General features: G+C 36.2%; 99 protein-coding genes, 1 tRNA gene, 1 pseudogene and 1 riboswitch (2 of these 102 only partly in view). Of the genes and pseudogenes, 19 read left to right on the forward strand and 82 right to left on the reverse strand.

Features of this window, described 5'->3' with window-relative positions; all coding sequences use genetic code 11:
• From cysT to CLO1100_RS09430, 5 genes are all read right to left on the reverse strand, one after another.
• On the reverse strand, positions 1 to 661 hold the 5' portion of the coding sequence (gene cysT, locus CLO1100_RS09410) for a sulfate ABC transporter permease subunit CysT (RefSeq protein WP_014313522.1). It extends 197 nt beyond the left edge of the window; the window shows 661 of its 858 coding nt (coding positions 1-661); it begins with the start codon at positions 659 to 661; its stop codon lies beyond the left edge, outside the window.
• A gap of 21 nt (positions 662 to 682) precedes the next feature.
• Positions 683 to 1,741 (reverse strand): sulfate ABC transporter substrate-binding protein, encoded by a 1,059-nt coding sequence (locus CLO1100_RS09415; RefSeq protein WP_014313523.1) that lies wholly within the window; start codon positions 1,739 to 1,741, stop codon positions 683 to 685.
• 269 nt (positions 1,742 to 2,010) lie between these two features.
• Positions 2,011 to 3,789 (reverse strand): CotH kinase family protein, encoded by a 1,779-nt coding sequence (locus CLO1100_RS09420; protein WP_014313524.1) that lies wholly within the window; start codon positions 3,787 to 3,789, stop codon positions 2,011 to 2,013.
• 32 nt (positions 3,790 to 3,821) lie between these two features.
• Entirely contained in the window at positions 3,822 to 6,671 is a 2,850-nt protein-coding gene (locus CLO1100_RS09425) for a glycoside hydrolase family 9 protein (protein WP_014313525.1), read from the reverse strand.
• 158 nt (positions 6,672 to 6,829) lie between these two features.
• On the reverse strand, positions 6,830 to 7,777 hold the full coding sequence (locus CLO1100_RS09430) for a hypothetical protein (RefSeq protein WP_014313526.1): 948 nt from the start codon (positions 7,775 to 7,777) through the stop codon (positions 6,830 to 6,832).
• Positions 7,778 to 7,961: 184 nt separating this feature from the next.
• Between CLO1100_RS09430 and CLO1100_RS09435 the strand changes: the two genes are divergently transcribed.
• Both CLO1100_RS09435 and CLO1100_RS09440 read left to right on the forward strand, forming a co-directional pair.
• Positions 7,962 to 8,795, forward strand: a complete 834-nt coding sequence (locus tag CLO1100_RS09435; RefSeq protein ID WP_014313527.1) for a sulfite exporter TauE/SafE family protein — start codon at positions 7,962 to 7,964, stop codon at positions 8,793 to 8,795.
• Positions 8,792 to 9,148, forward strand: coding sequence for a DUF1634 domain-containing protein (locus CLO1100_RS09440; RefSeq protein ID WP_014313528.1), 357 nt, complete (start codon positions 8,792 to 8,794; stop codon positions 9,146 to 9,148). The genes CLO1100_RS09435 and CLO1100_RS09440 overlap by 4 nt, the downstream gene beginning before the upstream one ends.
• Before the next feature lie 150 nt (positions 9,149 to 9,298).
• Here the strand turns inward: CLO1100_RS09440 and CLO1100_RS09445 are convergent, their stop codons facing one another.
• The gene (locus CLO1100_RS09445) at positions 9,299 to 10,423 is read right to left on the reverse strand and encodes a YncE family protein (RefSeq protein ID WP_014313529.1); all 1,125 of its coding nucleotides are present in this window, start codon (positions 10,421 to 10,423) and stop codon (positions 9,299 to 9,301) included.
• A gap of 83 nt (positions 10,424 to 10,506) precedes the next feature.
• On the reverse strand, positions 10,507 to 11,043 hold the full coding sequence (locus CLO1100_RS09450) for a C40 family peptidase (protein ID WP_014313530.1): 537 nt from the start codon (positions 11,041 to 11,043) through the stop codon (positions 10,507 to 10,509).
• Positions 11,044 to 11,229: 186 nt separating this feature from the next.
• On the opposite strand from CLO1100_RS09450, the gene CLO1100_RS09455 reads away from it, so the two are divergent.
• The 3 genes and pseudogenes from CLO1100_RS09455 to CLO1100_RS20260 all read left to right on the forward strand — a co-directional run.
• On the forward strand, positions 11,230 to 12,183 hold the full coding sequence (locus CLO1100_RS09455; protein ID WP_014313531.1) for a serine/threonine protein phosphatase: 954 nt from the start codon (positions 11,230 to 11,232) through the stop codon (positions 12,181 to 12,183).
• An 81-nt stretch (positions 12,184 to 12,264) separates the two neighbouring features.
• The gene (locus CLO1100_RS09460) at positions 12,265 to 13,245 is read left to right on the forward strand and encodes a tyrosine recombinase XerC (protein ID WP_014313532.1); all 981 of its coding nucleotides are present in this window, start codon (positions 12,265 to 12,267) and stop codon (positions 13,243 to 13,245) included.
• A 66-nt stretch (positions 13,246 to 13,311) separates the two neighbouring features.
• Positions 13,312 to 13,754, forward strand: a pseudogene (locus tag CLO1100_RS20260) (IS481 family transposase); the annotation flags it as partial.
• A gap of 192 nt (positions 13,755 to 13,946) precedes the next feature.
• Here the strand turns inward: CLO1100_RS20260 and CLO1100_RS09470 are convergent.
• From CLO1100_RS09470 to CLO1100_RS09495, 6 genes are all read right to left on the reverse strand, one after another.
• The gene (locus CLO1100_RS09470) at positions 13,947 to 14,957 is read right to left on the reverse strand and encodes a phosphodiester glycosidase family protein (protein ID WP_014313533.1); all 1,011 of its coding nucleotides are present in this window, start codon (positions 14,955 to 14,957) and stop codon (positions 13,947 to 13,949) included.
• 45 nt (positions 14,958 to 15,002) lie between these two features.
• Positions 15,003 to 16,154, reverse strand: a complete 1,152-nt coding sequence (locus tag CLO1100_RS09475) for a hypothetical protein (protein WP_014313534.1) — start codon at positions 16,152 to 16,154, stop codon at positions 15,003 to 15,005.
• 232 nt (positions 16,155 to 16,386) lie between these two features.
• A complete protein-coding gene (locus CLO1100_RS09480) occupies positions 16,387 to 16,719 on the reverse strand; it encodes an SH3 domain-containing protein (RefSeq protein ID WP_014313535.1) in 333 nt (110 codons plus the stop codon).
• 148 nt (positions 16,720 to 16,867) lie between these two features.
• Positions 16,868 to 17,884 carry an Ig-like domain-containing protein gene (locus tag CLO1100_RS09485; RefSeq protein WP_014313536.1) on the reverse strand — a complete coding sequence of 339 codons (1,017 nt, stop codon included), beginning with the start codon at positions 17,882 to 17,884 and terminating at the stop codon, positions 16,868 to 16,870.
• Positions 17,885 to 18,341: 457 nt separating this feature from the next.
• Entirely contained in the window at positions 18,342 to 19,655 is a 1,314-nt protein-coding gene (locus CLO1100_RS09490; protein WP_014313537.1) for a GHKL domain-containing protein, read from the reverse strand.
• The gene (locus tag CLO1100_RS09495; RefSeq protein WP_014313538.1) at positions 19,652 to 20,371 is read right to left on the reverse strand and encodes a LytTR family DNA-binding domain-containing protein; all 720 of its coding nucleotides are present in this window, start codon (positions 20,369 to 20,371) and stop codon (positions 19,652 to 19,654) included. Before CLO1100_RS09495 ends, CLO1100_RS09490 begins: the two co-directional genes overlap by 4 nt.
• Before the next feature lie 874 nt (positions 20,372 to 21,245).
• On the opposite strand from CLO1100_RS09495, the gene CLO1100_RS09500 reads away from it, so the two are divergent.
• On the forward strand, positions 21,246 to 21,743 hold the full coding sequence (locus tag CLO1100_RS09500; RefSeq protein ID WP_014313539.1) for a hypothetical protein: 498 nt from the start codon (positions 21,246 to 21,248) through the stop codon (positions 21,741 to 21,743).
• Between the two features lie 911 nt (positions 21,744 to 22,654).
• Here CLO1100_RS09500 and CLO1100_RS09510 read toward each other — a convergent pair.
• The 5 genes from CLO1100_RS09510 to CLO1100_RS09530 form a co-directional block, all read right to left on the reverse strand.
• A complete protein-coding gene (locus tag CLO1100_RS09510) occupies positions 22,655 to 24,010 on the reverse strand; it encodes a nitrogenase component 1 (protein ID WP_014313541.1) in 1,356 nt (451 codons plus the stop codon).
• Positions 24,011 to 24,025: 15 nt separating this feature from the next.
• On the reverse strand, positions 24,026 to 25,549 hold the full coding sequence (locus CLO1100_RS09515; RefSeq protein ID WP_014313542.1) for a nitrogenase component 1: 1,524 nt from the start codon (positions 25,547 to 25,549) through the stop codon (positions 24,026 to 24,028).
• A 371-nt stretch (positions 25,550 to 25,920) separates the two neighbouring features.
• Positions 25,921 to 26,916: a hypothetical protein gene (locus tag CLO1100_RS09520; RefSeq protein ID WP_014313543.1), complete on the reverse strand. Its 996-nt coding sequence runs from the start codon at positions 26,914 to 26,916 to the stop codon at positions 25,921 to 25,923.
• Positions 26,906 to 27,427 carry a sigma-70 family RNA polymerase sigma factor gene (locus CLO1100_RS09525; protein ID WP_202946038.1) on the reverse strand — a complete coding sequence of 174 codons (522 nt, stop codon included), beginning with the start codon at positions 27,425 to 27,427 and terminating at the stop codon, positions 26,906 to 26,908. The genes CLO1100_RS09520 and CLO1100_RS09525 overlap by 11 nt, the downstream gene beginning before the upstream one ends.
• 992 nt (positions 27,428 to 28,419) lie before the next feature.
• Positions 28,420 to 29,346, reverse strand: a complete 927-nt coding sequence (locus tag CLO1100_RS09530) for a DUF2935 domain-containing protein (RefSeq protein ID WP_014313545.1) — start codon at positions 29,344 to 29,346, stop codon at positions 28,420 to 28,422.
• A 193-nt stretch (positions 29,347 to 29,539) separates the two neighbouring features.
• Between CLO1100_RS09530 and CLO1100_RS09535 the strand changes: the two genes are divergently transcribed.
• Positions 29,540 to 29,998, forward strand: coding sequence for a GyrI-like domain-containing protein (locus CLO1100_RS09535; RefSeq protein WP_014313546.1), 459 nt, complete (start codon positions 29,540 to 29,542; stop codon positions 29,996 to 29,998).
• A gap of 262 nt (positions 29,999 to 30,260) precedes the next feature.
• Entirely contained in the window at positions 30,261 to 31,559 is a 1,299-nt protein-coding gene (locus tag CLO1100_RS09540) for an MFS transporter (protein WP_014313547.1), read from the forward strand.
• Positions 31,560 to 31,652: 93 nt separating this feature from the next.
• Here CLO1100_RS09540 and CLO1100_RS09545 read toward each other — a convergent pair whose 3' ends face one another.
• The 8 genes from CLO1100_RS09545 to CLO1100_RS09580 form a co-directional block, all read right to left on the reverse strand.
• Positions 31,653 to 32,240, reverse strand: a complete 588-nt coding sequence (locus tag CLO1100_RS09545; protein ID WP_014313548.1) for a helix-turn-helix domain-containing protein — start codon at positions 32,238 to 32,240, stop codon at positions 31,653 to 31,655.
• 39 nt (positions 32,241 to 32,279) lie between these two features.
• On the reverse strand, positions 32,280 to 32,621 hold the full coding sequence (locus CLO1100_RS09550; RefSeq protein ID WP_014313549.1) for a GIY-YIG nuclease family protein: 342 nt from the start codon (positions 32,619 to 32,621) through the stop codon (positions 32,280 to 32,282).
• Between the two features lie 86 nt (positions 32,622 to 32,707).
• Entirely contained in the window at positions 32,708 to 33,223 is a 516-nt protein-coding gene (locus tag CLO1100_RS09555) for an AAA family ATPase (protein ID WP_014313550.1), read from the reverse strand.
• Positions 33,224 to 33,328: 105 nt separating this feature from the next.
• The gene (locus CLO1100_RS09560; protein WP_014313551.1) at positions 33,329 to 34,792 is read right to left on the reverse strand and encodes an Msr family ABC-F type ribosomal protection protein; all 1,464 of its coding nucleotides are present in this window, start codon (positions 34,790 to 34,792) and stop codon (positions 33,329 to 33,331) included.
• Between the two features lie 131 nt (positions 34,793 to 34,923).
• A complete protein-coding gene (gene mef(A) / locus CLO1100_RS09565; RefSeq protein ID WP_014313552.1) occupies positions 34,924 to 36,138 on the reverse strand; it encodes a macrolide efflux MFS transporter Mef(A) in 1,215 nt (404 codons plus the stop codon).
• 375 nt (positions 36,139 to 36,513) lie between these two features.
• Positions 36,514 to 39,129, reverse strand: a complete 2,616-nt coding sequence (gene ppsA / locus CLO1100_RS09570; RefSeq protein ID WP_014313553.1) for a phosphoenolpyruvate synthase — start codon at positions 39,127 to 39,129, stop codon at positions 36,514 to 36,516.
• Positions 39,130 to 39,403: 274 nt separating this feature from the next.
• Entirely contained in the window at positions 39,404 to 40,735 is a 1,332-nt protein-coding gene (locus tag CLO1100_RS09575) for a cellulase family glycosylhydrolase (RefSeq protein WP_014313554.1), read from the reverse strand.
• A gap of 293 nt (positions 40,736 to 41,028) precedes the next feature.
• Positions 41,029 to 43,494 (reverse strand): glycoside hydrolase family 9 protein, encoded by a 2,466-nt coding sequence (locus CLO1100_RS09580; protein WP_014313555.1) that lies wholly within the window; start codon positions 43,492 to 43,494, stop codon positions 41,029 to 41,031.
• Positions 43,495 to 43,750: 256 nt separating this feature from the next.
• Here CLO1100_RS09580 and CLO1100_RS09585 point away from each other — a divergent pair, with 256 nt between their 5' ends.
• On the forward strand, positions 43,751 to 44,635 hold the full coding sequence (locus CLO1100_RS09585) for an AraC family transcriptional regulator (RefSeq protein ID WP_014313556.1): 885 nt from the start codon (positions 43,751 to 43,753) through the stop codon (positions 44,633 to 44,635).
• Here the strand turns inward: CLO1100_RS09585 and CLO1100_RS09590 are convergent.
• From CLO1100_RS09590 to CLO1100_RS09655, 14 genes are all read right to left on the reverse strand, one after another.
• The gene (locus tag CLO1100_RS09590; protein WP_014313557.1) at positions 44,632 to 47,136 is read right to left on the reverse strand and encodes a cation-translocating P-type ATPase; all 2,505 of its coding nucleotides are present in this window, start codon (positions 47,134 to 47,136) and stop codon (positions 44,632 to 44,634) included. The two genes, CLO1100_RS09585 and CLO1100_RS09590, sit on opposite strands and share 4 nt — an antisense overlap.
• A 67-nt stretch (positions 47,137 to 47,203) precedes the next feature.
• Positions 47,204 to 47,303: riboswitch (NiCo riboswitch) on the reverse strand.
• Positions 47,304 to 47,545: 242 nt separating this feature from the next.
• A complete protein-coding gene (glyA, locus tag CLO1100_RS09595; RefSeq protein ID WP_014313558.1) occupies positions 47,546 to 48,784 on the reverse strand; it encodes a serine hydroxymethyltransferase in 1,239 nt (412 codons plus the stop codon).
• Between the two features lie 137 nt (positions 48,785 to 48,921).
• Complete coding sequence (locus CLO1100_RS09600; RefSeq protein WP_014313559.1) at positions 48,922 to 49,914, reverse strand: AIR synthase family protein; 993 nt, start codon at positions 49,912 to 49,914, stop codon at positions 48,922 to 48,924.
• Positions 49,915 to 50,048: 134 nt separating this feature from the next.
• A complete protein-coding gene (locus tag CLO1100_RS09605) occupies positions 50,049 to 50,747 on the reverse strand; it encodes a DUF2225 domain-containing protein (RefSeq protein WP_014313560.1) in 699 nt (232 codons plus the stop codon).
• 348 nt (positions 50,748 to 51,095) lie between these two features.
• The gene (thiI, locus tag CLO1100_RS09610; RefSeq protein WP_014313561.1) at positions 51,096 to 52,271 is read right to left on the reverse strand and encodes a tRNA uracil 4-sulfurtransferase ThiI; all 1,176 of its coding nucleotides are present in this window, start codon (positions 52,269 to 52,271) and stop codon (positions 51,096 to 51,098) included.
• Positions 52,268 to 53,431: a cysteine desulfurase family protein gene (locus CLO1100_RS09615; RefSeq protein ID WP_014313562.1), complete on the reverse strand. Its 1,164-nt coding sequence runs from the start codon at positions 53,429 to 53,431 to the stop codon at positions 52,268 to 52,270. The genes thiI and CLO1100_RS09615 overlap by 4 nt, the downstream gene beginning before the upstream one ends.
• Before the next feature lie 84 nt (positions 53,432 to 53,515).
• Entirely contained in the window at positions 53,516 to 53,758 is a 243-nt protein-coding gene (locus tag CLO1100_RS09620) for a hypothetical protein (RefSeq protein WP_014313563.1), read from the reverse strand.
• A 51-nt stretch (positions 53,759 to 53,809) separates the two neighbouring features.
• Positions 53,810 to 54,610: an NADH-quinone oxidoreductase subunit NuoB gene (nuoB, locus tag CLO1100_RS09625; protein WP_014313564.1), complete on the reverse strand. Its 801-nt coding sequence runs from the start codon at positions 54,608 to 54,610 to the stop codon at positions 53,810 to 53,812.
• A gap of 23 nt (positions 54,611 to 54,633) precedes the next feature.
• Complete coding sequence (locus tag CLO1100_RS09630) at positions 54,634 to 56,226, reverse strand: NADH-quinone oxidoreductase subunit C (RefSeq protein ID WP_014313565.1); 1,593 nt, start codon at positions 56,224 to 56,226, stop codon at positions 54,634 to 54,636.
• Between the two features lie 3 nt (positions 56,227 to 56,229).
• Entirely contained in the window at positions 56,230 to 57,717 is a 1,488-nt protein-coding gene (locus tag CLO1100_RS09635; protein WP_014313566.1) for a hydrogenase 4 subunit F, read from the reverse strand.
• 25 nt (positions 57,718 to 57,742) lie between these two features.
• Positions 57,743 to 58,405: a hydrogenase gene (locus tag CLO1100_RS09640; RefSeq protein ID WP_014313567.1), complete on the reverse strand. Its 663-nt coding sequence runs from the start codon at positions 58,403 to 58,405 to the stop codon at positions 57,743 to 57,745.
• Positions 58,406 to 58,431: 26 nt separating this feature from the next.
• On the reverse strand, positions 58,432 to 59,370 hold the full coding sequence (locus tag CLO1100_RS09645) for an NADH-quinone oxidoreductase subunit H (RefSeq protein WP_014313568.1): 939 nt from the start codon (positions 59,368 to 59,370) through the stop codon (positions 58,432 to 58,434).
• Between the two features lie 37 nt (positions 59,371 to 59,407).
• Positions 59,408 to 61,474, reverse strand: a complete 2,067-nt coding sequence (locus tag CLO1100_RS09650) for a hydrogenase 4 subunit B (RefSeq protein ID WP_014313569.1) — start codon at positions 61,472 to 61,474, stop codon at positions 59,408 to 59,410.
• A gap of 155 nt (positions 61,475 to 61,629) precedes the next feature.
• A complete protein-coding gene (locus CLO1100_RS09655) occupies positions 61,630 to 61,920 on the reverse strand; it encodes a LysM peptidoglycan-binding domain-containing protein (RefSeq protein WP_014313570.1) in 291 nt (96 codons plus the stop codon).
• A 218-nt stretch (positions 61,921 to 62,138) separates the two neighbouring features.
• Between CLO1100_RS09655 and lexA the strand changes: the two genes are divergently transcribed.
• Positions 62,139 to 62,786: a transcriptional repressor LexA gene (lexA, locus tag CLO1100_RS09660; RefSeq protein ID WP_014313571.1), complete on the forward strand. Its 648-nt coding sequence runs from the start codon at positions 62,139 to 62,141 to the stop codon at positions 62,784 to 62,786.
• Between the two features lie 94 nt (positions 62,787 to 62,880).
• Here the strand turns inward: lexA and hfq are convergent, their stop codons facing one another.
• The 7 genes from hfq to CLO1100_RS09695 form a co-directional block, all read right to left on the reverse strand.
• Complete coding sequence (gene hfq / locus CLO1100_RS09665; RefSeq protein ID WP_004618053.1) at positions 62,881 to 63,123, reverse strand: RNA chaperone Hfq; 243 nt, start codon at positions 63,121 to 63,123, stop codon at positions 62,881 to 62,883.
• A gap of 152 nt (positions 63,124 to 63,275) precedes the next feature.
• A complete protein-coding gene (gene miaA, locus CLO1100_RS09670) occupies positions 63,276 to 64,202 on the reverse strand; it encodes a tRNA (adenosine(37)-N6)-dimethylallyltransferase MiaA (RefSeq protein WP_014313572.1) in 927 nt (308 codons plus the stop codon).
• Between the two features lie 11 nt (positions 64,203 to 64,213).
• The gene (mutL, locus tag CLO1100_RS09675) at positions 64,214 to 66,211 is read right to left on the reverse strand and encodes a DNA mismatch repair endonuclease MutL (protein ID WP_014313573.1); all 1,998 of its coding nucleotides are present in this window, start codon (positions 66,209 to 66,211) and stop codon (positions 64,214 to 64,216) included.
• 25 nt (positions 66,212 to 66,236) lie between these two features.
• The gene (gene mutS / locus CLO1100_RS09680; protein ID WP_014313574.1) at positions 66,237 to 68,858 is read right to left on the reverse strand and encodes a DNA mismatch repair protein MutS; all 2,622 of its coding nucleotides are present in this window, start codon (positions 68,856 to 68,858) and stop codon (positions 66,237 to 66,239) included.
• Between the two features lie 85 nt (positions 68,859 to 68,943).
• Positions 68,944 to 69,330 (reverse strand): YlbF family regulator, encoded by a 387-nt coding sequence (locus CLO1100_RS09685; protein WP_014313575.1) that lies wholly within the window; start codon positions 69,328 to 69,330, stop codon positions 68,944 to 68,946.
• A 45-nt stretch (positions 69,331 to 69,375) separates the two neighbouring features.
• Positions 69,376 to 70,746, reverse strand: coding sequence for a tRNA (N6-isopentenyl adenosine(37)-C2)-methylthiotransferase MiaB (gene miaB, locus CLO1100_RS09690; RefSeq protein ID WP_347456372.1), 1,371 nt, complete (start codon positions 70,744 to 70,746; stop codon positions 69,376 to 69,378).
• 140 nt (positions 70,747 to 70,886) lie between these two features.
• Complete coding sequence (locus CLO1100_RS09695) at positions 70,887 to 71,450, reverse strand: GNAT family N-acetyltransferase (RefSeq protein ID WP_014313577.1); 564 nt, start codon at positions 71,448 to 71,450, stop codon at positions 70,887 to 70,889.
• A 149-nt stretch (positions 71,451 to 71,599) separates the two neighbouring features.
• On the opposite strand from CLO1100_RS09695, the gene CLO1100_RS09700 reads away from it, so the two are divergent.
• Positions 71,600 to 72,028 (forward strand): PaaI family thioesterase, encoded by a 429-nt coding sequence (locus CLO1100_RS09700; RefSeq protein ID WP_014313578.1) that lies wholly within the window; start codon positions 71,600 to 71,602, stop codon positions 72,026 to 72,028.
• Here the strand turns inward: CLO1100_RS09700 and CLO1100_RS09705 are convergent, their stop codons facing one another.
• The 7 genes from CLO1100_RS09705 to rpsO all read right to left on the reverse strand — a co-directional run bounded on the left by CLO1100_RS09705 (position 72,029) and on the right by rpsO (position 78,737).
• Positions 72,029 to 72,250, reverse strand: a complete 222-nt coding sequence (locus CLO1100_RS09705) for a YlzJ-like family protein (RefSeq protein WP_014313579.1) — start codon at positions 72,248 to 72,250, stop codon at positions 72,029 to 72,031.
• Positions 72,247 to 73,002, reverse strand: a complete 756-nt coding sequence (locus tag CLO1100_RS09710; protein WP_014313580.1) for an ATP-dependent Clp protease proteolytic subunit — start codon at positions 73,000 to 73,002, stop codon at positions 72,247 to 72,249. Before CLO1100_RS09710 ends, CLO1100_RS09705 begins: the two co-directional genes overlap by 4 nt.
• A gap of 141 nt (positions 73,003 to 73,143) precedes the next feature.
• Positions 73,144 to 73,731, reverse strand: a complete 588-nt coding sequence (locus tag CLO1100_RS09715) for a dipicolinate synthase subunit B (protein ID WP_014313581.1) — start codon at positions 73,729 to 73,731, stop codon at positions 73,144 to 73,146.
• A 2-nt stretch (positions 73,732 to 73,733) separates the two neighbouring features.
• The gene (dpsA, locus tag CLO1100_RS09720; RefSeq protein ID WP_014313582.1) at positions 73,734 to 74,609 is read right to left on the reverse strand and encodes a dipicolinate synthase subunit DpsA; all 876 of its coding nucleotides are present in this window, start codon (positions 74,607 to 74,609) and stop codon (positions 73,734 to 73,736) included.
• A gap of 163 nt (positions 74,610 to 74,772) precedes the next feature.
• Positions 74,773 to 76,008 (reverse strand): pitrilysin family protein, encoded by a 1,236-nt coding sequence (locus CLO1100_RS09725; protein WP_014313583.1) that lies wholly within the window; start codon positions 76,006 to 76,008, stop codon positions 74,773 to 74,775.
• A 97-nt stretch (positions 76,009 to 76,105) separates the two neighbouring features.
• Positions 76,106 to 78,214, reverse strand: a complete 2,109-nt coding sequence (locus CLO1100_RS09730; protein ID WP_014313584.1) for a polyribonucleotide nucleotidyltransferase — start codon at positions 78,212 to 78,214, stop codon at positions 76,106 to 76,108.
• A 259-nt stretch (positions 78,215 to 78,473) separates the two neighbouring features.
• On the reverse strand, positions 78,474 to 78,737 hold the full coding sequence (rpsO, locus tag CLO1100_RS09735) for a 30S ribosomal protein S15 (RefSeq protein WP_014313585.1): 264 nt from the start codon (positions 78,735 to 78,737) through the stop codon (positions 78,474 to 78,476).
• A gap of 502 nt (positions 78,738 to 79,239) precedes the next feature.
• On the opposite strand from rpsO, the gene CLO1100_RS09740 reads away from it, so the two are divergent.
• The 3 genes from CLO1100_RS09740 to CLO1100_RS09750 are packed head-to-tail and all read left to right on the forward strand — an operon-like array spanning position 79,240 to position 83,817.
• A complete protein-coding gene (locus CLO1100_RS09740) occupies positions 79,240 to 80,205 on the forward strand; it encodes a MoxR family ATPase (RefSeq protein ID WP_014313586.1) in 966 nt (321 codons plus the stop codon).
• Entirely contained in the window at positions 80,192 to 81,397 is a 1,206-nt protein-coding gene (locus tag CLO1100_RS09745) for a DUF58 domain-containing protein (protein WP_014313587.1), read from the forward strand. The genes CLO1100_RS09740 and CLO1100_RS09745 overlap by 14 nt, the downstream gene beginning before the upstream one ends.
• The gene (locus CLO1100_RS09750) at positions 81,397 to 83,817 is read left to right on the forward strand and encodes a transglutaminase-like domain-containing protein (protein WP_014313588.1); all 2,421 of its coding nucleotides are present in this window, start codon (positions 81,397 to 81,399) and stop codon (positions 83,815 to 83,817) included. Before CLO1100_RS09745 ends, CLO1100_RS09750 begins: the two co-directional genes overlap by 1 nt.
• Before the next feature lie 21 nt (positions 83,818 to 83,838).
• Here the strand turns inward: CLO1100_RS09750 and CLO1100_RS09755 are convergent, their stop codons facing one another.
• The 12 genes from CLO1100_RS09755 to CLO1100_RS09810 form a co-directional block, all read right to left on the reverse strand.
• Positions 83,839 to 84,720: a DMT family transporter gene (locus CLO1100_RS09755; protein WP_014313589.1), complete on the reverse strand. Its 882-nt coding sequence runs from the start codon at positions 84,718 to 84,720 to the stop codon at positions 83,839 to 83,841.
• 144 nt (positions 84,721 to 84,864) lie between these two features.
• Positions 84,865 to 85,083, reverse strand: coding sequence for a hypothetical protein (locus tag CLO1100_RS09760; protein ID WP_014313590.1), 219 nt, complete (start codon positions 85,081 to 85,083; stop codon positions 84,865 to 84,867).
• A gap of 146 nt (positions 85,084 to 85,229) precedes the next feature.
• The gene (locus CLO1100_RS09765) at positions 85,230 to 85,709 is read right to left on the reverse strand and encodes a DUF6803 family protein (protein ID WP_014313591.1); all 480 of its coding nucleotides are present in this window, start codon (positions 85,707 to 85,709) and stop codon (positions 85,230 to 85,232) included.
• A 90-nt stretch (positions 85,710 to 85,799) separates the two neighbouring features.
• Complete coding sequence (gene vanT / locus CLO1100_RS09770; protein ID WP_014313592.1) at positions 85,800 to 87,959, reverse strand: serine racemase VanT catalytic subunit; 2,160 nt, start codon at positions 87,957 to 87,959, stop codon at positions 85,800 to 85,802.
• Complete coding sequence (locus tag CLO1100_RS09775) at positions 87,952 to 88,746, reverse strand: M15 family metallopeptidase (protein WP_014313593.1); 795 nt, start codon at positions 88,744 to 88,746, stop codon at positions 87,952 to 87,954. The genes vanT and CLO1100_RS09775 overlap by 8 nt, the downstream gene beginning before the upstream one ends.
• Positions 88,743 to 89,792: a D-alanine--D-serine ligase VanG gene (gene vanG, locus CLO1100_RS09780; protein ID WP_014313594.1), complete on the reverse strand. Its 1,050-nt coding sequence runs from the start codon at positions 89,790 to 89,792 to the stop codon at positions 88,743 to 88,745. The genes CLO1100_RS09775 and vanG overlap by 4 nt, the downstream gene beginning before the upstream one ends.
• 146 nt (positions 89,793 to 89,938) lie before the next feature.
• Positions 89,939 to 91,063 carry an ATP-binding protein gene (locus tag CLO1100_RS09785; RefSeq protein WP_014313595.1) on the reverse strand — a complete coding sequence of 375 codons (1,125 nt, stop codon included), beginning with the start codon at positions 91,061 to 91,063 and terminating at the stop codon, positions 89,939 to 89,941.
• Complete coding sequence (gene vanR, locus CLO1100_RS09790) at positions 91,053 to 91,748, reverse strand: VanR-ABDEGLN family response regulator transcription factor (protein WP_014313596.1); 696 nt, start codon at positions 91,746 to 91,748, stop codon at positions 91,053 to 91,055. The genes CLO1100_RS09785 and vanR overlap by 11 nt, the downstream gene beginning before the upstream one ends.
• Positions 91,749 to 91,836: 88 nt before the next feature.
• Complete coding sequence (locus tag CLO1100_RS09795; RefSeq protein WP_014313597.1) at positions 91,837 to 93,225, reverse strand: ATP-binding protein; 1,389 nt, start codon at positions 93,223 to 93,225, stop codon at positions 91,837 to 91,839.
• A 31-nt stretch (positions 93,226 to 93,256) separates the two neighbouring features.
• A complete protein-coding gene (locus CLO1100_RS09800) occupies positions 93,257 to 93,958 on the reverse strand; it encodes a response regulator transcription factor (RefSeq protein WP_014313598.1) in 702 nt (233 codons plus the stop codon).
• Between the two features lie 105 nt (positions 93,959 to 94,063).
• Entirely contained in the window at positions 94,064 to 94,297 is a 234-nt protein-coding gene (gene copZ, locus CLO1100_RS09805) for a copper chaperone CopZ (protein WP_014313599.1), read from the reverse strand.
• Between the two features lie 133 nt (positions 94,298 to 94,430).
• Positions 94,431 to 94,913: a DUF2318 domain-containing protein gene (locus tag CLO1100_RS09810; RefSeq protein ID WP_014313600.1), complete on the reverse strand. Its 483-nt coding sequence runs from the start codon at positions 94,911 to 94,913 to the stop codon at positions 94,431 to 94,433.
• 154 nt (positions 94,914 to 95,067) lie between these two features.
• On the opposite strand from CLO1100_RS09810, the gene CLO1100_RS09815 reads away from it, so the two are divergent.
• Positions 95,068 to 96,207, forward strand: coding sequence for an LCP family protein (locus CLO1100_RS09815; protein ID WP_014313601.1), 1,140 nt, complete (start codon positions 95,068 to 95,070; stop codon positions 96,205 to 96,207).
• A gap of 65 nt (positions 96,208 to 96,272) precedes the next feature.
• On the opposite strand, the gene CLO1100_RS09820 is transcribed toward CLO1100_RS09815, so the two are convergent.
• The 6 genes from CLO1100_RS09820 to CLO1100_RS09845 all read right to left on the reverse strand — a co-directional run bounded on the left by CLO1100_RS09820 (position 96,273) and on the right by CLO1100_RS09845 (position 102,406).
• Positions 96,273 to 98,177 carry a stalk domain-containing protein gene (locus CLO1100_RS09820; RefSeq protein ID WP_014313602.1) on the reverse strand — a complete coding sequence of 635 codons (1,905 nt, stop codon included), beginning with the start codon at positions 98,175 to 98,177 and terminating at the stop codon, positions 96,273 to 96,275.
• 43 nt (positions 98,178 to 98,220) lie between these two features.
• Positions 98,221 to 99,345 (reverse strand): trypsin-like peptidase domain-containing protein, encoded by a 1,125-nt coding sequence (locus CLO1100_RS09825; protein ID WP_014313603.1) that lies wholly within the window; start codon positions 99,343 to 99,345, stop codon positions 98,221 to 98,223.
• Positions 99,346 to 99,433: 88 nt separating this feature from the next.
• Positions 99,434 to 99,826, reverse strand: coding sequence for a DUF2752 domain-containing protein (locus CLO1100_RS09830; RefSeq protein ID WP_014313604.1), 393 nt, complete (start codon positions 99,824 to 99,826; stop codon positions 99,434 to 99,436).
• A 23-nt stretch (positions 99,827 to 99,849) separates the two neighbouring features.
• Positions 99,850 to 100,653 carry a carbon-nitrogen hydrolase family protein gene (locus CLO1100_RS09835; protein ID WP_014313605.1) on the reverse strand — a complete coding sequence of 268 codons (804 nt, stop codon included), beginning with the start codon at positions 100,651 to 100,653 and terminating at the stop codon, positions 99,850 to 99,852.
• Positions 100,654 to 100,766: 113 nt separating this feature from the next.
• Positions 100,767 to 102,125 (reverse strand): PFL family protein, encoded by a 1,359-nt coding sequence (locus CLO1100_RS09840; RefSeq protein ID WP_014313606.1) that lies wholly within the window; start codon positions 102,123 to 102,125, stop codon positions 100,767 to 100,769.
• 11 nt (positions 102,126 to 102,136) lie between these two features.
• Positions 102,137 to 102,406: an ACT domain-containing protein gene (locus CLO1100_RS09845; RefSeq protein ID WP_014313607.1), complete on the reverse strand. Its 270-nt coding sequence runs from the start codon at positions 102,404 to 102,406 to the stop codon at positions 102,137 to 102,139.
• 210 nt (positions 102,407 to 102,616) lie between these two features.
• Between CLO1100_RS09845 and CLO1100_RS09850 the strand changes: the two genes are divergently transcribed.
• On the forward strand, positions 102,617 to 104,002 hold the full coding sequence (locus tag CLO1100_RS09850; RefSeq protein ID WP_014313608.1) for a putative DNA modification/repair radical SAM protein: 1,386 nt from the start codon (positions 102,617 to 102,619) through the stop codon (positions 104,000 to 104,002).
• Positions 103,986 to 104,726, forward strand: coding sequence for a TIGR03915 family putative DNA repair protein (locus CLO1100_RS09855; protein ID WP_014313609.1), 741 nt, complete (start codon positions 103,986 to 103,988; stop codon positions 104,724 to 104,726). Before CLO1100_RS09850 ends, CLO1100_RS09855 begins: the two co-directional genes overlap by 17 nt.
• 54 nt (positions 104,727 to 104,780) lie before the next feature.
• Here CLO1100_RS09855 and murD read toward each other — a convergent pair whose 3' ends face one another.
• A complete protein-coding gene (gene murD, locus CLO1100_RS09860) occupies positions 104,781 to 106,178 on the reverse strand; it encodes a UDP-N-acetylmuramoyl-L-alanine--D-glutamate ligase (RefSeq protein ID WP_014313610.1) in 1,398 nt (465 codons plus the stop codon).
• A 96-nt stretch (positions 106,179 to 106,274) separates the two neighbouring features.
• Between murD and CLO1100_RS09865 the strand changes: the two genes are divergently transcribed.
• Positions 106,275 to 106,361 (forward strand) — tRNA-Leu (locus CLO1100_RS09865).
• A gap of 51 nt (positions 106,362 to 106,412) precedes the next feature.
• Here the strand turns inward: CLO1100_RS09865 and CLO1100_RS09870 are convergent.
• The 8 genes from CLO1100_RS09870 to CLO1100_RS09905 form a co-directional block, all read right to left on the reverse strand.
• Entirely contained in the window at positions 106,413 to 107,204 is a 792-nt protein-coding gene (locus tag CLO1100_RS09870) for a protein-glutamate O-methyltransferase CheR (RefSeq protein WP_014313611.1), read from the reverse strand.
• A 147-nt stretch (positions 107,205 to 107,351) separates the two neighbouring features.
• On the reverse strand, positions 107,352 to 109,370 hold the full coding sequence (locus tag CLO1100_RS09875; RefSeq protein ID WP_014313612.1) for a bifunctional 4-hydroxy-3-methylbut-2-enyl diphosphate reductase/30S ribosomal protein S1: 2,019 nt from the start codon (positions 109,368 to 109,370) through the stop codon (positions 107,352 to 107,354).
• A 17-nt stretch (positions 109,371 to 109,387) separates the two neighbouring features.
• A complete protein-coding gene (gene cmk / locus CLO1100_RS09880; RefSeq protein ID WP_014313613.1) occupies positions 109,388 to 110,059 on the reverse strand; it encodes a (d)CMP kinase in 672 nt (223 codons plus the stop codon).
• A gap of 45 nt (positions 110,060 to 110,104) precedes the next feature.
• Positions 110,105 to 110,467 (reverse strand): chorismate mutase, encoded by a 363-nt coding sequence (gene aroH / locus CLO1100_RS09885; RefSeq protein ID WP_014313614.1) that lies wholly within the window; start codon positions 110,465 to 110,467, stop codon positions 110,105 to 110,107.
• Between the two features lie 30 nt (positions 110,468 to 110,497).
• Positions 110,498 to 110,917, reverse strand: a complete 420-nt coding sequence (locus CLO1100_RS09890; protein WP_014313615.1) for a HutP family protein — start codon at positions 110,915 to 110,917, stop codon at positions 110,498 to 110,500.
• Between the two features lie 199 nt (positions 110,918 to 111,116).
• Entirely contained in the window at positions 111,117 to 111,602 is a 486-nt protein-coding gene (locus CLO1100_RS09895) for a hypothetical protein (RefSeq protein ID WP_014313616.1), read from the reverse strand.
• An 87-nt stretch (positions 111,603 to 111,689) separates the two neighbouring features.
• Complete coding sequence (locus CLO1100_RS09900) at positions 111,690 to 112,916, reverse strand: NAD(P)/FAD-dependent oxidoreductase (protein ID WP_014313617.1); 1,227 nt, start codon at positions 112,914 to 112,916, stop codon at positions 111,690 to 111,692.
• Positions 112,917 to 112,936: 20 nt separating this feature from the next.
• Positions 112,937 to 113,830 (reverse strand): MurR/RpiR family transcriptional regulator, encoded by an 894-nt coding sequence (locus CLO1100_RS09905; protein ID WP_014313618.1) that lies wholly within the window; start codon positions 113,828 to 113,830, stop codon positions 112,937 to 112,939.
• Positions 113,831 to 114,009: 179 nt separating this feature from the next.
• On the opposite strand from CLO1100_RS09905, the gene CLO1100_RS09910 reads away from it, so the two are divergent.
• Positions 114,010 to 114,654 (forward strand): hypothetical protein, encoded by a 645-nt coding sequence (locus CLO1100_RS09910; RefSeq protein ID WP_041700210.1) that lies wholly within the window; start codon positions 114,010 to 114,012, stop codon positions 114,652 to 114,654.
• Between the two features lie 75 nt (positions 114,655 to 114,729).
• Here the strand turns inward: CLO1100_RS09910 and CLO1100_RS09915 are convergent, their stop codons facing one another.
• Positions 114,730 to 115,343 carry the 3' end of an oxaloacetate decarboxylase subunit alpha gene (locus CLO1100_RS09915; protein WP_014313620.1) on the reverse strand. 919 nt of this gene lie beyond the right edge of the window, so only the last 614 of its 1,533 coding nucleotides appear in the window; its start codon lies off the right edge, out of view; its stop codon occupies positions 114,730 to 114,732.

Here is a 115,343-nt window from a genome sequence, read left to right on the forward strand (position 1 = left end):
CGGAACCATATTCTCCTAAGGCTCTTGCAAAGGATAGTGCAAAACCGGTAATGATAGAAGGAAAAAGCTCGGGAATTATTATTTTACAAAAGGCCTGAAATCTGTTTGCTCCAAGACAGGCTGCGGCTTCTTCCACTTCTCTGTCTATACTTTGCAGAACAGGCTGAACGGTTCTGACTACAAAAGGAAAACTGATAAAAATCAATGCTACAGTTATTCCAAGAGGAGTATACGATACTTTGATGCCTAATGGCTCCAGAAACTTTCCTATCCAACCATTTGGGGCATAAAGCGTCGTAAGTGAGATACCGGCAACTGCTGTGGGAAGAGCAAAAGGTAAATCAATCAAGCCGTCTATTATTTTCTTGCACGGGAAGGAATACCTTTCCAGCACCCAGGCCAAAAGAAGTCCAAATATTGTATTTACTGCAGCTGCAAGGAACGATGTCCCGAAAGATATTTTCAATGATGCCGTCACTCTGGTGCTTAGTGCTATATCCATAAAGCTTTTGAAGCCCAGACTGGAACTATTGATAAATACCATTGATATTGGAATCAGAACCAAAAGGGCTATATACAGAAGTGAAATTCCCATGGTAATTCCAAAGCCGGGTATAACACTTGGCTGCCTGATTTTTAACGGCTTTATTGTAAGATTCATAATTTCACCTCCAGTTCTTAATTATTTTTTTATGTAAATTTGGTCAAAGACTCCTCCATCGCTGAAATGTTCCTGCTGAGCTTTGTTCCAGCCTCCGAATACTTCATCGATAGTAAAAAGATTGATTTTGGGGAACTGTGCTGCATATTTCTTTTCAATATTCTGATTCCTTGGTCTGTAGTAGTTTTTTGCTGCTATTTCCTGCCCTTCGTCACTGTATAGATATTGGAGATATGCTTCGGCAGCCTTTCTAGTACCTTTTTTATCAACAACGGAATCAACCACAGAAACCGGAGGCTCAGCCAAAATACTTATTGACGGTACTACTATCTCAAATTTATCCTTACCAAGCTCATTTATCGAAAGAAAGGCTTCATTCTCCCATGCTATAAGAACATCACCTAAACCACGTTCAACAAAAGTAGTTGTTGCTCCTCTAGCTCCTGAGTCCAGAACCGGTACATTCTCATAAAGCTGCCTGACAAAGTCTCTGGCCTTCTCACTATCATTATTATTTTTTTTCAGAGCATAACCCCATGCTGCAAGATAGTTCCAGCGAGCACCTCCGGAGGTTTTAGGATTTGGAGTTATTACCTGTATCCCGGGTTTTACAAGGTCATCCCAATCTTTTATGTGCTTTGGATTGTCCTTTCTCACAAGAAATACTATAGTTGATGTATAGGGGGTTGAATTATCAGGTAAACGTTTTTGCCATTCTTTGTTAATCAACTCTTTATTTTTATTGATTGAATCGATATCGTAAGCTAATGCCAAAGTAACTACATCCGCCTCGTTTCCGTCAATTACGGTTCTTGCTTGACTTCCTGAACCACCGTGGGATTGCTGAACTGTCACAGTTTGCCCTGTTTTTTCCTTCCAGTATTTTATAAATGCCTCATTGTATTCCTGATAAAGCTCCCTTGTAGGATCATATGAAACATTCATAAGGGTTATAGAGTTATTGTTTGATGAGCCGGAAGCTTTATTTGAATTTTCGGCACTACCACACCCCGTTAATGCTGAAAATAAAAGCAGTATAAACATGGTAATCACATTGATTTTAAGAATTTTATACTTCATTACAAATCACTCCTTTGATAAAAGATAGTATACATATATTTTTAATATGCATTAACTAAAAAAATTATTTGATTAATTAAGAAAATTATTGTAGCTTATATAAAACAATAATTATACCCAAGTAATCCAATATGTTTTGTAAGTTATCCAAATGTTAACATGTGGTTAAAAGTATGTCAATCATTTTTTAACAATTTTTGTAATTTTATTTTGAGAAAAAAATAAACAGAGGAACAATATCCTCTGTTTAACTCAATACCAATCAATATTTACTTACTTTTTTTCACAAGACTCATATTGTCTATGGTGACATCCGTCCCGTTAAATGTATCCCCCCCAAGGCTGATTATAAGAGCACAGTTGGAATCGCTTGCAGGTGCTTTTATAACTGTTTCGTAATGCTGGGGTTCTTTTGTGGCCTTTAACTCACTTGAATAGTATGGGGCCCATGGTGCATAATTCTGTTGAATACATAATGGCAGCTGACGGGTTTCAGTGCAACTGTAATCAAAGGAAAGTACATATTCAGCACCTTTTTCTATCATAAAGCCGGATGCATCCACCTGGGTATGCCAAATTTCGGAACCCCCATTCTTAATAGAGAGAGTCAATCCTATGTTTGGTAACATTTTATAGGTCAAATCTACCTCAGGTGTATTTATTAGTGCCAGTATCGGGCTTATCTCCAGTAAATTTGAGTTTGAGGTTAATTGCTTTCCGTTATAGTTTACAAACACCCCGTTTTTAAAATCCTTGCTGTTTATATATTTGGTCAACCATTTTATACGGTTGTTTAACCAGCTGCTAAGATAGTTATAATGCTTTCTGAAGGTTGTAAGTGCTGATATTTCAGCAGGTTCAATATATACCTGTTTACCGAGTACATCCCATCTTTCAAAGTTTCTACAATAAGATTTGTAATTTGTTTGGGCTTCTTTTATAACCGTTCTTGGCAAGCCATTTATTTGACCTTGTAGTTTATTCCAGCGTTTTTTTACTAAATCACGGAACCAACTTTTTGAAAGTGCATGGCAGAACCAAGGATTGGAATTTGCATTAACATTCAGGACATTATATGGATTAAAGCCTGCCCATGATTCAAAACCCTTTACACAGTTTGCATTTCCCATGGCAAGGTCAAAATCCCACATAGGGCCAAAGCAGAGCTTTCCGCCTGTATCCTTGTACATATAGAAGCTGTCCCAGCCGGCATCAACATTTTTGACAATTTCATTGCCTATATATATGTCGACTAAAGAATCAATATCCATGTATTTACTTACTTCCTTTTCGTTGCCGCTTTTCAATGCGTTGTAAGCCTTTTCAATGCACTTTGAAATATAATTAATCTGCTGATTTTTTATTGATTGTGTTTCAGATAAATCACTTTTTACTTCGTAGGTAGCCGTATCAATGTCAAACTTGTTATCTTCGGCGTATCTGCTCATTTCAACAAGATAACCGTTATTTTCAACTTCATTTTGTTCTTCTGAAATTGCTACACGGTTCTTATTTATGTTAACATCCTCGCACAGCAGATATACGCCCTGATATTCATGGTTCACATACAGCTCTATAGAACGGCAGTTGGGTGAATAGGAGATACCGTCCAATAATTCAGCAAAATGATAGACGGTAAGATTCCTTAAAAGTGAACCGTCATAGCAGTTTGAAATTAAGCACCATGTCTTCCCTTTTCCATCTCCGATATTTAGAAGATTTTGCTTTTCTCCAAATTTTATTTTGTAGCTCTTCTTTTCCGCATACATGGAACTGTTCCCACGAAGCTTTACTGATGTAGAAATATCGGACATTTCATATTTACCATCATCATTAATTACGCTGATTTTTGCATCGGTGTATACCTCATCAGAATTAATTTTACTGTCAGAGTCAGTATTTATTGCAACAATAGGCATTTCATACTGTATATATTTTGGTGCGTTGGTTGTTTCTGCAGCAAATGTCTGCGCGCTGAACCCCACCATATTTGTTGACAGTAAAGTAAAAATAAGTATAACTGCTATAGCTGACAATTTTCTTCTCATAGTTATAACCTCCTGTAAAATTTAAGTTTTAGTTAAAAGGACGTTAATGTACCAAGAAGATACTTTTTGAGTAATGCAAGATCGATTGCATTAACAGAATCATCTTTATTTACATCTGCTCTGACACAGCTTTCCGAATCCAATTGTAAAGAACCTAGTAGATATTTTTTCATTAATGCAAAGTCAATGGCATCTACAGTTCCGCTGCCGTCTACATCTCCGAGATTGATATTAATAACGACAGGTTCAATACCGTACTTGAGGTCACCCTTTATGTAACCTGTGATTTTGTTATTATCCCCAAGTTCAGTCATTTTTGAATCATATGAATAATCGTTTGTCTTGTCATAATCCGATGTACCCTCTATTCTGAACGGTATCGCCCCTGTACTTCCTCCCGGTGCGAGCTTTCCTGCTTCGCTTGTAAAACCGATTTCACAGTAGGTGTCAGCACTCGGAACAGGCTTGCTTATATTGGAAAAACTACCAGTGACATTGCCGGTTCCTAACGCTGCATATTCGCATGTAAAGGAATTTTGCTGGTTCCCGTCATTTGTGAACCAATAACGTAGCTTTATGTCAGACAGATTTATGGGAACCGTCCCGGTATTTTTTATATTTATGGAAGATCTAATGGTATTTTTAATGGTATCAGAAGTACCGCACTTGTAGGAAACACTTATTGATGGCGGAGTAGTATCAGGGTTTTCAGGGTTTGTTGACGGATCAAGCTTTGGAGCTTCTTCACCGTAAACCAAAGTCCCATTCAAATATACAGGCACATTCTTAGTTACTGCATATGTATCTGTAAGGTTCTTCTTGCTGTAGTCATTGGAAGAATCCCAATGGGTCATATAATTGGAATCCTGTTTTGCACGGAAAGATATTTGAAGTTCTCTGTCTCCATATATTTTACTTCCGCTCCAATCAAATTCATAATAGTATGTTCCTGCATCATCCCATTTGAAAGGCCCTGTGTACTTGATAGGATCCTGCTGCATGGAAATCTGTTCGTCATACTCTACTGCAAATATAACATCGTCTATAGTTTGTCCGCTTTTTAACAATTCATTAATGTTAAAGAAGTATTTTACCTTCATTCCTGTTTCGTAATGAGGTGGCTGACATGATTCATTATGAACTCTTAAAACTACCTGTGTGCTGTCAGCAGTTTCCCTTGCAACACGAGCTTCGCAGTAGTAATCATCGGCTCTTGGTTCCTTTGGTGGGAAATTTACTATTGGCTGTTGTCCCTGTCCGTAGTATTTATACAATCCGGCTAAGGCACCTACAAAGGCAGCATTATAGTCAACGGCAACTTCATTATAAGCATACTCGGTGGTTGAATCTATATGATAATCACTTGAATCAGGCCCCCCTGCCAAAGCACCCCATAATATATGTCTGTGTTCCACAGGGTCATTCATACTGTTCGTTTTTGAGCCGTGAGCCGCCCTATGGTGCGGATGATGTGCAAAAGGAAGCCCCTGTTCATAGCCGTAGCCTACTATATAAGAATATCCCATAGGATTTCTTCCCATAAGGTATTCCATCTCCATCTTTGCCCATTCACCGAAATCCGTTCTTTCCGGATGATGTTTCATATATACAAGAGCACATAACTGTGCGGCTGTATTGTAACGGGCAGATCCCCAGCCATTTATCATAGTATATCCTGCGGGTGATGGTTTATAATAGTTATGGTCATTTGGGTCTGTATGCTTTGCTACACCGCCGGACAAATATTCTACATTCCAGCTTGCAATAAAGTTGAATAGTTCATTATCTGGTAACAGTTCATTGAGCTTTAAAAATGTTCCGGCCCATACCGCATCCCAGCAATGAGTCCATGAATTATACCAGGTATTGGTATTATAGGTTTCAGGTATTATTCTTTTCATATATCCGGTATAGTTTCCCTGTGCATCAACAGAATCAATATCTTTTACGTAGTCCATATTTCCGGTACACTGATAAAGCCATACCGCAGCCCATGCCAGCTCATCTTCATCATAATCAGAAGTATAATAGCCGTCACCAGCCGCCTTACCTCTATATTTTTTTGCGAATTCATACATGGCTTTAGCGACCTTCAAGCACTTTTCTGCATATTGCGGGTCTGAATCCTTAAAATTCAGGTATGATGTACAAAGTGCTGCAGCAGTACTGGCACATACATCACTTCCCGGAGTTTCAGCAGTTGCAAAATCAGCAGGTCTGGTCTTTGCATATTCTTCAGGATATAGTTCCGGTGGCCCCCAGTAACAGTGGTCAACGTCACCTTCCCCTACCATATAGCAAAATGCAATGAGATTTCCATCTTTGTCAAGATAGGAGCAGCGCAAAAATGTATCGGTAAAGTATTTTAAAATATCAATTATATGCTGTTCTTCTCCTATTGCCTTGTAGGAATCCCTGAATTCGTAGAAACCCCAGCCTAGAGTACCGGCAGCGTAGCTCTGGGGAAGACCAAAACGGACGTGATCGCCTGCATCGTGGAATCCTCCGTGTACATCTACTGTATTGTCTCCGTCGGGATCAATTATACTCTTGTACTTTTCTAAAAAAGCAGCGGACAGGTTGGTATACTTTAAGGGTATTTTTGCATCTCCTTCATGACATGAACCCCTCCATTCAAGCCTGCCTCCTTTGTCGTAACCGGCTTCTTCGCCGCATTTCTCTGCATCGTAAAAATAAAGTGATTTCTGCAGTGCTTCTGCGAAGTTGAAATAGTTATAATTCTCCCAGCCTTCAGCCGGAGTAAAAGAAGATGGCGGTGCTTCTGCTGATACCGTAACTGCAGAAAAAATCTGTCCCGCTATAAGAGCAATTATCAACAAGACCGACAGCCTTCTTTTCCTTTCTTTTTGTACTTTTGACATTTTTTAACTCCCCCTAAAAAATTATTTTAATTTGGATTAAATATATTCCGAACTCGTCTAACCTTATTATGGAAAAATGAGTTCTCTACAACAATTATACCAAAATAATACATTAATAAAATAATCTTGTAAAAGGTTGTACAAAAAAATGCGGCATATTATATTCTCGATAATGCTTCTGCCATTTTAACTTCTGATTCTAAAATAAATGAAAAGTTATTTGATAATCTATTTAGGATATCTTTATTTTCAGGGTTGTTCATATATCTCAAAACGAGTGCTTGATTTATTTTCCATTTATCACTTATAGTTTTAAATTCTTTAGATAAATTGAGTAACTCTATATTACTGTATCTTTCACCTAAATGTTCTAAAAATAAACTGAAAAGCGTCCGGCCACCGGAAATTCTCAAAAGCCTCCAGATAATATACGAAGCACGAGGCTCACTTCCATGAGCGGTTTTTATTTCGGCTTCCACATCAAAGGAACTATTAAAACTGTTTACGAATTTGGATAGTGAGGAAAAAGTGTCATTTTTATTTGCACGGCTTACCGCATTATGTAAAATTACTCTCCAGTCTATATCAGTATTCTTATATCTATCTAAATTTATAGTTATACACCCCTTACAGCTTGCATGAAAGTCGTCAATTTTCATAATTGCTCCATTACATGGCGGTGCCGAATCAATACAAAACAGGTTTCCGTTTGGATCCAAATCTACTATGGTGCATGAATGATTAATGTGTACTTTTTTGAACACATTAGTCCATACACAGTTATACATATCTGTAAAAATAATTACTGGCATACCTTTGGAAGTTTCTTCTTTGATTAGCTGATATACTTCCTCTGTCGTAATATCATAATGTCTGATAATTTCCACATTGTAAAAATCAGACAGGCACTCAAATACATTATTGAAACCTTCTTCGATTCTTGGACCTAATGCACCCGGAAAGTTTGGATCTTCATCAGAGAAAGTAAAGCCCCAGATGTATGCAAAAGCTAATCTATACTCCAAATTTTTCGATGCCATAAGTGAGATTATAGGACTTGAAATACAATTAAGTTCACTGTTAAAAATCAGTGGGAAACTTTTCATGTTTACATCCTCCCCATAAATTAATTTGTCACCCTTAAATTCATATAATATCCATATATTACATAATTACACTTATATTATATATTATTAGCTCAACTGAAATCCAGCAGAGATAACATAATTCCGTATATTATTTGGTATAATGTTATTTGAATATTACCATTAAATACTAAGGCGGTTTTAAATGATTACAACTACAATCGTAATATTATTTATATCAGTATTGGCTGGTTTTCTAGGCTCTCTCCTTGGGCTTGGAGGCGGAATAATTATAACCCCCGCACTTACTCTTTTGCTTGGTATTGATATTAAATATGCAATAGGTGCAAGTATTATTTCTGTCATAGCTACTTCTAGCGGTTCTGCCATAGCATACCTTAAAGACAGAATAACTAACGTGAGAGTCGGAATGTTTCTTGAAATTGCTACAACAACAGGTGCTCTCACAGGTGCTTTTTTAGCAGGGCTGTTCAGCACCAAATACCTGTATCTTATATTTGGCTTCCTGCTTTTATACTCTGCTCTTAACATGTTTAAAAAAAGAAAGCAGGAACTGCCGAAGTATATTTCCCCCTCACCGTTGGCTGAAAAATTGAACCTTAGCGGTGCTTATTATGACAAGGTACTTTCCGAAACGGTGGAATACAATGTGACCGGGGTTTACGGAGGTTTTGGAATGATGTATGTGGCAGGAGTCATTTCGGGACTTCTAGGTATAGGAAGCGGTATTCTCAAAGTAATGGCAATGGATTCTTTTATGAAGCTGCCTATGAAGGTTTCAACGGCAACAAGTAATTTTATGATAGGTGTTACCGCTGCCGCCAGCGCAGGGATTTATCTTTCTAGAGGAAACATAGATCCCGGTATTGCAGCACCTGTGGCACTGGGTGTTCTTTTTGGTGCTTCTATCGGTACAAAAGTAATGCAAAGGTTGAAAAGTTCAACTCTGAGACTGGTATTTATCCCCGTTTTGCTTTATGTGTCAATACAGATGATAGTTAAAGGAGTAAAATTATGAAATCCAAAATTGAAGGCGCAGAGATATTTATAAGCAAAATTTTGAGAATCGGAGTAATTGCCAGTGCCATTGTAATAGGCTTTGGACTTATACTCCTTATTGCAACGGGTAAGAGCGGTTATCCAGGAAGCTCCTTTCCAATGTCCCCGGTTGATATTTTCAGCGGATTGGCAGTATTAAAGCCCTATGCGGTGATTCTTACGGGATTGTTGATTTTGATAATAACTCCGGTTTTCAGGGTTGGCATATCCATATTTACTTTCCTAAAAGAAAAAGACTATATGTATGTAATTATAACAACAATAGTTTTTGTTATTTTGATTATAAGTTTTTTACTTGGAAAAGTAGAATAAAGATATTGGCAAGAGTTTCTAGCGGCTCATCTTAGGATATTTTACCGTCGCTCACATTCATCGTCCATGATTCATTGTTTCGCTAAAACCTACATCGCGTAAGTTTCCGGTAAAATATCCGTATTCGCCGATAAACCACCCCCTCTTTTATTAATCGCAAGCGGTTATACCCGTAGGCCCTTTGCCCACTGCCACGGTAGCAGTTACAACATTGGATTTTGCATCTACTACAGTTACATTACCTGTTCCGCTGTTGGTAACAAATACAAATCTTCCATCCTTTGATATTGCAACCCCGTGGGCTTTTGAGTCTGCTGCAATGGTTGCTGCAACATCGAGGGTTTCTGTTTTAATTACGCTGATATTATTACTTGCTGAATTTGCAACATAAACGAATTTGCCATCAGGTGTTATATAATTCTGAACAGGGGTTTTCCCTACCGAAATTGATTCTTTGACACTCATAGTTGATGTATCAATGACATCGACCCTGTTTTCATCACTAATTGTTACAAAGACCTGCTTATTATCGGGAGTTATTGCTACCTGAGAAGGTTTTTTGCCTACCTTTATGGTCTTAATGACTTTGTTGGAACTCAAATCAATAACTGATACGTCATTGGAATTTGAATTAGCTACATAAAGATTTTTCCCATCCGGGGACATTCTTAACCCGTGAGGCATTTTACCAACCGGAATTTTATTCTTTACAGTCCCCGAAGCAATATCAAGAACATATACATTCCCTTTTTTACCTGAACTGCTCATTTCCCCTGTTTCTACCATTTCGGCTACTGTTACATAAGCGGTTTTTGAATCTTTTGAGAATGCGATATGGTTTGGCCCTTCTCCCACTTTAATCGTTTTTGTGATAATATTTGTTTTAGAATCAATTGCTGATACAGTGTTGCTTTTATTTTCTACTACAAAAACAAAATTTCTGTCGGGTGTTGCCTGTACATTATGAGGGGCTTTCCCAACCGGAATAGTTGCTGTAGTCTGCATAGTAGCCACATTTACAGCAGAAACGGTAGATTCATCCTCGTTTGCGGTATATATATAATACTGTGACATATTATTTATTTCAGACTGTGTAGTATTTTTAGCAGGCGTCTGTAGTGCATTTTCAATATTGCTTCGAACCGACTGGTTTCCTGTATTATTTAACGGTTCTTGTAATACTTTTTGTGAACAAGCTGTCAACATTAATAACAGCAACGGTGCTATAAACGAAATAACTCTTTTTTTCAGTCTACTCATTTTCATGGTTGACATGGTTTATCACCTCTTTGAAATTATTAAGAATCCATTATATTATTTGTTTTACTAATTTGTTTAATTCATAAGGATCTTTAAAGCTATATAACTCTTTTTGCACCTATATATAAACCTTTATACTGGGATAATTTTTGTATATGGACAGAACCTTTTGAAGAGGATGCGTGGATGAAATTATCACCGCCTAAATAAATACCTACGTGGTCGATTGCCCCCGCTCTGTTTCTGGAGGAGGCGTCAAAGAATAATATATCGCCGGCTTTTAGTGAATCTCTCGACACTTTCTTGCCGTTTGAGTACATGCTTTGCGCAGATCTGGCCAGTTTAACACCGAAATTATTATAAACGTACCCGATAAAACCTGAGCAGTCAAAGCCTTTCGGACTTGTTCCACCATAAACATATTTAACACCGACAAATTCCTTTGCGTAATCAACTACCATTCTTACAATATATCCGTTATAATCAATAGGGTTTAAAACCGGTGTGCTTCTTATATCAATACTTTTTATTACAGCTTCTGCCCGACTGTTTGATGCCATTACGTTAGTTGAAATAAAAAAAAGTAATAAGACCAACGTACAGCCTGTCAGAAGCTTTCTATACCTGCTTGACATTAAATCCTCCTTTTAGTGCTTTACTAAATCACATTTTTTATAAATATACCTTGGTAATTCCAACACGAAGAATTTATGGAGTTTTAGCAAAAATTATTCAAAACATTTCTGGAATACTTTTCATGGATAACCTTCTAATGTAACTGCACATATTAATGAATAACACAAAATATAAGGAATGATGGAATGTTTACAGATAAAAGATTGCTAAAAGCTTATAGAAATGCAAAGCTTCAACTGTTTGACAATAATTCCAAATATATATTTTTCAGTGATTCCCATAGAGGAGACGACAGCATTTCCGACGAGTTTGCCAGAAATCAGAATATTTTCCGCCATGCACTTAATTATTACTTTGATAACGGATATGTATATGTTGAGGCAGGTGACGGCGATGAGTTATGGGAATATACAAAGTTCAGACATATCAGATTAGCCCACAGCGATGTTTTTATAGTTCTTAAAAAATTCTTTGAAGACAATAGATTTATTATGCTTTATGGTAACCATAATATTTATCTTAAAAACAAGGACTTCGTAAGTAGGAATTTTTACAGCTATTACGATGATTACAGTCAGGATATTCATGATTTACTCAAGGGAATGACACCAATGGAATCTCTGGTTTTAAAAAACAAAGCCACCGGTCAGGAAATACTTGTTGTTCACGGGCATCAAGGTGATTTAATGAACGATCAGCTCTGGTTTGTTTCCATGTTCCTTTTACGTTACTTTTGGCGGTATATTCATGTAATCGGCTTCCACAGCCCGTCCAGTCCTGCCAGAAACCATTTTAAAAGACATAAGATTGAGAGAAATTATAAAAAGTGGATTCAAAAACATAAAATCATGCTTATTTGCGGCCACACTCACAGACAGAAATTTCCAAAGAGCAAAGAGCTGCCTTACTTTAATACAGGCTGTTGCATACATTCAAAAGGTATAACAGGTATAGAAATTTTAGAAGGCAAAATATTGATGGTTGATTGGAGAGTCCGTGCGGACGAAAACGGTGTACTGCAAGTTGAAAGATATGTTATGAGAGGCCCTGTGCCTATTGAAGAATTTGATATGAACAGCAATCATGACTATGAAGATTGTATGAATAAAGACCTCAAATACGACGAGGATGATTGCTGAAAAGCCATTTCTTATGTGATATACTAGATATATGAATAATTTGGTATCTGTATCTATTAATATTACATAGGGGTCTTACATATGAAAAATATTTATGATTTTGAAATGCCTGTGGTTTTAAGAGATTTTTTGAACTATATGCAAACTATAAAGGGTAAATCTATAAACACCATACAGGTGTATTTTTATGATCTTCGAATATTCTTCCGTTTTTTAAAGATACATAGAAATATAGTTGATAAAAACATTGAATTTGATAGCATTGAAATCACAGATATTGATATAGCTCTTTTAAAGACGGTTACACTCAGTGATTTATATACATATATGTCCTTTGTCAGCAACAAAAGAGATAATACCTCCCATGCGCGTGCACGAAAAGTTGCAAGTCTAAAATCCTTTTTTAACTATCTCTCGACAAAGGCAAAGCGGCTGGATATAAACCCTACTATAGAATTGGAATCTCCAAAGATTTTAAAGAGACTCCCCAGATATCTTAATTTTGATGAGAGTAAAAAGCTCTTAACCTCTGTTAACGAAGCGGATCATGAATATTCAGTGAGAGACTACGCAATAATTACGATTTTCCTAAATTGTGGAATTCGTCTTTCAGAACTGGTTGGAATAAATCTTCACAATATTAAGGATAATACTCTGACAGTATTCGGAAAAGGCGGTAAAGAACGCAGTATACCTTTGAATAAAGCATGTCTTCAGGCTATTGAAGACTATATGAAGGTCCGTCCCGTAAACGGTCTTAAAGACAAAAGTGCCTTGTTTATAAGCAGAAGAAACCAGCGAATCAGCAAGGAATCCGTACAGAAAATAGTTAAAAGATACATAAAAGAAGCTGGCCTTGACCCTCAGCGTTACTCTACTCATAAGCTGAGACATACTGCGGCAACCCTGATGTACAAATACGGGAACGTTGATATCAGGGCTTTACAGGAGATACTTGGCCACGAAAGTATTTCTACTACCGAAATATATACTCATTTGGATCAACAGCAGCTAAAAGAAGCTGTAAATAAGCATCCCCTTTCGGATTTTAGTGTGAAATAGTATGTAGAAAAAATTTTTAAAGAAAAATCTTAGTTTTTTATACTTTATTTATTTTAAATGTTGAACGATCGGCTTGCTGCTCTTGAGAAAGAAAATCCGGAAAAGAATATATCCATTTACGAGATATGTACCCAGTACCCTGGATATTTGTTGGCACAGGACACTTTCTATGTCGGCTATATCAAAGGTGTTGGGCGTATGTATAAGGAAACTGCCATAGATACTTACTCGGCAGTGGGTTTACAAAATTATATACAGCTAAGGTACCAGTGACAGCAGCAGACATATTAAATGACAGAGTATTACCATTCTTTGAGAACCACATGATACCAGTAATGAGAGTCCTCATAGATAGAGGGACGGAATACTGCGGAGCATCCGAGAAACACCTGTATGAGTTATTTCTACAGATGAACGACATTGAGTATACAATGACAAAGGCTAAAAGCCCTCAAACAAACGGTATCTGCGAGCGTTTTAACCAAACGATTCTGAATGAATTTTATAAACCGCACCCTTCTGGGGTATAAAATAATAAAAATGGGACTGTGCATATCAATTTACTATGCAACAGCCCCTTTATTATACAATAAATTAAAACCAAACAATTATATTAAGAAAAAGTTATTAAGTATCATTTAATTCTTCTATCGACATACACCACAAACACCCAAATATCAGCGTTTTGTGACTCTAAGTGCTTAATTATTATAAATACAGAAGCAAGATTGGTAAGTGTAACTATCATTTCCAAAAGATCCTATCCTGCCTGCAGGTGCATTATTTGTGTATCCAGAAGCAACTCTCATCTGAGAAGCACCATCGCCATCAAGGTTTACTGCATAGTCACAACCTAATTTCACCATTAACTTTGCACCGCTTACAAAATCCATATTACCAGCAACCACCATAACAAATGAACCATCCTGCTTATGACCTAAGAATGTTCTATTATTTCCGCTTTTACCAGAGTCTACTGTTGTACCAGGATTATTGTGTAACGTACTATTTTTCAATGTTAAGTCAGATCCATCTGCAATTCGTAAACCTCCATCCGAAGTATCATAAACTGCTTGGTCGAATACAGATTTTCCATTATATACCAAACAGTTGGTTGATGGCATTATTGTATCAATAGATGGTAAAGCATCAGCCAAAGTCTTTTTTGTGAACCATCTTATAGTTGCAGTTTTTATAGTTGAACCTTGGACAGGCTTTTTAATAACAAAACAAGGGAAAAATTGAAAGTCCATTTCTAGTAAATCTGAAATATTAGATGTAATTTTTTGAGCTGTTTGACCCCATATACCATTTTGGTAGAATACCCCATTAAAATATCCTAAACCTAAAACTTGTGCTACTGTTCCATAGCCATTTTGAACATTTCCATTAACTTTTGCAATTACAGTTTTATTTGGAATATTCAGAGTAACTAATGTTGCTGCAGGTGAAACAAAAAATGGTGAACCGCTCTGAGTGGAAGGATTTGACTTGAATATTTCAACAGGATAGCTATTTGTTACTCCGTTCAAAGTAAGAGTATAAGTTCTAATATTCAAATAGTTATAAATAGTATTATCTGATAATGTTCCAACATTAGAAGGATTTCCATCTGTAGTTACCGCCGCATACGCCTGTGTTAAACAAAGAGATATTACTAAAACAAAACTAGTTAATAAAGCTATTGCTTTTTTGAAAATAATTTTTTTCATAATTTGATTCCCCTCCTTTTTACTTTGTTCACTGACTAATATTTTCTAATTAACGTTCACATAATTTTTTATATGGCCACCAGAATCACCGATCAGTATCTTTTTTAAGTTTACTGTTTTTGTACTATTTGCACCAACTGTATATGTCAGGGTTGCTATTCCATTGTAAGAAGGTGTGCGTAGAAGACTTAAAAGTGATGGTGTGGAGTTATCATATACAAGGTATCGATCGTCAAAGTTTATTGTAATTGTTCTTGATGAACTTCCAGAATTCTTAATTACATAAGTGTCATTATATTCGACAGCCCAATTAGCGATATTATAATTAATATCATATGTTCTGTATGAGCCATCACTCTGTTTTTCCTTTATATTTAACATATCATTCCAAACATTTCTTTCTGATACCGAATCACCCGCATACCCTGCGTTTGTGAACCAAGTATTACTTGTTTGATTCCGATAAGTTACTGGCAAATAACCTGTAGTGGAGTTATTAATCTCCCATGAATACGTGTTACTTACACTGGGAAAAACCGCTGTTCCACTTGATTGATTAACACCTATTCCCTTATATGTAAAGTATCCTCCTTGCTCAGACTTATGTCCTTCATATATTGATGTTGAACTAATAGAATTCCTATACAAATATTCGGACACTTGAACAGGACCACTTACTGTAAACTTGGCAAGTGCATTAAGAACAGTATGATAAGGAACAGTTACCGAATACATAATATCCTGAGTGCCTCCTGCTGGTATTGTGTAGCTATAATTTAGTGTACTATTTGAATAAAAGTCCTTAAATGCCTGAATTCCATGTGATTCGGTATTAGCTTGACTTGCCCTTTTAATTATAGTTAAAGTTATTGGTGAGCTACCAGTATTTTTTGCTCTTAGACAAGCAACGAAGCTTCCTCCACTTGTATCACAATGATTTGCATGTTCAGCATAGAACTGAGCGGTACCTGAAGCAATATTCTCCTGAAAAACAATATGATTCCCTAGATTAGCATCGGCTAAATCACTATCTTCAACCCATTCTGGGTTATTACAATAAAGAAAAGTCCCTGGTTGTGATGTACTATAGCTGATATTACTTGCTGTACCCACTGTTGCATAACTTGTACTGTATAAAGAGAAAATTACGATATACATTATTGCTAAAATAAAAAGCTTTTTATTACCTTTTAACATACGGTATTTCTCCTTTCAAATCAACTAACTTTATGCCTAAAATTCGTATACGGAATTAAAAAATTAAATTTCCCAGAAAATCACATTGATCCATCGTATCATGCATATAAAATTGTGAATTATTGTATGATGTTAAAAACTTATCCCGAATGGTACTTTGGTGGACACTCCTCTGGGAAATATTAAGTTTATTTGGTACTGCCGTGGATTAACCCTGTCATCTTGTGATTTACTAATAGTTAATTGTTAAATACTCTCCATAAACATATCCAACAATACCAGAATCCTTTAATCTTACGAGAACCCATCCTCCAATTAAACCTTCTACATATACCTCGGTACCATAGCTAATTGCATATATTATACTTGAATTCAAACTCGGTTCCTTTCTGACATTTAATCCTAAAGGTGTATTTACCACTCCAGTGCGATTAGTGTATTCCATTACTTTACTTGGTAAACCAGACATCTCTTTTGTATTTGCTGCAAATGCAGGGTTCATTGCACCCAAAACTGCAATCAAGGTAAATACAGATAATCCTATCTTTATTTTTTTTGATAACATAGAGACTCCTCCTTCCTATTAAAAATTCCAACGAATTAAATTTTATTTGTATCCGTAAAATAAAGAATTGAGTGCTCTTTCAGTTTTATTAACTAACAAATTCAATGCTGAGTCATCTATACATGTTTTACAAATTACCAGTTTTCTACTAATATTTCGAAATTGGTCTATATAGACCACTCGCCATCTGACTATATGTATGATATGAGTAAACAGGTAGCGTTGGTGTCTGTTCAAAAGCCCAAACATATGAGCCACTAGAATTATTTGTATCTATTACAAACATATGCTCTCCTGTTACAACAACATCACCTTCTTGTAATGATGCATACGAACTAATAAGATCGCTTGTACTTGGGCTGTTAACATTATAACTTCCAACCTTTCTATATGTATTATTTGCTACACCATTTATAAAATCATAAGTTGTTTGAGGGTATATTCCCCATGCAAAGCTTGAAAAACCGGAACAGTCATTGCCGTACCTAGGCATTGTTTTAGTACCATTGCTCCACGGTGTGTAAAAGTCACTATATGACATTGCATAGTAAAAACCAGTTTCATCAACTTGCATATTTCTGTCCGTCGTAGTATAAGGTACACCATAATACATTGTCCCTGCTGTAAAGTATCCATTTACACTTGAATTATATTTAGGTAAGTTGCGTGTTGGAGTCCATGCATAGTTTAGCATACGGCTAGCTTTACCTGTAATATCATCTCTCCAAGTACTTGCTGCCATTACTGATTCATTAGATGATTTTTTTATCGAATGATTTAATTTTTCGTAATTTATATCATTTAGCACTTTTACATCAATTGTTTGTTTAAACCCTTCATAAGAAACGCTAACTTTTACAGTTCCCTTTCCCATTGCAAGCAGCCTACCGTTTTCGGCATAAACAATGTCGGTATTATCACTTTTCCATATCGCATCCTCATTTATATTTACTGAAGACCCATTTGGAAATGTTGCTATGGCATTCACATATTCAGAAAAACCCTTGTTTTGGATTTGAACAAAATATTTATCAAGATTAAAATTAACCATATTGCTTTGTTTATCAGAGTAGTTCTCTTTGGCAAAAGCGTTTGAAAATAAAAAAGTACACGTTAAGATAATACCCATGAATAAACTAATTTGCTTCTTTTTACTAATTGTCATATTTTACCCTCCTTATAATAACTTTCATTTACTTGTATTTTCGTACTTAATCTTAGAATTTCATATCAATCCGAAAGCTTAGTTTGGACAAATATTGAACATTAGTATAATATTGGATTATATTGGGTAACCTTCGACTAGCATAATTATATATGTAGGTCGAACTTGTAATTATTGATTCTTATATAAACAAATCCATGTCTTAAAATGTGGCAATTGTGTTTCTTAGCTAAATGTGATACTCGCGTTTTGCTAGCGATATCTCAGTCTGGAGATCTTATACATACTATCATTAAATCATCACCTCTTTTATTAACTTTTTGGCCTTTTAATGATTGAATTTTACTAAGATTCGCCCTGTTGAAGACAATCTTATTCTAATAAATTAAAAAGGTTATTTGGAAATGTTGTTACAAAATGTTAGATTTTCATTGTGAAATGTAAAAATATATAGGCTTTATAATATTGATTTGCTTATTATTAGTTCCTGGCTTATAACATCATTCTTCAATGTAGTATTAAATAGAACATTAGGATATGTTCTAATAATATTCATAACATGCCAAAGGCCAAACCCTCTGCCCTCGCCTTTCGTAGACCACCCCTGCTCAAATATTCTATCAACTTCAATCAGGCCTGTAGAGTTTTGGATTAAAAATATCAGGGTATTTTCAATTGTTTCAACTTTTATTTTTACAAATCCGTTTTCTATCTCGGATGCAGACTCCAAGGCATTGTCAACCAGAACACCAAGGCAGTCGCATAGATCCCCGATTTTCATCCCGCTGACACAAATCTCATTATCAACGATAATATTACAATACACTCCATTTTCGCGCATCGCATCAAGCTTGCTTAAAAATAGGCCTATAATCCCAGGCTCATTGATTTTCTTTAACATGGATATATTGTGAAGTCCAATGGTTGTCTGTTTCTTTCTTATCTCATTCACAAAGTCGGTCAGTCCCTCCCATTTACCGAATTCAATATAACCAGACATTGTCGCCAGCATATTATCAAAATTGTGTTTAAACGCAGATAATTGGTTGACTATGTCTCCTAATGATTTGTTATAGTGTTTTTGATATTCTAATTCCTGTTCTCTTTTAGTGAATTTTGTTATGAAATATAGAAAGACTATATTCATTAATAAAAAGAATATTGAAGTTCCAATGCTTACAACCATTTCACCAACATTTAGTCTATTTGCCTGAGCAATCATGGTGTTAACTGTCGTTATACTAATAGTACTAATTCCATATACTGTAATAAGCAATTCATGCTTTTTATTCTTTATTGTACCAATGAGTTTAACTGAAAGTAGCTTTTTTGATATTATCAGAACAAGTAGCATAATAGGATATACGCCTAATGAGATCAAAATTTGTGCCAGTATACTGTTTTTGAAAGCTGTTATAAAATCACCCTTAATATAGGTAAGTATAGTCATTACAATCATTTCACCACTGTATGTTGCGGCAAAATACACGATCATCCCTATTAATGTCTGGAGAAATGAAGCATGAAACAGTAGCCAAACGAAAAATGTACATGTTACTACTTGAGCTAAACTAATGCTATACTGTAGTAAAATGTTATTATAATAATTTTCCATAAACGCATAAAATGTTAATACGAAACTTAATCCTATAGTAATCGTACCTAATATTATTCTTCTATAGTCAATTTTTATTTTAGCAAATACAACAGCATACATAATTAAGATGAATGCATCTATTAAATTAATTACAATTCTTACAATGGGGTTCATAAGCAAAGCCCTTTTCTGTATTTTCTACTCATGTAACACACCTTACCAGTTACAAGTTCTATTTCAAGTTTATTAAATCTTATTTCTCTGATATATGCAGTATTTACTATAAAGCTTTTATGACACCTTAAAAAATTTTTGTCATTTGCAAATATCTCTTCAAAGTATTCAAGCGCCAGATAACAACAATATTGTCCGTTGAAAGTATATATTAAAGCCTTATTCCCCTGTTTTTCAATTAGTAGGATTTCATACTTTTTTATAAACAGTTCTTTATACCCGGATTTGATAGTTAATAAACTGCTATCCTCTGTCTTACTATTAATTAATTCATCCCTCAAATCATTGAATATATCTAATAAGCATCTGTTAACCTGTTCTTTCGTTACAGGCTTTGGGAGAAAATCATATGCATGAGATTTAAATGCGAGTAATACATATTTTGTGTGTTGAGTGACAAAAACAATATAAGGTTTTTTCAGCCTTTGCTTTATTTCATGAGCAAGTTCTATCCCGTTTATTTTCGAATTTAGGTCTATATCAATAAAGAAAATATTGGGCTTGTCCTTCTTAATATACTTTTCAACCTCGCTTGGAAATCGAGTTCTTAATATGATTTGCCCTTCAAGATTGTTCATCCATAAGCAATCTTGGATATATGCAGAAATAACCTCTAGGTATTCAGAATTATCCTCTAATACTACAATATTCAACATTTGCTTCATCGCCCTCCACAGTAGATTATTTTAATTATTCTAGCATTATTTTGCGTATTGGCTGAACCTTAATATGTCAATACATTGAAATGCAAACGTGAAGAAATTTAATCAGTAAATTTTTGGTAAACATCTTGGCAGACCCAAGGCAGAAATATCTAAAGAGTTGAAAATGTTTTTATTGAATAAAAATGGCTAAATACAATTATCCTTTATTTCCGCTGGTAACGAAGATGTTCCCATCGCCCATATGTATATTATAATGAACTAAAAAAGCATTTTGTGTCTTATCTTGTTATTGAAATGCAGAATTTTTTAAATATTATTTTACTTTTAATGAGGCAATAACTGCATATATATTAACAATTAGCAAAAAAACTGATAACAAAAGTCAATAGCTTATTATGCCCCTATACGTAACGGTAAATATAGTGCCAAAAAAGGTGCTAATAACTAGCACCCGGAAAAGTTTTTAAGAGGATTTCTTTTTTAGACTACAAAATGGGTTATAAATCCTAGTAAATTGATTATATTCATATTTTATTCTGAATTTTAACGGCAATAAAAATCTTTAGCCTTAAAATTTAAACTTTTGAAGGAAATTCAAATTTTACATTAAATTTACCTTCTACATTCTCAAGAATAGCAAAAATATTAAAAGTTGGAGACACTTTGATTTGAACTTTCCCTTTCTTCAACAAGCCTTAAGTCAAAAGAAAACATAAGTATAACTTTAAACAATATGGCAAATAACATTTCAACTATTTACGGTACATATTTTTATGCATCTAACTACCTATGAGCAAGGATAACATAATTCTCTAAAACTGCATATGTTATATAATATAAAACAAATGTTATTGGGGTATTGAATATGGCTACCTTTGGATTTTTTTCAGGTGTTGTTACAGCAATAAGTAATTTCTGGGCAGGGGCAGAAGCGCCTTCCGAGTGTTATAAACTAATGTCTGTACAAAATATGGATGGAAACATGGTAAACTTTGTAATAATGCCGACTACCTACTTTGTAGATCATGTAATGGTGAATATAGGAGATCCCATAACCGGATTTTACGATGCAAATGCTCCTGCTCCACTGATCTACCTTCCGCAATATCGAGCTTTAGTAATGGCAAAGGCGTCGGGAAATCAAAATGTTAAGGTTGATTTTTTTAACAGTCAGTTGGTCAGTAGTGATGGTACATTAAAACTTAATATCAGTCCCCTTACTGAAATTATTCAAGAAAATGGGCAGGCTTTTACCGGAAACCCGGCAAACAAGAATTTGGTGGTTGTTTATGGAACAGCCAAAATGGGTATCCCTTTCCAAACTGTACCCTATAAAATTATTGTTTTATGCACACTTATGTAGAGTAAGATGACTTCGACTTTAATAAATACCATAATTGGTTTGTTTTTCTATTTGTTAAATTAATTCAAGCTCCAGTTTGAGTTTTTTTTGAGACAAAGGCAATACTTAAGGCAACTGCTGAAAAAACGGAGGTGCTGAAATGTATCAGCACCCGCTTAAGTACAGGAAGAAAAAACTAATAGCATACAAATGACGCTATCCTCCTGGTGTCTATCCCGAAGTAAACCCAACGGAATCCCGTCCATCTCCATCCCGCCACAGACCTTGGCCCGACGAAAACCAACCAGGCCCAGAAGCGCTGGCCGTTATTCAGCCACAAATACACAAATCTGAACCTACAAGGCCTAATGGCCCCCGGATTTATCGAAAGGACTCCGGCTGACTGTTGCTGTACGGCGTTAGATGGAACAAAAGCCGGTGGAGGACCGGGCGGTGGTCCGCTTCCCTGAGCAGCGCCTCCAAAAGGTGGCATTCCAGGTGGAGGACCGAAAGGAGGATCCCGTTGAGTTTCATAGCTCTCCCATAAGAATCTGTCAGGCATTCCGTCAGGCATCATGTCGAGTGACATCTCTTCCGTCATCGCTCCTCTGAATTCGTCGGACATTTCGCTTTGCATACTATCTGATGTCCCGGTGTAACGCTGGGGCTGTTGCTTATCATAATAATCCTGCATTGATTGCACGCTCCTTTCAGTTTATAGTATGCATTTAAAGTAACAAAGGTTACATAATTACTTTACCTCTCATTATCGATAACTCCCCCAAATGATGCCATCCTGCATTGAATTTTTCTAAAAAACCTTTAATCTTATTTTTCAACTGTATAAATACCTGTGGCTTGTGAATAATTTCGCCAGTTTCTAGGTGAGCTCATAACTATGTTAAAATTATTTGAATCCTTATGGAAAAACCTTAAGTACTTGCACTGATGGCAACAGTAAATATTTTTTCAATCAAGGACAATGCTCCTCTATATCCGACATTTGCCCTTGATAAAACCACTTCATAGGATGCCGGGAAGCCAATTTCAACAATGTTTCCGCCAAGCTCCTTTGCAGCATCTCTGTCCCACGTTGTTCCTAATATAATTGAAGGTTTTTCTTCAGAATTGATAAGGGCTTGCTCAACCAAATAACCATCTTCTAAAAAAAGAGGTGTTACGCTAACATCATCTGCAATGTTTACAAATTCTTTTATAATATTGTCCCTATATTCTTCAGGAGGATTTTCCGTTACAATTTGTTTAACCGGAATCAATCCAAGCTGATTTACAAGAAATTTAGTAATGGCCAGATTATAGCTGCTTTCGCCCACAACAGCAAATTTAGATGGGACACCCCACCAATATTCTGCATAGAAATCTGAAAAATCCTCCAAATATTTATAATATAGTTTCTCTTCCTGTTGTATGAACTGTTCTGTCTTTTCCAGATTTAATCCTGCAAAATCCGATACTTTGCGTAAGAACTCAGATGTAGCTTTCGCCCCAATAGGGATTACAGGTATATGTAAAAAAGGTTGACCATATTTTCCCTCAAGATACTTTGCTGTACTAATTCCAAGCCAGGTTGATATAACAAGATTAAACTGTGCCTTAGGAATTTCTTTCCACTCCTCAACACCTTTTGAACTGTGTCCAAATAAAATATTAACTTTAAGGCCTATCCCTTCAAGACTACGTTTGATCTCAGAGAGATCCCCCCTCCAAAATGGGTTTTGATATGGAATTTCTGTCCAAACATTAACTACATTCTTTTTCTTTTGCCCTTTGTAGTCACCGACATATTGGTCAATAATTGCTTTTGTAACCAATTCATGACCTGTATAGTTATTCCCCTTAAATCCACCTGTCTCAGCGTAAACAATGGGAACACCTTTTTCTTGAAATTTTGATACCACTGACGGTACATCATCACCAACAAGGTCAGGTATACAACCTGTGAGTACCACAAACAAATCTGCATCAATTACCTTTGTTGAAGCTTGTATCAGTTCTTTAAGCCTCTCATTTCCTCCAAATACCACTTCATTTTCTGAGGCATTAAGACTGGGGGGAACAGCTCCACCGCCATAGCCTCCTCCCTGAAACCCGTTGTAAAAAGCAAGACTAACATATTGCTTATCTGCACAACCCGGTCCGCAATGAGTAATAGGAACTACTCTCGGAATTGCACTTGCAGTGTACATAGCGCCAATAGCACAGCCATAACGTGGTCGGCTTATGGAATTTGTTTTCTGATTTTCATATGAATTTCCAATCTGTGACATTTTTTACCTCCCAAATTAATCTTGATATATAATATCGGGGTTTTTAGCAAGGATATATGGATCGTCCTGACTTAGCCACCACTTTGTATAAGGTAGCTTAATATGCTGTGCCAAATCTTCGTGAAATTTCTTTCTTTTTAAAATAGCTAATATTGCTTCGCCCAAGTTTACAATGCCCTCATAACCTACTGCAATATGTTCGTCTCCAAGAGGAGCAGCCGGAATACCAAGACGTGATGCTAGAGGTGCAAGCCCGTTATGTCTTATTAATAAAAAGTCGGGCTGGGCTTTTATCAGTAATGCATAGAGCTGATGTTGCTGTCTATTGCTGACACTGAAATTTTCCACATTTCCATAGTTATTAACAAGAAAGGCTAAAGAGTCTTGTATAGGATCTTCACTGTCATAGATAGGATCGTGGTGGAATACCAATGAGCCGTTCACTTCAACACCAAGCTCTCTTAATACTGAAATCAGTCCATGAGAATAGGCAGAACCTGTTGCAACATATCCTTTTACACCCTTCAGTTTTTTCTTTAACTCTTCAATTTTAGGCGTTACACGCTCACGCTCTTTTTTTATGTAAGCTTCACAAAGCTCCTCACGATGTGTGATTTTTGCTATCCCCCTAAGCCATGCATCGGTTCCGGCAAAGCCGTAAGGTTGAGGAGCTTTCAATTCCGGAACACCAAAATTTTGTTCCAGTCCCTGAGCCAAATACGAGGAAAGCGTATTACAAAAGCCAACTGTAATAGCAGCCTCTGACATCTGTGCCAAATCTTCAACAGTCGCCAGATCAACAACATAATTTACACGTAAATTAAGTTCCTTAAGCATTGGTTTAAATACATCAGAACCCCAAAGATTGATTACATTTACCAAATCTTCCTGCTTTTTTGGGTTTTTCCTTACTATATCTCTTAAAATACCGTGTTGAGTGGCATCAAATCCTGTGCTCCAATGTTTTGAGCGGAAGCCTTCACAATGAAGCGGAATAATAGGAATTCCAAACTTCTCCGAATACTCCGATGCAACGCTGTCAACATCATCACCGATAATGCCGGTAGCACATGCTGTTCCAATAAAAATTGCATTGGGCTTATATCTCTCCCATACATCGCGCGTAGTCTGTTCAAGCTTTCCAATTCCCCCGAAAACCATATCACCTTCTATCAAATTTGTAGAAACGATTTTAAGATTTTCTACAGGAAGGCCTCTCATAGCAAGACCATTACGATATATTGAATTATAAATTGTTTGGCTTACCGCACAGCCAATAGGGGAATGCTGAATCAAAACGGCACCTCTCACATTTCCAGCCTGACATTCCACCATTTGTTCACTGCAAACAGAGCCTTGTGTAAAAGGTCCTTTCATTTCGCAAAGCTTACAACCATTGCCTTTTTTACCGCTGCAACCAAGAATAGAATATCCTGATTCCTCTACCAATTTTGAAGCTTCACCGTCCCAGCCTATGATCGTGCCAAGACGCTGTTCACGGCTTACAACAGTAGTGGCTGCTAAATTAATTTTACCCATCCTATCTCCTCCATTAATGCGTTTTATACTAATTACATCTAAAGCAGTACTTTAAAAATAAAAAAAGACTATTTTCAATATCTGCATAAGCAGAATTAAAGTTAGTCTCTAATTTATTTAGTCAACCTTTTCTTATTTTATTTTTATTTCAACGACGTAAAAGCTTCTTCCTTAATAAAAAAGACTATTTCCTTTTCACTGAAATTCAGCAAAGGTAGAAACAGTCTCTAATTCGTTTAGTAAACCAAGTTTAGTTTTATTTATTATAATTGTTATTTCCTTCCATGTCAATAGGAATACTATGATTACGTAATTGCTGACAATGTACTATCACGGAATTTATTTTTTACCAGAACCATTCATCATTTGCATTAATTGAGTTCAGACGGTTGCGGTCGTTCCACCTCTCGAATAATTAAATCTTTTTTCTTTATGTTATATTGAACCACTACTTCCTCTACAATATCTGGATCATAATAAGATAAACTTGCACCAAAGCTCAGTACATTTTCATTCTCCCATTTTATATTATATATACCGCTGTAGTTCTCTCTATCTGCACGCACATAAATTTCATAGCCTTTTTTACAGGCTAATCTAAACCTTGCAGTATCTACTAGCGCTGGACTTACCGTTCCTTCTGCCATATCATATATAGTCAAATAGGAGCTTTTATTAGAGCATGTTGCTACAGCTAGCTTTTTGCCATCTGGTGAAACAAACATATCAGTAATATACATAGAGGGCTTCGAATATTCATCGTAGCATTCTAGTACTCCATCCTTTATACGCCATAATCTGTTATCACTTCCGTAATCTGAATAATTATTAAATAGTGTAAAAAATATACTGCCATCATACATTTTATAAACCTTTTCACTATCATACTTTCCTGTCAGTATAGCTATCGCAAACTGTGCTGCTTGAGCAAGCTTTTTTTCTTTACTTTTTGAAAAAGGCGTTATAGCTGTTATAGCCTTCTCTCTAATTTTATGATTATTAAAATATTCTACAAGCTTATTAATAGCAATATACTGTTCATATGTATTGTCTGAATTTAGCGCATTAAAATATTTTTGTGCTTGTTCACTTTCATCTCCATGAGTAGTTAAACACATGTCTTCCGCCGACAAAAAACGCATGTATAGCTCTTCTGTATTTTTTTTAATAATATTTGCTGCCACTGTAGCAACAGAAAAAGAAAAAACAATACAAAACAATGCTGCTACAGTCATATAACGCCACTTTCCTTTTTCTTGCTTATGTACAAGTCTTCCTTCTCTTAATATACCCTTTAGCATCTTTTCCTTTTGCTCTTCATTTGGAGAGCAGGCTTCAAAAATTCTTTTCATATCTTTATCCTTCATTTCTTCTTCCCTCCTCCAAATCCATTTTTAACTTTTTACGTGCTGTAACCAGTTGTGTCTGGACCGTACTTTCATTTCTTTTTAACAGTTTTGCTATTTCTTTTACAGCATACTCCTCATAATAATAAAGATATAAAACCGTTTTATACTTCTCTGGTAATGCAAGGATTTTTTCTAACACCTCACTACCTTCATTCTCATTCATATAGCTAACTTCAGGTAGCTTTTCAAAATCTATGCGCCTTACTTTCCAAAAACATTTTAAAACATCCTTGCAATAATTACGTGCTGTCACTATAAGCCAGGCTTTTTCATGTGCCTCATTCTCAAAATATTTTTTTGACTGCATCAATTTAATAAATGCAGATTGCACTGCATCTTCTGCATCTGCTTGATTTTTTAAATAAATGTAGCAAAGTCTAAAAATCGTATCCGCATATCGTTTATATACCTGTATAAATTCTTCCTCTGTATATCCACACGAACTTACTCCCATTTCCTCACCTCCCATATATAACACGATTGAAATCTTATAAATATCTTAATATACATAAATTTTATTTCTACAAAATTCTCAACAATAATACAAATGCTTATCACAACTCCCAATGGACTCGCTCATTGTAAAACTGAATCTTACTTTTTCACCGTATAGATATTGACTCGATTTTATAGAAGAACCAAGTTCATTAGGCTCTTTAAGAGCTTGACCTTCTTTAATACGATTGTATCATCATTAGTGACAGTACCGATGGATTTCTTAACATTTGCCACGCACTTGCCACGTAAACGGCTTAGAGTATTTTCATCAACATCTGTTCCAGATACTGAAGCTCTCTCCCGTACATAAAGTATTTTTACATTGTCTTTTGACCTCTTTTTCTTTTTTTAGATAAAAATTAGAAGCTAGGTTTACAGGCCTTTGGTTGACCAAAACTTAGCCTCTTGTTCCCCCAATTTTAAAACGGTAGCTCTTTATCAGTTTCACTGTAATTATCTGACCAATATGCAATATATACTTCCTTATCAATAGCCACTCTTAAATTTATAGCCCTCGGTGAAGTCTTTATAAATCTATCGTCTGGTAAATATTCCGAACAGGGAAACCCGAGCCGTTTCGTAAGCTTAGAAATAGAAATTTCAAAATAGTTACATTAAACTATTTATAATATTTTTTGTGTTAATAGATGTGATTCATTTCCCTGAAAATTATAAAAAGCGACAAAAAAATTAGTGTTTATTTTGTCGCTTTACACTCGTATTATTTGATTAGTAATTCTGTCGTTTTAGATGGTTGCGGATATTTATTTACATGTAACCAGTTAAAAAATTAGATAATGAGATTCCTCGGTTTGTGTCGTTAAAAACTAATGCCGACAAAATGTAAATAATCCTTTATCTATCTGCATTATAACATCCTCATATATAAAGTCGTAAGTTTTTTACTTATTATTATCAAACCACTATTCATGTGTTAACCTGAACGGTGCTGTATTAAATATTTTATCTGCTTCCTTCAAACATTTTAAGTAGCCGCAGATAATGATTTGCTTCACGTAGTACGTGGTCACCAAGCAGCGGAATTATGATTGATCTTATTTTACATGAGAGAATTCCCTGTGTACCTTGTGCCTTGAAATTCCTTAAATCCTCAGTCGCCTTCAAGCTTTCGTCAGTAACGTTAGTCAATGGAGCAGTAGCATCCATTGCTGCTTTAGCTTCTGCTGTCAATTGATCAAACTCATTACCAAAATTATTAGCTTGATTGATCAAATTATTTTCTGTCGGGTCAAGAAGTCCCCTTATAAACTTAGCATGTTCTGCCATTTGCCTATTCCAGAAAAATTCCTGTTGGTAAGCTTCTCTTTCGAGATTTATCTCTTCCCTGTTTTGAAGTCTTCTAAGTTGTAGAAGGTATAATTCTGCCTCACGAGTTATGTGTATTATCAACAAAGGGTAATTAAATGTGAACATTTTACAGCTTAAAACATTAGATATAATATTTGTTTTAAACTTTATTAACGCAGCAGTTGCTTTTATTGCCCGTTGGTTAAGGGCAAATACACGTCGCTCAAGCATAGGGCTAGCCGTTATAATTCCACCGCCCATTAATCTTGCCTCTGCCTGTGTCAGTTGAGTTGGTATCCGTACTCCTGTAAAAAATGTGGTCGCCTGTTCTGCTTTAATAGTAAAGGGTGTTATTACTTCACCGGATTGTAAAACGCCTGGATTAACAACACCGTTGGAAAGTGAAATAACATCTCCTAGAATTCTATCAAATTCTTTGCGAAAATTATCAGCCTGTTGGGTAAAACTAGCGTCCTTTGGTGTAAACGCTGCTTCAAGGAAAAATGAGTGTTCTTTCATAATCCTTGCAAAAAACAAATGTAAACCCAGTGACTGTTTTATAAATTCAATGGTTGACAACATGGTAACACCTCGTGTAAAGGTTATTTTATATTAATATTTTATGTCAACTTGCATAAAAATGTTACAGGATATCACAACTTTATTTTATTAGGGGGTGCAGTACAACTTTTAAAAATTAGATTGCATTTCATTTTAAAGCAATGTATTGTGAAAAAGGACCGGTCACAAAGTAATGAAAGAGGGCTAAAATAAAATGAATATGAATATTGAAACTATCCCACTATGCTCTATTGCTTATATACGGCAAATAGGAGCTTATGGTGCGGAAAATATCCGAACTATGGAGCAATTAAAGCAGTGGGCAGTGGCTAACAACCTTATGAATAATAAAACTGTTATATTTGGTATTGCACATGATAATCCGCAAATAACACCGCCTGAAAATTGCCGCTATGATGCTTGTATTCTCCTTGCTGATAAACACTTTCCGGCAGAGGGCAATCTTAAGCATGGTGAACTTAGCGGAGGAAAGTATGCAGTTTTTATAGTAAAGCACACAGCTAAAGCTGTAGAGCAGGCTTGGGGAGATATATTCCCTTCGCTGTTTGAAAATGGCTTTCTTTATGACGCTACACGACCGATATTGGAGCGCTATGCGGCTGAAAAGGTTGAGCAGCATCTTTGCGAAATATGTGTTCCGATTTTTGATTAAACTTGAGAGAATTTTGTTGTAAAAAAGTAACCTTTTTATTATTCTTTTATGTTAAAATATGAAAATAGAAAATAACTCTTAGCAGAATTTAACGTTAAACCAATATCAAAATTAAAAGGAGAATAAAAAATGCAACTCTGTATTGTCACTGCTCCGTGCAAGGACTGAACCGGACGTAACTGCACGGAGCGGATTGAGTTCGTCCGTTCGGCTTTGCACTTTCATTAAATTGTAAGATTCTATTTGAAAGAGGAGCAAAGTCATGATTAAAAATTTAAAAATGAACATCAGAGAACTTCATACTTTTCTATTGTTATGGATTACACAGTCGTTTTCGGCACTTGGTAGTGCGATGACCAACTTTGCACTGGTGATTTGGTCTTATCAGCAACAAGGGTCTGCTCTTACCACCTCGCTATTGGCCATCTGTTCTTATGCACCATATGTCTTACTGAGTATCTTCGCAGGTGCACTTAGCGACCGATGGAACAAGAAGATAACAATGCTGATTAGTGACAGCTTTGCAGCACTTTGTACCATATCGGTACTAGTTCTGCTGACAACCGGTAAACTCCAGACTTGGCATCTGTACTTGATCAACACCTTGAATGGATTGATGAATACGGTACAGCAACCGGCATCAGAGGTGACCATCAGCCTGTTGACTCCGAAAAAGCATTATCAGAAGGTAAGTGGGATGCGATCCTTCTCTAATTCGCTGGTTACAATACTGACGCCTGTACTTGCCACGGCAATGCTTTCTTTTACAAGCATTAAGTTCGTCATCCTATTTGATTTGATTACATATGTCACAGCGTTTGTGTCACTACTATGCTTTATAAAAATACCTCAAGTTACAGAACAGAGAATTACTGCCAGCGAAACTGTATTGCAGTCTGCAAAAAGTGGCTTTCGGTATCTTAAGGATAATCGGGGAATTCTGGATTTGATCCTATTTTTGGCCGTAATCAATTTTACCGCCTCAATCTTCAATGCCGCACTGCCTGCAATGATGCTCTCACGTATTGGCGGCGGAGAGGTGGCCCTTGGCATGGTCAATACCGTAACAGGAATAGCAACAATGTTTGGAAGCATTTTGGTTTCTATCCTGCCTCCGCCAAAAAGCCGAGTACGAGTTATTTGTAATTCCTTACTTTTTGCAATGAGTACCGAAAATTTTATTCTTGCTTTCGGCAGGTGTACGTGGGTGTGGTGTTTGGGTGCAATCTTAGGCTGGATTTTTATTCCTGTAATGGGGACCAATATGGATGTGCTTTTTCGGTCAAAAATACCTATTGAGATGCAGGGACGTGTCTATTCGGTTAGGAATACGCTACAGTTTTTCACCATTCCTTTAGGTTATCTGTGCGGCGGTTTTTTTGTTGACAGAGTGTTTGAACCATTTATGGCAGAACAGTCGATGGGTAGCCTGTGGGTTACATTGTTCGGGTCAGGAAAAGGCTCCGGAGCAGCTCTGCTATTTTTTGTAATCGGAATTTTTGGCGCATTATCTTGTCTGCCATTTCGGGCGGACAGAAATATTTGGAAATTAGAAGAATAGTGAGCTAAAAACTACAAATAAAACCCATCAACCATTCAGTTACCTGAATGGTTGATGGGTTTTTCCTATTTCATCGTAAATTTCTCTAGTCAATTATATAGATTGTACCCAGAGTCCATGCTGACTACAATAACCATAAATTTTTCCGTTTCGTTGCCCAGCAGGAATATGGATATCGGCACTTTGCTCCGGATAAAGTCGTTTTAATAAAACAATATCGGTTCCCACATAAGCGATAAATCTAATAAAATGTGATTTGTTCATTTCATGGTCTATGGATATATAATTGTAAATATCTATTTCCTCAAAGGTCATCTGATGTTGCTCCAAATTTTCCATGGGCGTCAGCGGTACCACTTTTCTGCCGCAGCAGGAAATCGAAGCTTTATTTGAACTGGTGAGAACATTTCCGCAAGTCGGACAGACATAGAAGCGTATCTTTTTGATATTTCCGCTATCCGGTTTGTTGGGATCAAGTTCACCCTCCAGCATCTTTTGAATATCCGCCCCTAAAACTCCGGATAGATCTGCCAAAAGGGAAACATCCGGACATCCAAATCCACGTTCCCATTTTGAAACGGTTTTATTGCTTATGTTTAACGCATCAGAAACTTTTTTTTGTGTCAGTCCTTGCTCTTTTCGCAGCTGTAATATCAACTTTCCTACTTTTGAAGAGTCCATCCTTCACTCCCTCCCATCAACTGAACATCAACTACATTATTAAATCCTCCTTGCCCCTTCAATATTCCTAATGTAGCGATTACACATCTCTTCCAACTCATTGGTGTAATCTTCTTTTTCATTATCCTTTTCATCATAAGATAAAACTTCCAAAACTCCAATTTCAAATGCAGAATTTCCATGTATATTCCATAATTTTTGCAATTCTGAGTTGCGATGCATATTTGAATCAAGCTTAAAACGATTACTATTGATATATGCTTTTGTATCCTGAGAATATCCTATAAAGCATTCCTTTGTAGGCACACAAAGAAATGAGATAATTCCCATTTCAGTTTTTCTATGCTTATATTCCATTAAGAGCTGTTTTCTTCGATCCATTTTTGCCACCTCTCAATTATCATATTCCAATTGTCCCGGATAGACAATCCACGTTCCGTAGACTATTCAATAAGACGTTGGAAAATTTACTCAAAGTGTAACATAATGTCCTCTACCGATTGTTCGGGGGACTGTTCCGAGGTATCCAGCCAAAAGCCAATTCTGGGAGTCTCCCTCATGAAATTCTCATACAAAGTCTCCACCGTAAAACCAATATAACCCACCTTTCCCCGTTGCTTTTCACGATTTTTTACAGTTTTCACATTGGGACAAAGAACAATTATTTGAACAGGATAACCCTTTAACATATCTAATATGTGGAATAATTGTTCTCCGTAGTAATTATCCTGCAAAATAACGGAAAATCCGTTGTCATAATAGGTTTTTGCCGCATCTGCTGCCAAGCGATAACGCAGCTGTAATTGCCGTATAGCCTCATCAGAAGGCTGTGCGGACATCTCCGCACGTCCGGATACAATCATTCGACGAAACACATCGCCCCGCAAATGCACACCATTTCTCATTTTCGAAGCGAGCAGTTCCGAAACTGTTGATTTTCCGGACGCCATAACTCCAGTGATTAAATATATTGCTTTTTCCATAGAACAACTCCTCTAATTGATAAAATTTCAAGTTAAGTCCGCTTTCCATTAGAACGCTGGATTAACCCACATATTTCGAAATTTTATAGACTGAGATAAATTATTTTAACGTATTAAGTTTAATTTCTTATCTTTGATTTCATAAATAATATCAGCCACATTATCAAGCAGCCTTTTATCATGGGTGATAAACACAATAGTTCCAGCATACCCTTTCATCAGCACCTCCAAAGCTTCTAAACTTGGAAGGTCAAGGAAATTGCTCGGTTCGTCCATTAACAAAATATTATACCTTCCCATTAGCATTTTAGCCAGCAGCAATTTACTAATTTCGCCGCCGCTTAAAACAGATAACCTCTTGCCGATATCATTTTGTACAAAGCTCATGGAGGCTAAAACTGAACGAATTTCTGACACATTGTAATCACAATCCTCCTGCATAAATTCCATGACAAACTGATTAGGGTTGTACTTGTAGCCATTCTGAGCAAAGTAACCTATTTCAGCCTTGGATGAAATAGAAATACCCTTTTCATGGTTTAAGATCATTTCAATTAAAGTTGTTTTTCCTGTACCATTACCACCTGTCAGAGCTACTTTCGCTCCAAGCGGAATGCTGAAAGATGCATTTTCAAATAATCCCTTATCTCCAAACCTTTTATTGATTTCAGTGCCGATAATGGGATACGGATTATGAAGTTCAAGTACTTTACCCTGCCGAAAACGAATGGTGCGTATGCTTTCCGGAGCTTTGATGTCACCCAATGCTGCCTTCCTATGTTCCAAAGACTTGGCAGCTTTATATAATGTTTTTTGCTTACTTCCCATTGTTTTCTGATGGGCCAAACGTCCGCCTCTTTCAGAAGTTTTTTTCTTAGCAACATCTTTTGCTTTTTGTTCTATTTTACGTGCTTGTTTACGCTTATCCTTGGCAGCTTGTTCCAATCGATCCCGTTCTGCAATAAATTGATCATATTTTGCGACCTGATTTTTACGTTCATTCTCTTTCTGACAAAGATAATAAGAATAGTTACCCCAATACTCAGTGATTTTGCCATCTTCGAGTTCCCATATTTTATCCGCAACCTCGTCAAGAAAATAGCGGTCATGGCTGATAACCAGCAATGCACCTGAAAAATATTTTAACTGTCCAATTAAAAAATCGGTTCCTTCACGGTCTAAATGACTGGTAGGTTCATCTGCCAAAAGACAATGTACCTGCGCTGAAAGAGCCTGTGCTATTTTAAGTCTTGTTTCTTCACCTCCACTCATGGTCTTTACCTCTAATTGCCCAACACTAAGTTTACCTATAAGGGTAAAATCTTTTTCCTCCTGTAAAGTTACTTCATCCAACTGAGGGATATATGCAAATCCTCCACGGCGACTGATTTTGCATCCTAGCGGAGTTAATTCTCCCAAGAGCACCTTGAGTAAGGTGCTTTTTCCTGCACCATTTGCTCCCACCAAACCAATGCGGTCATAATCATATAATTCTAATTCATCAATGTCCAGAACATCACGTCCTGTATATTCCAAACGAATGTCCTTAGCTTTTATTATCAATTCCATATTTTTCCCTCCCGTCAAAATCGCATGTTCTCATTTACCTGTTCGCAGGGAAAATCCTGCGATTTGAGCTGGAAGGTTTATATAAAAATATAAAACATAAATGTTCCTCCTTAAAAATTTCCCTTTTCTTTTTAGTCCAATTTCCTGACTTCGCCTACTAGCGGACAAATTATAGCTATGCCGATAATTAAAATACCTGATAGCAGAAACCAGTTATTTACACCGATTCGATCAGCAAAGAATCCGGAAAGGATTAAACCAACCGGCATAGCTAAAGACATGATGCTCCCTGTCAGAGAAAACACACGTCCTAAATATTCAGGTTTAATTTTCTCTTGAAAAAGAGCCGTTTGCACGCCGCTGTAAAACGGAACCGATAGACCCATAATTACACAGCAGACTACAAATATTACGAATCCGCTTGTGGGAAGTAACCCTGAAATGGTCAAACTGGCGCCCATCATAAAAATAGAAGTTGTTATTAATACAATTCGCTTTTTAAAGCCTCCAAATAGTCCTAATATCAAACCGCCTGCCAGCATACCACAAGCATAAGCGATTTCGGTAACAGAAACATGTACCGGTGTTCCAGCAAAATATTCCATGCTAACTAAAGGGTAAAGTGCATTGATTGGCATATAAACAAACATATATAGTGTACCTATAAGCAGCAATGCAAATAGTCCTTTGTTTTCTTTTAGAACACCAAGTCCTTCCTTCATCTCTTTCATAAAATTTCGATCCAGGCTTTTCTGCTCTGCACTAAGCTTAGGAATACGTACAAGCGCTACCGTGATACATGCAATCACTGCACCCATTACGTCGATGGCTATTATCGTATTTAACTCCCAAACAGAATATAAAAACGCTGCAGCAGCAGGACTGAGAATATAGCTTATGGACTGCAAAGCCTGACTGTACCCCGCACATTTTGTCAGCTGTTTTTCAGGTACTAAAAGAGGCGTTGCGGCACTTAGTGCAGGTGAATGGAAAGCTGTTCCAATGCTTCGGACAAACAATACAACCATAACCATCCAGACCTGCAGTTCCATATACAAAGCATTAATAGCCAACAGTGCCCCGGCTGCAGCAACAACCGCATCAGCACCAATCATTATCTTTTTTCTATCATATCGGTCGACTAATACACCTATCACAGGCCCAAAGACTGCATATGGCAGAAATCCGACCAATGAAGCAATTGACAACACCATAGCTGATCCTGTTTTTTGTGTAAGATAAAAGATTATCGCCATTTGCAGAATGGCACTTGTAATAAGTGAAATCGCCTGACCTACCAATATGGTAAAAAAATCCTTTTTCCATTTTGAAATTTGTTTTTTCATACATGATTCTCCAGTCTTTTTATTGTAGTTCTTTTCAGGCAATAAAAAATGCAGGCCAAAATCCGCAAAGCGAGCTTTAGTCTGCATATTAACGTTAAAAAGACATTGGAAAAACATATAACCTAAGATAGTTACACTTCGCCCATATCTATGTCTCAATTCGTATAATAAGCACAATAAAAAAGCCCACCATTGCAGATGATGTTACCGCTTCTTTATTACCAGCTTATCTTAAACGAATAAAAACATAGATAGAATGTCCTCCTTTAATTAACTAAGTTTGAATTATTTTATCATAGATAATATATTGCTGTCAAAGGTTTGATTTCGTATTATGTTAACTCAATTAAAAATGTCCAAATGTACAGAAATCCTCTAAAGAATTTCTACATACCCTTCTAATCCGTTCACCCGAATTCTATCTCCGTCTTTTATCAATCTGGTAGCATTTTCTACTCCAATAACTGCCGGCAAACCATATTCACGTGCGATAACTGCACCATGGGTCATCATACCGCCAACTTCGGTTACCAGACCTTTTATGGATACAAACAGAGGTGTCCAGCTTGGGTCTGTAAAGGATGTGACTAATATATCTCCTTCTTCTAGATCAGCATTTTTCATATCTAATATAACACGTGCACGTCCTTCTACTACCCCTGAAGAAACAGGTAACCCCACAATAGCACCAGTTGGGAGATTTTCATGTTTATATTTCCCTATAACTATTTCACCATCAGACGTGATAACACGAGGAGGAGTTAATTTTTCATATAATCTATATTCTTCCTTACGTTTGTTGATGATCCGGTAATGCACTTTATCGGAGCGTACGGCTTCATGAAGTTCTTCAAAAGTTAAATAGTATATATCTTCTTTTTCATTAATAATCTTGGCTTGAACCAACTTTTCGGCTTCTTTCAGTAATGCCTTCTTATAAATAAAGTATCGACTGACAATGCTGTATTTTGGATATTCTCGATATCCGGCCAAATTTCGGAGTAGGTCTATCATTTTTTTTGTCTCTTCGGCTTTTTGCTTACCATCCGGCAATAGCTGTAACTTTTCCAATAACTCTTGCTCTTTTTGTAAAGCTTCCAGTCGTCCTTGCTCAAATTTCTTATTAGCGGCATTAGGTTCAAAATTTTTGATATTATTGAGAATCATTAGGACAAGTGTGTTTGGTTTTTCGCTCCAGCGAGGTTTTGTAATATCGATTTCTCCACTACATCTTATTCCATATTTGTTTAGATAAGACAAAATTGCATCCTTGGTCTCCTGACCACCTTCAAACTTAACCAGTTCATCCAAAAAGTTATCATCCTTTGTAGCTTTTAAATATTCAATTACTTCCGGATAAGGACGAATAACATCTGCTACATCCAATAATGCAAGACCCATTTCAGAAGTTATATTATTAGGTACTGATTGAGAGAGGGTATCTGCTACGTTTTTTTGGCCTAACCACTCTTTCATATTTTCATTGAGCCATGTTGTAGCTGCTGCAACCGCCATGATTACACCCATGCTCTGGGGATTAAATAAGCTCATCTTAAATTGGAGTGTATCTTCTTGAATAAAATCAAATAAATCTGCTCCTGATTTTGTTTGGATGTTTTGTTTTAAAATTTCGATAGATGTATGACTTCGCTCAATTAAACCGGAAACGATTAGCGGATCATTCCCTGCCTGAGCCTGTATATCTGCAGAGGACATGACTTTATTACCTTTATCTGAACCTTGTTCTTTCTGACTATCCGGTAACGGTTTTATAAAATCTCCCCGTTCTATGATGGTTATCAATGCATCTTTTATGAGAGGATCGTGTTGTCCCATGTTGTTTAATAAAATTCCCCTCATGTCAGGTGAAGCCAGCATTTGTGCTACCTCAACAAAGGCCCTTCCACCGGCTTTATACATATTTCCTGCAGCTGTTAACTGCCAAAAGGACAATCCTAATGGTTTCATGGCATCGGTCATCATTTGTTGATGTCCCACTGAAATATAAACGTGGTATTCCTTATCGTTGGCCTCTGGGATGGGATATAGTGTGGTAATGGGACGGCTCTGGACAATATAAAATGAATCATTCTCAAAACACCATTCAATGTCCTGAGGACAGCCGAAATGTTCTTCTATTTTTCTTCCTATGGACTCAAGCTGCAAAATCTGCTCATCCGTCAGCACTTGCCTGTTCTGCATGTCAGGCTCAATTTCCTGCTTTCTGGTACCACCCTCTTTTAGGGCATAAATGGCCAGGTTCTTTGTGGGTATCTCTTTGTCAATAATCTTGCCACTACTTACTTTATAGTTGTCAGCATTTACCAGTCCTGAAACTAAGGCTTCTCCAAGCCCAAAACCGGCATCTATTGATAATACTTTTCTGTTAGAACTTACGGGATCGGCAGTAAACATAATTCCTGCCGCCTGTGGGAAAACCATCCTCTGAATAACAACAGCAAGACATACTTTATGATGATCGAAGCCGTTTTGAATACGGTAAATTACTGCTCTCTCGGTAAATAGCGAAGCCCAGCACTTGCTGATATGGTTTAAGATTGACTTTATTCCAATGATATTCAAATACGTATCCTGCTGGCCCGCAAAGGAGGCGCTGGGTAAATCCTCAGAAGTTGCACTGGAACGGACAGCATATGGGTTTTTTGCACCATATTGAGAGAGAAACTGAGTAATATCTTCAATAATTTGGTCAGGAATTGCTGTCTCTTCGATTACTCTACGGATTTCACTGCTGAGTTTACCGATTTTATCACGGTCTTCCGCGTTGAGAATAGATAACTCATCAAGTAAATTGTTAATCTCCGGTATTCCCCAAATAACTCTTTTAAAAGCATCCGTAGAAATACAAAAGCCTTCCGGAACCTGTATTCCTTCGATCTTTGTAAGTTCCCCCAGATTGGTACCCTTCCCCCCTGCAACCATGAGTTTTGTTTTATCAATTTCCTTAAAACCAATTACATATGAACTCATACGCTTTACCTCCATTTGTTATTCCTTTTTAAACATCACAAAAACAAAACGGAATATTATATTTTTTACCTCTTAGAATATTCTATATACCCTACGACAGGGTGTTTTTAGCGTGTTATAGCATTATAGCACTCCGAAATTGGAACAAACAGTCTGCATTTTATTTTTTTTGTGTGTTATAATTAGAGTGGAGAGAAAGCAATTAAAAAAGAGCAAAGCCACAAAATCATTCGCTTTGCTCTTATAATTCTTAAATTTTAATTTTCATTAACCTTTATTTGAGTAATAGTATCTTTAACTTTGCAAAATCCAGTGCATCAATTACTCCATCTCCATTTATGTCAGCATTCTTTACATTTATAGTGTTATCGGCTCCTAACAGGTACTTTTTCAATTGTGCATAATCAAGAGCATCAACTGTATTATCCGCATTTACATCTCCAAGTACTATTGTGGTAGATTCTTTGTATTGTAAAAACATTGCTGCGAGCTGTGGGTCCTTGATTTTTCCTTCTGTTCTGGAGTAATGAGTACTGCTATCCCAAAGAAGAGGACAAAATCCCATATCATATGCAGTTTTACAAACTGTTGTAATATAAAGTCTTACACTGGTAGGGTCCTTATTTACTGTTGTAGTCCCATATTCTCCTATAATCACAGGAACCCCGTTATTTGTAAACTTGTTTTTCATCTTAGTAAAATCAGTTTTAACCTGATTAATTTCTGTATCTGTTCCCCATGTAGTTGCACATTTGCCCCAGTCAGCGTCCTGTTCAAGAATTGTAAAAGTAGACGGAGTATAATAATGTACCGAAATAATCAGTTTATTATTTATAGTATCAGTAGGCATTTTAAAGCAATCATCACATGTCAGGTCAATATCGGTTGCATATCCTGCAATCAGAAGACAACGAGATGAGTTGTTTCCTCCTGATGCCCTTACAATATTCACAAATTTCTGATTAATATTATTAAGTATATTATATGCTCTTGTTTTATCTTCCCCGGATGAGCCGCCGTATCTGTTCCAAATACTGTTCCAGCAACCCTCCTCGTTAAGAGATTCAAATATAAGGTTTTTAGGATAATCCTTGAAATAGTTGCTTATTTGAGTCCAGACTGAAGTGTATTTCTTCATACATTCATCATATTCAGTTGCAAATTTTTCAAACCAACCGCCATCCCAGTGAATATTTACAATGGCATAAAGATCGTTAGCTGAACAATAATCCGCTACTTCTTTAACACGCTTCAAGAGCTCACTATTGATGGTATAATCAGCTGACATAAGATTTGACCAAGCTACCGGGATACGAACAGTTTTAAAGCCTGCTGCACGAATACCGTCAATCATTTCCTTAGTTGTAACCGGATTGCCCCATGCAGTTTCGTAGTCTTTTACCGAGCTTCCGTTTATCCAATCGCCACAAGCTTCAAGAGTATTTCCTAAATTCCACCCAATACCCATGTTCTTAACTGTTTCAGTAGCTGTTTTATAATCTGTTAACGAAGATGCTGCAAATACATTTGATGTAAATAGTAAAGTAGCTATAAGCGATAAAATTAGTAGTAAAGACACTGTTTTTCTAAAATTCCGTTTTTTCATGCTAATCCTCCATTTTGCCTGCTGTTTGAGGCAGAAAATATTAATTATAATTAGATAAGCGACTTGCACCTTATCGGTTATAGTTATTCTTAAGAAAGATATAAGTACTTACGATAAATTTTTAATTATCTCCAAAGGTGTTTCTATTTGTATTGGTAGTAAGGTTTCTGTGATTTCAAATATAATAAAATGCAATCCACGGAATAAGCTTCATAAAACGAAGGGCTTAAAACCTTGTTATTCAGGATTTTCCGATAACGAGAATTGTATTTTATTGATATCTTCTTATATTTTTATTTTAGTAACAACATCTTCAGTTGGGCAAAGTCTATGGCATTGACCTCGTTATCTCCGTTCAGGTCTGCCACTTTCAGAGCATTGCCCGTAAGAACCTCCCCGTTAAGTATACTTTTTTTCAGCAAAGCCAGATCGATGGCATTAATATCGCCGTCACCATTTACATCACCAATTTTTATTGGGTTCTCACCTTGAAAGTTACTGTTGGCAAATGCGGTGATAAATTCGAGGGTGGAAGTGGAACCAATAGCGTGCTCATTTGTGGTCCATTCATCAGCACTGTCCAAATAGCATTTTGCGGGAAAGTTTGAAAGACCAATACCTTGATACCTGTTCGGTCCTAGCGGCATAAATCCCTTGGCTATCCCGGTTCTTCCATCACTATTAAAAGTAGAGAATATGTTTTTAATGCAATCGTCGCCATAGCCAGATACGAAGCTCTTTCTTAAAGGATTTGCTCCAAGAATCCAGTTTAATGAAGAAAGTGCCATATTGTTAATTGTATCGGTATTTGTTCCGAGAAGTTTGGAACCAATCAGTGCTTCCATACACATACCTATTATTTGGTTATTACTGCCCCAGTAATAGTTACTGTTTGTAATTGCATTACCCCACGCACTGTTTTTATACCGATCGATTTTGTTGTTTACCCAAAACGTAAACTCGGTGTTGAACCACTTTTCAGCATCACTGTTGCGGTTCCCGGCTTTCATATAAGAGAAAAAGGCAAAATTCCAATTACCTACCCAATCTCCGGACATATTCTCATACGTATCTTTTCCCTTCGAATAGTTTGCCACAAAGTAATTGTCATACTTTGCTTCACCTGTAGCACGATACAAGGATGCTGCTGCTAAAAGCCTGCTACTTATATCGCTGTCAGTATTATAAGGTCCGTTTGGAGATTTAATATTATTGGGATTTTGTTCAAGGTACGTCCATGCGCTCTTCGCGGCATTCAGACAAGTAAGGGCAAACGCTGAATCATATTTGGTATATACGATGGAAGCGTGGGCTAAGGCAGCAGCCGCACATGCAGTATCTTCTGTCGGTCTTATATTTGTGGTGTCTCCTTCTTTATCCTTTATAATCCTTTTTGTTATATTGCCATCATCGTCGGATTGGACTCTTGCATAAAAACCTCCGCTTGCAGCATCTTGCATTTTTAGAATCCATTCCAGTTCCCATCTTGACTCATCGAGTAAATCCGGTACACCGTTTCCGCTTTCAGGAATATTAAACTGATTATCCTGATATAGCTCTGGGAACATATCATAAGCCCAAAATAAGTTTATTAAAGTCCCAGCTCCCGTACTTACATACTTTCCAAGATCACCTGCATCAAACCATCCTTTAGATACATCTCTCGTCATCGCCGGATTTGAGTCAAAGATAGCGCTTGTATCCTGCGGTGTTCTGTCTTTTCTTGGGTAATCCGTACAATATTTTTCCGTAAGGTCTGTCCCGGAACGTTGATAATAAAAATATCTTGCTACATCTGTCTGTAACTGTTTATAAACGTCATTTCCAATTTTAAACTTAGGTGATTTCTCTATACCGGCCGCATTAACCGTGATGTAATAATCACCCTGTTGAGTAAGGTCGGTAAACACAGCTTTAAGCACCCTTTCCCCGGAATCCGGGTCATAATCCTTCACAAGAGTCAATTGTCCACTATAAGCAACGGAATCGTCAGAAACTCTTTTTACCTGGAATTGAGTACCGGTAGTGGCAGTAAGCTCATCCTCAAATCCTGAAACATAGGCATATTTTTCAGCATTTTCACGAAATCCTACCTGATTCAATTTAATGGCCTGATAGGCCTTTTCTTTATCTGGAGAAGTCAACTTCAGTTGATTGATCCAAACACAAAACGGATCAAGGGTTACTTTATCCAGAACGATAGCTTTTGCGTTGTATGGGTCCATACCAAGTGACGGATCCAAAATATCTTTTAAGGGTATTTTTACGTGTTGCCACTCAGTTGTAACAGTACAGTAATCTGTTATTGGTTTTGTTATTGTGTGCTCAACACCTGCTGAACGCTCACTTACATGATCAACTGCACCGATTACAAACTGCTCCCCTCCTTTTTTACCTTTTAGATTAAATTCAAGATATCCATTGGGAACATACTGCGATACATCATGACAGTTCCATTCCGCCAATGTAAGTATCACTGACATCCAATATGAGCTAAGCTGTGTTTGAAGATTCAATCGTAACGAAGGTAAATTTTCATATGTAACTTGAGAATCAACAGGTAAATTGCCGTTTACTGTTTCTAATTCACCTGCTCCGCTTCCGGACCATCCACTGATTTTATCCTTAAATACATAAAAATCCTGAAGATTTCTCCATCCCTGAGGAGCACTTGCATTGATAACAATCATTGATGTAATCAATGATGTACATATTATTGCAACACTTACAAATAAAGCAAGTATTTTTTTTTGTTTCATACTTTTCCTCCTATATATTATCTAGTTCTACCAATATGCCGGAAGAATTAGTAAGCCACCCCCTTTTATATTAATAATGAAAAAAGCATATCAGTTGAACTTTAGAACCAATTTTAAACATGGGGAGATGTAATGATATGTATATACAATTGATAAGAGTCAGATTAACTTTTATTTAAATATATAACAAATATATACAATATTCCTTGACTTTTTAGTCTAAAAATAGCATTATTTAGACAAGGAGATGAAATAAATGGAGTATATGTATCTTCATTATTTTACGCAAGACCCCGGTTTCCCTTTTTTCATTCAGTATGGATTCCATGATGATGCTATGCCGGAGCATTTTCACCACGATTTTTTTGAACTTGTGATAGTGTTAAACGGAACTGCCACCCATATTGTTAATTCAGAAGAATTCTTTATAAAAAAAGGGGATGTATTCGTTTTTAATATGGATATATCCCATGGGTACAAAGATCCACATAACTTTAAGATAATAAATATAATGTACAAACCTGAACGGCTCAACGAAATCTGTAATGATATAAAGAAATCTCCCGGATATCAGGCACTTTTTGTCTTGGAACCTTTTTTCAGAAAAAAGTACAGCTTTAGTAACACCCTATCTCTCTCTATTTCCAGTCTGGAATATTTAGCAGAACTTGGAGTTCGTATTAACGAAGAATATAAATGCAAAGCTCAGGGCTATCAAACCATGATTTACTCACGTTTTATGGAGATGGTAGTATACTTATCAAGACAATATGTTATTGAAAATAAACACTTGCACAATACATTTATACACCTTGCAAAAGCTGTATTATTTTTAGAAGATAATTACCTTAACCCGATAAAACTTGAAAAGTTGGCAGATGAAGCACATATGTCCGTAAGGCATTTTAACAGAATTTTTAAGGAAAATTATGGAACCACCCCTTTTAATTATATTCTGCAACTTAGGGTTAATCATTCCTGCTCCCTGCTTAAAAATAGTAAGTTATGTATTGCTGATATAGCGCTGGAAAGCGGCTTCTCTGACAGCAACTATTTTTCAAGGCAATTCAAGAAAATTATTGGCATAACCCCCAAGGAATACCGGGCAAGGCATAAATTGATTTATTCAAAAATAGGTTAATTTCTTCGTTTAATTAGTTTTACAATTTCCCACCACATTGTGGCCAAAACTGAAATAGCTATAGCCAGCAAGAAATTTTCTGCATTAAGGGGCGCAGTTTGTACAATTCCATTTACTGGCGGTACATAGGTTATAATAATCAGTACTGCGATTATTATTAAGTTAACAGTTATGACAACCTTATCCTTAAAATTAACTATATTTCTGAAAGCAAACTCTTTATCAGATTGATTTATGTAAACAAATAGTAAATTGGATAAACCCAGAACCAGCAATGCAAAGGTTCTTGCTTGTGATTCACCTGCACCGCTTTTATAAAAGTAAGTATACGATCCGAAAGCTGCAGCAAAAATCATTATTCCCTGAAATATAGATTTTAATATAAGTGATCCGGTTATAAGTGGCTCGTTATTCGACCGTGGTTTCCTATGCATGATATCCTTTTCTGCCGGTAATCGTTCAAATACAATAGAACATGTAGGATCAATAATTAGTTCCAGCAAAACAACGTTTACAGGTAATAAAACCAAAGGCATATGAAGCAACGGTGCCAAAAGTGCTATTAATGCAATTGGTATATGTATTACTAGAATATATCCTATTGCTTTTCTGATGTTATCGTAAATTCTTCTGCCATCCCCTACCGATTCGACAATGGTAGAGAAATTATCATCAAGAAGAATCATATCGGATGCTTCCTTTGCAACCCCTGTTCCCCTTTTACCCATGGCTATTCCGATATCCGCATACTTTAAGGCAGGGGCATCGTTTACACCGTCACCCGTCATTGCAACGATTTCACCATTATCACGCAGGGCCTTTACAATCCTCATCTTGTGTCTTGGCATAACTCTGGCAAATATATTTGTATTCTTAACTTTTTCCAGTAATACTTCATCCTGCATTATTTCAAGTTCCTGCCCGGTTATTACGTTGTTGCTGTGGTTGATGCCTATTTCACGTGCTATGGATTGTGCCGTAATTCCGTTATCGCCTGTTATCATAATTACTCTTAATCCTGCCGACTTACAAACATCGATTGATTCCATCACCTCATCTCTTGGAGGGTCCTGTAAACCTATAAGACCAACAAAATCTAACTTACATTCCTTCAATGTATCAGGATATTCTTTCATATCTGTACTTCTTGCAACTGCAATAACTCTATAACCCTCGGTTGCCAACATTTTTTGCCGTTTGGCAACATTGTTCATATCTTCTTCGGTAAGGCAACATAGGGGTAGTACGCTTTCAGGACTTCCCTTGGCTGCTAATGTTGCAGAGTTGTTTATGCTCCATACATGCCCCATCATTTTAGTATCTGAACTAAATGAATATTCATAAAGTAATGGGTTTTTAAATATATCCTCTTTATGAGCTCCATGACTCTCAATGTACTTTAGTAATGCCTTTTCCATTGGATCATAAGGCTCGATTTCACATGCTAATGCTGCCCAGTAAGCCAATTCATAATCGTCAAAACCATTAAACGGGCATGCCTCCTTTACACTCATTTGATTTTTTGTAAGTGTTCCGGTTTTGTCAACGCATAATACAGAAACTGACCCCAAGGTTTCAACAGAAGGCATTTTCCTTACAAGTGAATTCTTCTTTGCAAGTCTCCAGGCTCCCATTGCCAAAAATACAGTAAGAACAACCGGAAATTCCTCAGGTATCATTGCCATAGCCAGAGTAATACCTGAAAGAATACTGTCAACTATACTCCCTGTATGAATAAGTGTAATTACCGAAACCAAGATAAATAAGCACAATCCTATTAAAGCACAAATTTTCACAAGGTTTCTGGTTTGCTTTTCAAGAGGTGTTGGCCGTTCTGGTACACCAAGAATGTCTGTTCCAATTTTACCGTATTGTGTATCCTTGCCTATTGAAAAAACTTTGGCAATAGCACTGCCTTGTATTACAGTTGTCCCTGCATAACAAACATCTTTTCTCCAGAAATCTTCACTATTTTTATTGTTTTCATTGCTATCACCGTATGCCTTTTTCCATACGATTTCGGATTCCCCTGTCAGTGAAGATTCGTCCACTCCAAAGTCAAACATCTCAATGATTCTGGCATCAGCGGGAATTTTCTCGCCCTCCTCCAATATCATCAAATCGTTAATGGTTATTTCTCTGCTTTCAATACTTGTAATGCGACTGGCCCTGACTACACGTATTCTTGGAGAGGCTAATTCTTTTAATGCCTCCAGAGTTTTGTCCGTTCTCCATTCCTGAATAAAGCTGATTCCGGTCATAAATGTAACAAAGCATATCATTATAACACCGTCTCGTGCTTCTCCCAGAAAAAAGTATATAATTGCAGTACAAAATAGAAGTAAAAACATGGGTTCTTTAAAAACACCCAGAATTCTTATAAAAAGGTTCTTCTTTTTCTCAGAATTAAGTTCATTCATACCATATTTTATTTGATTTTCAGTAGCTTGATTATCAGTAAGTCCTGAATAGTCACCTTTAAAACCAAAAAACTTTGACATACTTCCTCCTTGTATTATAGAAATAAAAAATACATTGGCATTAAAAAAACCTGTGAGACTAAAAATACTTAGTCCCACAGGTTTATAACCTGTTGCCGTTTTCGGCCCAGCCCCACGCAGCTATCTTGCAATGTCGTTAGCTGCATCGCCTGCTCTAAATTAAAGTTTATTAAATTCAATATAGTACATTGTATTATATTGATGTTAAAAGTGTCAACAAAATCATAAAACAAATATTAATATTCTTAAGTCAATACTTAATATTATTAATTAATTGAGAATAATTATTAATTATTAATGATAATTAATATCAATTTTCAGGCCTGGATTAAGTAGCGTGAACCAATTAATTAAAAATAAAAAGCCTATATCGGCTAGTGACCGATATAGGCTTAACTAATATCTAATGTTATTTATAAAGAGGATATTTATTGCAAAGAATTTCAGCTCTCTTTGAAACATTGGATTTTGAATTTTCAAAATCTGTAATTGTGAGATAAATCAAGTCTGCAATTTCTTTCATATCTTCCTCATTCATTCCTCTGCTTGTTACAGCTGGGGTACCGAGTCTTATACCACTAGTGATAAATGGACTCTGAGTATCAAATGGAATACCGTTTTTGTTACATGTTATACATACTTCATCCAATCTGTGCTGAGCTTCCTTACCTGTAATATTCATATTAGTCAGGTTAACAAGCATAAGGTGATTGTCGGTACCGTCAGAAACAAGTTTGAAACCTTTTTCCATAAGTCCTGAAGCCAAAGCTTTGGCATTTTTAACAATGTTCTGCTGATATGTTTTGAATTCATCAGTAAGTGCTTCCTTGAAGCTAACTGCCTTAGCAGCAATAACATGCATCAATGGGCCACCCTGATTTCCTGGGAACACAGCACTGTCGATTTTCTTTGCATATTCCTGCTTGCAGAGAATCATACCACCTCTTGGGCCTCTTAATGTCTTGTGAGTTGTAGTTGTTACAACATCAGCATATGGAACAGGACTTGGATGCAATCCGGCAGCAACAAGACCTGCGATGTGAGCCATATCAACCATAAGAATTGCACCAACTTCATCTGCAATTTCTCTGAATGCTTTAAAATCAAGTGTTCTTGGATATGCACTTGCTCCTGCTACAATTATTTTTGGTGAGTTTTCCTTAGCGGTTTTTCTCAACTCATCATAATCTATGTAACAGTTGTCCTCTCTTACGCCAAATGGTACAACATTGTAGTATTTTCCTGATATATTAACAGGACTACCATGGCTTAAATGCCCTCCGTGTGCAAGATTCATTCCAAGAATGGTATCTCCGGGATTCAGGAAAGCAAAGTAAACTGCTGTGTTAGCCTGTGCTCCGGAATGTGGCTGAACATTTGCATGATCTGCCCCAAAAATTTGTTTTGCTCTGTCAATAGCCAACTGTTCAACTATATCAACGTACTCGCAGCCACCGTAATATCTTTTGCCGGGATAACCCTCAGCATATTTGTTCGTTAATGGTGTGCCAAGTGCCTCTATAACAGCATCACTTACAAAGTTCTCAGAAGCAATTAATTCTATCTTATTTCTTTGTCTGTTAACTTCCAGCTCAATAGCTTCTGCTAATTGAGGGTCCATCTTCTTTATTGTATCAATATTGTACATAAAATGCCTCCACTCCAATGTCACTAAATTATGACATTTGCTCGTTATTTTATCCACGCAAGTAAAATTATAATAAAATAACCATATATATGTCAATTAAATATGCAAATATCGCACTTATATTACATATTTATGCATTATTCAATTACTTTGTACAGTTCATCAGGGCCGGGAGCATCAATGTCCACTACAGTCCCTTCTTGCTTACTCATCAGTATTCTTCCAGAATTTTTGTCAGTAATTAATCCGATTATGGATGCCTTAATATTATTTTTTTCAAGAAGTCTTACTAAACCTTCGCCATCCTGACAGGTTATAATCATACATCCACTGGAAATTAGTCTTAAAGGATTTATTCCAAAGTAGTCACAAATTCGACAGGTAACAGGCTCAATCGGTATGGAGTCCTTATTTATAGTTATGCCCGTACAAGATGCCTCTGCGATTTCCCAAGCAGCTCCAAGTACTCCTCCTTCAGTAATATCATGCATTGATGTTGCACCAAACCCTCCTGCAAGAACCCCTTCGGGGACTACACTTATGGAATTTATAAAACTTTTTGCATATTGAAGCTCGCTTTTATCAAGATAAGTCGATAATTCATTTTCAAAATCACCTGCAATAATTGCAGTACCCTCAAGTCCGGCACTTTTGGTTAAAATAACACTGTCTCCCGGTTTTGCTCCTGTAGATGATATAACTTTACTTTTAAGCGCTTTACCTACACAGGTTGTAGACAAAATAATTTTATTAACTGCAGGTGTCACCTCTGTATGGCCTCCGATAATTTCTACATTGAGTTGTCCGGCAGTTTCACAAACCTGTTCCATAAGCTGTTCCAGCTCGGTTTCTGTCGTTCCGACTGGACATAATATAGTAACCATTATGCCCAACGGCTCAACACCGGAAGAAGCTATATCATTACAGGATATATGAACAGCAAGCCGTCCTGTATTTTTACCGGCAGCTGTTATTGGGTCCGTAGACATGACACATGCATATTTATCAAATTCTATTGCGGCACAATCCTCACCAATTCCGGGACGCATAATAACTTCTTTTCTGAAGGTATTAATTTTTCCAATAATTATTTTATTTAATATTTCGTTTGGTATTTTACCAGCTTCCATGTATTATCTTTTAGCCTCCTGAGCCTATAACCGGCCTTAATGTTGCAGTTATTTAAATAGTATAGCATAAGAAACGGATTAAAACAGGGGTATCGCCTGATTTAATCCGCTAAGTTTGATTTTTACTGGTTGTTTTAAGATTCAGTTTCAACACTGCCTTCAGTAGCTGCCAATTGGTCTTTTGCCAACTGATACTGTTCTCTGGCCATGTCGATTAATTTTGGATTACTTCTTGCTCCACTGGAGGAAACAATTCTGCTGAACCAAAGTACTGATTCATTGAGTTTCCCAATTCGTCTGTATAGCTCTGCTATTATGTACATACAAGTGTATTCGTCAAGTTTGTCCAGCGGAAACCGCTCTTTTTGATACGCTTCATTGTAAGCTTCTACCGCAAAAGTTAGAAAATCTATTTCCTTTTTATCCTCTTTTGCTCTGTAAAGCCAAGCAATTCTAAGACAAACTTTAGCTATTTCACTGCTTTTGGCCTTTCTTACCTGAAGATTAAAAAGAGCAAGTTTAAATGCTTCCAAAGCATTATCAACATCTCTTTCACCTAAAAAGCTTCTTCTGGTCCAATGGCTGGAAATCTTATCTCGTATTACAGGAATGTCCCTTGTAAATATATTATCAAACTTATCCTGCAACGCTGCATAACCGCAATTTTCGCAGACCCAGACATCGTAGAATAGTACATTAATACCTTCATAATATACACACAAGTCCGTATCTCTGGATTTTACTCTGCACCCTTTTGTCTTGACTTTGGTGACCTCAATTTCCCTGTTACAAACAGGACATATAACTTTTTTGTTGTAAAGTAAATCATTCATGGCAATACCCCTAGTCTTTTTAATCAGTCAATTTCCCTAATTCATAAGTTTTTTTGTACACAGCATTCTCCTATGACAGGCTTATAAATATCTGTACTAATTTTTTAACTATTTATTTTGCCGCCCTTATCATTATATGATTTTTCTATATATTATTACTTTTCAATCTTTACTCAATTATAGACAATTTTCAAGCATGCTAAAAAATTGTTATAAAATAGTGATACCCGGATTTATATCTTTGTTAAAGATATTTTACCATAATTATAAATGTATGTGGGTCTTTTGCAAAAAAATCACCATATTTTCATTATTTCCTATCAAATGTCTTAATCTATTCATATAAATTTATGGCTTTATAATAATTACTTCGGTATTTTCAACTGCAGTATTTATAAGCGGCTCAAAATCAACAACTGACTCGGACTTTAGTATTTTCTCAAGCTTTGGCTTGGTTTGAGGGTGTTTTGCAACAAACACGGTACAGCAATCTTCATACGGAAGTACTGAAGTATCAAAAGTTTCAATTCTCCGTGCTATATCCACCACTTCGACCTTGTCCATACCAATCAGTGGCCTGAATACAGGCATATTTACAGCGGCATCCGTACAGTAAAGACTCTGCATGGTCTGACTGGCAACCTGTCCCATACTTTCCCCGGTAATAAGTGCCATGGCATTTACTTTTTCAGCTATTTGCTCGGCAATCTTCATCATAATCCTTCGCATAATAATGGTAAGTTGCTCTTCAGGACAATTGTCGTTGATTTTAAGTTGTATCTCTGTAAATGGAACAACATGAAGCCGGATTTTACCACAGTATTGAGCCATAATCTGAGCCAGATCAATTACTTTTTGCTTTGCTCTTTCACTAGTATAAGGGTAGCTATAAAAATGTATTGCTTCAATCTCCACACCTCTTTTACCCATCATCCATCCTGCTACAGGACTGTCAATTCCTCCTGAAAGAAGCAGAAGTGCTTTACCGTTTGACCCAAGAGGCATTCCGCCCTGTGCCTTTAGTGTTTCAGAATAAATATAAGTGCTTTCTCTTACTTCAAGATAAAGTATAAAATCAGGATTTTTAACATCAACAGATAATCCTTCAATATTTTCTAATATAAAGCCTCCAACATCCGCACTGATTTCAGGCGACTGCATGGGAAACCTTTTGTTACCTCTTTTAGTCTCAACCTTGAAAGTCTTGTATCCCTTTTCTTCTACTAGTTTAGATGCCATTTTAAGAGAAGTAGCCTTGATTGTCTCATATTCGGTTTCAATCTTCCAGACAGGGCTTACAGAAACAACACCAAATACCTTGGCTACCTTTGCAAGCACCGAATCAAAGTCATAGTTTTCTTCCTGAGGTTCAATGTAAATTCTGCCCTGAGACTTTATTACCTTGGCTTTTCCAAACTTAAAAATCGCACTCTTTATATTTCCAATAAGTTTATCTTCAAAAACGGGCCTGTTTAAACCCTTTAGAATTATCTCGCCATAGCGTACCAATATTATATTATTCATCTCTTACCTCCACGTTTTATACTTATAATCGGAATAATTTCTTTGAGAGCCTCAATGGTTTCGTCCATTTCACATATATCGTTGGTGTGTGATAAACTGAAACGTATTGCACCGTCTATATACTTAGAACTAACACCCATGGCTTTTAATACATGACTGTGATGTGTCTTACGTGAAGAACATGCCGAGCCTGTTGAAACAAATATATTTTTTTGTTCAAGGTGATGCAGCAGTACTTCCGATTTTAAATTTGGGAATGAAACATTTATAATGTACGGTGATGCACTATCGGGAGAGTTGACAACCGATTCCTCAAATGTTTCATTTACCCTTTTTACAAAATGGTTTCTAAGTTCATTTGTTTTTTTATAATTATCATCAAGCCTTGAAAATATAATTTCTGCTGCCATTCCAAAGCCGCAAATACCCGGTACATTTTCAGTACCCGACCTCAATGTAGATTCCTGGCCTCCGCCTATTAAAACAGGTTTCAATCTCACTCCTTTACGGATATACAACCCTCCAACACCTTTGGGACCGTGTATTTTATGAGAACTAATAGACATTAAGTCGATATTACAGGTTGACGGGTTAATCAGTGTTTTACCAAAAGCTTGAACCGCATCAACATGAATTACAGCCTTGGGACACAGTTTATTTCTAAGATTACAAATTTCTTCTATTGGCTGTACAGAGCCCGTTTCATTGTTTGTATGAATCACACTTATTATGGATGTTTCATCTGAAACAATATCCTTTAAAACATCCAATCTGATAACTCCGTTGTTATCAACAGGAATAAAATCTACTTTATATCCTTCCTGAGCTAATTGCTTGTATACTTCTAAAACAGATGGATGTTCTATTTCACTTGTTATGACATGCTTACCTGCTCTCGGGTTTGCCTTCAGATAACCCAATATTGCCAGATTATTTGATTCAGTTCCTCCTGATGTAAAGCAAATATCTTTTGAATCCACTTTTAAAGCCTCAGCAATCTGGCCTCTTGCTTTTTTTACCAGATTTTCTGATTCGATACCTTTTGTATGTAAGGAAGAAGGGTTTCCGTAAAACTCCCTGCTTACTTTTGCAACATATTCAATAACTTCATCGTATGGCTTTGTGGTAGCACTGTTATCGAGATAAATCTCACTGTTCATATATAACCTCTCATAATTATAACTCGAGCAGTTTATCCCGAGTTATATACTGATTCAAATATATTATTAGTATATATTAATTTTTTATTGCTTTTGGTTATTTTCTTTTTGTTCTAGTTTCTTGCTTAGTTTCTTTAGCTGATCCTTTGTTATGTGTTCTTTCATAAAGTCCTGAATTGTAACACTACGGTATTCATCTACTTCATCAATACACCTTCCACAATCATCACAATGTTTTGTAGAATCAAGATCACATATATCACACTCACCGCAATCTATACATTCTCTGTCATATAGCTCACATTGGTCTTTCATTCTTACTTGCACGATCAATCCTCCAAATCGTGCTACCTCCTTCTAGCATAATATATATAGAACTTATAATCGTCCGATTGCTTTTAGTATACCATAAATTAATGCCTGAGGCCTAGGGGGGCAGCCCGGAATATATACATCTACTGGTAAAATCGTGTCAATCCCATTTCTACCTGCATAACTGTCCTTGAAAAGTCCACCACTGCAAGCACAGGCTCCTACGGCTACTACCAGTTTTGGGGATGGTGTCGCATTATAGGTTTTGACCAATGCTTCTTCCATATTTCTTGAAACGCAGCCCGTCACCAGAAGCATATCTGCATGTCTGGGAGAGGCAACGAAGTGTATCCCAAATCTTTCAATATCGTTATATGGCCCGTTAAGTGCCTGAATTTCATAATCACAACCATTACAAGAGCCGGCGTCAACCTCTCTGATATTAAGGCTTCTTCCAAATTTCTTACCGACTTTTTCATTTAACTTTTTGCCAATCAGTTCATAATCAATACCATTTATTTCTTCATCTCTGACATATAAGGGTGCAGCTCTAAGCAAATCTCTGCTTTTCTGAGCAAGCTCAAAATTATTGGATAATCTTACGGCCTGATTTGAACAGGCTTCTTCACAAAACTTACAAAATATACACTCATCAGCATTTACTGCTGGAAATTTCTCTTTTTCGCCGTCCTTGTCAACCGAAACCACTGCCCCAGTGGGACAAGCAGAAATACATTTACCGCACCGTGTACATTTTGAATAATCAAATTCTGGAATACCTGTAATATACGTACTTTTTGTATTCTTTTTTGGATATTCTACAGTAACCGTACCATGCTGTATCATCTTTTTTACTATGTTATACATTATTCCTCCTAATACGTGCAGTTTTATAAATCGTTTCCTGCATACGAGAGATTAAAGCTTTTATTTATTAACGGAAAGTCCGTCAAAGTATTAGTATTCACCGCATGACAAAGAGCCGGCCAGTTACAGAAAGACGGTGTTCGTACTTTATAGCGGAAAATAGTATTATTCTCACCTGTCATTACAAAATGTATATTTTCGCCTCTGGGAGACTCTGTCATTCCAAAACCATAGGAATATGGCTTCAATTCTCCAATCTCAACAGACACAGGCCCCTCCTCCGGCATTTTTCCCAATACCTGCTTTATAATATTTATAGACTCCATTACTTCTTCTATTTTTACATTCATTCTGCAACTAACGTCACAATTACCATGTTCCGGAATATTAAATTTAAGTTTTGAATATGCATCGTATGGGAATTCTTTTCTCACATCGGTTTTTACACTACTGGCTCTCCCTGCAGGCCCGACCACATTCAAATCTACCGCAATGGAATTTTCTAATATGCCAGTGTGCTCAACCCTATCTATAAACATTCCGTTATTTTTTATAATAGATACTGTTTCCTTAAATTCTTTATCCAGCTTGTTAATGCATTCCAGAATAATCTTCTCATTATTACGTATAAAGTCACGTCTTAAACCACCGGGTTTATTAGTATTTCTGAGAAATCTGCTGCCTGTAAGTTGTTCATTCAGAAGTTGTATCCATCTCCTCATCATTCCCAACTGGCCTGAAGGAAATATATAAGCCGTATCTACACATAGTCCTGATATATCCCCTAAATGACCACATATACGTTCAAGTTCCGCAAATATTACTCTCGAATATGCTGCACGTTCCGGAATATATGTGATGCCATTTAGTTTTTCGATTGCATGGCAGAAAGCCAGTGAATTAGTAAATGTTTCATCCCCTGAAATTCTTTCAGAAAACAAAAGAGCCTTCATATAATGCTGGTTCTCACATAGCTTTTCAAGTCCACGGTGTACATAATATAGTTTTGCTTCAAGGTTTATTATTGGTTCCCCTGCCACACTGAATCGGAAATGGCCCGGCTCGATAATACCAGCATGAACAGGCCCCACCGGCACTTCAAAAACACCCTTACCGGTAATAGTTGAAAATTCTAAATCCATTTGCTGAAACGGAAGATGTTTATTGGCTTTGAAGTCCCTTTTTAAAGGGTGAACGTTCAGAGGAAAATTTCCGTGGTGAACCAGCTCCCTGCTGTCAGGACATCCTTCAAAATCTATCCCATACATATCATGAATCTCACGTTCATACAAGCTTGCAGCCGGTACATCTAAAGCTATGGAATCGATCCTTGCTGAACCATCATTCTCAAGTTTCGAATACAGTGTAACTAGCGTATTTGACGATCTTACCGCAAATGTATAATAAACAGTAAGCTTATTGTCAATTGGTGTAGTGTCATTTGCAAATAAATCAACAAGCACACATTCAATATTTTTATATACATTAATGCAGTCCTCCTTCACAGTGGAAGAAGAAATGCAGAAGTATACTTCATTTTCATTGATAAGCCTGCTTTCAAGTACATGAGTGGATAATAGTCTATTTATCGTATCAAATATAGCTTCCGAAACCATCAGCTAACCCCCAATTCCCAGTATTATATTGGTTGTATTGTCCATTAACTCTTTGAAAGGCGTCGGAATATATATCCCTGCCAAAACCGTAATACATAAAAGAATAATAAGTACCGCCGGCCCGATAATATCCAGTTCCCCCTGTTTTATTTCAGGGTTGCTATTTTTACCATAAAACATTTTTCCCAACTGTTTTGTAAATCCGGCAAAAACCATTGAAAGAAATATTAAAAGCAAAGCCGTTACCAGGTATTTTTTTGAAAACAGTGTTCCCACAACAGTATTAAATTCACTCATAAACACACCAAAAGGAGGCATACCGGTTATTGCAAAAGTACCAAGGACAAAAACAATTCCTGTTACAGGCATTGTTTTTATAAGACCATGAATACTGGAAATCTTTTTGGTGTGATGCTTTAAATAAACATTTCCCGTTGCCAGAAACAACATCAATTTTGTCATTGCGTGATTAAAGATATGGTAAAGTGCCGCAAAAATGCTTACCGGCGTACAAATTCCAAGACCTAAAGCAATGATTCCCATATGTTCTATACTGGAATAAGCCAATATACGTTTATAGTCCTGCTGAACCAGTATGAATACAGCTGCGGTACCAATTGAAAGTATGCTCAGTAAAATCAGCAGATTTCCGGTGTAATTACTGCTTCCCAGACATTTATTCACAATGGACATAACCCTTATTACCCCATACATTGCTGTATTGAGCAATACTCCGGATAAAAGTGCACTTACAGGGGAAGGTGCCTGGCTGTGAGCATCCGGAAGCCATGTATGCATAGGTGAAAAACCAACCTTTGTACCGAAACCTATTAATATAAAAATAAATGCGATTTTTAAAATACTCGGGTCAAGTGCAACCGCATATTTGATAAGATAACTCCAATCAAGTCCCGAAATCCTTGCTCCTCCCAATTTAACAGTTGACGAGTAAAACAGGAGTATAATTCCAAGCAGGGCAAACGCAATACCAACCGAGCAAATAATAAGGTACTTCCAAGCAGCTTCGATTGCACGCTTATTATTGTAAAAACCAACCAAAAACGCAGAAGCCAGAGTAGTGGCCTCAATTGAAATCCACATGACTCCCATATTACGAGTAGTTAAAGCCAATATCATTGACAGTACAAATGCATTGGATAATGAATAATATAACTTTAGCTTACCAATTGTAATAACCTTTTTCTTCAATTCCTGTCCAAAATAACTTATTGAGTAGAGAGAAACTAAAAAGAATGCCAGTGTAGTTATAAACAATATGTAGCCGCTTAGTGAGTCCATATAGAAAAGATTTTTGAATAAACCAGAGCTTGCGATCACCTTGTTATTATTAATATCAATAAGTGAAAGGATTGATATTATCAGTAATCCTGCTGCCCCAATTAAATTTATAGCATGTATAAATAATTTATTTTTACTAATCCATACCAGCCCACCTGCCAGTACCGGTATAACTATAAATGCCGGAATCATATGCCCTCCCAGAAACTTAATTAATTTAACCTTTTAAATGCTTTAGTTTGTTTACATCTATTGAATCAAACGTGCTATTAATTTTAAAAACAAATATGCCCATAATCAAAAACGCAGTTAATAAATCAAAGAAAAGACCAAGTTCAACAATCATCGGCATTCCATCAGTAGTCATCATTGCAGCCAGAAACAATCCATTTTCGATTACAAGAAATCCAATAATCTGTCCCAATGCCTTTTTTCTGCTTATCATGAAGAATAATCCAATCATCACAACGGATAAAGAATAAATAAGATAATTTTCTGTTGTGGGATTTGTAATACCTTCTACATTATGAACGACATACCAACAAAGAACAACCAGTCCGCAGCATATAAGCATTGAAATAGGAATATTTATAAAAAAATCCTTTTCTACCTTGTATTCCACCCTGTCGGAGGTTCTTCTCATAGCCATTGGAATTACTACTACTTTAAATACTACAATCAACAAAAAAATAAAAATAACCTCATCGAACTTCTTTGTCTCAACCATACTTTTTACTGATATAATCAGTGAAATCAAAGCAAGTAGGAGTGACTGAAGTCTGAATGTTGTAATATAGGCATTTTGACGCTTATTTGCCACAAGCGTAAAAGACGAAATCAATATAAGAATTGCTAAAAGGTTTAAAGCATTATTGTACATTTATTTACCTCCATACCATATTGTTTTTATCTTAAAACAAAGCGGGTTAAAAAACCTAAAATAGCAATAATGAGAGCAATTGCAGCATAGTTGGGAAGACTGAAAAGCCTGAATTTGACTGTATTAATCTCAATAAAACCAACTAAAAAGGTAATTATTATTAATTTCAATAGATATATACCAAGTCCAACTAATATATTTTCCATGTTTAAACCAACAGGAATTAATATGTTAGCCATAAATGTCATAAATACCAATTGCTTTATATATGTACCCATTTCAATAAAAGCCAGATGCCTACCCGAGTATTCCAAAGTCATTGCTTCGTGGACCATGGTAAGCTCAAGATGTGTTGAAGGGTCATCAACCGGAATCCTAGATGACTCTGCAATCATTACCATCAGCATGGCTGCAAACAACAATATATTTATTGTTGAAAAAGTACTAGAGCTGTTATTTACTGCATAATCATATATTGAAAAAACACTTGTTGAAGCAATCTCTGGGTTTGCGCCTACTGTAATAATAATAAGAAAGAGCGCAGGTTCAACCAAAGCTGAAACCAGCAATTCCCTACTGCTTCCCATACCTCCGAAGGTACTTCCGGTGTCCAGCCCTGCCAAAGCCATAAAAATACGTCCGGCTACCAAAAGATAAACTATTACCAGAAGATCAGTATAAAAGGAAAACCCTTTAAACTGGTATACTATAGGCAAGCACATAGCTGCAGCAAGGGAAGTTATAAAATAAACATATGGTGCCACATTGTAAATCCATGAAGAAGTGCTTGATATCACCAAATCTTTTTTTAATAGCTTTATCAGATCATAATAGGGTTGAAAAATTGAAGCACCTATTTTATGCTGTATTTTTGATTTGATTTTCCTTATTACTCCGGTAAATAGCGGAGCTATTAAAAGTATAAAAAACATTTGAAAAATAAACTTTAATATTGACACAAACATATTAACAATCCTTTTTATTGTTGATAAATTTTTATAATCATGCCGTAAATGAATAGTATAAAAGCATAAGCACCATAATCCCAAAGAAATACATTAAATAGGCATGTATACTCCCTGTCTGAACAGTAAAACGGATTTTCCTTGAAAAATAAATTATAGTTCTGACAACAGGTTGATATAGGTATTTTTCAAAAAATTTCACTGTAGATGTTGTATATATGCCCGCTTTAATATGATAAGGTGCAATTCCTTCTGTTATTTCTAAGTCCCTTGTAGGTTTAAATAATCCTCTGAATATAATTCTCAAAGATTTAGAAAATCCTGTAGCAGAATACTGCATTTTAGAATTTAGTTTTGTAAATCCGCAATCCCACGTATTATAACGTTCAACGGAGGTTCTTTTTCTTAGTGCCATTATCACTAATAATAACAAAGCTCCCAATACTACCAGCAAAATAGCAATAAGACCCGTAGATATGCTTAAACTGTTGTTATCCACCGGGTAATACCGGGGTGACAATAGCGACCAGTCTGTTGCTAACATCTCTATATCAATCAATTGGCTGCCAACACTGTCTAGAAGTCTTATGGCATAATTGGGGAAAATACCAAGCAACAGACAGAGCACTGCTGCTGATGCAAGTGCCACAAGCATAGGCTTTCCCGGTTCCCTGGCATTTTCAGCCTCTTTACTTCTTGGCATTCCCAAAAAGCTAATACCGAAAAATTTAACAAAACAGAATGCAACCAAAGCCCCGGTTAAAGCAAGTGCAGCTGCAGCAACCATTAGGACTACAACCAGCAGGAAGCTTTGGGATGGTGCAAAATGGCTGATACTGCTAATAATCGTCCTAAAAATCATATATTCGCTTATGAAGCCGTTAAAGGGCGGTACTGCAGAAATAGAAAGGCAACCTATGAAAATAAACACTGAGGCTATAGGCATTTTTTTTATTAACCCGCCCAGTTTCTCCATATTTTTGGTATGCGCTGAATATTGAACTGCACCTGCACCCATGAAAAGCAGTGATTTGAAAACTGCGTGATTCAATGTATGCAGAAGTGTTGCCATTAAGGACAGCGAGAGCAGAAAATAATTACCCGAAGCTCTTGCAATAAGCATTATTCCAAGACCTGCCAAAATAATCCCCATATTTTCTATGCTGGAATATGCCAATAACCTTTTAATATTTGTGGTAGAAGCGATAGAATATGTAATTCCGATTAATGCTGAAGCAATACCTGTGCAAAGGACTACTACTCCCCACCACAAATCTCCAACAGGAAGAATGTTAAAAATAAATCTTATAAGGCCATAAACAGCCATCTTTATCATGACTCCCGACATCAAAGCTGATATATTGCTTGGAGCCACCGGGTGGGCATATGGCAACCAGATATGAACAGGAATAATACCTGCTTTGGTTCCAAACCCAATTAATAATAGAAGAAAAATGATATTAGCAGCACCTTGAGGTATGGATTGTAAATTAATTGATGTAAAATTAAAACTGCCTGTATACGCTGCAATCAAAACAAAGGCTGCCGTAATACAAGCTGTTCCGGTATAAGTCATTATAATGTATATCCTGCCGGCTTTCTGAACATCCTCTTTTTCATGCTCAAATATAACGAGAAAAAAAGAAACAAGAGACATCAACTCCCAAAAAACCAAGAAAAGCAGCAGGTTACTGCTTGAGACCAAAAGAACCATTGAAACAATAAACAGGTTGTACAAACAACCGAAAATAAATATATTTTTTTTGGAAAAGTAGTGGGACATATATGTATATGAGAATAACGAAACAATAAGTGCTATTATTGAAATAATCATTATAAAAAATGCAGATAGATTATCAATATTAAATTTTATAGTTAAAAAAGGAATATTTGTATTAAAATTTATATTTATTGATACGTCTCTGGAATATATCAACTTGTAAATCATTAAGAATGTAATTAAGCTACTTGCTAAAAGTGCAAAGGTATTTGACAATCTGTTGGACCACTTTGAACTTGAGAATGATGCTAGAGATGTCAATGCTCCGGTTATATACAAAATTACACTTACTATGAAGAACACTGCTATTTGATTTGACGACATGAACCACAAACCTCCAAAGAACCCCTTATTATAAAGACTTAATAAACACAGGTTATATAATACTACCATGAATTTTAAATGTCAAATAAGCACGATTCTTTGTTTGAAAATGATATTTTTTTATTTATCAAATCAAAAATTATTTCATTATATATTTATTTGTCGACCGGTACCAGTAGAGATACGTTCTCACTTAAATCACTTGAATTCATATGATTTATCTTTTTTATTAAATATATCTTCTTTCTGATATCAGTATTACCACCGTACTTCGAGGCTATAGACCATAAGGAATCACCCTTTCCTACCGTAACCGTAATGTATTGTTTATCAGTAAAACCTGCCACTGTGACTGTATAAATCAAAGTAAATGTAATAAATAGAGTAAAGAACAAAAAACTTAAAAATCTCTTCTTATTTTTTAAAACATATTTTTTTCTTGCCATATTAACCCTCCTCAATAGCAAACATACGTTCTTTATACTTATATTCTAAGGAACGTGTGTTCTTTTGTCAATAGTTTTTGGAAAAACATCCGAACATTAGTTTGATTTCCTGGTTTGTATGTGTTATACTATAGCAGTAATAACTGCACTTTTTGGATAATACGACTATTAAGACTTTTATTACATAAAAATATGAGCATAAGCTCAGGGAGGTCTTTATGGCAAAAAAGAATTCTAACAAACAACAGGAAATTCTTGATTATGTTTATAAATGTGTTCATGAAAATGGTTATCCGCCTTCTGTAAGGGAAATATGTTCAGCGGTAGGTTTTAAGTCAACTTCTACGGTACATTCCTATCTGCAAAAGCTTATTGATAGCGGACTTCTTCAAAAGGATCCTACTAAACCAAGAGCAATCAAAATTTTAAATAAAACAAACCAGGTTAAAGAAAGCCGTACCAGTAAAGATGGGTATTATACGTCCCGTGAAATGGTGGATGTTCCGGTTGTGGGAAGAGTTACTGCAGGCCAGCCTATTCTTGCCGTTGAAAACATTACGGATACTTTTCCCCTCCCTGTAGATTTCGTACAAAACAGCGATGCATTTATGCTCAGAATTCAAGGTGAGAGTATGGTAGAAGCAGGAATACTTGACAAGGACTTTGTACTTGTAAGACAGCAGTCTTCTGCCAATAATGGAGACATTGTTGTAGCCTTGATTGGCGATGAGGCCACTTGTAAAACCTTTTATCGTGAAAAAGACTACATAAGGCTTCAACCGCAGAACAGCAGTATGGAACCAATTATTGTAAAAGATGATTTGTCAATTCTAGGAAAAGTAATTGGTGTATTCAGACGAATGTAGCTATAATTCTTTACATAACAAATAAAAAACGCAAAAGGACAAATTTTTGTGATCCTCTTGCGTTTTATTATTTACATATTTTTAATATGTAGTATTATTCTTTTCCCTGCTCATTAAAAATAAGATTCACCGATTTCATTGGACTTATAGTGGAAATTGCATGCTTGTATACTAACTGCTGCTTTCCGTCACTGTCAAGAACCACAGTGAAATTATCAAACCCCTTAACCATACCCTTTAATTGAAACCCATTTGTAAGATAGATAGTAACAGCAATGTGTTCCTTTCTTACCTGATTCAAAAAAATGTCCTGCAAATTAATAGTATTCTTTACCAAAGTAATTCACTCCTTTGTTATATATATATTTATCCATAAGCTATCCCCACAAAAATCGGGCTTAACTTAAATTTGATATACTAAAACCACTCTTTTTTATTTTACTAGATAATGCCATTTCATGCAACAAGAATATAGTTCTACCAAGGTTTTTAGCCTTTTACGTATTCAAAAATCTCATTTATTACATTTATATTATTTCCAGAATTATCTATATTAAACCATTTAATTCCGTTAATTCTCTTAAACCATGTAATCTGTCTTTTTGCATATCTTCTGGTTCCCTGTTTTATGTTTTCGATTGCCTGCTCAAGTGTTATATTATTTCTCAAAAATTCCAGTATTTCTTTATATCCAATGCCCTGCATGGAAATTATGCTATCGGCATAACCAAGGTCTACAAGCCTTTTTACTTCATCTACAAGACCATTTTGTATCATAATGTCCACTCTTTTATTTATTCGTTCATATAAAACCTGCCTGTCCATATTCAAACCTACAAGAACAAATTGGTATCTGGGAGGTATACTCCTTGATATCTCATTATGATAAGAAATAGGCTTTTGTGTCTGATAGTACACTTCCAAAGCTCTTATTACTCTTTTTATGTTATTGGGGTGAATATTCATAGCTGAATCCGGGTCAACTTCCTGTAACTTTTTATGGAGATGCTCAGGACCTAATTCTTCTGTCTCTTTTTTTAAAGTTTCTCTAAGTTCCCAGTCGCTTTCACTTTCACTAAAGTTAATATTGTTTATCAAAGAACTGGTATAAAGTCCTGTGCCCCCTGCTACAATTGGCTGCTTACCCTTTTCAAGAATGATGTCTATATATTTTTCGGCCAGTTCCTTAAACCTTACAACATTAAAGTCCCCATTGGGAAGTACTTCATCAATAAGATAATGTTTTATACCCTGCATTTCTTCCTTGGTTGGTTTTGCAGTTCCAATATCCATATATTTGTAAATCTGCATGGAATCAGCAGAAATAATTTCTCCATTCATTCTTTTTGCAAGCTCAATTGATAAATTTGTTTTTCCTGATGCAGTAGGGCCAACTATTACTATAACTCGGTTCATAAGTTCCCTTTCTAAACAATTCTTTTAAACATTTTTTCTATTTCATACTTTGTCAGACGTATTACGGTAGGACGTCCGTGAGGACAGGTATACCGTCGCCCTGTATTGGAGAGTTCAGTCAACAGCTGATGTACTTCTTTTTCATCAAGTTTTTTATTTGCCTTTATAGCAGCCTTGCACGCAATAGTATGAATTATCTCATCAGCTAAAGGTGTGCTGACAGGTTTTATTGATTCCTGAAGCTTTTGTGTCAACTCTATAAATATATCTCTTGGCGAGCAGTCACCTACCATATACGGAATTCCTCTAATAATAATGGAATTGTTTCCAAAATCCTCAAAAACGAATCCTATACCATTCAAAAGTTCATGCTTTGTTTTTATTGCATCCAGTTCAAATGGCTGAAGTTGAATGACTACGGGCTCCAGCAATAACTGAGTTGTGTTTTCCTGAGAATCATACTTTGTTCTGAGCTTTTCGTATATTATTCGCTCATGTGCTGCATGTTGATCTACCATTACAAGCTCATCATTACTCTGTAAAAGAATATATGTAGAAAAGGCCTGACCTATGTATTTCATATCGGCAAGCTCAGGATGTACCTTTTCTGTTCTTACTGACCTGTCATCTTCAATTAAAACATCTTCAACATCCTCAGAGAAATCAGCCTCTTTGATTACATCAGAATTATTGTTAAGCTCATCAGAATTTTCCTGTTTCTTCTCAACTGTCACAGACTGTGGTTGCCTTACGTTATATTCTTCAGGCTTTGTAAAGGTAAGAGAGGACGTATCTGTCTGCGGCTTTTCCGTGAATGTACTTATTTTATGTACATCAGTCTTTGCTAATGGTTCCAGAGCTTTTGTAAATAACCGTATTTCATCCGCTTTTTTATTGTCATCCTGCTTTTTGTTTAATTCAATTTCCTTTTGAACATATTCCATTTTAGGTTCAGAATTACCTGAAAACTTAAACAGCTCTCTATCTTTATTCGGGACCGATACAGGATTAAATAGGCTTCCACCTGTAGTAAGTGCATTTGAAACAGCTATATATATGGTTCTGGACAAATAGCTTTCGTCAGCGAACCGTACCTCGGTTTTTGCAGGATGTACGTTAGCATCTACCAATACAGGGTTTATATCAATATTCAATACAAAAAAAGGAAACCTGTTTTTCATAAGTATGCTTGAAAAAGCTTGTTCAACAGAATATGATACCAGTTTACTTTTTACGTATCTTTTATTTATATAAAGGGACTGATAGTTTCTGTTGGATCTGGCAGCTTCAGGTTTCCCTACATACCCGCTTATCTTTATCTTTTCATCTGCGTATTCTACCGCAACAAGATCTTTTATAATTTCTTTTCCGTATATACTGTAAATTACACTTTTTAGGTCATTATTTCCCGGGGTATGAATTAATGTTGTTTTTCCGTTTGTCAGTTTAAAAGAAATATCCGGATTACCCAAAGCTATTCTCGATATTGTATCAGAAATATAACCCGCTTCTGTAGAATCCTTCTTCAAAAACTTGTAACGTGCCGGAGTGTTGAAAAACAAATCTTTAATAATAAAGGTTGTCCCGACAGGACATCCTGTCTGCCTTACATCTTGGAAAACTCCACCTTTTATGTGTACGTACATTCCGTATGTACTTGCAGCTGTCTTTGTCATAAGTTCAACAGACGCAACTGAGGCTATACTTGCCAGAGCTTCCCCCCTGAAACCCATTGTTATAACGGAATCAAGATCCTCTGCCCTTTTAATTTTACTTGTGGCATGACGCTCGAAAGCAATTTCTACATCGTCCTCATCCATGCCACTTCCGTTATCAGTAATCTTTATATAGGATATGCCACCATTCTTTATATCTACTGAGATGCTGGTTGCACCGGCATCAATAGAGTTCTCCACTAATTCCTTTACAACTGAAGCAGGCTTTTCGACAACTTCCCCGGCCGCTATTTTATTTGAAGTATTTTCATCCAGTACAATTATGCGTCCCATAATTCACCCCATATCATATCAATAACTATTCCCGGTTGTTCATTTTCCTTTGAAGCTCATATAATATGTTCATTGCATCAATGGGAGTTAGTCTTGATATATCAATTTTTCTTATCTCCTCAAGTATTTCGGCATCAGCAGATGCTTTTGCAGCTTGTGCAAACAAATCCAACTGTCCGTCAACCTGTTTCTTTAATCTTCGTACTTTTCCGTTCCTGTTTATATCAGCATCATCCAAGTTTGCCAATATTTCTTTTGCCCTGTCAATAACGGCATGCGGTACTCCGGCAAGCTTTGCCACCTGTATACCATAGCTTCCGTCAGCACCGCCTCGGATTATTTTTCTGAGGAATATTACATCGTCTCCCTTTTCCTTGACTGTTATACAGTAGTTCTTAATGCCGGGCAGCTTTCCTTCAAGCTCGGTTAATTCATGGTAATGAGTTGCAAACAGTGTTCTGCAGCCTAGCTGCTCCTTGCTTACAATGTACTCAATTACAGCCCATGCAATACTTAATCCGTCAAAGGTGCTTGTTCCCCTGCCTATCTCATCAAGAACAAGAAGACTTCTTTTTGTTGCATTAATTAATATATTTGCTACCTCTGACATCTCAACCATAAAAGTACTTTGTCCCGATGCCAGGTCATCAGAAGCCCCTACTCTTGTAAAAATCCTGTCCACCAAACCGATTTTTGCAGAAGCAGCCGGGACAAAGCTTCCTATTTGAGCCATCAAAACAATAAGTGCAGTTTGCCTCATGTACGTTGATTTACCTGCCATGTTAGGGCCTGTTATTATAGCAAGTCTGTCCTCTTCCATGTCAAGGACAGTATCATTTGGAACAAATCCGCTTTTGTCAGTCATTTTTTCTACCACAGGGTGTCTTCCGTCTACTATTTCTATCTTGTCAGAAACAGAAACATCAGGTTTACAGTATCCTTCCCTGTCGGCTACTTCCGCAAGCGAAGCCAGTACGTCAATTTCTGCAAGAGCTCTTGCAGTTGACTTTATTCTTGATAATTGCTCTGCAATCTTGTCCTTTATTTGAACAAATAGGCTGTACTCCAACTGTACTATCTTTTCTTCCGCTCCAAGAATATTGTCCTCAATTTCTTTGAGCTCCGGGGTTATATACCTTTCACAATTGGCAAGTGTCTGCTTTCTGATATATTCCTCAGGTACAAGGGAAAAATATGATTTAGTTACTTCGATATAATAGCCGAATACCCTGTTAAAACCTACCTTGAGGTTTTTTATACCTGTTTTTTCACGTTCCGAAGCCTCGAGAGCCGCTATCCAGTCCTTACCCTGTATTGAAGCCATCCTGAGCTTATCTACTTCAGAATTGTATCCGTCTTTGATTATTCCCCCTTCTTTTATTGTTACAGGAGGGTCGTCAATTATTGATATATCTATAAGATTACAAACATCTTCAAGGGAATCCAGCTGGTGATAGCAATTTTTTATATACTCTGTTTCAAACCCGTCAAGCAGGTTTTTTATGTAAGGTATCTGACACATGGAATTTTTAAGTGCTATCAAGTCTCTGCAATTCACACTGCCCAGTATTACCTTTCCCATCAGTCTTTCAATGTCATATACCCTTTTAAGTAACTCTCTTGCTTCTACTCTTGCCATAAACTTGTTTTTAAGCTCTTCTACAGCATTGAGACGAAGAGAGATATCACCGTGATTTATTAATGGCTGTTCAATCCATTTTCTAAGCAACCTTCCCCCCATAGAGGTCATGGTTTTATCCAGTACCCACAGAAGGGAACCCTTCTTTGACTTTTCACGCATGGTTTCCGTAAGCTCAAGGTTTCTACGGGATGAAGCATCCAGAATCATGTATTCTTCAAGTGCGTATGAATTAAAATTCTGTATGTGACTCAAATTTACTTTTTGAGTACTTTCCAGATATTTTAGAAGGGCTCCTGATGCATTAACCGCAATGTCATATTCCTGAATATTCAACGCCTTGTTTTCAAATTGATTTTTCAGGGTATCAATTGCATTTCCATACTCAAAAGAAGTTTCTTCAAAGGTTGACACATATGTATTAAATTTTTGCTTTATTTCAGATGTAAGCTCATTGTCACCATTTAACTCGGTATTAACAATAATTTCAGACGGAAGGTACTTTGCAATCTCATCAAAAAGTTTCCCCCTTGTGTTGCCCCAGGTTATTCTCGTTGCATAGAAATCACCTGTTGTTATGTCTACTGCCCCCAAGCCGTAAAAATTACCGTTTTTATAAATAGACATAAGATAATTATTTTTTCTTTCGTCAAGCATAGTAATATCGGTAACAGTACCGGGTGTAACGACCTTTATTACATCCCTTTTAACGATTCCCTTTGCCAGTGCAGGGTCTTCAACCTGCTCGCAAATTGCAACCTTGTACCCCTTTGAAACCAAACGGGCCACATAATTATCGGCAGCGTGAAAAGGAACGCCGCACATAGGTGCACGCTCCTCAAGACCGCAATCCCTTCCGGTTAGTGTAATCTCCAGTTCCCTGGACGCCAGCTCCGCATCTGAGAAAAACATCTCATAGAAGTCTCCCAGCCGAAAAAATAAAATACAATCCTTATATTGTTCCTTTATATCCAGGTACTGCTGCATCATTGGCGTAACAGTTCCCATTTTATCCTCCATGTATTAATGTACCTGATGTAAACAACCATCAGGCACATTGGTAAATTTAATATAATTGTTTTTATAAAGAGTGTTAGCCCCTGCAACCCCCGCCGCAGCTCTTGCATTTATCATCTGAGCATTCTGACTCTCCGGTTATTGAGTATATTAAAATATCATTTACCTTCTTCATCAAAGCTTCAAGATTTGCCTTGGCTGTCAGATAATCAAAAGTAACGGAGTATGAATTGATTTCAAGCTGTTTTGCAAGCAATTTTTCCTTTGTTTCTTCTATTGCCTGTGTTTCAGCTCCACCTTTTGTAAGCTTAACCATTTCTATCTGGAGCTGTTTGTATTCACTCATGAGTGTTGCTGATTTATCATCAGATTTCATAGCAGCTTCTGTAGTGTTATATTGTTGCATCTCCGGGGAATTTGCCAGCAGTTTCCCTAATTCTCTTGCTTTTTCTATAATGTCCATTTTAATTACCTCACCATTTATATATTTATTATTTATTTAAATTAATCAAACCTGATCTTCAGCAATTCTTCCTAATAGAGACCAAGTTTGTATTTCATCTATTTCAACTTTTACAAGCTTTCCTACCATATCAGGTTTTCCTTTGAAATTTACTATCTTATTTTCTCTGGTCCTTCCTGTGTAGGTGGTTTTGCTGCTTTTGCTTAGTCCCTCTACCAATACTTCCATTTCCTTGCCAAGAAGCTCATCATTTATTTCTTTACTGATTTTATTTTGAAGCTCTAAAAGCTTGTCGAACCTTTGCTTTTTAACACTTTCAGGTACCTGCTCCGGATTTTTTGCAGCAGGCGTACCTGTTCTCTTTGAATAAAGAAAGGTATAAGCCATATCAAACCTTGCTTTGGCAACAACATCAAGCGTTTCATTGAAGTCTTCTTCCGTTTCGCCGGGAAAACCAACAATTATATCAGTAGATAATGCAATACCCGGAATGTTGCTTTTAACCTTTTCAATAAGTTCAAGATACTGCTCCTTATTGTACTTCCTGTTCATTTCATCCAGTACTTTAGAACTTCCTGCCTGTACCGGCAAATGCAAATGCTCACATACTTTCTCACAATCCCTCATTGCATATATTAATTCATCCGACAAGTCCTTGGGATGAGAAGTCATAAACCTGATTCTCTCAATACCCTTTATCTTGTTCAATTCTCTTAGCAGTCCTGCAAATGTTAAGTCTCCTTCAAGGTCTTTACCATATGAATTTACATTCTGGCCTAACAGGGTTATTTCTTTACAGCCGTCTACAGCCAGTTTTTCAACCTCATTTTTTATTTCTTCCAAGCTTCTGCTGCGTTCCCTGCCCCTGACATACGGAACAATACAATAGGAACAGAAATTGTTGCAGCCATACATTACGGTGACCCATGCCTTTATATTATCTTTTCTTGATATGGGCATGTTTTCTGCTATTGACCCCGTGGAATCCCACACATCAATAACCGTACTTTTTGTCGTAATTGCCGTATTAAGCAATTCCGGAAATTTATACAGGTTATGAGTTCCAAATATTATGTCTACGTGTTTGTATGTCTTTTTAATATGCTCAACAACTTCCTTCTGCTGCATCATACATCCGCATATGGCGATCACAAGGTTTGGGTTTGTCTCCTTTAGCTTCTTTAAAGCACCAAGATGGCCAAATACCTTTTGTTCTGCGTTTTCACGAACACAGCAGGTGTTGAATATTATAAGATCGCTATCCTTTCTTTCTGAACATTCGGAATAGCCCATTTCAGAAAGCATCCCGGAGAGTCGCTCGGAATCGTTTTCATTCATCTGGCAACCAAAGGTTTCAATATTGTACCTTACAGGCTTTCCCAAACTGGATATAATACCCTGATTATATTGCTTCATTATTTCTATATATTTGTACTGCTGATTGATTTCTTCAGCAGATACTTTTGTGGTAATTCTTTTGCCCTCGCTCAAATAAATTCCTCCATTGATATAAGCCATGTATATTTTTATACAAAAGTTATTATAACATAATTTTATTAAATAAATATATAATTGTATTTTTCCTCTATAATATCTCTGCCGCCGAGGTTAACAGATGTAAACATATTTGTACTTTTGAAACCGAATTTCCTGTAGAATCCTTTTGCACGTTCGTTATCCTTTATAACCCACAAATAGCAATCTTCAAAGCCTTGCTGTTTAAGTCTTTCAACTGCATACTTTGTCAGCTCATAACCTTGTTTTGATTGCCAGTATTCAGGTAGGACATAAAGTGAAATTATCTCACCTGAATTACAGTTATAACAGTTACCTGTATAGGTACTGTCAGAAGTATCTGAATTTGGCATGGTACAGGTTTGACCAACTCGCCCTTTGCCAAAGGTTATACAGCCGGTAATTCTGTTATCCAGTTCAAATACGGCAGCTTCGTGTATATTTTCAAGTAATTCTCTCTTAAAAATTGGTATCCAACCCTCAACTGTTAAATTATCAAGATACTCCTTTGTGATAAAATCCCTATATGCAGTTTTCCAGGTTATTGAATGAATATAGCTCATCGCCGTTACATCATCTACCGTTGCAAGCCTGATTGTTCTCATATGTTCTCCGTAGAAAAATAAATTCCACCCTATTGTATCAAAGTAGTTTGGTTGTATCAACTAACCTTGGTTTAAAAAGCAATATTTACTTTTGTAGTTATTGTTGTATAATTAATTGTAATAAATTTCCTAATGCGAGGAGTACAAGTATGGAAAAAGACATAATCAAATTTTTCGAAAAAGACAGATTTGCTCATTTTGTTGGAATTGAATTAACTAAAGTAGGAATGGGCTATGCCGAAACGAGTCTTGATTTATCTGAAAAACATTTAAACGGATTGGATGTTGTTCAAGGTGGAGTTATATTTACTCTTGCGGACTTTGCCTTTGCAGCGGCAACGAACTCTAACGGATCAGCCACTGTAGGAATTAATTCTAATATTACATATTTTAAAGCCCCTAAGGGTAATAGAATTACTGCTGTGGCCAGAGAAACATCCGCAGGGAAAAAAATCTGCGGATGCGATGTAGATGTATTTGACGAAGACGGCACCCTTATAGCTAAATTCAGCGGAACAGGCTACAGAAAAGGCTTGAAAATAGATTTTGCCACAGGAATACTTACGAAAATTAAGTAATTATTTGGGTATTATTGTACCGGGTTGAATTCTTGGGTTTAAATAGTCGTAGGGGTTGGTGCTTATTATTCTTTGAACCTGATAATCGGAATTGCCATAACGGGATACTTGCACTTGTACCCCGTCAATATTCATTTCACTATAGTCAAGACTATTTTCCGCATTATCCTTGGGGCTGCTTCCCATTACCACATTGTGGTCATAAATAGTATAAAGAATCATTGAAGCCTCCCTCCCTGCTGCTGCAAAGAATTTTCCTTTCGTCTGATTTCAATAAGCTCATTGAGTTTCTTTATTGCGTCAGATAACCCACCTACCTGATCAATTAAGCCCGATTGTGTCGCTTCTTCTCCAAACAGTACTGTACCGACATCATTTGCCAGTTCACCGGTTTTCAGCATAAGTTCTCGAAATTTCTCTCTTTTTATCCTCGAATGGGAACACACGAAATTTACTACTCTTTCCTGCATTTTATCAAAGTATTCATAGGTCTGCGGTACACCTATCACCAGCCCGTTCATCCTGATAGGATGTATTGTCATCGTTGCAGAACTGGCAATAAAAGAGTGGTTTGCAGATACTGCCATTGGGACACCAATACTATGCCCACCTCCCAGAACCAGTGAAACCGTCGGTTTTGATAAACTCGATACCATCTCTGATATGGCAAGTCCTGCTTCCACATCACCTCCCACAGTATTAAGAACCAAGAGAAGACCTTCTATCTGTTTGCTTTCTTCAATGGCTACCAACTGGGGAATTATATGCTCATATTTTGTAGTTTTATTATGTGGTGGCAATAATATATGTCCTTCTATCTGCCCTATAATTGTGAGACAGTGAATATTACTCTCTTCTTTAGGAATTTCAGGTGTTCCCAGCTCTTTTATCTGCTGAAGTTCAGCAGCTTGTTTACTCTGTTCTGCCGGTTGTGTTTCTGTCCCTTCATTATTTTGATAGTTTTTATTATTCACGGTTTATACCTCAGTTTTTATAAATTTTGTCCTTCTTATTATCTATTTATTTTTAGAAAAAATACGTAATTCGGAGGAAGATAAGAATTGCCAACTTTAATCAGGTTATATTATCCCGACGAAAATTGGCAAAATTGTATTTTAGTTCTTATGTATTAATATTGGCTGAATCTGATTGTTTTTTAAAGCTTCAACAACAGTAGGTACAATTTTATCGAAATCAGCAACCAATGAAGTACATTTCTTTATGGGATCATCCTGACCGAACGGAACCATGTATACGTTTTTGGTATTTAGCAGTATACCGAGATTTTTTGCATTTGCACTCAACCCATCGTTGGTTGAAATTGCAATTACAACGGGCCTTGCATTTCTCAGATGTGCTTTGCAAGCCATTGTAACCGAGCTGTCGGTAACAGCATTGGCAATTTTGGCAATTGTATTTCCCGTGCATGGGGCTATTACAAGTATATCCAATATCGCTTTAGGTCCGATTGGCTCAGCTTCTATAATTGTGCTTATCGGAGTTTTTCCTGTAATTTGTTTTAATTTGGCTTTCAAGTCTTCAGCAGTTCCAAAACGAGTATCAAAATCATTAACAGCTTGTGAAATTATCGGAATAACTTCGGCACCCTCATTTATCAAATTTTCTATTTGCGGGACTGTTTTATTAAAGGTACAAAAGGAACCTGTTAATGCATACCCGATTTTAATTCCTTCCAGTAACATGTTTATACCCCCAACTCTTCAATAATGTTATATGTAGTATCTTTAATAAATCCTGCTGCTGTTACAGGGGCAACTTTTCCCGGAAGTGATAGAGCCCAGATAGCTTTTAGTCCAAGTTCTTTAGCCCTGCTGAAATCAACTCCTCCAGGCTTTGATGCAAGGTCTATTATAAGACATTCGGGATTCAATAATTTTAAAAGCTCATAATTAAGCACCATGGATGGAATAGTATTGAAGATAACATCTGCATTTTTCACAACCTGAGATAAATTACTCAGTATAACAGGACTGTACCCTAAACTCTTTATCCAAGCCAAATCAGCATACTTACGTGCTTCTACATAAACATTGGAACCTATACCATGCAGCATCTTTGCAAGAATTTTGCCTATTCTTCCGTATCCCAAAATCAGCGAATTGCAGTTATGTAAAGTTATCGGCATTTCTTCCATTGCAATTTGAATAGCACCCTCAGCGGTGGGTATTGCGTTTAAAACCGCCATTTCCTCTCTCTCTAGCAAGTCGACCGTATAAACATTACATACTTGCGCCAAGTGGGCTATTTTATCACCTATTCTTCCCGCGAGGAAAAGTTGATTTTTATTCATTGCTTTAAATAACTCATTCATATGAATACTCTCATTATGAAAAGGAGCATTTATAAATTCGTTATCATTTGAACAAGGTATGGGTCCGATTATTACATCTGAGTCTACTACAGCCTCGGCTAATGTTTTGCTTTGCTCCAGTTTTATTTCAAAACCTGCCGTTGTAAAACCATATATATTAACGGAATTACCATCTTGTGCAATTAATTCTGCCAACTTTACACTTCTTAAATCTCCCCCTATTATGCTATACCTTTTACCGCTCACCATAAGCCCTCCCCCACAGCCGAAGAATAAACTAATTATGACGACTAGTATATCTTATGAAACAAACATATACCGAGTGCCTGTACCAAATACACTAATTCTGATATTTAAGCATAACAAAACAGACCGATGGTTTGAGGCCATCGGTCCGTTTTGTTATTGAATTTTATATCTTGTTTTTAATATTCCCAACTGCTGAAATACTCATTTTTTGAAAATCAAAGACCCTTTTAATCATTTCATCAACACTGTCCATATTGACTCTGTCAATTTTTTGCAGTATTTCTTCTGGAGTGTTTATTTTACCAAGCATAAGTTCAGATTTTCCTATACTGTTCATCCTGCTGCTGGTACTTTCCAACCCCAAAATGTAATTGCCCTTTAGCTGTTCTTTTGTCTTAGCCAATTCATCCTTTGTTATGCCATCTTTTATTATGAGATTCAATTCTGTTTTTGTTAAATCAATTACTGTCTGGAGGTGCTCCGGATTCATTCCTGCATATATTACAAAAAGACCTGATCCCTGATAAGTAGATGGGTATGAATAAATGGAATAAACAAGTCCTCTTTTTTCTCTTATGTTTTGAAACAGGCGAGAACTCATTCCGCCTCCCAGTATGTTATTTAGAGATAATAAGGAATATAGCTTTTCGTTCCCGTGTTCAATACCTTCAAAGCCCATACATAAGTGAACCTGTTCTGTGTCCTTTTCACGTACAATTTTATTAACCTTGTACTGTGCAGAAGAAAATTTATTACTGAAGGTTTTTCCGAATTTCCAATCCTGAAAATACTTATTAACAAGTTCAATAAGCTTTGCTTCCTCAAAATTACCTGCAACAGATATTACTGTGTTATAAGGTGTATAAAATTCATTCATGTACTTTAATATCATATCTTTGTCAAACTTGTTGATACACATTTCAGTACCGAGGATTGGATACCCTAATGGATTTCCGTCCCAAACCATTTCTGAAAAAATATCATGCACCAATTCCTCAGGAGTATCCTCGTACATACCTATTTCTTCAATTACAACACGCTTTTCTACGTTAATATCATCACTGGCAAATGAGGAGTTAAAAAACATGTCAGACAACACATCCACGGCAATATCAAGATGAGTATCCAGTGTTTTTGTATAATAACATGTACATTCTTTACCGGTAAATGCGTTTATCTGTCCACCAATGGCATCTATACATTCAGCAATATCCTTTGCCGACCTTTTAGAAGTACCTTTAAAAAGCATATGCTCAATAAAATGGGATATACCGTTATTTTCTGAAGTTTCATTTCTGGAACCAGTGCCAACCCAGATACCTACTGAAACTGACCTAACATATGGAATTTTTTCATATACAAGTCTCAACCCGTTACTTAATTGTACTTTTTTGAACATCTAGTCCTCCGATGCATAATCTTTAAAGCCATAAAATTTTTAAATACATAATTGGGCGTAAACCAAAAGTCTACGCCCAAAAAAAACCAAGGATTTATTATTCTTCAGTAGTATTTTCCTCAGCCATAGCATCTTTTCTTGACAAATTGATTCTTCCTTGCTTGTCAATCTCAGTAACTTTTACAAGAATTTCATCACCGATATTAACAACATCTTCAACTTTTTCAACTCTCTTTTTATCAAGCTTTGAAATGTGAACCAAACCGTCTTTACCCGGTAATATTTCAACAAAAGCACCGAAAGTTGTTATTCTTACAACTTTACCGAGGTATACCTCACCCGGTTCGATATCCTTTGCTATTCCCTGTATTATTCTAAGAGCCTTTTGTGCTGCTGCACTGTCAGGTGTTAAAATATATACTCTGCCGTCTTCTTCAATGTCAATCTTTACACCTGTTTCAGCGATTATCTTGTTAATCATCTTTCCGCCTGGTCCAATGACATCACGAATTTTTTCAGGATCTATATTGGTAGTTATTATTTTCGGTGCATATTCTGAAAGCTCTTTTCTTGGTTGTGGTATAGCCTTCAACATTACATCGTTAATAATCTGCAAACGACCTTTTCTTGTTAATTCAAATGCCTGACGAATGATCTCATAATTAAGACCGTCAACCTTTATATCCATCTGGATAGCAGTAATACCTTCTGTAGTTCCTGCAACCTTAAAGTCCATATCTCCAAAGAAGTCTTCTATACCCTGAATATCCATAAAGGTTATAAAATTGTCAGGGTTCTCTTCATCTATAACCAAACCTGCTGAAATACCGGCTACAGGCGCCTTGATAGGAACTCCGGCATCCATGAGTGCCAAAGTACTACCGCATACGCTACCCTGTGAGGTTGAACCGTTTGACATCAATACTTCTGATACAAGCCTGAATGCATATGGGAATTCAGTTTCTGATGGAATTACAGGAACAAGTGACCTTTCAGCCAAAGCACCGTGTCCAATTTCTCTTCTTCCTGGACCTCTTGAAGTCTTTGCTTCACCTACACTATATCCGGGGAAGTTGTAGTGATGCATATATCTCTTGGTTTCTTCGGTATCAATTCCATCCAGCATCTGGACATCACCCATTGCACCTAATGTTACAGTAGTAAGAACCTGAGTCTGTCCTCTTTGGAAAAGACCGGAGCCATGTGTTCTCGGCAGTATACCAACTTCTGCGGAAAGAGCTCTTATCTCGTCCAGACGTCTACCGTCAACACGCTTACCTTCCTTTAATATATATTCACGTACTACTTTCTTTTCAAGCTTATATATAGCATCATTTATCTTGCTTTCCATTTCAGGAAATTGTTCAGCCAAGGCTGCCTGAGTTTCTTCTGTTAATTCTGAAACCTTGGCATCTCTATCCTGCTTGTCCGTTGCCAGAACTGCAATACGCATTTTATCGTATGCAAATGCTTTAACAGCTGCAAATAGGTCCGCAGGAACATCTGCTGATTCATAAGTAAATTTGGGTTTACCAATCTCTTTTACTATTCCATTAATAAAGTCGCAAATCTTCTTTATCTCTTCGTGACCCTTTTTAATGGCATCCAACATAACATCGTCAGGAACTATGTCTGCCCCTGCTTCAATCATTGTTATCTTTTCCTTTGTTCCGGCAAGTGTAACGTACATCTTACTTTTTGCACGCTGTTCTTCATTTGGGTTTATAATTACTTCGCCATCTATCAAACCGAGAACAACTCCGCCGATAGGCCCGTTAAACGGAATATCCGAAATACTTATTGCAACGGAAGCGCCTATCATTGCAGCTATCTCAGGTGAATTATCCTGTTCCACCGACATTACTGTATTTACAACAGCTACATCATTTCTCAAATCCTTAGGGAAAAGAGGTCTGATAGGTCTGTCTATAACTCTTGAAGTCAATATTGCTTTTTCAGAAGGCTTTCCTTCTCTCTTGATAAATCCGCCGGGAATCTTTCCTACTGCATATAATCTTTCTTCATAATCAACACTAAGTGGGAAGAAATCAATTCCATCTCTTGGTGCGGCTGAGGCGGTTGCAGAAGACATTATTACAGTATCTCCATATCTTATTAACGCTGACCCATTGGCCAATTGAGCAAGTTTTCCTGTTTCAACTGTTAGTGTTCTGCCTGCAAGTTCCATGCTAAATGTTTTAAACATATAAGTCCTCCTAAGTTTTTAATAGTTTTACATATGCTATTTTAAAACTATAGACTGTAGCATGTAGATTCTACGTCAAAGTGATTTTTGACGCACAATCTACCTTCTACCGTCTATAGCCATATGTGCTTTATTAGTATTATTTCATATTTCGCACAACTTATTTCCTATATATTATGCTTAAATATTTCCACAATAAATATGTACTCTGAATGCATATAAAAGCAGGCAGGCGGTTAGCCTGCCTGCTTTTATATGATTATTTTCTTAGACCAAGTTTTTCAATAATTGCACGGTATCTTTCGATATCATTCTTTTTAAGATAATTTAACAAGCTTCTTCTTGCACCAACCATTTTAAGAAGTCCTCTTCCTGAATGGTAATCCTTTTTATGAACCTTTAAGTGATCATTAAGGTGGTTGATTCTCTCTGTAAGAATAGCAACCTGAACTTCCGGTGAACCAGTATCACCTTCATGCAACTGATACTTAGCAATTATTTCTTGCTTTACATCTTTAACCATGTTTTTAATACCTCCAAAAATTTTGTTGAATCGCCATAAACCAGGTAATTGGATGGAGTAACCCAAAAACGTAGTTAATGGTTAGAAATTTCATACCTATGTATTTTAGCACAATTCATAAATATTTACAATGATTAATTTATGTATATCATAAAGGTGGATACCTTATATCACTTTATTTTAACTTGTTCTATTTTCTTAATTATGGTAATATATGTGATAATTTAGAAAAGTAAACTAACAATTATTACCAAGGGGTTTCTATGAAGGTTTTCTTAGAGGTAATAAAGCATATTTACCTTAGCTAACTTCTGAACCTTTGAAATATAAATCAGGCATAAAGAATTTCTGGCTTACTCCGATTATCTTTGTGCCTGATTTTTTACTGAGACATATCTAAATTAAACATGTATTTCCTATAAATAAATAATTTTCTAGAAATTATGGATTATATTTACTTATTCTTATATACTTAATATGTTCTATATTTTATCGCAAGGAGATGGTTTATATTAATAATAATTCTGCTCTATTAAAAAAAATTGCCGATAATGTTGAAAATGTAATTGTAGGAAAAAGAAATGCTATTGAATTAGCAATAATCGCACTTATTAGTAATGGACACGTTCTTTTAGAGGATGTCCCCGGCGTAGGTAAAACGAGCCTAGTTTCAGCCTTGGCCAAATCCATTTCGGCATCTTTTAAGAGAATCCAGTTTACCCCTGATGTTCTTCCCTCCGATATAACAGGTTTTTCAATATTTAATCAGAAAACAGGAGAATTCGAATTCAGGCCCGGAACTGCTATGTGCCAGATTCTTCTTGCCGATGAAATTAACAGAACCTCACCCAAAACTCAGTCCAGCTTGCTGGAAATAATGGAAGAGAACCAAGTCACTGTTGACGGCACTACATATAAGCTTCCAAAGCCATTTATGGTTCTGGCAACTCAAAATCCCATTGAATATATTGGTACATACCCTCTTCCTGAGGCACAGATGGACAGGTTCTTTATAAAAATATCTCTTGGATACCCTCAGCAAGGTGAAGAAGTTTACATTGTATCTAGATTTTTAGAAGATAATCCATTGGAAACTCTTGAAGCAGTTGCAACCAGTGACGATATTCTACAAATTCAAAAAGATGTAAAACAGGTTTACATAGATAAAACCTTGAAAAATTATGTCATTGATATTGTAAGTATGACAAGAAAGAACCAGTATATTGCCCTTGGTGCAAGTCCGAGAGGTTCAATTGCAGTATGTCGTGCGGCACAGGCATGGGCATATTTCAACGGCAGAGATTATGTGATCCCGGAAGATATAAAAAAGATGCTTTTGCCTACACTTTCACACAGACTTGTTTTAAAGCAGGAAGCTAAACTCAAAAAAATGTCTTCCTCTGACATATTAACTTCAATAATTGACAAGGTATACATACCTATGGTAGATAACTATGAGAAAAAGTAGAATTACCTTTATATTTTTATTTATATTGTCAATAATATTTTTATATAATTTCGGTGGTTTTGTATCCTTCTTCTTTTTCAACACCTTTGTTGCCTTATTGATCTTATCTCTTGCATATACCATATTTGTCTTTGTAAGAATCAAATTTATACAGGAAATAGATAAAAGGGTTATTGTTAAAGGAGAGAACGTAAGGCTTGTTGTAAAGATTTCAAACGAGGATATTTTAGTGTACCCTTATGTTTTTGCAACCTTTTTTAGTTCGCATTCCTCGTTTAAAGGCAAAAATTCTTCACAAAGTTTGTCCATTAGCCCCAAGTCCGGTAAGGAATTTATCTTTGATATGGAATGTAAATTCAGAGGTGAGTATGACGTGGGTCTAAGTGAAATCTATATTGAAGATTTTCTAGGTTTAATAAAGTTAAAGTATAAAATACCTGAACCGAAAAAAATTATTGTTTACCCTAAAATTGAGCATCTTGCAAATTTCAATATCCTGTCTTCGGGAAGTTCCGATTCTCAAAGCACTGAAAACGGCATACAGGATAATATAAATAATATTAAAGATATACGTGAATACATTGCCGGAGACAGTTTCAGAAAGATACACTGGAAGCTTACAGCAAGAAATGAGAAACTTATGGTTAAAAACTATGAGGGTACTACAGATGCAAACGTTAATATACTTCTTGACCTAAGGAAAAATGTCTATAATGACGAAGAAAATATTATAATTGAAGATAAGCTGATTGAAGCGGCTATTGCCGTACTGTATTTTTATTTGTCCAAAGGAGTTTCTGTCAATTATGTATACTTCAATAAAAAACTTGAGGTGTTTAAGGCCTCTAATATGATGGAGTTCGAACAAATCTACAAATTATTATCATGTATTAACTTTGATCAGCAGGTACCGATGCCCGATATTCTGAGGCTCCATTCGGAATCCTGTTCAAATTCATCGGATATGATTATTTTTACCAGTATATTGGATATCGATTTGTATAATGAAATGTACAAATCACAGATGGCGAACCATACTGTCACTCTTATTTATGTATCACCGGACAATTCCGGAAATGTTAAATCCGGCATCATCGAAGATATAATGGAAAATCTCCCCGAAATCGGTATTAAGGCATATTCCATACATCCTGACGATGATATTAAAATCTTACTTGGAGGTTCGGACTGATGGTACGTGAGAATAAATACGGTGTATTTGTTAACTTAATATTAGTAATCCTTTTATCCTTGTCTGTTTGTCAGACCCTGTACACATCTCTTTTTATGACATATAGATGGAACATAAACATATTTCTTTACGTAATACCACTAACTTTTGTTTTTTATCTAGCACTTAAAAATAAAGTTACCTGTATAGTATCCGGTGTTTTATTGTTTCTATTTGCAGGTTTTGTTTTTGTTATTATTTATCTTTCAAACAGCTTTAGTTCCTACTCCATTTGGCTGATTGATACAATGCAGGGATACATTAACGAACCTAACTCGCGCTATCAAGCAATAACCTTGTTTTTTATAGCCTTTATTGTTACTCTTATGGTATATATCTTTGCCGTAAAACTATATAATATCTACTTAGTCAGCTTTGTAACCTTCAGCTTGTTCTTCGGTCAGGCCTATGCCAATATTTTTGTAAGTAAACCGGCTTTTGTACTTTTCTTATTTTCATTTCTGCTATATTACTTTTTTTACATATTGAAAGGAAGGACCGAGGAAAAATCTTACGACCCGGGTAACAGACTAAAATATCTGCTGTATATAATTCCTGTCTGCATTGCCGTTTTAGTTATTAGTTTTAGCTTTCCAATAGGGACTAAAAGAATTTCTTGGTCATGGCTTGACCATAAGTTGGATAATGCCATTGAGAGCTTTTCACAAAAAAATACCTCCTCTTTTGATTTCTTTTCTTTAAACGCTACAGGATTTGGAAGCAATGATATTCTGGGGGGTAATATCAGTCCTGACAAAACTCATGTTATGGATGTAAAATCAGAGTATTATAATCTATATCTAAAAGCATCTTCAAAAGCATATTATAATGGTCACGGATGGTATGACACTGATCCTGTTTTTAACCCTGTCTATGGAAACGCAGTGGTTGCTTTAAATAATATAAACATGGATGCTAATCAGCTTGAAGTAGGAGCTCTGATAAACAACTCAAGTTCTAAAGACGAATTGTATAAAAGTTCAAAAATAGAGGTCAAATTTAAAAATTTGAAAACCAAATCACTATTCATTCCTCCAAAAACCTTTCAGATAACACCAAAAAAAGAACTGGGATTATTTACAGACAGAGCCGGAATGATTTCTGCCGAGAAACCTCAAAACAGCAATTTTGAATATATTGTCAATTTTGATTATATGTTTTTGAATAGTGACAAATTCAAAGACAGATTAAGAAAAAGCTACAAAGGATATTGGATGGATAACATAAACGAATATGAAAAAAATCAATACAAACTTATATTTAATATCGACATAGACAACCTGTCGGTTGAAAACAAACAAATCATCGACAGTGTAAACATATTCAGTGTCCTTCAGGAGCAATTACGTGATATTTATTCAAAATACGTTTCATTGCCAAGTACAGTAACTCAAAGAGTTCGGGATCTGGCCGAGAATATAACTATAAATCAAGGCAATAACTATGATAAGGCAAAGGCTATAGAAACTTATCTGGCTACAAACTATCCTTATACGTTAAAGCCGGGTAAACCGCCTTTGAAAAAGGACTTTGTTGACTATTTCCTTTTTGAAGGCAAGAAAGGATATTGTACATATTATGCAACCGCAATGACTGTGATGCTAAGGTGCTTAGGGATACCAGCCCGTTATGTTGAAGGTTATATTTTGCCTCCGGACAATAGAAACGGTGTTTTTAAGGTTACAAACCAGCAGGCTCACGCATGGGTTGAAGCATATTTTGAGGGATTCGGATGGATTCCCTTTGAACCTACCTCCCCATTTGTTGCAGCAATGTATCAGGATAACCACATAAGACCTGTTATTGCCAGTAATATGACCGGTCAGTATTATGATGAGTATCGGAGAATGATGGAGAAATATCAAAGAGAAGGTCAAAATCATTCTATCGATCTTTCCGGTAATTTCCCCATCGGCAGTAAGGATACCAATACAACCCGTGTAGCTTTTATTATAGCTATTTCATTGATTTCATTAATTCTGCTGTCTTTATTGTTCGTCGTTTTATTTAACAGAATAAGATTTTACTATCTGTTAGGTAAAATAAGAAAGCAAAATTCTAATGATGCAGTTCTGACCGGCTACAAATATATTATTAAGCTGTTTAAAATGCAAAATGTTACTATTTCAGCAGGAGAAACACCTTTTCAGTTTGGAATCAGAGTTGAGAAACTAATGGATTTTAAAGGGTACAGTTTTAATAAATACGATTTTAATATAATAACAGAATATTATGTCAAGGCTAGATACAGCAGGGACACCCTTCCTGACGAAGCAAAACAGGATATGATTAACTTTATTGAAACTGTATTAAAGCTAACTTCTGACAAAGTAAGCAAAGTCAAATTTAATTTTTATAAATATTTTCTTGGTAAAGTATAATAGTTTTCAAAAAGGCTGAAATCATTGATTCTCAGCCTTTTTTGACTTCTTTATAAAAGACAGCTTTGTTTCAGAAATGACAACTGCAATAAATATAAGCAGAAAACCCCAGGCCAGTCTGACTGTCAACTGCTCACCATAAAAAATAATTGAAAACATTATACCGAATACTGATTCAAGGCTCAATATGATTGCAGCAGCAGAAGGATGGGTGTACTTTTGTCCAATATTCTGGAACAGCAGAGCTACTGCAGTAGCAAAAACAGCCAAATACAGAATACCCGCAACATTTTGTATACTTACTTCTGTCGGAATATGTTCTGTGGTAAGACCTGTTACCCAAGAAAAAACAGCAGCAAATCCGAACTGGATTATGGTAAGTACTATAGGGTCCTTCCCTTTACCCAGTTTTGCAACAGCCACAAGGTGAGCAGCATATATAAAACCGCCAAGCAAAGTAAAAGCGTCGCCAATTCCTATAGTAAAGCTTCCTGTAAGAGAAACCAGTCCAATACCTGTAAGGCAGATAACTGCGGCTGAGTAATTGTATATGTCCGGCTTTGACTTATCAACAAGCCAGAATAAGAACGGTACGATTACACAATAAATTGCAGTCAGAAACGCATTTTTACCGGGTGTAGTATTTGTTATACCAATAGTTTGAGTACTATACCCCAAAAACAAAAAAAGGCCAATGACTCCACCTTTCCAAAGGTATTCAAAAGTTATATTCTTAAGCCTTCTGTAAAATATCACACCAAGCAGAATACAAGCTATAGTAAATCGGAACCCCAAAAGAATATGCGGTGGAAATACGTCAACGGTATCCTTCATTATAAAAAATGAACTCCCCCATATAAATGCAGCACAAAAAAGCGCCAGCTTTGGCATAAATGATTTCATATGTAAGCTGCTAATTTTAAATCAATCCTTTCAGATAACTGTTATGTAAAGTTTTTTAATTCAAAGATTTATGTATACTAAAGATACCTTCCTATTCTAACATTAAAATATTTAAAATAGAAGATATTTATATAGAGATTAGTTTTAATCTTCATTGTTATCAGGATTAGTATCATATCCCTTGCTGTCAAGATACCTTAATCCTAAAATGTATGTTATAAGTGCTATGTATCCCCCTATCATACCTAACAATATAATGGCCGGAGCAGAATCAGTATTTATAACCAAGCAAAGTAATAAACTCAAAAATCCGCCCAGAAAAGGCCATGTCCACATATAGAGTTTAAAGTCTCTGAAGTTCATATATTTATCCTCTTTCTTTTAATCGTGTAATATTTTACATTATATTACATAATTATGATAAAGACAAATATAAAACAGGTTTCAAAAGAACATAAAAATAGAGTTGCTGCACATTTGCAACAAACTCTATCTAGTAATTTGTATAATTACATTTTCATCATAAATAATGATGGGTCAAGCATACCAAATATCATTGCAATATGGGCTACTACAAGGAATATTCCGACGAAAATTGAGTGTAGCTTGAGTTTTCCCACTTCGTTTCTTTTTCTGCCTATAATGTTCATATCCAACAAAGCCATTCCCAGCAGAGGAACTATTCCCAAAAGATAAAAGCCTACTGCTACCACATCTCCAAAGCCTCTCCACTCTCCGTTTGCGGTTAACGGAATTACTGCATTGAAAAGCAGGTATAAAAATACACCTGTAAAATAAAGGCCTGCAAAAATACTTGTTATCTTATTCAGCTTTCTCAGACCGCCTGATAAATTTCTAGTAAAGAGTATTGCTAGCTCTGTTACAGCTATGGTTTCAGCACATATAACCGGTATTGCCATAAAGAGTATAAGGTTCCATGGCTGGTTTGATGCCAAAAGTTCCATATAATGAGTCATCATGTTCTCCATTGTTTTACCTCCGTAAAAATTTGATTAATTACTTCCCCCATATAATAATAAATTTATATGAAGGTTTTATGGAGAACGAAAAATTTTTTATCAGGCAACTTTTTTATATAGTCTTTCAATTCTGCTACCCAGACGACTAAGTAATTCATTTGTAATGGTCCCTGCCATCGAAGCCACCTGTTCAGCAGTTATAGCCTCATTTCCGTCATCTCCGATAAGTGTGGCTATATCACCCTGCTGTACATCCGGTATTTCCGAAATGTCTACGGTCAGCTGATCCATACATATATTACCTATTATAGGAGCTTTTTTACTCTTAATAAGCACATATCCTTTTCCGCATGAAAGGCTCCTTGGTATCCCGTCTGCATAACCTATACAAAGGACTGCTATTTTAGTTTTTTTTACGGCGATGAAATTTCTGCCGTAGCCCACAGATTCACCCTCCTCTATTTCTTTTGTAAGAACAATTCTGGCTTTAAGGGACAGAACAGGCATCAGGTCAGCACGAACCTTTGTTTTCTCATTTTCTTTGCTCATTACTCCGTATAAAGCTATACCTACTCTGGCATAATCACAATCCAACTCCGGGTAATTGAGTATTCCATAACTGCTCTGAATGTGTATTTTACTGGGGTTACGGTTATGACTTTTCAAGTAGTTAAGAGTATTATAGAATTTCTTTATTTGCTCTTTTGTAAATAAAATATTTGAAGGCTCTATACTATCGGCAGTTGATAAGTGGGTATATGTCCCCCCCACTATCAGGTTTTTACAGTTATAGGTTCTGTCTAAATTTGATAAAGCATCGTTGGTTTCGCCTAGTCTATGCATTCCGGTATCAATTTTTATATGAACCTTTATTTTAAGACCTGTGCTGTCTAACAGTTCTGCGTATTGGTAATCCACAACTGTCTGTGTAAGATTGTATTTTACAAGCAAAGGTGCTTCATGGGGATGAGTATATCCGAGTATCAATACCTCTCCTTTTATTTTATTAGAACGTAGTTCTATTCCTTCAGCTAGGGTTGCAACTGCGAAAGCAGAAATGCCTGCTTTATTCAGAAATCTGGATATTTCAATATCTCCATGTCCATAAGCATTTGATTTTACAACAGCCATAAGTTGACATTCATGGGGTAGGAGGCATTTAAGCTGATTTACGTTGTGTTTAAGCCTTTCCAGGTCAATTTCCGCCCATGCTCTGGACCTTTTTGGCTGAGTTTGTCTTTTATAGGACGCTAACCTTTTCCAAATATATACAATAGCAACAGAAACGGCAATTGTCACAACAGTTACAACAATAAAATGTATTAAACTATTCCCGATGAGATATGCCTCCAAGTTCAAAACCTTTGCAAAGCCCCTAACGAAAATAATGCAAAGTGGATGAAGTATATAAACAAGCATTGAAATATCTCTGAGAGTCTTTTGGCTCTCTCCCTTTATACGTAGCAATATCCTGAACAGAAAAATCATTGTGGGAACCAGCATAATATACATGCTGTCATGCCTCTGTAAAGAGTAATGCTTCAATATTAAGGCTTCTGCTATAAGAGCTGTAAAAGATAAAGCAAATCCAACTATATTTTTAGTTATTGAATATTCCCTTTTGGATTCTGCGATTATGGCTCCCAGAACAATGAATACGGGAGCGAAAAACAAACCATTTCTTGTATAATCAAAATATGAGAATAAAACCCCATAGAAACTATTTGCTACGTCAAATTTTTCCGATATCCCGTAGTAGCTGTCACCAAACAAGCCAATCAGGTATAAAATAAAGCTGAATGTAAACACCATTTTTAAACTTATCCTTGTACTCACGGTGTATACAATCATAAAACCTATAATGCTTGCAGGAATATACCAAAGGTGGTATATAGTACCATCAAATATAAGGTCTTTTACAAGAGTCGGAATAATTGGTTTCTCTTTGAAATATTCTGAATAAATATTTACCGGTAGATATATTAATATCGCAGCTCCATATAAAAACCCGGTTTTAGCAAGGAATTTCAATGATATCCTTTTTCTGTTTTCTGGGGATTCAATACATCTGGGTATAAGAAAATAGCCTGTACACATAAAAAAGAAAGGTACTGCGACTCTTGCAAGAATCCTGGTCAATACAAAGTCAGCTTCATGACTGACTGAAACCAGTGGTGATGTATGAATAGCGATAATCATTATGGCAGCAGCTATGCGAAATTTATCTATACCGGCATATTCTTCCCTTTTGTTAGTCATTGCACTGCCTCCAGACCGTAACTATAAAACCGTCAATGTTATTTCCCGAAACCTCATAATATAAATTTTCAGACAAATAAACTGATTTTACCTCTTCTCTTGCGTTTACATAAAATATTTTTGCTGTCCATCCTCGATTTTTTATTTGTAAATGCATACCGTCATATGGAAACTGCTTCAGATATTCTATATATTCTTCTAAAGTAAAGTTATTATCTGAAATAATTTGAGAATGAGGATTTCCAACATAGCGAAAATGCCATGGTTCATGGGATATTCCGGTAATTGCTTCCTTTCCTTTTGGATAACGTTCAATAAAACCGTATTGTGCTGCTTTTTCACGGAAATCCTGACAAATACCCTCATTTGGAAACGAAGGACAAATAAAATCAATATCAGGCTCGTTTTTTGCAACATCTATAGCAAGTCCCGTCTGGTGCTCACTGTGGTTTGGAAGAGCAACATATTTACTGGTAAATTCCTCACCATTTTCTTTCATGGAATCATTGTAAATTGCTATCTGCTCACTTAACGGTCTGAAACCGCTAACCAGTACGATTTCATTTTCTCCGTTGCAGGCTATAATCAGTTTTCTAAGCATTATTGTCGCTGTTTTATCAAGCAATATTTTTTTAGAAGCAGTGCTTACATTTTCTAGATTTTTAATTGTTAATGGCTCTGGCTTATTTATCGGGTTCTTTCTGTTTACAAGAACAAGATTACCTATATGAATATATGAATTGGCCAGGTTCAACCTGACTATATTTGAAATAAGATTTGTACTCATTTTTCCATCGCCATCCTTATCAGCCTGTCAACTATGGAAGCAAAGGATAAGCCCGCTCCCCGGAGCATATTGGGATAACGGCTGTGAGCTGTAAAGCCGGGTATGGTATTGACTTCGTTAAATACGATTTCTCCCTTTGGGGTCAGAAACATGTCAACCCTTGCGAATCCGGTGCAGTACAGAGCATTGTATAAAATCCTTGCAGTATTTTTAACCCTTTCTGAGGTCACTTTGTCAATTCTGGCAGGCATGTGGATTTTGGAAGTCTTTAATGTATATTTTTCGTTATAATCAAAAAAACCGGTCTGAAGTTCAATCTCATCAACTTCACCTATTATAAGATCATCGTTTCCAAGGATGGCACAACCTACCTCAAAACCATCTATATTCTCTTCAACAACTATTTTACTGTCGTATTCAAAAGCATTTATAATTGCCTTTTCAAGCTCAGATCTGCTATTAGCACGTGTTATACCGAAAGAAGAACCAGCTCTTGCAGGTTTGACAAAAACAGGGTATCTGAGAGTTTCAGCCATAATTAAAATATCTTTAAGAATCATGTTTTTATCTGCTGATATCGATATTGGAACACGTATTCCTGACGATTGTGCAATACGATGAGCAATATCCTTGTCCATGCACATGGCTGAACTTAGAATACCACAGCCTACAAAAGGTATTCCTGCAAGTTTCAGCATCCCCTGAACAGTACCGTCTTCACCGTTTCTGCCATGAAGTATGGGAAAGGCAGCATCAACAAAAGTAATGGAGCTTGAACCCTCTGAAAATTCATAGAAACCGTGTATGCTGCGGCTTTGGGAAAAAGCAACAGGATTACATCCTTTTTCCTGGAACCACGTATTATTCCTGATTTTGTCAACATCTCCGAAGTACCTGAGCCATTCGCCCTCTTTTGTAATACCTATTAAAATTGTATTATACAAGTCATTGTTGACATGTTCTATTACAGATGAAACAGAATTAAGTGAGACTTCGTATTCCGGCGAGCAACCTCCGAAAATAATTGCAATGTTTTTTCTATCCATTTTTATTCTCCTTGAGTTATTATTAAAATCATTTAAGAAGTAACAATTTACTACGATATAATTTTAATAATTTCCCGGCTGCTCTTTATTAATTTAGTCTTATTGAATTCTTAAGATTTCCTTACGAAATTATTTAGAATTTTATATTATGTTTTAGGAAGTGTTACTTTAAACTGTGTAAATTCTTCGTTGCTGGTTGCAGTAATATCTCCTCCATGCAAGTTAACTATTTCTTTAGCAATGGCAAGACCAAGGCCTGTCCCCCCCGTATGTGACGACCTGGCAGAATCAAGCCTGTAAAACTTTTCAAAGATGGATTCAAGTTTATCCGCAGGTATCATCTTACCTCTGTTTTTGAATGTAACTATGGTGACATTATCAGACTGTATAGCAGAAATCTCTATTTTAGTATTTTCATAGCTGTATGCAGCCGCATTTTTAAGTATATTATTAAATACTCGGGCCATCTTATCAGAGTCGGCAAATATATGGATATTTTCGTCTGCAACCACAACAGCCTCTTTATTTGAAGGTGCAAGAATAGGGTAGAACTCATCAGCCATCTGTTCCAGCATAAGGGTTAAATTTATATCTCCTTTTTCCAGAACAATACTCTGGAGGTTAAATCGTGTTATCTCGAAAAATTCGTTTATCAGCTGTTCCAGGCGATACGCCTTTTCTAAGGTAATATCAGTATATTTTAATCTTTGCTCCAACGGCATGTCAGGAGCCTCGTGCAGAAGGCTGAGATAGCCTATAACAGAAGTAAGGGGAGTTTTAATATCATGGGCCAGATATACTACCAGATCGTTTTTTCTTCTCTCGCTTTCCAGTGCTGCATTCTTCCTTTTTTCAAGAGTGTTTTTAACAGTATTGAGCTTGTTCTCCATAAATGAAAGCTCAGAAGGAAGAACTATCGGCGTTTCAGATTCCTCTACAAGTAAATCGATTCCCTCGCTTATTTTATTAAAATAACGGGTGTATCTGGACATTGCAATAAAAACAAAGGTTATCAGCAGTAAAACAAATCCTATTATAATAAAAATAGTCTTGTTTTCCGTAAATATCTTGTGATAAATAGCTGCAGCAGAATAATAGCTTACATGGAAAAGTCTTTCTGCTATGCGGACAAAACCTTCTGCAAAAGGTGCCTGCAAAGCATCATCTATAATAAAGACAAGGACAAAACCTCCGATTATTAACGCAAGTAACGAACCAAGCAAAATTTGCAGCAATATCTTTAATTTTAACTGAGTAAAATCATTTTTCAATTTTATATCCAACTCCCCATACAGTTTTAATGAACTTGGGATTACCTTCCGGCTCCTTCATCTTTTCACGGAGATGCCTTATATGAACCATTACGGTATTATTACTGCCTGAGAAATATTTCTCTCCCCATACCTCCTGAAAAAGCTTTTCGGAGCTGATAACCTGTCCCCTGTTTTCACAAAGTATCCATAGTATGGAAAATTCAGTGGGTGTCAGAACAAGAGGTTGTTCATTGAGAGAACATTCATGTGTAGTTTTATTCATTACAAGACCGGAGACTTCCAGTATATCATTTGACTGCTGTATTCCCTCGTTATACCTTGTAAATCTCCTAAGCTGGGCTTTAACTCTTGCAACCATTTCAAGGGGACTAAAAGGTTTTGTAATATAATCATCTGCACCCAAAGTCAGTCCGGTGATTTTATCCATTTCTTCAACCTTGGCTGTCAGCATTATAACCGGAAAATTGTATTTCTCCCGTATCTTCTGGCATAATTTAAACCCATCCATCACAGGCATCATAACGTCCAGTACGGCAAGGTCGTATTTTATCTCATCAATTGATTTAAGTGCTTCTATAGGAGAGTAAAACTTGTATATATTATAATTCTCATTTCTCAGGTACAACTCAACCAAATCCGCTATCTCTTTTTCATCATCAACCACTAGAATATTTGTGCTCATAAATCGTCCTCATAAATTCCCATAATAAAATAGATAAGAAAATTATAGCATTCTAAATTAAAACTTTATTAAGAATTACTTAATTTTTTTAAATTTTGGGAATGTTAAAGGTAAATTTTGTGCCTTTACTCGTATTACTCTGTACGTAAATACTCCCACCGTGAGCTGAAACAATGGATTTACAAATGGTAAGTCCTATTCCGGAACCACCTGTCAGCTTATTTCGTGACTTATCCGCCCTGTAAAACCTCTCAAAAATGTAAGGCAAATCTTCCTGAGGTATACCCGGTCCGTTATCCATCACAGAAATTTCAGTATTTGTATCATTATCCTGTATATTCATTTCTACCGTTCCACCTTCAGGAGTGTATTTTAAAGCATTTGAAAGTAAATTAACAAATACCTGGCTTATTTTATCCTTATCAGCATACACCCGGCAATTTGCACCAGTGAGTTTTAATTCCAGCCCTTTACTTAAAAACTCAGTTTCAAAATTCTGCACCTGCCTTTTTGCCAATTCAGTAATATCAAAGGTTTCCATGTTCAGTGTAAGATTTTCACTTTCATACTTTGCAAGTCTTTCAAGGTCACCTACCATCTTGCTAATCCTTACAATCTCTTCATGACAGCTTTTAAGTCTTTCCGAATCAGCAGGCCATATTCCATCTATCATGGCTTCTAAATGGCTCTGTAGAGTTGCGAGCGGAGTTCTGAGTTCATGTGCAACATCTCCGGTAAGCCTTTTTCTTAATATTTCCTGCTTTTGCATGTTTTCTGCAAGATCATTTATGGTAACAGTAAGCTGATTTATTTCTCGTGTATTTGACTTCTCTGTAATTCTATCTGAATAAAACCCTTTTGATATAGCTTTTGCCGTATTTATTACCCTTCCTATGGGCGAAACCAGTCTTTTTGACATAACAGTTCCGAACAACAGAGAAAGAATTAAGGAGAAAATCCCCACAGCCCAAAGTAAATTGTATAAATCATTTATAAATGCAATGTCGTGTTCATTAAGATAATTGTCTCCATAGGTTCCGATTTCTACAGTTCCTACCTTGTTAAGGTCATGGTTTATAGAATAGGGAACCTCTGTGTAGCTTGACTTACCGCTGCCGGGTATCCTGCTTGCATTTTTTGACATATGCTCTATTATTCTTTGACACATACCATTGTTGTGAGCTTTTGCGTCCCAAATAATATTACCGTTAATATCTTTGACTTTTAAGATAATTCCATTCTCCATTGAACTTATCCCGATGGTTTCAATTACTTTTGTATTCCATTTGCCATTTCCCATGTATTGGCCTGATAGGGTAGTAACAATTTCACGGTTTTTTTGTTCCGTATTTTGTTTTACATATTCTTCAAAATGCTTGTATATAAAAAGTGTTGTAAAAATACTTATAAGCATAATGCAAATAAGTGCAACCGCAACATATGAAATTGAAAGCTTGGTTCTTAAACTGGAATTCATGTCCGGCACCTCAGTTTATTTATAATAATAACTATTCTCCCGCAAATCTGTATCCTACTCCGTGAACAGTCACCAGATACCTTGGGGCTTTGGGGTCATCCTCTATTTTTTGCCTGAGATTTTTTATGTGAGTATCAACCGTTCTGTCAAAACCCTCAAAATCATCACCAAGGGCCATACTTATAAGTTCTTCTCGAGTAAAGGTTTTTTTAGGGAATCCAGCCATAGTAACCAATATCCTGTATTCATTAGGAGTAACATTTATTGTATTGCCTGCTTTTCTTATTTCATGTACAAAGGTGTCTATTGCAAGATCTCCATTGTCAAAAATAACTTTACTGTTATCTTCAACAGGTTCTTTCACAGTTCTTCTGAGCACTGCTGTAACTCTTGCAAGAAGCTGTCTTGGGCTAAATGGTTTTAAGACATAGTCATCGGCACCAATATCCAGTCCTGTTATTACATCGTCATCAGAGACTTTAGCTGTTAACATTATTATTGGAACGGAAGAATTTTTTCTAATTTTTTTACATATTTCCTCCCCTGAAATATCAGGCAGCATCAAGTCAAGTATAATCAAATCAGGATTGGTTTCATTGAAGACCTCCATAGCTTCTTTACCGTTTAATGCTGTAAACACTTTATAACCGTTATATTCAAGATATGATTTTATAACCTCTGATATTTTTGTTTCATCATCAACAACCAGTATTTTTTTTGCAGAATCAGTCAATCCAAAATCCTCCGTCCATAGTTTTTATATATAAATATACCCCGTTCCACACATATAATCAGTGAAACGAGGTTTACTTTTTCCTTCCGGACCTGTTGATAAAGCTTATACGAAATTATTATGTTCCATGGTAACATCATAACCCTGATCTTCAATTGCATCTTTAATTTGTTTTCCTTTAACAATCTCAGGGTCAAACTCAACTGTTACCTTTTTAGTAGCGAGGTCAACGTCAACCTTTTCTACTCCTTGTAAAGAGCCGACAGCATTTTTAATGCTGTTTACACAGTGATTACAGGTCATTCCTTCAACAACAATATCTGTTATTTCCTTAGCCATAAAAATACCTCCCTTTTTATAATTCTACAATGATATTATTTTTTAGTTTCAATTCTTTATGTATTCAACTTTTGCAAGTATATACCAATCACTGATTTCATGCAAGCTGCAAAAGTTGATATGTTATTTAATTTTACTCTGTTTTCCAATTAGCTGTAAACAGGCCCTTATTATTTTCGATAAATTCTTTTGGTATAGTGATATTTTCGGGATCCTCTTTTTTGTTTTCCCTATATATAGGAATTGGATTGCAGCCGCCTCTTTGTTGCTCTATCATATCCATAGAAAATCTGTTGCCACAATTCTGACAGACAATAACGTCGCCTTCCTGCTTGTAATAAGCTCTTGGTGAGCCATTGCACACCTGACATGTATTAAAGGCTGTTCTTATTGTACCATCACTTGCTTTAACTGCAAGAACTTCCATATTGGTCTTACCTGCCTTTACAGGATAAAATGTAACTTTATTTGTAATCTGACTCTTAGGTATTATAGTATCTTCAACAGCCACAATATTTTGCGAATCATTTCCTGCAAATTTTAATATTAAAATTCCGGCTAATACTACTATTATTGCTCCGATTATGGTAAAGTTTAACTTATATGAATTTTTCAATTTGTTACCTCCTTGTATTAATTTTTAAACTACAGCTAAATACTATCAATAAGATATGTAGATTTTATGAAGGTTACAAATTTGCAATGTTTATTTACTTATTTTGCTATGTTAATATATATTTTGTATATAAAAAAATATAGGAGTGTGACAAATGAAGTCTGCAAAGATATCCTTTTTAAGTTGCCTTTTCAGCGGAATTATTTTATTTATAATAGGTACTGTTCTAATGGTTAATATAAAAACAACGCCTCCTCCTCAACAAAAGAAAGAAAATGCCTTGCCGTCAGGCGATACAAAAAACTCTATAAATGTAACTGAAACATACACAAACAGCGGTAATCCGATTAATTTTCTTGTCTTAATAAAAGAAGCCTCCGGTGCAAATACAGATTCAATGATTGTTGCAAATTATGAACCTGCAACTAATCAAATCAGCCTACTGACCATACCGAGGGATACAAAGCCTACCAGTAAAGGAACCTATAAAATAAATTCTGTATTTTATCTGGGTACAAAAAAATATGCTAATTTGCCTTCATCTCAATGCAAGCATAAAGCCGCTGAATATACAGCTCAAACCATAAGCAATCTTACAAACATTCCTATAGATTATTATGTGTACCTCGAAATAGACACAATTAAGAAAATTGTAGACATGCTTGACGGGGTTTATTTTGATGTTCCTGCTGATTTGAGATATCCTGACCCATCTCAAGACCTGAATATTAACCTAAAAAAAGGGTATCAACTCCTTGATGGTGACAAGGCAGAGCAATTGCTGAGATTCAGGAAGCCCCCTTACAGTCTTAGAAAAGCACCTGAAGACCTTCGCAAGTATTACGACGGTTCAGACCTCAAAAGAACGGAAATGCAGATAAAGTTTGTCAATGAACTTATTAAACAAAAAGTAACTGTTTTGAACCTTCCCAAGCTTATTCCTGTTATTAACTATGCCTTCAGCAATGTAATTACAAACATTTCACTTTCAGATACGCTGAACCTCGCAAGTGGATTTACAAAGGCCAACAGACCGGAAATGAACACTTTTAAGTTATACGGTGTAGACAGGACTATAAATGATATATACTATTTCATATACAATAATAAAGTTGAAGATGTTAAAACAAGAGATCAGTATGATACTCAGGAGATAATTGAAAAGTTTTTTAAAACAAAAACCGGCAACTTTTTGCCTGACCCTGATAAAAAATACAATTATCACACAGTACTCGCCGATAACCCATCAAACAGTGAAACTGAGTCAAGAAACAACGGTAAAGACAAGCCTTAAAGAAAAAGCATAATAGCCGAAAAAACGGTTATTATGCTTTTCTATACTCTATCAATATCAAAGTTTTACTTCAAGGTGAAACTGTTCCAAATTGAGCTTACCATTTCTTTATTCGTATTGCCATAGTAGAAATCATTTGCAGTGAAGGTAACCTGTATCATTTGGTTTCCTTTAGTCAATACATATACATCCTGGCGGTATTGAGTGTTGTTTTCATTTACAATAAATACATATTTGTAACCGAAGGTACCTTTTTCATTAATGGCAGTTTTACTTTCCAATTTTAAATTCTTATCAAGTAAACTGTTAAAGTACTGGTCAAGACCTGAAAAAGAATCCGTTGATGATGTTTGCATTTCAGCCGTTGAAATATTTAAATATATACTCTCATCGCTACTATAATATGTTTTAGAATCTTCAGTATTATCTTGACTTGTTTTCCATCCGGAAGGAAGTTTAAAGGAATAATAGTCGTCGTCAATTGTACGGGTTTTTGTTGAGGCGGTTATTTTTGAAGGATCCATCAGCTTACCCGTTGCTTTTAAATCTAGCTGTTCAAATCTGAATGAATTAACCATCCCTTCCACCATCATTCTCTTGTTGGAATCATTATATGCTTCTTCCGGAAGCTCGTAACACAATACGTATTTATAGCTTTTATCCACGAAGAAAATATCACAACCATATTTTTGCTTACCTGACCTTGTATATTTATAATACAACTTGCTGCATTTTACTCCTCCAATAACAGCACTTTCCTGCCCCTCAAACTTGAACATTTCAGGATTGTAATCACGCTCATAACTCTTGATTGCTGATGATGTTATTAAATCCAAGGTCTCTCCCTTTTCAAGGGAATAAATATTTACTGAAAATAGCTCTCCGAGGAGACCATTAAACTGAACTTCATTATGAATATTTTCATCCTTATATTCGCTCCAGTAAGGTAGGATCTTTGCTGACCATTTCAGCTGAGTGTCCTGATACTTTCTGTATCCTGCGGTTGTTACATCAGACAAATCCTCTGTGCTACCGTCCTTGCTGAACTTAAACTGAAATGAATCAAGTAAATCCTGATACTTGCTATCCAGGTAGGATTTGTCATTATCTAAAAGCAGCAGCATTGAGAATTTCTTTGTATCGGTCATATAAACTCTCTTTTCAAAAGTTAAATCACTGTCTTTATAAACTATTTCTGCATATTCAAATCCCTTTAACTCATAAATTCCAGAGTCTATAAGTGTTGAATCCTCTGCTTCTTCACGAAGATTTTGCTGTTCATCCTCCAGAGTTGCATCCTTATCCTTGTCTCTGATTGCAACACTTATACTGTAGGATGCATCCTGTGAAATGAAAAAACTATAGTCTCCGTTAAAGCTTCTTGAACCCAGAATAAGCTCACGTGGAAGCTTCATAGACCAGTTATAGTAGCTATCTCCCACTTTTGTCTTATTTGTATTTTTTATTAATGTACCAAAGTCCTTTATGCTATTTGGGTTTGCGATTTCTTTTGTAAAAGTAACTTTTCCGCCACTATTTGTGAGGTCAGCCCCAAATACATCAGCTAAAAAAGAAATAGTTGCCATGAACGATGAATTTTTTATGTACGGAGCGGCATCCATTTTTGTTTTCTTGCCTGCTATTATAGCCTCTTGCTTTTTATCGGTAATTTTGATTTCCACATCATTGTATTTGATAACAGCAGTTTTTTTCTTTAAATCAGGGGTAAATGAAGCACCCAACGCGTCTGTTATAACCTTTACTGGAACAAAAGTTTTTCCTTTCACAACAGCACTGGCTTCTGCTTTTACTGCCTTACCGTTAGCAGTATAGCTTCCTGAACCTGCTTTAAAAGAAACTGTTATTATGGTTGATGTATTCTCATCAAGAAGATCATCTGCTGCAAATACACTCACCGAACTTAAAATCAAACAAACAATTAAACTGAACAGCACAAATAGCTTTTTCATTTTTTAAATCCTCCAAGTGCCTCTACCGGGCATATTTTAACTGTTATTTTAATTCGTCCATTACCACATTGAAACTCTGTACCTTACCGTTTCTTCTTACACCTACTTTGATTTTATTACCGGGAAGTACGGATTTATATGCTTCATTAAGATCCACAAGTGTATTTACATATACACCGTTTATACTGTAAATAAAATCATCTTTTTTTAAACCATATTTTTCTGCACAAGACCCTTTTTCAATGTTTGTTATTTTTAAACCATTTCTACTCGGTAATCCGTAAAGAGCCACATAGTCCTCTTCAAAATCAGCACCCAATGTAACTCTTTTTACTTTGCCATATTTGTAGAAGTGGTTTAAAACATACTGGACAGTATCTATGGGGATGGCATAACTTAATCCTTGTGCATTAACGGTTGTCATTGAGTTAATACCAATAACTTCTCCCTTTGTAGTTAGAAGCGGCCCACCGCTGTTACCGGGGTTTATGGCAGCATCAGTCTGTATAAGCTTGTATTGATAGAAACCATCAGCACTTCTGTTCAGCCCGCTGATTACACCAACTGAAGCAGAATTCCTGTTTTGAAATGACATAGGTGTTCCAATTGCTATAGCAGTCTTTCCGATTACTATATCCTGCATTTTGCCAAGTGTGGCCGCTGTAAGTCCAATCTTGTCAATCTTTATTACAGCAAGGTCGCTTGGCTTATCGATGTATTTAATTCTGGCTTGGTATCCTGTGCCATCCGTTAAAACAACGACAATTCTACTCATGTCTTCAACTACATGGGCATTTGTAAGGATATCTCCGCCGGATTTGATTATTATGCCTGTCCCCAGCACAACTCCATCGGCGGTAGAATCTCCTGAATCAATATTACCGATTATACCAACTACTGATGGACTTATTGACTTGATAATGTTTGGAATAATATCATCATTTTTAGTGGAAATATTGATAGACTTGCTTGTTTTACTTGCATTAAAGCCTAATTGATTTGCAAGTGCCTCCGCATCTACATAGATCTTGTTATTTACTGTTGTTGTTCCGATATCGGTTGAAATACCGTTTATAGACAGCTTGAACTGAGTAGCACCTGAAACAAGAAAATTGAAACTTAATAATAAGATCATTACTACCAGTAGTACTAAATACCTTTTTTTCATATTGTGACCTCTGTTGGAATTAATATTGTAATTCTAACACTATTTGGCAACCCAATTCAAGTATAAATTATTTTATGTTAAACTAATATTAAAATGGCCTTATAAAATTTCTTACTATAAAATATATTAAAGAAATCGCACCCAACGCCCACCAAAAGATACGGTTTCTTGGAAATACCTTTTTATGCCTGCCAAATACATAAGTTATCAACTCAATATATGCCAGTATAACCAGAATAATACCCAGCAATGGTACAGGGTTAAATCTTATGGAGCTCGGAATATCACCTTTTAGTAAATGCTGAACACTTCTTGTATTGCCGCACCCCGGACAATATATGTTGAGATAAGTATAGCTTGGACACGAAGGAAAAAGTGTCCCTAAATATATAATCTGATTTCTTAGGAAATAAGCTAAAATAATTAGCGCAAAAGGAAAAATACAAACTGCGGCCTTTATCCATTTTAGATTGTTTTTCAAAATCTACTCACCTTTCACTTATTCTAGTCTATAATCTTATTAACCGGAATTTGACTGCGTACGTTGTTTACCATATTGAGGTCAATATCAGCTATCAGTATTCCCTCTTTTTCGTCTGCCCTTGAAACAACACTTCCCCAGGGGTCGCACACCATTGAATTGCCGTAAGAGACATAATCAGCACTTGTATTCCTGGCAGAAGAAACCACTGCATGGAATATCTGATTATCAAGTGCTCTTGCCCTCACAAGCAGCTCCCAGTGTGCAGGGCCTGTTGTCATATTAAATGAAGCCGGTGTAATAATTATTTTTGCCCCTGCCTCTGTCATTTCAGAGTAAAGCCCAGTAAAACGCATATCAAAACAAACGGCAAGACCTACACCCCCAAATTCGGTTTCGGCAACGGTAACCGACCTTCCTGCTGTCAAAACATCGGATTCCCTAAAAGCAATACCATCCTTAATATTTACATCAAAGAGATGTACTTTTCTGTGTTTTGCTATTATATTACCTTGTCTGTCAAACATTATTGATGAATTGTAGACACAGTCATTGGAACGTTCAGGAATAGTCCCCGCTACAATATACATATTATTATACTTTGCCGACTCTGAAATGACTGATATGGTTTTACTATTTTCTATATTTTCAGCATATAAAGAAAACATCTTTGTGTCATAAGGGCAATTAAACATTTCAGGGAGTATTGCTATGTCTGCACCTCTTTTACAACATTCTTCAATCATGGACAGTGCTTTTTTTAAGTTATCATTTTTATTATCCGTAACAGCCATTTGGCATAAACCAAGTTTTATCTTAGTATTCATGAAATACCTCCTGAAAATATGTATTCCTATATCATCCATATATATTATAAGGGTGGTAAATTACCAGTTAGACCGGTAATTTGCCACCCTTTATAAAATTCTGTTTTATAAATTTAGTTTTTAAGGCTGTGCATTGGAGCCGGAATTCTTCCGCCTCTCTTAATAAACTCATTACTGCTGAAAGGATTTACTTTCATAACAGGACCTGAACCCAGTAATCCCCCGAACTCAACCTTGTCTCCGACTTTCTTGCCCGGAGCAGGAATTAATCTGACAGCAGTGGTTTTGGTATTAACCACACCGATTGCAGCTTCATCCGCAATTATTGCAGAAATAGTTTCAGCACTGGTATCACCCGGAACAACAATCATGTCAAGTCCTACTGAACATACACAAGTCATTGCTTCAAGCTTTTCCAGAGTTAATGCCCCTGAAAGTGCTGCATCAATCATTCCTGCGTCTTCACTTACAGGAATAAACGCACCACTTAGGCCACCAACGTAGGAAGAAGCCATTACTCCTCCCTTTTTAACTGCATCATTTAAAAGAGCAAGAGCCGCAGTGGTTCCGTGAGTTCCACACTTCTCAAGACCCATTTCTTCAAGAATATATGCAACACTGTCCCCGATTGCAGGAGTAGGAGCCAAAGATAAATCAACAATACCAAAAGGAACATTTAACCTTCTGGATGCCTCCTGCGCTACCAGCTGTCCCATTCTTGTTATCTTGAAAGCAGTCTTCTTAATAGTTTCAGAAACAGTTCCAAAATCGGCACCCTTAACCTTTTCCAAAGCACATTTTACAACACCGGGTCCGCTTACACCAACATTTATAACACATTCCGGTTCTCCGATACCATGAAATGCACCTGCCATAAACGGGTTGTCCTCTACAGCGTTAGCAAAAACAACAAGTTTTGCACATGCAAGTGCTCCGTTATCTGCGGTCAATTCAGCACATTTCTTTATAATCCTGCCCATTTCAGCCACAGCATCCATATTTATACCTGCTTTTGTAGAAGCAACATTTACAGATGAACAAACAAGTTTTGTCCGGCTTAATGCTTCAGGAATGGATTGTATAAGCCTCTTATCACCTACTGTGTAGCCCTTATGAACAAGAGATGAAAATCCGCCTATAAAATTTACGCCCACAGTTTGCGCTGCTTTGTCCATAGCTTCAGCAAACTTAACATATTCGTCGCTTTCACAACTTTCAGCAACAAGAGCAATGGGAGTTACTGATATTCTTTTATTAATTATGGGTATACCGAATTCCCTTTCGATATTTTCTCCGGTAACAACAAGCTTTTCAGCATATCTGGTTATCTTGTCGTAAATCTTCTTACATGAAATATCTATATCGGGATGACAACAATCCCTCAATGAAATACCCATAGTAATTGTTCTTATATCAAGATTTTCTTTTTGAATCATATCAATGGTTTCTAGTACTTCGAAAGGACCTAGCATTATTGTTCACCTCATATTCTATGCATTGAATTAAAAATATCTTCGTGCTGAATCTGTATTTTCAGACCCATTTCAACACCCTTGGATTCCAACTTATCAGAAATATTATGAAATGGTATGTTGCATTTGGATATATCTACAAGCATTATCATTGTAAATACATCCTGCAGAATAGTCTGGGATATATCAAGTATATTAACATTACTCTCTGCCAATATGTTGCTGACACCTGCAATTATTCCAACTTTATCCTTACCGATAACTGTTATTACTGCTCTCACGCTATTACCTCCCGCATATGCTTATAAATAATATTCTAAATTAACTTACTAATGTATCAGAGTTGGTTAATATTATATATCTTTAATATACAAATATCAATCACAAACATTCCGAACATGTGTTTGATTTATTGGATAAAATATGTTATACTACTATCAAATAGATAAATCAGCTTGATTTTGAGTAAATTATTTACGAGGAAAACATATATGGACTTGAATGAAAAATTAGGTATATTAGCAGATGCAGCAAAATATGACGTTTCATGCTCATCTAGCGGAGGGACAAGAAAAAACAAAAATGGTGTAGGAGACAGTCATGCATGTGGAATCTGCCATACCTGGGCTGATGACGGTAGATGTGTTTCTCTGCTTAAAATTTTATTGTCAAATGAATGTATATACGACTGCGTATACTGTATAAACAGGTCTTCAAATGACGTGCCCCGTGCGAGTTTTACGGCCGAGGAAGTTATTGAGCTTACCATGAATTTTTATAGAAGAAACTATATAGAAGGACTTTTCTTAAGCTCCGCTGTTTTAAAAAATCCAAGCCATACCATGGAATTAATGCTTGAAATCGTAAAAAAACTCCGTACTGAACATGGCTTTTTTGGTTATATACATATAAAAGCAATTCCCGGGGCTGATGAAAGGCTTATAAACGAAGCCGGAACGTACGTTGACAGAATGAGCGTAAACATTGAACTTCCATCTGACAAAGGCCTTGAAGTACTTGCTCCTCAAAAACCTAAAAAAGCTCTACTCAAACCCATGCATCAGATAAACAACAGAATAATAGAAAACAAGGAAAATAAGCGATTATTTAAAAAGGGAGATTCTTTCGTACCCGCCGGACAAAGTACGCAGCTTATTGTAGGGGCAACACCCGATAAGGATTTAAGTATTTTAAAGCTCTCAGAAGCCTTGTACGGCAATTTTAATCTCAAGAGGGTTTATTACTCGGCATTTGTACCAACCGTAACAGATCCTAGGCTGCCGGCTCTTATCAAGCCTCCTCTACTACGTGAACACAGATTGTATCAGGCCGACTGGCTTTTGAGGTTTTACGGTTTTGAGGCTGATGAATTATTAAGCAAAACCAATCCCAATTTTGATCCTGAGCTTGATCCCAAAGCTGACTGGGCTATGAGAAATCTGCATTTGTTTCCGATAGAAGTAAATTCTGCAGAATATGAAATGCTTTTGAGAGTACCGGGAATAGGTGTTAAATCGGCACAAAGGATTATTACTGCAAGAAGGGTTGGCAGACTGACTTTTGACAACTTAAAAAAAATTGGAGTAGTCTTAAAACGTGCAGGCCACTTTTTAACCTGTCAGGGTAAAACATATGATAGTTACAGCTCAAATGAAGCTATTGTAAAAGAATCCTTGATAAGTGCAAAACTTCAACCCAAAAGTAAAAAGTCTGTTTTAGGACAGATGTCATTATTCTCACTAGTAAATGATAGCGGAGCTGATGAAAACATCTCAGAGTTTCTTCTAACAGACTCTCCTTCAAATAACCGGCAATGGCTTAGTTTTTACAATCAACCACAAGACGGGAGGCTTTTGTTAAGTGATATACATTTATGACGGAACATGGGATTGCTTTTTGACAGCAATTCATCATTATTATTATGACAAACAGGATGTTTCAAAAATTGAATCGAGCCTTTGCTATATACCAAATCTTATTGACGAATACAGAACCATAACTACTGATATTATAAAGGCTAAGGCCGTAGAAGAAGCAATACTGCGCAAGATTTCAGCGGAAAGTCTTGAAAATCTTCAAAGATGTTTCTTTTCGGAGATCGAAGGGCGTGAAATGTGGATTTTAAAATATATTCGTCTTGGGTTTAAAATTGGTATACGCATAGACAGTATGCTTGGAGATAAAACCGTTTTAGATGTATTGATTCCTGCCAGAAAAGTAGGAATGGAGTGTCATAGAATGCTTGGACTGCTACGTTTCGAGCTTTTGGAAGGTGGCATTTATTATGCAAAAATCCAACCGGACCATAATATAATTTCTTTTATATCTCCTCACTTTAAGAACCGTTTTGCAGATCAGAACTGGATAATACATGATACAAAACGAAAAATTGCTTCTTTGTACAACACAAAAAAAATGCTTCTTTCCTATATGGATCTTTCCAATATCCCTGAACTTCATGCAGATGAACTCAAATTCCAGGCTCTCTGGAAAAATTATTATAAGCATATAGCAATCAAGAATAAAATAAATCCAAAATTACAAAAGAATTTTATGCCTAAACGTTATTGGAAAAACCTTACGGAGAAGAAACCTGATTAAATATCCATAATATTGAGTAAAGAGGCCGTTGAAACAGCCCCTTTAAATTTCAAACTATTTAAGCTTATTAACCAATTCTTTAAACACATTTCCACGGTGTTCAAAATTTTTAAACATATCAAAGCTCGTGCTTGCAGGCGACAAAATTATACAGTCACCGGATTTTGCCTGTTCATACGCTTTTTCAACAACTTCTTCATAACTGTCGCAATGAATTATTTTTATTTCATTTTCCATGTCCCTTTGCTGTAGATAATTCTTATATGCTTCCTCGATTCTTGAAGCAGTAGCACCTATCAGCAACAGGCACTTTACCTTCTCAGCAATAATTTCACCGATTGAATCATACGGTATTCCCTTATCCTTCCCTCCGGCAATAAGAATTACTTTATTCTTAAAAGTTTTTAATGCCGCTATTGTTCTTGAAGGGCTGCTGTCGATAGAACTGTTATAGAATTTTACCCCACTAAGCTCCCTTACCAATTCTATTCTATGTTCAACACCATTAAATGTAGTTGCAATCTTTGCGATGGTCTCAGGTTTTACATACTCTATAGTTGCTGCAGTTGCAGCCATATAATTCTCTATATTATGAACTCCTGGAATCTTAATTTTGTCACCTTCTATAATTTCGGTGCTGACGTTTCCGTTTTTCACCATTATTTTGCCGTCTTGATATACAACACCTTCATTAAGGTCGTTCAATCTTGAAAAGTAAACATATTTACCTCGAGCCTCATAATTAAAACTCTTTGTAATTTCGTTGTCATAATTGAGAATAAGCTTGTCATTTTCTTTCTGATTAATAAAAATGTTCTTTTTTGCATCAATGTACTCTTGCAATGACTTATGAACATCAAGGTGATTAGGAGTTATGTTTGTAACAACAGCAACCGACGGACAGTCTTTAATGGTCATTAGTTGAAAACTACTTAATTCCAATACTACCTTGTCAGTTTCTTCAACATCATCTATTTTGCTCAGTAGTGGTGTCCCTATATTTCCGCCAAGCCAGCAATTATAACCTTCCTCTGAAAGTATTTTATAAATCAAGGTTGTAGTAGTTGTTTTTCCATCGCTTCCGGTTACTGCAAAGACCTGTGCCGGACATAATTTTAAAAAAACTTCCATTTCTGATGTAAGTTCAGCACCATTCTCTACTGCCTGAACAAGTTCCGGTAGATCGGGTCTCATACCCGGTGTACGGAATATCAAATCAAATCCGTTTAACTTGGAAAGATAATCAGACCCAATACTATATTTAACAGGCAATCCTTTCAATTCAGTGAAAGCATCTGCAAGTTTTTCTTCTGGTGATTTATCAAATGCAGTTACATCTACCCCAAAATTTATGAGATATTTAATCAAAGGAATATTACTTATACCTATTCCCATAACCGCAACCTTTTTATTTATAACGTCTTTCTTGAACTGTTCCAGCTTATTATTCATAATTACCTCCGTTATTCTCCATATTTCACATAAAATAAATATTGCCTATTGAAAAAACAAAAAACATATAGTAAAATACTAATGCAGTTAAGTCGTGCGGATATGGCGGAATTGGCAGACGCGCATGGTTCAGGTCCATGTGAAAGCAATTTCATGCAGGTTCAACTCCTGTTATCCGCACCAAAAGAGTTTGAATATTAAATTTCAAACTCTTTTTTTATTTCTATCATTACTTTAAACCTGATAATTAAAATTATCTGAGTCCTTTATATAGAAAAATGTCTTCAGTGATTTAAAATTGTACTTATTTGCCATTATGAGCTGTTCCGTACTTCCTACAAAAAGCACACCTTGATGATTTAATGCCATATTAAATTTTTTGTATATTTCGGTTTTTGCTTCCTCTGTAAAGTATATTAACACGTTCCTGCAAACTATTAAATCAATGTTGGTGGGATAAGGTTCTCTTAAGAGATTGTGCTGCTTGAACTCAACACAATTCTTTACTTCATCCTTTATTTTATAGCTTTCACCCAAAACTGTAAAATACTTGTTTTTAAACTCCTGTGGTAAATTCTCGACACTTTTAGCATTATATATACCAGTTTTTGCCTTTTCTATGGCTCCCATGTCTATATCTGTTGCAAGTATCTTTATAGAGCTAAGAGGCATAAGTTTATTGAGTACCATAACAAGGGTATATGGTTCATCTCCTGTAGAACATGCGGCACTCCATATTGTCAGCTTCTTTTTTTTGCTCAGCAAAAGTGGAAAAATTTCTTTCTCCAAAACAGACCATTGGTCCGGATTTCTGTAAAACTCAGACACATTTATCGTAAGGTAATTTATAAATTCCTTGAACAATTCCTTATTATCTTTTAATGCCTGCACGTAATCCTTGTATGTATTATAATTATTCTTTCTTATAAGAGCATCGATTCTTCTTTTCATTTGCTTTTCTTTGTAGAGAGTGAGATTTATCTTAGTCATTTTGAAAATTTCTTCTTTAAAGCCTTCGTAATCCATATGAACCTCCTCATTGGTTTATTATTACGTTTTTTATACAATATTATATTCAGAATGAGGTATGATGATGTTTTTACACTTAAATAAAGGATGTACCAAATGTACATCCTTTATTATAATTATTTAAAATGAAAAGTATAATCAAAATTATCCTTTAACGCTCTCACCAATTGTGTTGGTCATATCTTCAACATGTTCTTTTGGAAGTTCTTCCTCTTCAGTTGCTGAAAGGCCTTCTTCCTTTTTTGCTCCTACAGGATCAATTGGGTTTACTTCCTTTATGCTAAGACTGATTTTCTTTGTTTCCGCATCAAATTCAATTATCTTTGCGTCAACCTGCTGACCAACTGTCAAAGCATCACCCGGCTTACCTAAGCGAACTGATGAAATCTGGGAGATATGAACCAATCCGTCAATTCCTTCTTCGAGTTCAACAAATGCACCGAATGGTACAAGTCTTACAACCTTACCTGTTACTACATTACCTACCTGATATTTTTCTACGGCCTTAGCCCATGGGTTGTCTGCTTGTTTCTTGTAGCCAAGTGAAATACGCTTCTTTTCCTTGTCAAAATCCAGTACGGAAACAATTATCTCATCTCCAACCTTAACAACCTCAGACGGATGCTTTATCTTGCTCCATGAAAGTTCACTAAGGTGTACAAGCCCGTCTACTCCGCCGATATCTACAAAAGCACCGAAGTCCATAAGGCTCTTTACCTGACCTTTGTATGTCTTACCTATTTCAATATTATTCCATATCACACTGGATGCAGCTTCCTTATTCTTTTCAATTAAAGATCTTGCTGAACCCACAACTTTTCTTTTCTGCTTATTTACTTCTATAATCTCAACCTGTAAAATCTGTTTTACAAATTCAGAAAGATCCTTAACGAATCTGTCACTGATTTGTGAAGCAGGAATAAATACTCTAACACCACTGGCATTACCAATTACACCGCCGTTAACCTTTTCAGTAACCCTAACTTTTACAGGCTGCTTGTTCTCAAATGCACTTTCAATTACATCCCATCCTTTAACGGCATCAACCCTCTTCTTGCTCAGAAGAACGTTACCTTCACCATCGTTTACCCTTACTACAAAAACGTCAATCTCGTCCCCAACTTTAAGTGATTTTTCAGGATTAAAGTCCGGATCATCAGAAAACTCCTGCATTGGAATGATTCCGTCTGATTTATACCCCATGTCAATAAATACTTCATTATGGTTATATCCAATAATTTTACCTTTTGTAATCTGACCCGTAGTCAAAGTTACGAGTGAGCTTTCAAAAGCATCAGCAAAGCTCATTTCCAAATCCTGTCTATTTAATTCACTCATTTTATGAATAACCTCCTTGATTACCCAGTCAGGTGTTGACGCCCCTGCAGTAATACCAATTTTTTTAATTTTTTTTATATCAACCGGTGGAATATCATCGGCTGTTTGTACTTTAAATGTATTATCACAATTTGCCTTGCAAATTTGATAAAGTTTATTGGTATTGGAACTGTTATTTCCGCCAATAACCAACACCATGTCAACCATTTTTGAAATTTTTTCTGCTTCAGTTTGTCTTTTGTCTGTCGCATTACATATTGTATCAAATTTTAAAACATTTTCAAACCTTTTATTTAATCTAAGTATAATTTTTTCCCATTTATCACGAATAAATGTAGTTTGAGCAACAATACATATCTTTTTTTTGATATCGGGCAGATCATTAACATTATCCTCATCTTCAATGATAAAGGCACTATTATTGCACCATCCGTTTATCCCTATTATCTCAGGATGGGTCTTATCGCCTGCTATAATTATCTGGTAACCTTCCCTATATTTCTTGTTGACCAAGCCATGTATTTTTTCCACATAAGGACACGAAGCGTCTACTACCTCAAGTCCACGGATTTTCAATCTTTCAATTACCTGTGGGCCTACACCATGAGCTCGTATGACCACCTTTGCAGGAGCCTCCGCCTCTTCCGGATTGTTTATTGTGGTAACTCCGTATTTTGTAAGTTTTTGTACTACCTGATCATTATGAATTATAGGTCCAAGTGTATATATTTTATGTTCTGATTTTGTCGCCAAATCAGATACTATTTTAACCGCATTATTTACTCCAAAGCAAAACCCGGCGGTATTTGCGATAACCAGTTCCATTAAATCGACCTCACAATTTATATGTTTGCATAATTCTTATAGAAGTAGAGTATTCTCTCAGCTACTTCCTCTATTGTCATGGAAGTAGAATCTATCTCAACAGCATCCGGTACTTTTTTGAGGGGGGCAAAAGCTCTTGACATGTCGTTATTGTCCCTATTTCGCATATCTTCTCTGACTTCATCTAAATTAACCTGTTGACCTTTCAAAACAAGTTCTTCATATCTCCGCTTAGCTCTCTCATCAATATCTGCATTTAAAAATATTTTAAGATTTGCCTGGGGCAGTACATATGAACCTATATCCCTGCCATCCATAACAACATCTTTCTCATCTGCGATCTTCCTTTGAAGTTCAACCATTTTAAGTCTTACTTCTTTAATAGCTGCAACACTTGCAGCACCTGCAGATACTTCCCCTGTTCTTATATCCTCTGAAACATCACGACCATCCAAGAAAATCTTCTGGGCATTGTCATTATGTGTAATGGCTATATTTATATTTTCAATTATCCTGATTATATCTTCCCTGGATTTAGTATCAACACCACTTTCTATTGCCTTCAACGCCACTGCCCTGTACATTGCTCCCGTATCAAGGTATATAAAGCCAAGCTCGGCTGAAACCTTTTTGGCAATTGTACTTTTTCCGGCACCTGCCGGACCATCTATTGCTATGCTCTTTGGCATTCTTATCATTCCGTTTCTTGTATTGTATTTATCTTACGTCTGCTACTACTTAACTAAGTCGGGCCTTAATACCTGAGCCCCTTTAAGATATACATGATTAATTTCGATGTTACTCTTTTCAGTATTAATGTGTATCAGCACTCGTATGCATTTTCCCAGACTGCCCGGAACGTTTATTTCGTTTGTACACATAAGAGGAATATCGTTCCAACCTATTTGTCTTGCAGCTACTGCCGGAAAAGTTGCATTCAAATCATGTGTAACCGTAAATATTGCACTTATTATATCTGTATTTTCTAAAGAATTTCTTTCTATAATTTCCACAAGAAGCTCTTTTGTTCCTTCCAAAATTAACTCTTTTGTATTTTCTGATACCGTTATTGCCCCTCTTACCGCTCTTACAGCCATTAGTCTCTCCTTAAAAATGGTATTTTAAATCTATACAACTCTATGTCCAAGTCCTATTGAAACCTCGTTTAAATTCAAGAGACCTATACCGAAAAACACGGCAACACTTACATGATCCTTATACCTAGCTATTCCGATTTTCCCTCCGACATTCAAGCCTATTGCCTTTGGCATTATCTGCGATATGGCCTCTCTTGTTGCACCTGCTACGGCACCCTGCTCTGCATGACTTTCGCTAATTACTCCTTCACGTTTTGACGATACAACTGCTCTCTCCACAATCTTCATAACTGATGAAATAAACTCACCACCATAGTCAACAGCAGCAGTGTTTATGCCTGATTGCAGAAATTCTTGCTGAAGCTTCTTCTCAGTTGTCCTGTCATTGGTTAGTGCAATTCTTATTGCTGCACTTGCTATTTCTTTGCTTCCAAATTCTTCATTAGCCATATTAACCTCCGCTAGCCATAGTGCGACTACTAATAATTATTATATATTTTTACTCATATTCAACTCAAAAGAACGATGATTGTAACATTTATTACCTTATTAGGAGTTTTAAGTCAACAAAAACCTATACAGTTAAATTATATAGGTTTTTCTATTATAAAACAATAATTAAGTTAATTTTGTCAAAGACATAAACCAATTAATTAAACTGGATTTTAACCAATTTCTTAATATTACGTTCAATATTTGCAATTGCATTTATACACTTATTGTTTATGTTTGATGAAGCATTTTGCACCTTGATAATGTGGCTTATCTGGCTTTCGCTGCCGTCAATCTCTATGACATCTCCATCGTTCACATTAATGGGGATTTCTATCTTGTCAAATACTGCAACCTGTTCACCATTCACCAGTATCTTGGCCTGCGGATCAGGCTCTTCATCAATCAGCTCCAAAGTCACCTTTCCTCTTCCATAGAGGTATTCGTCACTTCCAAGAGGTATTCCCACAGACTTATCCATAATATTCAGACGAACCCGTACTGAAGGCACTGACAGGACGATCTGAACAGATATAAGTACTATAAAAAATATAATACAAGTCCGAAACAATATCTTTTCTAATGATGATGTTTTATCTGTTTGAGTAACTTTATCATTGTTCCTTTTCAAGTTAATTTTCATATACCAAGCCTCAATTTGTTTATTTACTGTTAATATGTACAAACTTTCGGCCAAATACACATAATTTCCCAAAATTGATTATAACTTTTAGCAATTTAACCCTGCAAGGTAGCCTGTTGAAAAGGCAATTGTAAGATTAAAGCCGCCTGTGTATGCGTCAACGTCAATTACTTCACCAGCCATAAATAAACCGCTTATTTTTTTTGATTCCATGGTTGAGGGATTTATTTCACTTGTTTTTATTCCACCAGCTGTGACTATGGCTTCCTTAATTGGCCTTGCACCGATGATAGTAATTTTAAGGCTTTTTAGCAGTGTGACAAGTCTTTTTCTTTCTTCTTTTGTAATTTGATGTACAGGTTTCTCAGGATTGATTTCAGATAACTTTATTATAACGGGAATGAACTTTTGAGGCAGTAGATCATCCAGTGAATTTTTATATTGTTTTCTTGAATATTTGTCAAAATCCCTCTGAACTCTCTCATCTAGTTTTTCCAAAGTCAATGCGGGTTTTAAATCCAAAAAGAGAGCTACATTTTTAAAATCATAAGAGAGTAAATGTCTACTTGCACTCAGAATTACCGGCCCTGACACTCCAAAATGAGTGAAAATCATTTCACCAAAGTCGTTATATATCTCCCTACCGTTTCTGTTTTTAAATGAAACAAAAACATTTTTAAGGGAAAGTCCTTGTAAATCTCTAATCCAATCTTCCTGTGTAATAAGAGGTACGAGGGATGGTTTTAACGGAGTTATGGTGTGGCCCAGCTTTCTCACCATTTCATATCCGTCCCCGGTTGAGCCTGTTCCCGGATAAGACATTCCGCCTACCGCAAGTATAACCGATTCAGCCTCAACAGTGCTTCCATCAGCAAGGCGAACTCCGGTCACTTTATTGTCTTGGGCAAGAATTTCAGTAGCTGTCGCTTCTGTATTTATTTTAACACCATTTGATTTAAGGAAATCCAAAAGCGTGTTCAATACATCTCTGGAAGAATCTGATTCAGGAAAAACCCTTCCACCTCGTTCTACTTTGGTACGAAGTCCCTTTTGATTGAAAAAATCAATTAAATCCTGATTTGAAAACGTATAAAAAGCCGAGTAAAGGAAGTTCCCATTCCCCGGCGTATTTTCTATCAAACCTTCAACATCAGTATCATTAGTAATATTACATCTGCCTTTACCTGATATTAAAAGTTTTTTGCCAAGCCTGCTGTTTTTCTCCAATAAAATAACGTCCCGTCCTCTTCCGGCTGCAATTCCTGCAGCCATTATTCCTGCCGGGCCGCCTCCAATTACTATTACTTTACCCATATGTGTCCTTTCAACGTAAATTACAGTTTTTCATCATGATATTCGTCTTTTTCGTATACCTCATATTCATCCCATATCTTTTCAAGCTTTTCAAAGGTATTGTAGACATCATTTTTCCTTCTCATACCTACTGCTACTATTAATGCATTTATAAGGCTTAAAGGAGCAACAAGTGAATCTACGAAGGAAGCCATATCGCTTCTGGCCAATAAATACTGGTTGGCAGCCTGTGCAACCGGCGAATCTGCACTGTCAGTAATGGCAATTGTGTTAACCCCCTGGTCTTTTGCAAACTGTAATGCCTTTATAGTTCTTTTAGAGTAACGTGGATAACTAATCCCAATAACAACGTCCCCAGGCTGTGCTTTTATGATTTGTTCAAACATTTCGCTGACACTTGTGGTATGAACAAGTCTTATATTATCAAATATCAAATTGAAGTAGAAACCAAGAAAACTTGCAAGAGGAGCAGAACTTCTTACCCCAAGAATGAATATCCTTTTTGCTCCCAATATGGTTTCAACTATTTCATTGAAATTGTTTGTGTCCATTTGTTCAAGTGTTAATTTTATTTTATCCATATCAGATTGCAATACACTCTTTAGTATATTGTCTTCATTGAGCCTATTCGATGATACCTCTATTCGCTGTACTGAAGTAAGCTTGCTTTTTATAAGCTCCTGAAGGACCTTCTGAAGCTTAGGATACCCATCAAATCCCAATTCTATAGCAAATCTTACTACAGTGGATTCACTCACGCCTACTATTTCTCCAAGCTTGGCTGCAGTAACAAATGCAGCCTTGTCATAATGGTTTGTTATATAGTTGGCTATAAGTTTCTGACCCTTACTGAAATCATTATATTTCTGTTGTATTAAACTCAATAAATCGTTATTTTTAAGGCTGTTATTCATAATCTCCTCCAAATGCACTTCTAAACAATATAACTTATATATTACCTTTTTGCAGGAAAAAAATCAAGCAATTGCATTTTTTTAAGTACATAGAATCTAGAAATAACTTTATTAATATTATTTCAAAACCTACTAATAATATTGATATACATAATCAGCAGGAGGTTAAAATACTGAATATGATACAAATTGACGATGCTGGAAGCGGAAGCTTTATTGGCGGTACATGTATCGGTTTTTACAGACCTGAAACAAACGAATATTACTTTGATATTATTCCTGTGGAGCTTTATAATACAGATAACTTTAAAAAAAAATTGTATCTGGACGATGTTGTTGAAATAGCCAAGAAGGCCTTTAAAGCTCTTCGTGTATCAAAGTCTGAATCAATTGAAATTTGCAGAGGCTATATGTTTGAGAGGCTGAAGTGCTGGTTGACAGAAGAAGGCTTTTGTTGGTACGTAACCCAGATAACTGGACGGATACAGGAAGTTGTTGAAAAGAACTTTGAGCTATATGCAGTTAATCTCGGACTTCCTAATGATTATATAAAATTTACCAGATTCCCCTTTCACTTCCATAAACTTCTCAGATGGGTGCTGTCTGATTATGAAAACAGGATTAACCTGTGTAAGGTTGGATGGAAGAGCTGGCAAAAGATTAAAGATATTACCCCTACATTGAGTTATTCACAAATCCAGCAGTCAAATTTTGTATGTCTTAAATGCGGAAAACATATAAAAAAGGGCTCAGACGTTGCTGTACTTGAGTTTTTCAGTAATAAGCAAAATTTTATTTATCTTCACAGCGGGTGTGAAAATTAATTTGAAGCAAAAAACCCCCACAGTTTTACCGTGGAGGTCTCGCAATTGTGAAAAATTAAAACGGGGTTTTATGTTTTATATCTTTGTTCTGAATCTATCAAGCATACCGTACAGACCCCATCTGTTCTGATTTTGGTTAATCTTTGAGATGTTGCCGATTCTGTACTCTCTGCCGTCTCTTTCACCCATTTCATTGACTACGGCTGATATTGCTGCTACAACTTCGGGTTTTATTCCGTCTGCTGCTGGTGCAGTAGCCTTATTTCTATCCTCAATACGCTGTTTAAAGAACTTCTCGGCTACCTGAGGAAGCATTGCGTATGAAAGTATATCTTCATCCTGCTCTATATAGTCCTTAACAGCTTCTCTAATCTTTTCAAGCTCAGGCTCAATAAGATCTGCAGGTCTGCATGTAATTGGCTTTTCATCACCCAGAATCTTAGTTTTTATCTCATCACTAATAGGTGCAGGTGTTTTACCGTATTCACCCTTTACAACGCCTTTTGATTCCTTTGGTACCATCTTGTATCTCTCACCAGTCAATACATTAAGCACCGCCTGGGTACCAACTATCTGACTTGATGGTGTAACAAGTGGAGGATAACCGAAATCAGCTCTTACTCTTGGAACTTCCTTAAGAACCTCTTCATATTTATCCAGAGCATTTGACTGCTTCAATTGGGAAACGA

Source organism: Clostridium sp. BNL1100 (genome assembly GCF_000244875.1).
In the GTDB taxonomy this organism is placed as follows: Bacteria; Bacillota; Clostridia; order Acetivibrionales; family DSM-1351; genus Ruminiclostridium.

Bases quoted from the DNA above. Each gene is read 5' to 3' on its own strand.
- CLO1100_RS09415 (WP_014313523.1), bottom strand. From the start codon at position 1,741: ATGAAGTATAAAATTCTTAAAATCAATGTGATTACCATGTTTATACTG.
- CLO1100_RS09420 (WP_014313524.1), bottom strand. From the start codon at position 3,789: ATGAGAAGAAAATTGTCAGCTATAGCAGTTATACTTATTTTTACTTTA.
- CLO1100_RS09425 (WP_014313525.1), bottom strand. From the start codon at position 6,671: ATGTCAAAAGTACAAAAAGAAAGGAAAAGAAGGCTGTCGGTCTTGTTG.
- CLO1100_RS09430 (WP_014313526.1), bottom strand. From the start codon at position 7,777: ATGAAAAGTTTCCCACTGATTTTTAACAGTGAACTTAATTGTATTTCA.
- CLO1100_RS09435 (WP_014313527.1), top strand. From the start codon at position 7,962: ATGATTACAACTACAATCGTAATATTATTTATATCAGTATTGGCTGGT.
- CLO1100_RS09440 (WP_014313528.1), top strand. From the start codon at position 8,792: ATGAAATCCAAAATTGAAGGCGCAGAGATATTTATAAGCAAAATTTTG.
- CLO1100_RS09445 (WP_014313529.1), bottom strand. From the start codon at position 10,423: ATGTCAACCATGAAAATGAGTAGACTGAAAAAAAGAGTTATTTCGTTT.
- CLO1100_RS09450 (WP_014313530.1), bottom strand. From the start codon at position 11,043: ATGTCAAGCAGGTATAGAAAGCTTCTGACAGGCTGTACGTTGGTCTTA.
- CLO1100_RS09455 (WP_014313531.1), top strand. From the start codon at position 11,230: ATGTTTACAGATAAAAGATTGCTAAAAGCTTATAGAAATGCAAAGCTT.
- CLO1100_RS09460 (WP_014313532.1), top strand. From the start codon at position 12,265: ATGAAAAATATTTATGATTTTGAAATGCCTGTGGTTTTAAGAGATTTT.
- CLO1100_RS09470 (WP_014313533.1), bottom strand. From the start codon at position 14,957: ATGAAAAAAATTATTTTCAAAAAAGCAATAGCTTTATTAACTAGTTTT.
- CLO1100_RS09475 (WP_014313534.1), bottom strand. From the start codon at position 16,154: ATGTTAAAAGGTAATAAAAAGCTTTTTATTTTAGCAATAATGTATATC.
- CLO1100_RS09480 (WP_014313535.1), bottom strand. From the start codon at position 16,719: ATGTTATCAAAAAAAATAAAGATAGGATTATCTGTATTTACCTTGATT.
- CLO1100_RS09485 (WP_014313536.1), bottom strand. From the start codon at position 17,884: ATGACAATTAGTAAAAAGAAGCAAATTAGTTTATTCATGGGTATTATC.
- CLO1100_RS09490 (WP_014313537.1), bottom strand. From the start codon at position 19,655: ATGAACCCCATTGTAAGAATTGTAATTAATTTAATAGATGCATTCATC.
- CLO1100_RS09495 (WP_014313538.1), bottom strand. From the start codon at position 20,371: ATGTTGAATATTGTAGTATTAGAGGATAATTCTGAATACCTAGAGGTT.
- CLO1100_RS09500 (WP_014313539.1), top strand. From the start codon at position 21,246: ATGGCTACCTTTGGATTTTTTTCAGGTGTTGTTACAGCAATAAGTAAT.
- CLO1100_RS09510 (WP_014313541.1), bottom strand. From the start codon at position 24,010: ATGTCACAGATTGGAAATTCATATGAAAATCAGAAAACAAATTCCATA.
- CLO1100_RS09515 (WP_014313542.1), bottom strand. From the start codon at position 25,549: ATGGGTAAAATTAATTTAGCAGCCACTACTGTTGTAAGCCGTGAACAG.
- CLO1100_RS09520 (WP_014313543.1), bottom strand. From the start codon at position 26,916: ATGAAGGATAAAGATATGAAAAGAATTTTTGAAGCCTGCTCTCCAAAT.
- CLO1100_RS09525 (WP_202946038.1), bottom strand. From the start codon at position 27,427: ATGGGAGGTGAGGAAATGGGAGTAAGTTCGTGTGGATATACAGAGGAA.
- CLO1100_RS09530 (WP_014313545.1), bottom strand. From the start codon at position 29,346: ATGTTGTCAACCATTGAATTTATAAAACAGTCACTGGGTTTACATTTG.
- CLO1100_RS09535 (WP_014313546.1), top strand. From the start codon at position 29,540: ATGAATATGAATATTGAAACTATCCCACTATGCTCTATTGCTTATATA.
- CLO1100_RS09540 (WP_014313547.1), top strand. From the start codon at position 30,261: ATGATTAAAAATTTAAAAATGAACATCAGAGAACTTCATACTTTTCTA.
- CLO1100_RS09545 (WP_014313548.1), bottom strand. From the start codon at position 32,240: ATGGACTCTTCAAAAGTAGGAAAGTTGATATTACAGCTGCGAAAAGAG.
- CLO1100_RS09550 (WP_014313549.1), bottom strand. From the start codon at position 32,621: ATGGATCGAAGAAAACAGCTCTTAATGGAATATAAGCATAGAAAAACT.
- CLO1100_RS09555 (WP_014313550.1), bottom strand. From the start codon at position 33,223: ATGGAAAAAGCAATATATTTAATCACTGGAGTTATGGCGTCCGGAAAA.
- CLO1100_RS09560 (WP_014313551.1), bottom strand. From the start codon at position 34,792: ATGGAATTGATAATAAAAGCTAAGGACATTCGTTTGGAATATACAGGA.
- ppsA (WP_014313553.1), bottom strand. From the start codon at position 39,129: ATGAGTTCATATGTAATTGGTTTTAAGGAAATTGATAAAACAAAACTC.
- CLO1100_RS09575 (WP_014313554.1), bottom strand. From the start codon at position 40,735: ATGAAAAAACGGAATTTTAGAAAAACAGTGTCTTTACTACTAATTTTA.
- CLO1100_RS09580 (WP_014313555.1), bottom strand. From the start codon at position 43,494: ATGAAACAAAAAAAAATACTTGCTTTATTTGTAAGTGTTGCAATAATA.
- CLO1100_RS09585 (WP_014313556.1), top strand. From the start codon at position 43,751: ATGGAGTATATGTATCTTCATTATTTTACGCAAGACCCCGGTTTCCCT.
- CLO1100_RS09590 (WP_014313557.1), bottom strand. From the start codon at position 47,136: ATGTCAAAGTTTTTTGGTTTTAAAGGTGACTATTCAGGACTTACTGAT.
- glyA (WP_014313558.1), bottom strand. From the start codon at position 48,784: ATGTACAATATTGATACAATAAAGAAGATGGACCCTCAATTAGCAGAA.
- CLO1100_RS09600 (WP_014313559.1), bottom strand. From the start codon at position 49,914: ATGGAAGCTGGTAAAATACCAAACGAAATATTAAATAAAATAATTATT.
- CLO1100_RS09605 (WP_014313560.1), bottom strand. From the start codon at position 50,747: ATGAATGATTTACTTTACAACAAAAAAGTTATATGTCCTGTTTGTAAC.
- thiI (WP_014313561.1), bottom strand. From the start codon at position 52,271: ATGAATAATATAATATTGGTACGCTATGGCGAGATAATTCTAAAGGGT.
- CLO1100_RS09615 (WP_014313562.1), bottom strand. From the start codon at position 53,431: ATGAACAGTGAGATTTATCTCGATAACAGTGCTACCACAAAGCCATAC.
- nuoB (WP_014313564.1), bottom strand. From the start codon at position 54,610: ATGTATAACATAGTAAAAAAGATGATACAGCATGGTACGGTTACTGTA.
- CLO1100_RS09630 (WP_014313565.1), bottom strand. From the start codon at position 56,226: ATGGTTTCGGAAGCTATATTTGATACGATAAATAGACTATTATCCACT.
- CLO1100_RS09635 (WP_014313566.1), bottom strand. From the start codon at position 57,717: ATGATTCCGGCATTTATAGTTATACCGGTACTGGCAGGTGGGCTGGTA.
- CLO1100_RS09640 (WP_014313567.1), bottom strand. From the start codon at position 58,405: ATGTACAATAATGCTTTAAACCTTTTAGCAATTCTTATATTGATTTCG.
- CLO1100_RS09645 (WP_014313568.1), bottom strand. From the start codon at position 59,370: ATGTTTGTGTCAATATTAAAGTTTATTTTTCAAATGTTTTTTATACTT.
- CLO1100_RS09650 (WP_014313569.1), bottom strand. From the start codon at position 61,474: ATGTCGTCAAATCAAATAGCAGTGTTCTTCATAGTAAGTGTAATTTTG.
- CLO1100_RS09655 (WP_014313570.1), bottom strand. From the start codon at position 61,920: ATGGCAAGAAAAAAATATGTTTTAAAAAATAAGAAGAGATTTTTAAGT.
- lexA (WP_014313571.1), top strand. From the start codon at position 62,139: ATGGCAAAAAAGAATTCTAACAAACAACAGGAAATTCTTGATTATGTT.
- miaA (WP_014313572.1), bottom strand. From the start codon at position 64,202: ATGAACCGAGTTATAGTAATAGTTGGCCCTACTGCATCAGGAAAAACA.
- mutL (WP_014313573.1), bottom strand. From the start codon at position 66,211: ATGGGACGCATAATTGTACTGGATGAAAATACTTCAAATAAAATAGCG.
- mutS (WP_014313574.1), bottom strand. From the start codon at position 68,858: ATGGGAACTGTTACGCCAATGATGCAGCAGTACCTGGATATAAAGGAA.
- CLO1100_RS09685 (WP_014313575.1), bottom strand. From the start codon at position 69,330: ATGGACATTATAGAAAAAGCAAGAGAATTAGGGAAACTGCTGGCAAAT.
- miaB (WP_347456372.1), bottom strand. From the start codon at position 70,746: ATGAAGCAATATAATCAGGGTATTATATCCAGTTTGGGAAAGCCTGTA.
- CLO1100_RS09695 (WP_014313577.1), bottom strand. From the start codon at position 71,450: ATGAGAACAATCAGGCTTGCAACGGTAGATGATGTAACGGCGATGAGC.
- CLO1100_RS09700 (WP_014313578.1), top strand. From the start codon at position 71,600: ATGGAAAAAGACATAATCAAATTTTTCGAAAAAGACAGATTTGCTCAT.
- CLO1100_RS09705 (WP_014313579.1), bottom strand. From the start codon at position 72,250: ATGATTCTTTATACTATTTATGACCACAATGTGGTAATGGGAAGCAGC.
- CLO1100_RS09715 (WP_014313581.1), bottom strand. From the start codon at position 73,731: ATGTTACTGGAAGGAATTAAAATCGGGTATGCATTAACAGGTTCCTTT.
- dpsA (WP_014313582.1), bottom strand. From the start codon at position 74,609: ATGGTGAGCGGTAAAAGGTATAGCATAATAGGGGGAGATTTAAGAAGT.
- CLO1100_RS09725 (WP_014313583.1), bottom strand. From the start codon at position 76,008: ATGTTCAAAAAAGTACAATTAAGTAACGGGTTGAGACTTGTATATGAA.
- CLO1100_RS09730 (WP_014313584.1), bottom strand. From the start codon at position 78,214: ATGTTTAAAACATTTAGCATGGAACTTGCAGGCAGAACACTAACAGTT.
- rpsO (WP_014313585.1), bottom strand. From the start codon at position 78,737: ATGGTTAAAGATGTAAAGCAAGAAATAATTGCTAAGTATCAGTTGCAT.
- CLO1100_RS09740 (WP_014313586.1), top strand. From the start codon at position 79,240: ATGGTTTATATTAATAATAATTCTGCTCTATTAAAAAAAATTGCCGAT.
- CLO1100_RS09745 (WP_014313587.1), top strand. From the start codon at position 80,192: ATGAGAAAAAGTAGAATTACCTTTATATTTTTATTTATATTGTCAATA.
- CLO1100_RS09750 (WP_014313588.1), top strand. From the start codon at position 81,397: ATGGTACGTGAGAATAAATACGGTGTATTTGTTAACTTAATATTAGTA.
- CLO1100_RS09755 (WP_014313589.1), bottom strand. From the start codon at position 84,720: ATGAAATCATTTATGCCAAAGCTGGCGCTTTTTTGTGCTGCATTTATA.
- CLO1100_RS09760 (WP_014313590.1), bottom strand. From the start codon at position 85,083: ATGAACTTCAGAGACTTTAAACTCTATATGTGGACATGGCCTTTTCTG.
- CLO1100_RS09765 (WP_014313591.1), bottom strand. From the start codon at position 85,709: ATGGAGAACATGATGACTCATTATATGGAACTTTTGGCATCAAACCAG.
- vanT (WP_014313592.1), bottom strand. From the start codon at position 87,959: ATGACTAACAAAAGGGAAGAATATGCCGGTATAGATAAATTTCGCATA.
- CLO1100_RS09775 (WP_014313593.1), bottom strand. From the start codon at position 88,746: ATGAGTACAAATCTTATTTCAAATATAGTCAGGTTGAACCTGGCCAAT.
- vanG (WP_014313594.1), bottom strand. From the start codon at position 89,792: ATGGATAGAAAAAACATTGCAATTATTTTCGGAGGTTGCTCGCCGGAA.
- vanR (WP_014313596.1), bottom strand. From the start codon at position 91,748: ATGAGCACAAATATTCTAGTGGTTGATGATGAAAAAGAGATAGCGGAT.
- CLO1100_RS09795 (WP_014313597.1), bottom strand. From the start codon at position 93,225: ATGAATTCCAGTTTAAGAACCAAGCTTTCAATTTCATATGTTGCGGTT.
- copZ (WP_014313599.1), bottom strand. From the start codon at position 94,297: ATGGCTAAGGAAATAACAGATATTGTTGTTGAAGGAATGACCTGTAAT.
- CLO1100_RS09815 (WP_014313601.1), top strand. From the start codon at position 95,068: ATGAAGTCTGCAAAGATATCCTTTTTAAGTTGCCTTTTCAGCGGAATT.
- CLO1100_RS09820 (WP_014313602.1), bottom strand. From the start codon at position 98,177: ATGAAAAAGCTATTTGTGCTGTTCAGTTTAATTGTTTGTTTGATTTTA.
- CLO1100_RS09825 (WP_014313603.1), bottom strand. From the start codon at position 99,345: ATGAAAAAAAGGTATTTAGTACTACTGGTAGTAATGATCTTATTATTA.
- CLO1100_RS09835 (WP_014313605.1), bottom strand. From the start codon at position 100,653: ATGAATACTAAGATAAAACTTGGTTTATGCCAAATGGCTGTTACGGAT.
- CLO1100_RS09840 (WP_014313606.1), bottom strand. From the start codon at position 102,125: ATGCTAGGTCCTTTCGAAGTACTAGAAACCATTGATATGATTCAAAAA.
- CLO1100_RS09850 (WP_014313608.1), top strand. From the start codon at position 102,617: ATGGACTTGAATGAAAAATTAGGTATATTAGCAGATGCAGCAAAATAT.
- murD (WP_014313610.1), bottom strand. From the start codon at position 106,178: ATGAATAATAAGCTGGAACAGTTCAAGAAAGACGTTATAAATAAAAAG.
- CLO1100_RS09870 (WP_014313611.1), bottom strand. From the start codon at position 107,204: ATGGATTACGAAGGCTTTAAAGAAGAAATTTTCAAAATGACTAAGATA.
- CLO1100_RS09875 (WP_014313612.1), bottom strand. From the start codon at position 109,370: ATGGAACTGGTTATCGCAAATACCGCCGGGTTTTGCTTTGGAGTAAAT.
- cmk (WP_014313613.1), bottom strand. From the start codon at position 110,059: ATGCCAAAGAGCATAGCAATAGATGGTCCGGCAGGTGCCGGAAAAAGT.
- aroH (WP_014313614.1), bottom strand. From the start codon at position 110,467: ATGGCTGTAAGAGCGGTAAGAGGGGCAATAACGGTATCAGAAAATACA.
- CLO1100_RS09890 (WP_014313615.1), bottom strand. From the start codon at position 110,917: ATGGCTAATGAAGAATTTGGAAGCAAAGAAATAGCAAGTGCAGCAATA.
- CLO1100_RS09895 (WP_014313616.1), bottom strand. From the start codon at position 111,602: ATGAAAATTAACTTGAAAAGGAACAATGATAAAGTTACTCAAACAGAT.
- CLO1100_RS09900 (WP_014313617.1), bottom strand. From the start codon at position 112,916: ATGGGTAAAGTAATAGTAATTGGAGGCGGCCCGGCAGGAATAATGGCT.
- CLO1100_RS09905 (WP_014313618.1), bottom strand. From the start codon at position 113,830: ATGAATAACAGCCTTAAAAATAACGATTTATTGAGTTTAATACAACAG.
- CLO1100_RS09910 (WP_041700210.1), top strand. From the start codon at position 114,010: ATGATACAAATTGACGATGCTGGAAGCGGAAGCTTTATTGGCGGTACA.